99 protein-coding genes and 1 riboswitch (2 of these 100 running past the window's edge) are annotated in these 115,343 nt (G+C 59.1%); of the genes, 62 read left to right on the top strand and 37 right to left on the bottom strand.

Annotation, left to right across the window (positions count from 1 at the left end):
• Together AC1DCP_RS10635 and AC1DCP_RS10630 are read left to right on the top strand one after the other, a co-directional pair.
• Positions 1 to 423, top strand: the 3' portion of a protein-coding gene (locus AC1DCP_RS10635; RefSeq protein WP_003511068.1) for a haloacid dehalogenase type II. Its footprint begins 246 nt before the window's first position; 423 of the gene's 669 nt are visible here — the last part of the coding sequence; its start codon lies off the left edge, out of view; it ends in the stop codon at positions 421 to 423.
• 14 nt (positions 424 to 437) lie between these two features.
• Positions 438 to 1,712, top strand: a complete 1,275-nt coding sequence (locus tag AC1DCP_RS10630; protein WP_065659587.1) for an NAD(P)/FAD-dependent oxidoreductase — start codon at positions 438 to 440, stop codon at positions 1,710 to 1,712.
• A gap of 269 nt (positions 1,713 to 1,981) precedes the next feature.
• On the opposite strand, the gene AC1DCP_RS10625 is transcribed toward AC1DCP_RS10630, so the two are convergent.
• The 6 genes from AC1DCP_RS10625 to argE all read right to left on the bottom strand — a co-directional run bounded on the left by AC1DCP_RS10625 (position 1,982) and on the right by argE (position 8,738).
• Positions 1,982 to 3,439: an NAD-dependent succinate-semialdehyde dehydrogenase gene (locus tag AC1DCP_RS10625; RefSeq protein WP_111788618.1), complete on the bottom strand. Its 1,458-nt coding sequence runs from the start codon at positions 3,437 to 3,439 to the stop codon at positions 1,982 to 1,984.
• 15 nt (positions 3,440 to 3,454) lie between these two features.
• Positions 3,455 to 4,498, bottom strand: coding sequence for a tartrate dehydrogenase (locus AC1DCP_RS10620; protein WP_065662555.1), 1,044 nt, complete (start codon positions 4,496 to 4,498; stop codon positions 3,455 to 3,457).
• A gap of 13 nt (positions 4,499 to 4,511) precedes the next feature.
• Complete coding sequence (locus tag AC1DCP_RS10615) at positions 4,512 to 5,975, bottom strand: aldehyde dehydrogenase family protein (protein ID WP_111828973.1); 1,464 nt, start codon at positions 5,973 to 5,975, stop codon at positions 4,512 to 4,514.
• Positions 5,976 to 6,282: 307 nt separating this feature from the next.
• Entirely contained in the window at positions 6,283 to 6,639 is a 357-nt protein-coding gene (locus AC1DCP_RS10610) for a cupin domain-containing protein (RefSeq protein WP_013761644.1), read from the bottom strand.
• A 26-nt stretch (positions 6,640 to 6,665) separates the two neighbouring features.
• Positions 6,666 to 7,589 (bottom strand): 2-hydroxyacid dehydrogenase, encoded by a 924-nt coding sequence (locus AC1DCP_RS10605; protein ID WP_112959478.1) that lies wholly within the window; start codon positions 7,587 to 7,589, stop codon positions 6,666 to 6,668.
• Between the two features lie 24 nt (positions 7,590 to 7,613).
• Positions 7,614 to 8,738, bottom strand: coding sequence for an acetylornithine deacetylase (argE, locus tag AC1DCP_RS10600; RefSeq protein ID WP_111803472.1), 1,125 nt, complete (start codon positions 8,736 to 8,738; stop codon positions 7,614 to 7,616).
• Positions 8,739 to 8,949: 211 nt separating this feature from the next.
• On the opposite strand from argE, the gene AC1DCP_RS10595 reads away from it, so the two are divergent.
• From AC1DCP_RS10595 to AC1DCP_RS10575, 5 genes are all read left to right on the top strand, one after another.
• Positions 8,950 to 9,828 carry a GNAT family N-acetyltransferase gene (locus AC1DCP_RS10595; protein WP_003511056.1) on the top strand — a complete coding sequence of 293 codons (879 nt, stop codon included), beginning with the start codon at positions 8,950 to 8,952 and terminating at the stop codon, positions 9,826 to 9,828.
• Between the two features lie 39 nt (positions 9,829 to 9,867).
• Positions 9,868 to 10,103: riboswitch (cobalamin riboswitch) on the top strand.
• A 165-nt stretch (positions 10,104 to 10,268) separates the two neighbouring features.
• Positions 10,269 to 11,300, top strand: coding sequence for an ABC transporter substrate-binding protein (locus AC1DCP_RS10590; RefSeq protein ID WP_476774257.1), 1,032 nt, complete (start codon positions 10,269 to 10,271; stop codon positions 11,298 to 11,300).
• A complete protein-coding gene (locus tag AC1DCP_RS10585) occupies positions 11,297 to 12,325 on the top strand; it encodes a FecCD family ABC transporter permease (protein WP_003511052.1) in 1,029 nt (342 codons plus the stop codon). The genes AC1DCP_RS10590 and AC1DCP_RS10585 overlap by 4 nt, the downstream gene beginning before the upstream one ends.
• A complete protein-coding gene (locus AC1DCP_RS10580) occupies positions 12,322 to 13,122 on the top strand; it encodes an ABC transporter ATP-binding protein (RefSeq protein ID WP_112959476.1) in 801 nt (266 codons plus the stop codon). The genes AC1DCP_RS10585 and AC1DCP_RS10580 overlap by 4 nt, the downstream gene beginning before the upstream one ends.
• Positions 13,119 to 13,601, top strand: a complete 483-nt coding sequence (locus AC1DCP_RS10575; protein ID WP_112959475.1) for a pseudoazurin — start codon at positions 13,119 to 13,121, stop codon at positions 13,599 to 13,601. The genes AC1DCP_RS10580 and AC1DCP_RS10575 overlap by 4 nt, the downstream gene beginning before the upstream one ends.
• A 162-nt stretch (positions 13,602 to 13,763) precedes the next feature.
• Here the strand turns inward: AC1DCP_RS10575 and AC1DCP_RS10570 are convergent, their stop codons facing one another.
• On the bottom strand, positions 13,764 to 14,588 hold the full coding sequence (locus tag AC1DCP_RS10570; protein WP_112959474.1) for a class I SAM-dependent methyltransferase: 825 nt from the start codon (positions 14,586 to 14,588) through the stop codon (positions 13,764 to 13,766).
• A 113-nt stretch (positions 14,589 to 14,701) separates the two neighbouring features.
• Between AC1DCP_RS10570 and AC1DCP_RS10565 the strand changes: the two genes are divergently transcribed.
• From AC1DCP_RS10565 to AC1DCP_RS10520, 10 genes are all read left to right on the top strand, one after another.
• The gene (locus AC1DCP_RS10565; protein ID WP_060642314.1) at positions 14,702 to 15,835 is read left to right on the top strand and encodes an ABC transporter substrate-binding protein; all 1,134 of its coding nucleotides are present in this window, start codon (positions 14,702 to 14,704) and stop codon (positions 15,833 to 15,835) included.
• Between the two features lie 94 nt (positions 15,836 to 15,929).
• The gene (locus AC1DCP_RS10560; protein WP_476774256.1) at positions 15,930 to 17,069 is read left to right on the top strand and encodes an ABC transporter substrate-binding protein; all 1,140 of its coding nucleotides are present in this window, start codon (positions 15,930 to 15,932) and stop codon (positions 17,067 to 17,069) included.
• Complete coding sequence (locus tag AC1DCP_RS10555; protein WP_065687782.1) at positions 17,066 to 18,133, top strand: FecCD family ABC transporter permease; 1,068 nt, start codon at positions 17,066 to 17,068, stop codon at positions 18,131 to 18,133. The genes AC1DCP_RS10560 and AC1DCP_RS10555 overlap by 4 nt, the downstream gene beginning before the upstream one ends.
• On the top strand, positions 18,127 to 18,879 hold the full coding sequence (locus AC1DCP_RS10550; protein ID WP_003511038.1) for an ABC transporter ATP-binding protein: 753 nt from the start codon (positions 18,127 to 18,129) through the stop codon (positions 18,877 to 18,879). Before AC1DCP_RS10555 ends, AC1DCP_RS10550 begins: the two co-directional genes overlap by 7 nt.
• A gap of 209 nt (positions 18,880 to 19,088) precedes the next feature.
• On the top strand, positions 19,089 to 19,589 hold the full coding sequence (locus tag AC1DCP_RS10545) for an RNA polymerase sigma factor (RefSeq protein WP_013761633.1): 501 nt from the start codon (positions 19,089 to 19,091) through the stop codon (positions 19,587 to 19,589).
• A 111-nt stretch (positions 19,590 to 19,700) separates the two neighbouring features.
• Positions 19,701 to 20,696 carry a FecR family protein gene (locus tag AC1DCP_RS10540; protein ID WP_003511034.1) on the top strand — a complete coding sequence of 332 codons (996 nt, stop codon included), beginning with the start codon at positions 19,701 to 19,703 and terminating at the stop codon, positions 20,694 to 20,696.
• A 148-nt stretch (positions 20,697 to 20,844) separates the two neighbouring features.
• Positions 20,845 to 23,616 carry a TonB-dependent receptor gene (locus AC1DCP_RS10535; protein WP_112959473.1) on the top strand — a complete coding sequence of 924 codons (2,772 nt, stop codon included), beginning with the start codon at positions 20,845 to 20,847 and terminating at the stop codon, positions 23,614 to 23,616.
• A 105-nt stretch (positions 23,617 to 23,721) separates the two neighbouring features.
• Positions 23,722 to 24,477, top strand: coding sequence for a hypothetical protein (locus AC1DCP_RS10530; protein ID WP_035199494.1), 756 nt, complete (start codon positions 23,722 to 23,724; stop codon positions 24,475 to 24,477).
• Positions 24,478 to 24,491: 14 nt separating this feature from the next.
• Positions 24,492 to 26,339, top strand: coding sequence for a type I secretion system permease/ATPase (locus AC1DCP_RS10525; RefSeq protein WP_112959472.1), 1,848 nt, complete (start codon positions 24,492 to 24,494; stop codon positions 26,337 to 26,339).
• Entirely contained in the window at positions 26,326 to 27,639 is a 1,314-nt protein-coding gene (locus AC1DCP_RS10520) for an HlyD family type I secretion periplasmic adaptor subunit (RefSeq protein ID WP_112959471.1), read from the top strand. The genes AC1DCP_RS10525 and AC1DCP_RS10520 overlap by 14 nt, the downstream gene beginning before the upstream one ends.
• Positions 27,640 to 27,672: 33 nt before the next feature.
• On the opposite strand, the gene AC1DCP_RS10515 is transcribed toward AC1DCP_RS10520, so the two are convergent.
• On the bottom strand, positions 27,673 to 30,024 hold the full coding sequence (locus tag AC1DCP_RS10515) for a helix-turn-helix transcriptional regulator (protein ID WP_162724337.1): 2,352 nt from the start codon (positions 30,022 to 30,024) through the stop codon (positions 27,673 to 27,675).
• Between the two features lie 136 nt (positions 30,025 to 30,160).
• Here AC1DCP_RS10515 and AC1DCP_RS10510 point away from each other — a divergent pair, with 136 nt between their 5' ends.
• The 19 genes from AC1DCP_RS10510 (at position 30,161) to AC1DCP_RS10420 (ending at position 54,510) form a co-directional block, all read left to right on the top strand.
• A complete protein-coding gene (locus AC1DCP_RS10510; RefSeq protein WP_112959470.1) occupies positions 30,161 to 31,189 on the top strand; it encodes an ABC transporter permease in 1,029 nt (342 codons plus the stop codon).
• Positions 31,189 to 32,070 (top strand): ABC transporter permease, encoded by an 882-nt coding sequence (locus tag AC1DCP_RS10505; protein WP_112959469.1) that lies wholly within the window; start codon positions 31,189 to 31,191, stop codon positions 32,068 to 32,070. Before AC1DCP_RS10510 ends, AC1DCP_RS10505 begins: the two co-directional genes overlap by 1 nt.
• 4 nt (positions 32,071 to 32,074) lie before the next feature.
• Entirely contained in the window at positions 32,075 to 33,721 is a 1,647-nt protein-coding gene (gene nikE, locus AC1DCP_RS10500) for a nickel ABC transporter ATP-binding protein NikE (RefSeq protein WP_013761625.1), read from the top strand.
• Between the two features lie 17 nt (positions 33,722 to 33,738).
• Positions 33,739 to 35,295: a hydantoinase/oxoprolinase N-terminal domain-containing protein gene (locus tag AC1DCP_RS10495; protein ID WP_025595602.1), complete on the top strand. Its 1,557-nt coding sequence runs from the start codon at positions 33,739 to 33,741 to the stop codon at positions 35,293 to 35,295.
• Positions 35,288 to 36,421, top strand: coding sequence for a DUF917 domain-containing protein (locus AC1DCP_RS10490; protein ID WP_013761623.1), 1,134 nt, complete (start codon positions 35,288 to 35,290; stop codon positions 36,419 to 36,421). Before AC1DCP_RS10495 ends, AC1DCP_RS10490 begins: the two co-directional genes overlap by 8 nt.
• A gap of 43 nt (positions 36,422 to 36,464) precedes the next feature.
• Positions 36,465 to 38,060: an ABC transporter substrate-binding protein gene (locus tag AC1DCP_RS10485; protein ID WP_162690789.1), complete on the top strand. Its 1,596-nt coding sequence runs from the start codon at positions 36,465 to 36,467 to the stop codon at positions 38,058 to 38,060.
• 115 nt (positions 38,061 to 38,175) lie between these two features.
• On the top strand, positions 38,176 to 39,252 hold the full coding sequence (locus AC1DCP_RS10480; RefSeq protein ID WP_112959468.1) for a DUF917 domain-containing protein: 1,077 nt from the start codon (positions 38,176 to 38,178) through the stop codon (positions 39,250 to 39,252).
• Positions 39,249 to 40,787 carry a hydantoinase/oxoprolinase N-terminal domain-containing protein gene (locus AC1DCP_RS10475; RefSeq protein ID WP_065704205.1) on the top strand — a complete coding sequence of 513 codons (1,539 nt, stop codon included), beginning with the start codon at positions 39,249 to 39,251 and terminating at the stop codon, positions 40,785 to 40,787. The genes AC1DCP_RS10480 and AC1DCP_RS10475 overlap by 4 nt, the downstream gene beginning before the upstream one ends.
• A gap of 45 nt (positions 40,788 to 40,832) precedes the next feature.
• On the top strand, positions 40,833 to 41,777 hold the full coding sequence (locus tag AC1DCP_RS10470; protein WP_112391249.1) for an isoaspartyl peptidase/L-asparaginase family protein: 945 nt from the start codon (positions 40,833 to 40,835) through the stop codon (positions 41,775 to 41,777).
• Between the two features lie 117 nt (positions 41,778 to 41,894).
• A complete protein-coding gene (locus tag AC1DCP_RS10465; protein WP_111828855.1) occupies positions 41,895 to 42,800 on the top strand; it encodes a LysR family transcriptional regulator in 906 nt (301 codons plus the stop codon).
• Positions 42,801 to 42,980: 180 nt separating this feature from the next.
• On the top strand, positions 42,981 to 43,925 hold the full coding sequence (locus AC1DCP_RS10460) for an ABC transporter permease (RefSeq protein WP_111828856.1): 945 nt from the start codon (positions 42,981 to 42,983) through the stop codon (positions 43,923 to 43,925).
• Positions 43,922 to 44,740 carry an ABC transporter permease gene (locus tag AC1DCP_RS10455; protein WP_003511004.1) on the top strand — a complete coding sequence of 273 codons (819 nt, stop codon included), beginning with the start codon at positions 43,922 to 43,924 and terminating at the stop codon, positions 44,738 to 44,740. Before AC1DCP_RS10460 ends, AC1DCP_RS10455 begins: the two co-directional genes overlap by 4 nt.
• Positions 44,737 to 46,371 carry an ABC transporter ATP-binding protein gene (locus AC1DCP_RS10450; RefSeq protein ID WP_476774255.1) on the top strand — a complete coding sequence of 545 codons (1,635 nt, stop codon included), beginning with the start codon at positions 44,737 to 44,739 and terminating at the stop codon, positions 46,369 to 46,371. Before AC1DCP_RS10455 ends, AC1DCP_RS10450 begins: the two co-directional genes overlap by 4 nt.
• 13 nt (positions 46,372 to 46,384) lie before the next feature.
• Entirely contained in the window at positions 46,385 to 47,227 is an 843-nt protein-coding gene (locus tag AC1DCP_RS10445) for a serine hydrolase (protein WP_026330689.1), read from the top strand.
• A 29-nt stretch (positions 47,228 to 47,256) separates the two neighbouring features.
• Complete coding sequence (locus AC1DCP_RS10440; protein ID WP_162695662.1) at positions 47,257 to 48,801, top strand: ABC transporter substrate-binding protein; 1,545 nt, start codon at positions 47,257 to 47,259, stop codon at positions 48,799 to 48,801.
• Between the two features lie 127 nt (positions 48,802 to 48,928).
• The gene (locus AC1DCP_RS10435) at positions 48,929 to 50,371 is read left to right on the top strand and encodes a M20 family metallopeptidase (RefSeq protein WP_112959467.1); all 1,443 of its coding nucleotides are present in this window, start codon (positions 48,929 to 48,931) and stop codon (positions 50,369 to 50,371) included.
• A gap of 362 nt (positions 50,372 to 50,733) precedes the next feature.
• A complete protein-coding gene (locus AC1DCP_RS10430; RefSeq protein ID WP_003510994.1) occupies positions 50,734 to 51,663 on the top strand; it encodes a sugar ABC transporter substrate-binding protein in 930 nt (309 codons plus the stop codon).
• 241 nt (positions 51,664 to 51,904) lie between these two features.
• Complete coding sequence (locus AC1DCP_RS10425; protein WP_112959466.1) at positions 51,905 to 53,446, top strand: sugar ABC transporter ATP-binding protein; 1,542 nt, start codon at positions 51,905 to 51,907, stop codon at positions 53,444 to 53,446.
• A gap of 32 nt (positions 53,447 to 53,478) precedes the next feature.
• Complete coding sequence (locus tag AC1DCP_RS10420; RefSeq protein WP_003510990.1) at positions 53,479 to 54,510, top strand: ABC transporter permease; 1,032 nt, start codon at positions 53,479 to 53,481, stop codon at positions 54,508 to 54,510.
• A gap of 98 nt (positions 54,511 to 54,608) precedes the next feature.
• Here the strand turns inward: AC1DCP_RS10420 and AC1DCP_RS10415 are convergent, their stop codons facing one another.
• Positions 54,609 to 55,364, bottom strand: a complete 756-nt coding sequence (locus AC1DCP_RS10415; protein ID WP_112959465.1) for a gamma-glutamyl-gamma-aminobutyrate hydrolase family protein — start codon at positions 55,362 to 55,364, stop codon at positions 54,609 to 54,611.
• A 304-nt stretch (positions 55,365 to 55,668) separates the two neighbouring features.
• Between AC1DCP_RS10415 and AC1DCP_RS10410 the strand changes: the two genes are divergently transcribed.
• Entirely contained in the window at positions 55,669 to 56,766 is a 1,098-nt protein-coding gene (locus AC1DCP_RS10410; RefSeq protein WP_003510986.1) for a TRAP transporter substrate-binding protein, read from the top strand.
• A 313-nt stretch (positions 56,767 to 57,079) separates the two neighbouring features.
• Here the strand turns inward: AC1DCP_RS10410 and AC1DCP_RS10405 are convergent, their stop codons facing one another.
• Complete coding sequence (locus AC1DCP_RS10405) at positions 57,080 to 58,561, bottom strand: TRAP transporter large permease (protein WP_003510985.1); 1,482 nt, start codon at positions 58,559 to 58,561, stop codon at positions 57,080 to 57,082.
• Positions 58,562 to 58,593: 32 nt separating this feature from the next.
• A complete protein-coding gene (locus AC1DCP_RS10400; protein WP_003510982.1) occupies positions 58,594 to 59,133 on the bottom strand; it encodes a TRAP transporter small permease subunit in 540 nt (179 codons plus the stop codon).
• Positions 59,134 to 59,548: 415 nt separating this feature from the next.
• Here AC1DCP_RS10400 and AC1DCP_RS10395 point away from each other — a divergent pair, with 415 nt between their 5' ends.
• Both AC1DCP_RS10395 and AC1DCP_RS10390 read left to right on the top strand, forming a co-directional pair.
• On the top strand, positions 59,549 to 59,773 hold the full coding sequence (locus tag AC1DCP_RS10395; protein ID WP_003510978.1) for an aa3-type cytochrome c oxidase subunit IV: 225 nt from the start codon (positions 59,549 to 59,551) through the stop codon (positions 59,771 to 59,773).
• Positions 59,774 to 59,855: 82 nt separating this feature from the next.
• Complete coding sequence (locus AC1DCP_RS10390; RefSeq protein ID WP_035199477.1) at positions 59,856 to 60,389, top strand: hypothetical protein; 534 nt, start codon at positions 59,856 to 59,858, stop codon at positions 60,387 to 60,389.
• 61 nt (positions 60,390 to 60,450) lie between these two features.
• Here AC1DCP_RS10390 and AC1DCP_RS10385 read toward each other — a convergent pair whose 3' ends face one another.
• Entirely contained in the window at positions 60,451 to 61,704 is a 1,254-nt protein-coding gene (locus tag AC1DCP_RS10385) for an NAD(P)/FAD-dependent oxidoreductase (RefSeq protein WP_476774254.1), read from the bottom strand.
• 332 nt (positions 61,705 to 62,036) lie between these two features.
• On the opposite strand from AC1DCP_RS10385, the gene AC1DCP_RS10380 reads away from it, so the two are divergent.
• Positions 62,037 to 63,773 (top strand): methyl-accepting chemotaxis protein, encoded by a 1,737-nt coding sequence (locus tag AC1DCP_RS10380; RefSeq protein ID WP_019564699.1) that lies wholly within the window; start codon positions 62,037 to 62,039, stop codon positions 63,771 to 63,773.
• A 70-nt stretch (positions 63,774 to 63,843) separates the two neighbouring features.
• Here AC1DCP_RS10380 and AC1DCP_RS10375 read toward each other — a convergent pair whose 3' ends face one another.
• The 8 genes from AC1DCP_RS10375 to AC1DCP_RS10340 form a co-directional block, all read right to left on the bottom strand.
• Positions 63,844 to 65,163, bottom strand: coding sequence for an LLM class flavin-dependent oxidoreductase (locus AC1DCP_RS10375; protein WP_003510972.1), 1,320 nt, complete (start codon positions 65,161 to 65,163; stop codon positions 63,844 to 63,846).
• An 18-nt stretch (positions 65,164 to 65,181) separates the two neighbouring features.
• Positions 65,182 to 66,528 carry an MmgE/PrpD family protein gene (locus AC1DCP_RS10370; protein ID WP_019564697.1) on the bottom strand — a complete coding sequence of 449 codons (1,347 nt, stop codon included), beginning with the start codon at positions 66,526 to 66,528 and terminating at the stop codon, positions 65,182 to 65,184.
• A 4-nt stretch (positions 66,529 to 66,532) separates the two neighbouring features.
• Positions 66,533 to 67,333, bottom strand: coding sequence for an amino acid ABC transporter ATP-binding protein (locus tag AC1DCP_RS10365; protein WP_013761605.1), 801 nt, complete (start codon positions 67,331 to 67,333; stop codon positions 66,533 to 66,535).
• 12 nt (positions 67,334 to 67,345) lie between these two features.
• The gene (locus tag AC1DCP_RS10360) at positions 67,346 to 68,128 is read right to left on the bottom strand and encodes an amino acid ABC transporter permease (RefSeq protein WP_013761604.1); all 783 of its coding nucleotides are present in this window, start codon (positions 68,126 to 68,128) and stop codon (positions 67,346 to 67,348) included.
• Positions 68,125 to 68,868, bottom strand: coding sequence for an amino acid ABC transporter permease (locus AC1DCP_RS10355; protein WP_003510965.1), 744 nt, complete (start codon positions 68,866 to 68,868; stop codon positions 68,125 to 68,127). Before AC1DCP_RS10355 ends, AC1DCP_RS10360 begins: the two co-directional genes overlap by 4 nt.
• Before the next feature lie 203 nt (positions 68,869 to 69,071).
• Positions 69,072 to 69,911, bottom strand: a complete 840-nt coding sequence (locus AC1DCP_RS10350; protein WP_019564695.1) for a transporter substrate-binding domain-containing protein — start codon at positions 69,909 to 69,911, stop codon at positions 69,072 to 69,074.
• A 267-nt stretch (positions 69,912 to 70,178) separates the two neighbouring features.
• A complete protein-coding gene (locus AC1DCP_RS10345) occupies positions 70,179 to 72,467 on the bottom strand; it encodes an NADP-dependent malic enzyme (protein WP_003510961.1) in 2,289 nt (762 codons plus the stop codon).
• Between the two features lie 160 nt (positions 72,468 to 72,627).
• The gene (locus tag AC1DCP_RS10340; protein WP_041694639.1) at positions 72,628 to 73,602 is read right to left on the bottom strand and encodes a LysR family transcriptional regulator; all 975 of its coding nucleotides are present in this window, start codon (positions 73,600 to 73,602) and stop codon (positions 72,628 to 72,630) included.
• A gap of 327 nt (positions 73,603 to 73,929) precedes the next feature.
• Between AC1DCP_RS10340 and AC1DCP_RS10335 the strand changes: the two genes are divergently transcribed.
• Entirely contained in the window at positions 73,930 to 76,359 is a 2,430-nt protein-coding gene (locus AC1DCP_RS10335) for a glucose/quinate/shikimate family membrane-bound PQQ-dependent dehydrogenase (protein ID WP_111803491.1), read from the top strand.
• Positions 76,360 to 76,626: 267 nt separating this feature from the next.
• A complete protein-coding gene (locus AC1DCP_RS10330) occupies positions 76,627 to 78,057 on the top strand; it encodes a mannose-1-phosphate guanylyltransferase/mannose-6-phosphate isomerase (protein WP_111789776.1) in 1,431 nt (476 codons plus the stop codon).
• 86 nt (positions 78,058 to 78,143) lie between these two features.
• Here the strand turns inward: AC1DCP_RS10330 and AC1DCP_RS10325 are convergent, their stop codons facing one another.
• Positions 78,144 to 78,842 (bottom strand): CPBP family glutamic-type intramembrane protease, encoded by a 699-nt coding sequence (locus tag AC1DCP_RS10325; RefSeq protein WP_476774253.1) that lies wholly within the window; start codon positions 78,840 to 78,842, stop codon positions 78,144 to 78,146.
• 332 nt (positions 78,843 to 79,174) lie between these two features.
• Here AC1DCP_RS10325 and AC1DCP_RS10320 point away from each other — a divergent pair, with 332 nt between their 5' ends.
• The 6 genes from AC1DCP_RS10320 (at position 79,175) to AC1DCP_RS10295 (ending at position 85,460) form a co-directional block, all read left to right on the top strand.
• Positions 79,175 to 80,407: an ABC transporter substrate-binding protein gene (locus tag AC1DCP_RS10320; RefSeq protein ID WP_112959462.1), complete on the top strand. Its 1,233-nt coding sequence runs from the start codon at positions 79,175 to 79,177 to the stop codon at positions 80,405 to 80,407.
• A 141-nt stretch (positions 80,408 to 80,548) separates the two neighbouring features.
• Positions 80,549 to 81,451, top strand: a complete 903-nt coding sequence (locus AC1DCP_RS10315; protein WP_003510951.1) for a carbohydrate ABC transporter permease — start codon at positions 80,549 to 80,551, stop codon at positions 81,449 to 81,451.
• Positions 81,444 to 82,385 (top strand): ABC transporter permease subunit, encoded by a 942-nt coding sequence (locus AC1DCP_RS10310; protein WP_112959461.1) that lies wholly within the window; start codon positions 81,444 to 81,446, stop codon positions 82,383 to 82,385. Before AC1DCP_RS10315 ends, AC1DCP_RS10310 begins: the two co-directional genes overlap by 8 nt.
• 5 nt (positions 82,386 to 82,390) lie before the next feature.
• Positions 82,391 to 83,479 carry an ABC transporter ATP-binding protein gene (locus AC1DCP_RS10305; protein WP_003510949.1) on the top strand — a complete coding sequence of 363 codons (1,089 nt, stop codon included), beginning with the start codon at positions 82,391 to 82,393 and terminating at the stop codon, positions 83,477 to 83,479.
• Between the two features lie 60 nt (positions 83,480 to 83,539).
• Positions 83,540 to 84,304, top strand: a complete 765-nt coding sequence (locus tag AC1DCP_RS10300; protein ID WP_115062669.1) for a sugar phosphate isomerase/epimerase family protein — start codon at positions 83,540 to 83,542, stop codon at positions 84,302 to 84,304.
• A 22-nt stretch (positions 84,305 to 84,326) separates the two neighbouring features.
• Positions 84,327 to 85,460 (top strand): Gfo/Idh/MocA family protein, encoded by a 1,134-nt coding sequence (locus AC1DCP_RS10295; RefSeq protein ID WP_003510945.1) that lies wholly within the window; start codon positions 84,327 to 84,329, stop codon positions 85,458 to 85,460.
• Positions 85,461 to 85,709: 249 nt separating this feature from the next.
• Here AC1DCP_RS10295 and AC1DCP_RS10290 read toward each other — a convergent pair whose 3' ends face one another.
• A complete protein-coding gene (locus AC1DCP_RS10290) occupies positions 85,710 to 85,847 on the bottom strand; it encodes a hypothetical protein (protein ID WP_174060881.1) in 138 nt (45 codons plus the stop codon).
• 225 nt (positions 85,848 to 86,072) lie between these two features.
• Between AC1DCP_RS10290 and queC the strand changes: the two genes are divergently transcribed.
• From queC to queE, 3 genes are read left to right on the top strand one after another with little or no spacing between them, the layout of a single operon-like run.
• A complete protein-coding gene (queC, locus tag AC1DCP_RS10285) occupies positions 86,073 to 86,783 on the top strand; it encodes a 7-cyano-7-deazaguanine synthase QueC (protein WP_476774252.1) in 711 nt (236 codons plus the stop codon).
• Positions 86,783 to 87,139, top strand: a complete 357-nt coding sequence (gene queD / locus AC1DCP_RS10280; protein ID WP_003510937.1) for a 6-carboxytetrahydropterin synthase QueD — start codon at positions 86,783 to 86,785, stop codon at positions 87,137 to 87,139. The genes queC and queD overlap by 1 nt, the downstream gene beginning before the upstream one ends.
• The gene (gene queE / locus AC1DCP_RS10275) at positions 87,136 to 87,891 is read left to right on the top strand and encodes a 7-carboxy-7-deazaguanine synthase QueE (protein ID WP_111803493.1); all 756 of its coding nucleotides are present in this window, start codon (positions 87,136 to 87,138) and stop codon (positions 87,889 to 87,891) included. The genes queD and queE overlap by 4 nt, the downstream gene beginning before the upstream one ends.
• A 102-nt stretch (positions 87,892 to 87,993) precedes the next feature.
• On the opposite strand, the gene AC1DCP_RS10270 is transcribed toward queE, so the two are convergent.
• From AC1DCP_RS10270 to AC1DCP_RS10245, 6 genes are all read right to left on the bottom strand, one after another.
• Positions 87,994 to 89,043 (bottom strand): Gfo/Idh/MocA family protein, encoded by a 1,050-nt coding sequence (locus AC1DCP_RS10270; RefSeq protein ID WP_476774251.1) that lies wholly within the window; start codon positions 89,041 to 89,043, stop codon positions 87,994 to 87,996.
• Between the two features lie 6 nt (positions 89,044 to 89,049).
• Positions 89,050 to 89,835: a ThuA domain-containing protein gene (locus tag AC1DCP_RS10265; protein ID WP_003510932.1), complete on the bottom strand. Its 786-nt coding sequence runs from the start codon at positions 89,833 to 89,835 to the stop codon at positions 89,050 to 89,052.
• 56 nt (positions 89,836 to 89,891) lie between these two features.
• Entirely contained in the window at positions 89,892 to 90,920 is a 1,029-nt protein-coding gene (locus AC1DCP_RS10260; RefSeq protein WP_013761592.1) for an ABC transporter ATP-binding protein, read from the bottom strand.
• A gap of 10 nt (positions 90,921 to 90,930) precedes the next feature.
• A complete protein-coding gene (locus AC1DCP_RS10255) occupies positions 90,931 to 91,764 on the bottom strand; it encodes a carbohydrate ABC transporter permease (protein WP_003510927.1) in 834 nt (277 codons plus the stop codon).
• Positions 91,761 to 92,735 carry a carbohydrate ABC transporter permease gene (locus tag AC1DCP_RS10250; protein WP_112959458.1) on the bottom strand — a complete coding sequence of 325 codons (975 nt, stop codon included), beginning with the start codon at positions 92,733 to 92,735 and terminating at the stop codon, positions 91,761 to 91,763. Before AC1DCP_RS10250 ends, AC1DCP_RS10255 begins: the two co-directional genes overlap by 4 nt.
• A 64-nt stretch (positions 92,736 to 92,799) precedes the next feature.
• Positions 92,800 to 94,065, bottom strand: coding sequence for an ABC transporter substrate-binding protein (locus AC1DCP_RS10245; protein ID WP_112959457.1), 1,266 nt, complete (start codon positions 94,063 to 94,065; stop codon positions 92,800 to 92,802).
• A gap of 268 nt (positions 94,066 to 94,333) precedes the next feature.
• Here AC1DCP_RS10245 and AC1DCP_RS10240 point away from each other — a divergent pair, with 268 nt between their 5' ends.
• The 3 genes from AC1DCP_RS10240 to AC1DCP_RS10230 all read left to right on the top strand — a co-directional run bounded on the left by AC1DCP_RS10240 (position 94,334) and on the right by AC1DCP_RS10230 (position 96,108).
• A complete protein-coding gene (locus tag AC1DCP_RS10240) occupies positions 94,334 to 95,347 on the top strand; it encodes a substrate-binding domain-containing protein (protein WP_003510924.1) in 1,014 nt (337 codons plus the stop codon).
• A gap of 173 nt (positions 95,348 to 95,520) precedes the next feature.
• A complete protein-coding gene (locus AC1DCP_RS10235) occupies positions 95,521 to 95,718 on the top strand; it encodes a hypothetical protein (RefSeq protein WP_003510923.1) in 198 nt (65 codons plus the stop codon).
• A gap of 231 nt (positions 95,719 to 95,949) precedes the next feature.
• Positions 95,950 to 96,108, top strand: coding sequence for a hypothetical protein (locus AC1DCP_RS10230; protein WP_013761588.1), 159 nt, complete (start codon positions 95,950 to 95,952; stop codon positions 96,106 to 96,108).
• Between the two features lie 3 nt (positions 96,109 to 96,111).
• Here the strand turns inward: AC1DCP_RS10230 and AC1DCP_RS10225 are convergent, their stop codons facing one another.
• Positions 96,112 to 96,687, bottom strand: a complete 576-nt coding sequence (locus AC1DCP_RS10225) for a DNA-3-methyladenine glycosylase (protein WP_013761587.1) — start codon at positions 96,685 to 96,687, stop codon at positions 96,112 to 96,114.
• A gap of 97 nt (positions 96,688 to 96,784) precedes the next feature.
• On the opposite strand from AC1DCP_RS10225, the gene AC1DCP_RS10220 reads away from it, so the two are divergent.
• The 4 genes from AC1DCP_RS10220 to AC1DCP_RS10205 all read left to right on the top strand — a co-directional run bounded on the left by AC1DCP_RS10220 (position 96,785) and on the right by AC1DCP_RS10205 (position 99,967).
• Positions 96,785 to 97,168 carry a hypothetical protein gene (locus AC1DCP_RS10220; RefSeq protein WP_025595660.1) on the top strand — a complete coding sequence of 128 codons (384 nt, stop codon included), beginning with the start codon at positions 96,785 to 96,787 and terminating at the stop codon, positions 97,166 to 97,168.
• The gene (locus tag AC1DCP_RS10215; RefSeq protein WP_025595662.1) at positions 97,165 to 97,950 is read left to right on the top strand and encodes an SDR family oxidoreductase; all 786 of its coding nucleotides are present in this window, start codon (positions 97,165 to 97,167) and stop codon (positions 97,948 to 97,950) included. The genes AC1DCP_RS10220 and AC1DCP_RS10215 overlap by 4 nt, the downstream gene beginning before the upstream one ends.
• A gap of 156 nt (positions 97,951 to 98,106) precedes the next feature.
• On the top strand, positions 98,107 to 99,162 hold the full coding sequence (locus AC1DCP_RS10210) for a L,D-transpeptidase family protein (protein WP_013761584.1): 1,056 nt from the start codon (positions 98,107 to 98,109) through the stop codon (positions 99,160 to 99,162).
• A 19-nt stretch (positions 99,163 to 99,181) separates the two neighbouring features.
• Positions 99,182 to 99,967 (top strand): L,D-transpeptidase, encoded by a 786-nt coding sequence (locus AC1DCP_RS10205; protein WP_013761583.1) that lies wholly within the window; start codon positions 99,182 to 99,184, stop codon positions 99,965 to 99,967.
• A 110-nt stretch (positions 99,968 to 100,077) separates the two neighbouring features.
• On the opposite strand, the gene AC1DCP_RS10200 is transcribed toward AC1DCP_RS10205, so the two are convergent.
• Positions 100,078 to 101,898, bottom strand: coding sequence for a methyl-accepting chemotaxis protein (locus tag AC1DCP_RS10200; RefSeq protein WP_003510912.1), 1,821 nt, complete (start codon positions 101,896 to 101,898; stop codon positions 100,078 to 100,080).
• Positions 101,899 to 102,043: 145 nt separating this feature from the next.
• Positions 102,044 to 103,378: an omega-aminotransferase AptA gene (aptA, locus tag AC1DCP_RS10195; RefSeq protein WP_003510911.1), complete on the bottom strand. Its 1,335-nt coding sequence runs from the start codon at positions 103,376 to 103,378 to the stop codon at positions 102,044 to 102,046.
• Between the two features lie 146 nt (positions 103,379 to 103,524).
• Here aptA and AC1DCP_RS10190 point away from each other — a divergent pair, with 146 nt between their 5' ends.
• Positions 103,525 to 104,073 (top strand): cupin domain-containing protein, encoded by a 549-nt coding sequence (locus AC1DCP_RS10190; protein ID WP_003510910.1) that lies wholly within the window; start codon positions 103,525 to 103,527, stop codon positions 104,071 to 104,073.
• Positions 104,074 to 104,094: 21 nt separating this feature from the next.
• Here the strand turns inward: AC1DCP_RS10190 and AC1DCP_RS10185 are convergent, their stop codons facing one another.
• Positions 104,095 to 104,304, bottom strand: a complete 210-nt coding sequence (locus tag AC1DCP_RS10185; protein WP_141680512.1) for a hypothetical protein — start codon at positions 104,302 to 104,304, stop codon at positions 104,095 to 104,097.
• Between the two features lie 385 nt (positions 104,305 to 104,689).
• On the opposite strand from AC1DCP_RS10185, the gene AC1DCP_RS10180 reads away from it, so the two are divergent.
• From AC1DCP_RS10180 to AC1DCP_RS10170, 3 genes are all read left to right on the top strand, one after another.
• Positions 104,690 to 105,370: a sugar transferase gene (locus AC1DCP_RS10180; protein WP_003510909.1), complete on the top strand. Its 681-nt coding sequence runs from the start codon at positions 104,690 to 104,692 to the stop codon at positions 105,368 to 105,370.
• Between the two features lie 195 nt (positions 105,371 to 105,565).
• Positions 105,566 to 106,852 carry a polysaccharide biosynthesis/export family protein gene (locus AC1DCP_RS10175; protein ID WP_013761580.1) on the top strand — a complete coding sequence of 429 codons (1,287 nt, stop codon included), beginning with the start codon at positions 105,566 to 105,568 and terminating at the stop codon, positions 106,850 to 106,852.
• 7 nt (positions 106,853 to 106,859) lie between these two features.
• The gene (locus tag AC1DCP_RS10170; protein WP_003510903.1) at positions 106,860 to 108,128 is read left to right on the top strand and encodes an O-antigen ligase family protein; all 1,269 of its coding nucleotides are present in this window, start codon (positions 106,860 to 106,862) and stop codon (positions 108,126 to 108,128) included.
• A gap of 19 nt (positions 108,129 to 108,147) precedes the next feature.
• Here AC1DCP_RS10170 and AC1DCP_RS10165 read toward each other — a convergent pair whose 3' ends face one another.
• The 5 genes from AC1DCP_RS10165 to AC1DCP_RS10145 form a co-directional block, all read right to left on the bottom strand.
• A complete protein-coding gene (locus tag AC1DCP_RS10165) occupies positions 108,148 to 108,642 on the bottom strand; it encodes a hypothetical protein (RefSeq protein WP_003510901.1) in 495 nt (164 codons plus the stop codon).
• 137 nt (positions 108,643 to 108,779) lie between these two features.
• Positions 108,780 to 110,144 carry an HlyD family type I secretion periplasmic adaptor subunit gene (locus AC1DCP_RS10160; protein WP_003510897.1) on the bottom strand — a complete coding sequence of 455 codons (1,365 nt, stop codon included), beginning with the start codon at positions 110,142 to 110,144 and terminating at the stop codon, positions 108,780 to 108,782.
• Between the two features lie 8 nt (positions 110,145 to 110,152).
• The gene (locus AC1DCP_RS10155) at positions 110,153 to 112,375 is read right to left on the bottom strand and encodes a type I secretion system permease/ATPase (RefSeq protein ID WP_013761577.1); all 2,223 of its coding nucleotides are present in this window, start codon (positions 112,373 to 112,375) and stop codon (positions 110,153 to 110,155) included.
• A 76-nt stretch (positions 112,376 to 112,451) separates the two neighbouring features.
• Positions 112,452 to 114,473, bottom strand: a complete 2,022-nt coding sequence (locus tag AC1DCP_RS10150) for a hypothetical protein (protein ID WP_035199460.1) — start codon at positions 114,471 to 114,473, stop codon at positions 112,452 to 112,454.
• Between the two features lie 151 nt (positions 114,474 to 114,624).
• Positions 114,625 to 115,343, bottom strand: partial view of a hypothetical protein gene (locus AC1DCP_RS10145; protein ID WP_035199459.1) — the 3' portion only. The gene runs 244 nt beyond the window's last position; 719 of the gene's 963 nt are visible here — the last part of the coding sequence; its start codon lies off the right edge, out of view; its stop codon occupies positions 114,625 to 114,627.

Raw genomic sequence — 115,343 nt, 5'->3', positions numbered from 1 at the left:
GAAGATGCGGTAATGGTGTATGAGCGCGTTCCGACATGGGGTCCGCATGCGGACGTTCCGGCCGGTCTGGCGAAGGTTGCCAAGGAAATTCCGCTGGTCATTCTGTCTAACGCCATGAATTCGCAGATCATGTCGAATGTGGCAAAGCTTGGCGCGCCGTTCCATGCTGTCTATACCGCCGAACAGGCGCAGGCCTACAAGCCGCATTTCAAGGCTTTCGAATATTTGTTCGACATGCTCGGCTGCGGCCCGGAAGATATTCTGCACGTCTCGTCCTCCTTCCGCTACGACCTGATGTCCGCGCACGATCTCGGCATCAAGAACAAGGTCTGGGTCAACCGCGGCCACGAACCGGCAAACCCCTATTACGGTTATACGGAGATCTCCGATATTTCCGGTCTCGCGGGCGTCGTTGGACTGTAAGGAAGGACCGGATCATGAAGCTCGTCTCCTATTGGCACGACACGGCGCCCCTGTTTGCGGGGGCGGCGCAAGGTCCTGTCGAAGGCCATTACGATGTGGCCGTCATTGGTGGCGGCTTCACGGGTCTGGGTGCTGCGCGCCAGCTGGCAAAAGCGGGCGCGCGCGTGGTTGTTCTTGAAGGACAGCGCGTCGGCTGGGGTGCTTCCGGGCGCAATGGCGGTCACCTCAACAACGGGCTGGCCCACTCCTACCTCTCCGCGAAGGCGGAACTCGGTAAGGAGCGCGCCATCGCGCTCTACAAGGCGCTGGATGCCTCGATCGACACGCTGGAAAGCCTGATCGCCGAGGAAGGGATCGATTGTAATTTCCGCCGCGCCGGCAAGCTGAAAATGGCTTCGAAACCGCAGCATTTCGAAAGTCTGGCGAAAAATTTCGAGGCTGTTCATGCCGAGGTGGATCCCGACACGGCGCTTCTGTCGGTTGACGATCTCAAGGCGGAAATCGGCTCTCCCTTTTATGGCGCCATGCTGTCCAAGAAGAGCGCTATGATGCATATGGGCCGCTATGTGGCCGGCCTTGCGCAGGCTGCCAGCCGCCATGGTGCGGTCATCTTTGAAAATGCGGCGGTGACGAAACAAACTCAGAACGGAAAGACACACACGCTGGAAACGGCGCGCGGCAAGGTCACCGCGGATAATGTTCTTGTGGCAACCGGCGCCTACACGCCCTCCGGCTTCGGCTATTTCCGCCGCCGCATCATCGCGGTCGGCAGTTTCATCATCGCCACGCGGCCGTTGACGGATGCCGAGATAAAGGCGTCCGTCCCGGGTAACCGCACCTACGTCAACACCATGAATATCGGCAATTATTTCCGCCTCGCACCGGACAACCGGTTGATCTTCGGCGGCCGCGCGCGCTTTTCCACGACATCGGACCAGCGTTCGGATGCCAAAAGTGGCGCGATCCTGATGGACAGCCTTCACCGCATATTCCCGCAGCTTGCGCATGTGCCGATCGATTATTGCTGGGGCGGACTGGTTGATATGACCAAGGACCGTTATCCCCGCGCCGGTTTCCATGACGGCGTCTGGTACGCCATGGGCTATTCCGGCCACGGCGCCCAGCTTTCCACCCATCTGGGCATGATCATGGCTGACGCCATTCTGGGCCGCCCGGATAACAACCCGCTGAAGGGGATGGACTGGCCGGCGGTGCCTGGCCATTTCGGCAAGCCCTGGTTTCTTCCCTTGGTAGGGCTTTATTACAAGATGCTGGATAAGATTCAGTAGCGCGTTAGTTCATTTCTTCATCATGCCGGACTTGATCTGGCATCCAGCCACTGCGCGCCTGCACGGTGAATAGTCTTTTACGATCAATGACGTGATCGCGCTGGACCCCGGATCTAGTCGGGGGTCACGACACGTGAATGCCGTGGCTTTGTCAAACCAATTCATGCCTCCGGATTTTTCTTCCACCCCTGGGGGTGCTGCTTTTCAATTTTGCACCAAAAAAGAAGGGCCGCAGAGCGGCCCTTTAGGCGGGGAGAAAGAAACAGTCTTCAGGCAAGTCCACCGATGTGGAACGTCTTCATTTCCAGATATTCCTCGATGCCGACCTGTGCGCCTTCGCGGCCGAGGCCGGATTGCTTGACGCCGCCGAAGGGGGCGACTTCGGTGGAGATCGCGCCGGTATTGAGGCCGACCATGCCGAACTCCAGCGCCTCGCCCACGCGCCAGGCGCGTTTGAGGCTTTCAGTGTAGAAATAGGCGGCAAGGCCGAAGGGAGTGCCGTTGGCGATCGCAATCGCCTCCTCTTCCGTCTCGAAGCGGAAGAGCGGGGCGACTGGCCCGAAGGTCTCTTCGCTCGCCAGCCGCATGGCGGTTGTTGCGCCCGTCAGCACCACCGGTGCGGTATATTGCGAACCTTCAGGCAGATCATGAGGCTTGGTAATGATCTCGGCGCCCTTGGAAACGGCGTCATCGATATGCGCGCGGATTTTGGCGATTGCCGGCTCGTTGATCATCGGACCAATGGAAACACCTAGCTCCGTTCCGGGTCCGACACGCATGGCATCGACGCGATCAGCCAGTTTTTTCGCAAACGCATCGTAAACGCTCGCCTGAACGAGAATGCGGTTGGCGCAGACGCAGGTCTGACCGCCATTGCGGAATTTCGAAACGAGCGCGCCTTCGATGGCGAGATCGAGATCTGCATCGTCGAATACGATGAAAGGGGCATTGCCGCCGAGTTCCAGCGACAGTCGTTTTACACTGTCGGCCGCACCGCGCATCAACAGCGAACCGACACGGGTAGAGCCTGTGAAGGAAATTTTCCGCACCGTCTCATTGGCCATGATCTCGTTGCCGATCTCCGTCGGCATGCCGGTGACGATGTTGATTACGCCAGCCGGAATACCTGCACGTTCGGCGAGAACGCCGAGCGCTAGGGCCGAATAGGGCGTGAATTCCGAGGGCTTGATGACCACGGTGCAGCCAGCCGCCAATGCAGGTGCGACCTTGCGGGTGATCATGGCGTTCGGGAAATTCCACGGTGTGATGATGCCGCAGACACCGACCGGCTCCTTCAGCACCACGATACGGCGATCCGGCGTCGGAGAGGGAATGGTGCCGCCGCTGATGCGTCGGCCTTCTTCCGCAAACCACTTGACGAAGGATGCTCCATAACGGATTTCGCCCTTGGCCTCTTCGAGTGGCTTGCCCTGTTCGATGGTCAACATCAGGCCGAGATCGTCGATGTGTTCGATCATCAACGCGAACCATTTTTCCAGAAGCGCCGCGCGCTCCGCGTGCGTTTTCTTCTTCCACGGCCCGAAGGCAGCGTTGGCGGCTTCGATGGCCGCGCGGGTTTCCACGCTGCCCATATCCGGCACGGTGCCGATCACCGCCTGCGTCGCCGGGTCGATCACGTCGACCGTCTTGCCTGATGCGGCCGCTTTCCATGCGCCGCCGATCAAACCCATCTGGCGAAAGAGTTCCTTATCCTTCAAGCCCTGCATTATCTGTCTCCGAAATCAGTCGAGAGCCGCAAGAACTGCGGCAGTTATTACGTCTGTCTTGTCCTTGCCCGGCACGGTGCCAATGCCCCGGCCGGTCGCCTTTTCCAGCGCCGCCATGACCCGCCTGGCCGCATCCGCCTCACCCAGATGCTCCAGCATCATGGCGCCGGACCAGATGGCGGCGATGGGGTTGGCAATGCCGAGATGGGCGATGTCAGGGGCCGAACCGTGCACCGGCTCGAACATGGAGGGTGCCGTGCGGTTGGGATTGATATTGGCGGAGGCGGCAAAACCCAGGCCGCCCTGAATGGCTGCGCCGAGATCGGTCAGGATATCGCCGAAGAGGTTTGAAGCGACCACGACATCAAGGCTTTCCGGCGCCATCACCATGCGCGCCGCCATGGCGTCGATATGGTAGCTGGAAACTTCAACATCCGGATATTCGGCGGCGAGCTTTTGCGTCACCTCGTCCCAGAACACCATCGAATATTTCTGGGCGTTGGATTTGGTGACGGAAGCCAACTTGCCGCGACGCTTTTGCGCCTGCTCGAAGCCGAAGCGCAGGATGCGTTCCACGCCCTTGCGGGTGAAGATGGAGGTTTCGACAGCGACCTCGTCTTCGGTGCCCTGATGCACGCGTCCGCCGGCACCGGAATATTCACCTTCGGTATTTTCGCGGATGCAGAGAATGTCGAATCCATCCGCTTTCAACGGTCCCTGCACGCCGGGCAGAAGCCGGTGCGGGCGGATATTGGCGTATTGCACAAATGCCTTGCGGATCGGCAGAAGCAGGCCGTGCAACGATACCGAATCCGGCACCTCCGCTGGCCAGCCGACCGCGCCCAGCAGAATGGCGTCGAAGCCGCGCAGGGTCTCGATGCCATCCTTCGGCATCATCGCGCCGGTCTCCTTGTAGAAGGCGCAGGACCAGGGGAATTCGGTGCCTTCAAGCGCAAAACCGGAGCTTTTTGCTGCGGTGTTGAGAACCTGCCAGGCGGCATCAGTCACGCTTTTGCCGATGCCGTCTCCGGGAATGAGTGCGATGCGATGCGTTTTCAAGATGTTTCCCCTGTTACAGTCCGATCAGGACGCTTTTGCTCTTGCGGTTGGCGAGATAGGCCTCCCGTCCGAGATCCTTGCCGATGCCGGAGCGTTTGTAACCGCCGGTCGGCAGGATATGGTCGCGGGAGCGGCCATAACGGTTGACCCAGATCGTTCCTGCCTGGATGGCGCGAGACAGGCGCATGACGCGCGAGATATCGCGGCTGAAAAGACCCGCGGCAAGACCGTAGGTCGGGTGATCGGCGAGCGCCAGCGCCTCTTCTTCCGTCTTGAAGGTTTGCAGGGTCAGCACTGGCCCGAATATCTCTTCTGTGACAGCAGGGGAGGTCTGGTCGACATTTGCGATCAAGGTCGGCTGGTAGAAATAACCCGGACCGTCCATGATCGCGCCGCCCGTCAGGCATTCGCCGCCATGGGCGACAGCCGCCTGCACGATGCCGTCAATGCGCTGGCGCTGCACTTCGGAGATGATCGGCGAATACTGTGTTGCTTCGTCCCAGGTCGGGCCGGGCTTCACCGTCTTCATGCGGGCGATGATTGCGGCGGAAAGCGCCTCTGCGACACTCGCTTCAACGATTATGCGCGAGCCGGCAACGCAGGCCTGCCCGGCATTGGACAGAATGTTGCCGGCGATCGCGGCGGCGGCTTTTTCGATATCGGCATCTGCAAAAACCAGCTGCGGACTTTTGCCGCCCAGTTCCAGCGTCATGGGCTTGACGCCGGTACGCGCGATATTTGCCATGATGGCCGAACCTGCTGCCGTCGATCCGGTGAAGCTGACCTTGGAAATTTCGGGATGGCCGGTGATGGCATTGCCTGTCACTGGCCCGTCACCCAGCACGATGTTGATAAGCCCGGCGGGCAGCCCTGCCTTGATGGCGAGTTGCGCCATGAAAATGCTGGAGAAGGGCGTCATCTCCGACGGCTTGAGCACCACGGCATTGCCGGCTGCGAGTGCCGGACCAAGCTTCCAGCCCGCCATGGACACCGGAAAATTCCAGGGCGTAATGGCGCCCACGACGCCATAGGGCTCGGTCATGATCATACCGACGCTTGTGTCGTCGGTCGGCACGAGATCACCGCCCTCCTTGTCCGCAAATTCGGCAAAGAAGCGGATCTGTTCTGCAGTGACGGCGATATCGCCGGCAATCAGGTGGCCCACGGGCCGGGTTGAGGAGAGCGCCTCGATTTTCGCCAGCGTCTCGGCTTCCTGCTCGATCAGGTCTGCCCAGCGTTGCAGCACCCTGGTGCGCTCACGCGGGCGCACGCCGCCCCAGTTACTGCTCTTCAGTGCGGCTTTGGCGGTTTGCACCGCCTCATCGACAAGTGCCGCATCCGCCTTCGGGCAACCGGCATATTCGATGCCGTCCGAAGGACGATGCATGTCGATGCCGTTTTTAGCCGGGATCAGCCGGTCGCCGATGAAATGGCCGATCGGCAGGGACAGGCTGTCTGGATCGAAGCTGAGCGTCATGGATGATCCTCTGTGGATATGCGCCAAAGCTACTCCCTGATGGCAAGCAGCATCGACCGACTGCGGCGGGGGCGGTGAACGAAAATCCTGTTTTGCTGGTGGCCCACAGCGCAATCTTCGGCGGGCATGAAGACCGCGCCGAAAACTTTGCGGCGGGTCCGATCGAGGGCCGTAAATCCGGTCGAAAGGCATCCGGGCAGGATACCCATGTAAACCATGGCTGGCATCCACCTGCGGATTGCCAGCCATCGCTTTTCTCAAAAATGCCTCTCCATCAGCCGGGATGCCAGGCATGCTGTTCGGCAAATCATCCGTTCACGGTCACATAGATCTTGCGCACGGTTTCGATTGTCTTCCAGACGCCAACGAAACCGGGCTTCATGACGAAGCTGTCGCCCGCCGTGTAACGCAGCGGCGCGCCGCCCTCCGGTGTGATCTCGATGACGCCTTCGAGAATGTGGCAGAACTCGAATGTCTCGCCCTTGATCGAGCGGCTTTCGCCGGGGGTCGCTTCCCAGATGCCAGTATGCACGGTGCCATCACGGGCTTCATCTAGCGGCCAGGTTTTGAAGGACGGGTCGCCGGCGATGAGGCGTTCGGGCAGGGCCTTGGAGGCTTTCGGTTCAAAGGCGGGATTGGTGTCGATGGTCTTGAGGAGAGACATGGGTGTCCTTTCTTGGAACGGTAGGATCAATATCCGCGGCTACGGTCAACGAGGCCGAGCGGTTCGAGACCGGATTCGTATCGTTTGATATTTTCGACGACGGTGCGGGCAGCGGAATGGGGCTGGGTGACGCTGGCAATATGCGGCGTCAGGAGAATTTTCGGATGGGTCCAGAAGCGGTGGTCTTTGGGCAGGGGCTCCGGATCGGTAACGTCAATCACCGCACCTGAAAGCCTGTCGCTGTTGAGTGCATCGAGCAAAGCGTCATGATCGAGCTGTTTGCCGCGCCCGGCGTGAACCAGAGCAGCCCCTTCGGGAAGCATCCCCAGATGCTCGGAGTTCAGAAGCCCCGTGGTCTCTTCGGTGAGAGGCAGCAGGCAGACGAGAATATCGCTGGTGGAGAGAATGGATTTGAGGCCGTCGTCGCCATGATGGCAGGTGACGCCATCGATCTGACGCTGTGAGCGGCTCCAGCCGGAAAGCGGAAAGCCGAAAGGTTTCAGCCGCTCCAGCGCAGCAACGCCCAGCATGCCGAGGCCGAGAACGCCCACCCGGCACTCTTCCGCCTGACGCTGGGGCAGGGCATTCCACAGTTGCTGGCGCTGCTGGTTTAAATAGACCGGCAGGTTGCGGTGGAGGGAAAGTACGCCGAGGCAGATATATTCCTGCATCATGCGGATGATGCCCTCATCCACCATGCGTACGACCTTTACCGTCTCAGGGATCGCCTCGATGTGAAACTGGTCGACACCCGCGCCAATCGAAAACAGGACTTCGAGATTGCGATACCGGGCAATGTCCTGTGGTACCGTCCAGGTGATGAGGTAACGGACTGCATCGGGATCGACAGTTGATGCATCCATCGAAAACGGCAGATCAGGCAGTTCTGCAGCTAGAGCCTGCCGGAAAATCTCGCCGCGCTTGGCGTCGGAATTGAAGAGAAAAGTCATCTGAAATCTATGCTTCCCGAAGGTTCAAGCCGTACAGTGGCTTGCGAGTGTGTCCAGCATCGACTGGCAGGCCGAAAGTTCGCCCGTCGTTATGAACTCGTCCGGCTTGTGGGCGCGGCCGATATCTCCTGGTCCGCAGATGATGGCGTCGATGCCCGCCGCCTGGAACAGCCCCGCCTCCGTGCCGTAGCTGACGGCGGCGAGACAGGGGGTGCCGGTCAATTCCTCCAGAAGCAGAACAAGCGGAGCATTGGCTGCAAGCGAAAGCGCCGGATAATCGCTCATAGGCGTCCATTCGATATCGACACCCTTTGCTGCAAGAGCCTCGACGCTTGCGCGAATCGACCCGAGCAGTTCAAGCGGCGATATGCCGGAAATCGCCCGCGCTTCCAGCTCGATGGCCGAGAAATCGGGGATGATGTTGATCGCCTGGCCGCCCTTCATCGTGCCGATCTGCAGCGAGGAGTAGGGTGGCTCGAAAGTCGCTTCAAAGGGGCCTTTCGTCAGCTCATGTGCCGTCTCCACGGCCTTTGCCATGATGCCGGTCATCAGATGAATGGCATTCACCCCCTGATCAGGCCGGGACGAATGGCCGGAACGGCCACGGATGGTAATGCGAGCTGCTGCTTTGCCCTTGTGTGCACGAACCGCCCGCATATTGCTCGGTTCGCCGATAATTGCGCCGGCCGGTGCGGCGCACAGTTCAGGCAATCTGGCGAGAAGATGCGGAACGCCACGGCAACCCGCCTCCTCGTCGTAGGAAAAGGCGATATGCACGGGACGTTTCAGCGCCATGCGCGAAAATGCAGGCGCCGCGGCGAGAACCGTGGCCAGAAAACCCTTCATGTCGGTGGTTCCGCGCCCGTAGAGACGATCATTTTCCGCCCGCAGTGTAAAGGGATCGGAAGACCATTCCGGCTCGCTGGCGGGTACGACATCCATATGGCCGGACAAAACATATCCGGCGCGATCGGCCGGGCCGAAGGTGGCGAAGAGATTGGCGCGGTCGCCCTCCGGTCCCGCAAGCAGCGATACTTTCGCGCCGTGGCTTTCAAGATAATCGGCGATCCAGCCGGCAATATCGCCATTGGCGGTTCCAACGACCGACGGGAAACCGACGAGACGCTCAAGGATTTCGATTGCGTTCAATGGTCGTCTCCGCTGACCGGATTGTCATCCCGAAAGCTTAGAATGGACTGCGACGTTTATCTGCTGAAATGCGAATGATTTCGGTAGATTGTTGTGACCTTCCAGTGCTTTCAGAAAATTCGTGCTGGCGTAACCGGCTACCGTCGGATGTCGTGGGCTAGGCCGGGACCGGATGAAGGTTGTGAGCCGTAGGGGATGAGGGCCGTTGGTTATGGACCTGCTCAAAGTCGATAGTTTCGAGCTGCGGACCGTGGATATCGCGGACGTGGATGCCGATCATCTGCATGCACTCTCCATGGCCGTCGGATGGCGATATCACGCGAATGAATGGTGTTTTCTGCGGCAATGCGGCGTGGGTCTCGCTGCGCTCGATGAGATCGACCGTGTTGTCGCAACCGCGATGCTCTTTCCCTATGATCAGGGGTTTGCGACGCTTGGCATGGTCATTGTTTCCCCCCGTTTGCAGGGGCAGGGCGTAGCACCATGGCTGGTGCAGAAACTTGTCGCGAAATTCCCCACTGTCTCCCTGCGATTGAACGCGACGGGAGCGTCGCGGCGGTTGTTTTCAAGGTTGGGTTTTGCCGGCGATGCGGAAAAAGTATATCTGTTCCGGGGAAGGGCGAATTGCCTTTTCGAGATACCGCCGCCCGGCAGAAAACAACGAATAGAGCCGTTATCCGCAGGTCATCTGACTGATGTGGTGGAACTAGACCGGGCGGCTTTTGGCGTTTCGCGCCGGAACGTTTTGCAGCGACTTTTGACGCAGAATGCGGGTTACGGTGTGTTTGAGGCGGACCGTCTTACCGCTTTTGCGCTGCGCCGTGCGGCAGGGCGGGGCCACATTATCGGTCCGGTCGTTGCGGGTGCGGACATGGATGCGATTGCGCTTGTGAGGCGGCATTTTACCGATCTGGACGATGAGCTGGTGCGTCTCGACACCATCAGCGACAATAGTCTCTTTATTGATTTTATTGCGCAATCCGGGCTGGTGGTGATTGAAACCCTTACCACCATGTCCAAAGACGCGCCGCAACCGGCGCCTTCCGGCGCTACAAAAATTTTCGCGTTGGCGGGTCCGTCTTTGTGCTGAGCTGCAGCACTATCGCAATTGACGCCCCGGCGCTTGCCCCTTATGTCAGAAAGTGACGGTTCCTGAAGCCGAAGGGCAAAGGGATTAATAGGGAACATGGTGCGGCTGATTTCTATCGCCCAATGCCGTGGCTGCCCCCGCAACTGTAAGCGGATTGCCGCTCATCCTCGTGACGCCTGAAAAGCGTCATGCCACTGCACCCTTCAAGGTGCGGGAAGGCAGATGAACGGCGTATATTCGTGAGCCAGGAGACCTGCCGTCATAATATTGACCATCGTTACGGGCGGGGATGCCCGGAAGAGGAGCTGATTATGACCTTTCCGTCCGCGGAAACGTATTTAGAGTCCCGTTCTCCATCTCCACACTTGTTGTCGCTCTGTCACTACGCGTTTTGACGCGCGGCCTGCGGATCACGCCACTTTATTTAGACTGGAGAACATATGTTTCATTTCAAACGCCTGCCGGTTTCCGCCGGTCTTCTGGTTGTCGCATTAGCGGCCTTGCCCGCCGGTGCCGCTCAGGCTGCCGAAACCACCTATCCGCTGACGATCAATAGCTGCGGCCACGAAATCACCTTCAAGCAGGCGCCCGCCCGCACAGTATCGGTCGGCCAGAGCACGACCGAGGTTCTCTATCTGCTCGGCGTGGCCGACAAGGTGGTAGGTACGGCGCTGTGGATCGGCCCGGTTCTTAAGGGTTACGAGGACGCCAATGCCAAGGTGGAGCGGCTTGCCGACAATGATCCGAGCTTCGAGGCGGTGGTTGGCAAGAGGCCGGACCTCGTGACGACGCAGTTCCAGTGGCAGATCGGTCCCGAAGGCGTTGTCGGAACACCGGAGCAATTCGCCGAACTCGGTATTCCCGTTTATACCTCGCCTGCCGATTGCATGGGCAAGGACAACTCCGGCGGCGGCGACGGCGTGCGCAAGTCCGTTTTCACCATGGACCTGATCTACCAGGAGGTCCGCGACCTTGCGAAAATTTTCAACGTGCAGGATCGCGGCGAGGAAGTCGTTGCCGACCTGAAAAAGCGTGAGGAAGCCGCCCGCGCCAAGATCGCTTCGGCGAATGGCAAGATTTCAGCGGTCTTCTGGTTCTCCAGCGCCGAGCTGGATATCGATCCTTACGTGGCGGGCCGCAATGGTGCGCCGGGTTACATCATGTCCGCGCTCGGGCTGAGGAACGTTATCGAAAGCGATGAGGAATGGCCGACTGTTGGCTGGGAAACCATCGCCAAGGCCAATCCGTCCGTGATCGTTGCCGGCAAGATGGACCGCCGGCGTTTCCCCGCCGATGACGTCGCCGTCAAGCTCAAGTTCCTCGCTACCGATCCGGTTGCCAGCATCATGCCCGCCGTCAAGGCGGCCCATGCCTTCGAAATGGACGCGCAGGCGATGAACCCGACCATCCGCACGATCGAAGGCATTGAAACGCTGGCCGAGGCGATTTCCACAGCCGGTCTCGCCAAGTGAACGGTCTTTCCGTCAATCTTGGCAGGGCGGGTCTGGCTTTTGCCGCACTCGCCCTGCTGCTCGTCGCGCTGATGGCCGGTGCGGCCATCGGCGAGACTGCCATTCCGTTCGACGTCGTGGCAAAAACCATTGCCAATCGTGTCTTCCATGCGGGTTATCCGCTGGAGCCGCTGGATGAGGGCATCGTCTGGAGTTACCGCCTCAGCCGCGCCGTTGTTGCCGCGTGCTGTGGCGCCTCGCTGGCGCTGGCCGGTGCGGTGCTTCAATCACTTCTGCGCAACCCGCTCGCCGATCCCTATATCCTCGGTATTTCCGCAGGCGCCTCAACCGGGGCCGTGGCCGTGGCGCTTCTGGGCTTCGGGGCGGGGTTCCTGACGATGCCGGCCGGCGCCCTGATCGGTGCTTTTGTGGCTTTTTCGCTTGTCAGCCTTCTGGCGGTGCGGGCAGGGCACGGCAACAGCGCCATCATCCTGGCGGGGGTCGCCGGTTCGCAACTGTTCAACGCCATGACGTCGTTCATCGTCACCAAATCCGCCAATGCCGAACAGGCGCGCGGCATCATGTTCTGGCTGCTGGGCAATCTTTCGGGCGTGCGCTGGCCGGATGTCTGGCTGGCTTTGCCGGTCAGTATTGCGGGTCTTGGTGTGTGCCTCTGGTACGCACGCGCGCTTGATGCTTTCGCTTTCGGCGGGCAGGCAGCAGCTTCGCTCGGTATTCCAGTGCGCCGGGTCTATGCGGTGCTGATCTCGGTTTCGGCGGTCATGACGGCAGTCATGGTGTCGCTGGTCGGTTCCATCGGCTTCGTCGGTCTCGTCATCCCGCATGCGGCGCGCATCTTCGTTGGCGTTCGCCACGGCATGTTGCTGCCGGTGACGGCGCTGACCGGTGCAATTTTCATGATCATCGCAGATATTCTTTCGCGCACCGTCATTCCGGGGCAGGTGCTGCCGATCGGCGTGATCACTGCGCTGGTCGGCGCGCCCGCCTTCGCCTTTATTCTCGGGCAGAAGAGAGGCCGGTCATGAAATTATCCGCCCACGATCTGCATTTCCATGCCGGCAATCTCGACATCGTGCGCGGTGTTTCGCTGGAGGTCGCCACGGGCGAGTTTCTGGGTATCATCGGGCCGAACGGTTCGGGCAAAAGCACGTTGCTTTCCATGCTGGCCGGCATTCGCATGCCGCGTCGGGGTCATGTCATGCTTGGTGAGGAACGGCTTGCCACATTCGGGCGGCGCGAACTTGCCCGCAGGCTGGCCTTTGTGGAGCAGCAGGCCGAAACCACCGAGCGCATCAGCGCGCGACAGGCCGTGGAACTGGGGCGCACGCCCTATCTCGGCCCGCTTTCCGCATGGTCGCCAAAGGACGACGCCATCGTCGATGCGGCGCTCGGAAATGTCGATATGGCGGACAAGGCCGAGCGAAACTGGCATCACCTTTCCGGCGGCGAACGCCAGCGCCTGCACATTGCCCGCGCATTGGCGCAGGAGCCGCATATTCTGCTGCTGGACGAGCCGACCAACCATCTCGATATCGGGCACCAGATCGGCCTGCTCGATCTGGTGCGCAGGCAGGGACTGACGGTTGTGGCGGCGCTGCATGATCTCAATCACGCCGCCATGTTCTGCGACCGCGTCGCCATCATGCATCGCGGTGAAATGATCGCTGTCGGCCCACCGCGCGAGGTCCTCACCCCTGCGACCATCGACGATGTGTTCGGGGTGCAATCCGTCGTCACCACGGATGAAAGCGGATTTTCACATATTCGTTTTCTGCCGGCCCACGGTGCGGCCGATCACGCAAGGAAAGCAACGGCACGATGATGAAATTGAAAAGACTTGCAAATCTCCGCTTTTGCGCCCGACAGCTTTGCGTTTCCGCGGGACTTGCCATGGTTGTGGCCACAGGGTTTTCCATTCAAGCCGGAGCCGAGACCTTCGAGGTGAAGATGCTGAACCGTGGCGAAAAGGGCTCCATGGTGTTCGAACCCGATTTTCTGGAGATCGCTCCCGGCGACCGCGTGCGCTTCGTGCCGAGCCACAAGAGCCATAATGCCGCGACGATCAATGGTATGGTTCCCGAAGATATTGAAGGTTTCAAAAGCCGGATCAACGACGAATTCGAGACCGGTTTCGAAAAGCCAGGCTTTTACGGCATCAAATGCTCGCCGCATTACGGCATGGGCATGGTTATGCTGATCAAGGTGGGGGACGCGGTTTTGCCGCAGAGCTACAGGACGGTAGAGGTCCCGGGCCGGGCGAAGCCGCGCTTTGAGGAGCTATTCGAGCGGGCGGAAAAATGAGGTGCCTTCGTCGCGTTTTCATGCGTCATGCCGGACTAGATCCAGCATTCAGCCAAGGCGCGTCTGCACCGTGAGAAACTATTATTACGCGATCAAGGACTTGGTCGCACTGGACCCCGGATCACATCCGGGGTGACGGAGAGCTTGGTGGCTTTGGTCGCCCTATCCCTTGCCGGACGTGTGCGGCTTCACGGCGCATATTGCATAACGGTGCTGCAATCCCCGCAAGATGCCTTTCAGCAGACTGAAATTTTTTGCCTGGGCACGATGAATGGCCTGAAGTTCCTGATCGATGGCAACGGGCTCGAAGCCGGTTTCACGCAACAGCGCCGCGACGTCACCAGCTCTTGCACCCTGTGAAAAATAGACCCGCGATAGAATGCTGTTGAAGGTGTTTTCCGGATCCGCCGGCTTGTGCGGCTGGTCCGGCTTCACAAGGCCGATGCTTTCCAGACCCGCCGCCAGCTTCTTGACCAGTCTTTCGCGCCAGCCGGTGTTGACGAAATCGCCATCGACGATCATCAGGCGTCCGCCGGGTTTCAAGACACGGAACCATTCGGCAAAGCTTGCCTTCGGGTCAACCAGCGTCCAAACCAGATGGCGGGTGATGATGACGTCGGCGCTTTCGTCCGGCTCCATCGTGTTTTCGGCGTCGCCGACAAAAAAGCGGATATTGCGCCCGCGGGTTTTCGCCTTCGCCCTTGCAAGCTCCAGCATGGTTTCCGACCAATCCATGCCGGTGACCTGAAAACCGAGATCGTCCATCAGGTGCGAGATAACGCCGGTGCCGCTGGCCAGATCCAGCGCCTTGCGGCCTTCTCCCTGGCCCAGATGCTTCAAAACCAGCGCGTGCCAGGCCTTGCGCTCTTCTTCGGAGAAAATCTCATGACCCGGGGAAAGGTCGAAAGTCGCGGCGCGGCCGGACCAATAGGTTTTGATTTCGTCTCTCAGACTGTCGTTTTTGCCATAGTGGATAGTGTCGATCATCGGTCTTTAGCTCACATACCGGTCAGTTAAGAATGGCTCTAAAACATAAAACTTGACTAGTATAGTCAGAAAATAATACAGCCGCGCCAGTCAACACTGGAGAGCAATATCCGATGCGCATCTCAGCCAAATCCGCGGCACTTGCCCTTGGCCTTCTCGTATCCGCAGCGTGGCCTGCATTGGCCGAAAAGGTTACCGTCAAGGATGTGACCGGCCGCGACGTGGAAGTCAATGTGCCCGTTTCGCATGTGATCCTCGGCGAAGGCCGTCAGATCTACTTCCTGGCGGCGCTCGACAAGGAAAACCCTTTCCAGCACGTTGTCGGCTGGCGCGACGACCTGGCGAAAGCCGACCCGGAAACCTATGCGGCCTATCTCGCCAAGTACCCTGATATTGCCAAGCTGCCGACCTTTGGCGGCATGAAAGACGGCACCTTCGACATCGAGCAGGCCATTTCGCTGAAGCCAGACGTGATCCTGATGAACATCGACGCGAAGACCGCGACGCAGGAGGCCGGTTACATCGAGAAGCTCGAAAAGGTCGGCATCCCGCTTGTTTACGTCGACTTCCGCGAAAAGCCGATGGAAAACACCGAGCCGAGCATGCGTCTGATGGGCCAACTGACCGGCAAGGAAAAGATCGCCGAGGACTTCATCAAGTTCCGCGCGGACGCCATCGCCAAGGTCACCGATACGCTCGAAAAGGCCAATCCGAAGAAGCCCGTCGTGTTCGTCGAACGCGCCGGCGGTTATTCCGACGATTGCTGCATGTCCTTCGGAAACGAGAATTTCGGCAAGATGGTCGAACTCGCCGGCGGCATCAACATGGCCAAGGACATCATTCCCGGCACGTTCGGCAACGTCAATCCGGAACAGATCATCGCCTCCAATCCGGAACAGATCATCATCACGGGTGGCAACTGGAACGGTTATGTTCCCGGCGGCAACTGGGTCGGTGTCGGTTATGGCGCGGATATGAAGGAAGCCCACCGCAAGCTTGAAAACCTGACCAAGCGCCCGGCTTTCACCGGGGTACAGGCGGTCAAGAACGGCAATGTCCACGCCATCTGGCACCAGTTCTACAACAACCCGTATCAGTTCGTGGCCATTCAGGAAATCGCCAAGTGGCTGCACCCGGACCTCTTTAAGGATCTCGACCCCGAGGCGACCTTCAAGGAGCTGCATGCCCGCTTCCTGCCGCTCGACTACAAGCCCGGTTACTTTGTGTCGCTGAAGGACACGAAATAAGACAGGGACGGTGAAGGGGAGCGCCGTCCGATCGATGGATGAAGCCGCAGCCATGCGGCTTCATCATTTTCTTTTGGAACTAAGAGGACTTCTCATGCGGCTTAACGCTCTCAGGCATCTTGCGGTGCTGGCTTTGTCTCTTCTCGCTTTGCCGGCTTATGCCGGAGAAATCACCGATGTCACCGGACGCAAGGTCGAGCTGGACCTGCCGGTCAAACGTGTCATCGTCGGTGAGGCGCGCCAGATCCACGTCATCGCGGCGCTCAAGGGCGACCAGACCTTCGACACCATTGTCGGCTGGCGTGACGATCTCCTCAAGAAGGACCCTGACAGCTACGCCGCCTATGTCGAGCGCTTTCCGCAGATCGAAAAACTGCCGCGCTTCGGTTATGTGCCGCAGGGCGATTTCAGTCTGGAAACGGCCATTACCCTTTCGCCTGACGTGATCACCCTCAATCTGGAAGCGGAAAAATCCGCCAAGGAAAGTGGTTTCGAAGAGAAGGCCGCCGCCGCCGGAATCAAGATCGTCTATCTCGATTTTCGCATCGATCCCGAAAAGAACAGCRAAGCCTCGATTGAAATTCTCGGGAAAATGTTTGGCGCGCAAGAGCGTGCAAAGGAATTCATCGCCTATCGCCGTGCAGAAATCGCCCGCGTGACCGACCGGCTCGCCAGCGTCAAGGACCTGAAGCGTCCCGGCGTCTTCATCGAGCGCGCACCCGGCATTTCCGGTGAGGACAATTGCTGCCGCACCTTCGGCCCGGTCAATTTCGGCGCAATGGTCGATCTCGCTGGCGGCCATAATATTGCCGACGGCATCATCAAGACGACGTTCGGCGATCTCAATCCCGAGCAGCTCGTCGTTGCCGATCCGGATCATGTCATCGTAACCGGCTCAAACTGGGCGGCTGAATCCGATATCAACCAGTTCGTTCCCGTTGGACGCGGAGCCGACATGGCTCTTTCCCGGAAAAGACTGACAAACCTGATGAGGCGCACGCCGTTTCCGGAACTGAAGGCTGTCAAACAGGGCAATGTCCATGCCGTGTGGCACCAGTTCTACGGCGCGCCCTACGAGTTCTTTCCGATTCAGCAATTCGCCAAGTGGTTCCATCCCGAGCTCTTCGCCGATCTCGATCCCGAGAAGAATTTTGAGGAATTTCACCGGAAATTCCTGCCCGTCACCTACAAGCCGGGCTACTTCGCATCCCTCGAAAAAGGTTCGAATGAATGAGTTCGTTGAATGAAAGCGCCGTTGGCGTAAGTGGGCGCGATCAATATCGCGCCCTTGCCGCACGAAGGATCGTTATTCTCTTCGGGCTTTTCATCGCCCTTTGTTTCACTATGGCTGCCGACATGGCACTTGGTCCGGCGCGCTACACGATATCAGAAGTTCTGGCGACGATTGCCGATCCGGCTGCTGCTGCAAACCAGCTTCGGGTGGTGATATGGGATATCCGCATGCCGATTGCGCTGATGGCGGTCACCGTCGGCGCGTCGCTTTCGGTTGCGGGCGCACAGATGCAAACCATCCTGTCCAATCCTCTCGCCAGCCCGTTTACGCTCGGCATTTCGGCCGCTGCCAGTTTCGGCGCCGCGCTGGCCCTTGTTGGCGGCGTTGCGATCTTTCCCGGTGCCGTCCAGTACATGGTGCCGATCAACGCCTTCATCATGGCGATGATTGCCGCCCTGTTCATTCATTTTGCCTCGACGATGCGCGGCGTAACCGTGGAGACTATCGTCCTTCTCGGCATCGCGCTGGTGTTCACCTTCAATGCCGCATTGTCGCTGCTTGAATATCTGGCTTCCGAACAGGCGCTCGCCGCCGTCGTTTTCTGGACCATGGGCAGCCTGACCAAGGCCACGTGGGAAAAGGTCTATATCACCGGTGGTATTCTTCTCGTTACGGTGCCGATGTTCATGCGCAACGCATGGGCGCTGACGGCGCTTCGGCTGGGTGACGACAAGGCAGCCAGCATGGGCATCAATGTGCGTCGGCTGCGGCTGCAGACCATGCTGACGGTCAGCCTTCTTGCCGCGATTCCGGTTTCTTTTGTTGGCACCATCGGTTTCGTCGGGCTTGTCGGCCCGCACATAGCCCGCATGGTGGTGGGCGAAGATCAGCGGTTCTTCCTGCCGGGCTCGGTGATCTGCGGTGCGCTGCTGTTGTCGGCGACCTCTGTTATCAGCAAGATACTCATTCCCGGCGCAATTCTGCCAATCGGCGTCATCACGGCGCTGGTTGGCGTACCGTTCTTTTTTGCGCTCATTTTCGGCAACAGGAGACGCGCATGGTAGCGCTCGCACTGAAGGATGTCGGCGCTGCCTACGGCCGCACGACTGTTCTCTCCAAGGTCGGCATCGATACGCTGGAAAGCGGCAGTGTCACGGCGGTCATTGGCCCGAACGCTGCCGGCAAGTCAACGCTTTTCAAGCGCATCGCCAGCCTGATCTCCGGTCCCGGGCTTGTCGAGTTGTCAGATACGGCACGCGGCAACCGGGCCATCTGCTACATGCCGCAGGACACCGGCGCCAACGCCGTGCTGACGGTTTACGAATCCGTGCTTCTGTCCGCCAAGCAGGGCGGCGGCTGGCGTGTTCACGACGATGAGCTGTTTGAGATCGACGCCATTCTCAAGGCGCTGAAAATCCACGATCTCGCCTTCCGGGGGCTCGGCGAATTGTCTGGCGGTCAGCGGCAGCTTGTGTCCCTGGCGCAGGCGCTGGCCCGCAAGCCGGAGGTGCTGTTGATGGACGAGCCGACATCTGCTCTCGACCTCCACCGGCAGGTCGAGGTTCTGGGGTTTGTGACCGACCTTGCCCAGAAGACTGGCATGATCGTGCTGATCGCCCTGCACGACCTCAATCATGCGCTTCGTTATTGCGAGAATACGATGGTGATCGCGCGCGGCGAAATGGTGGTGAGCGGCAGCACCGAGACGGTGATAACCCCGGCCATGCTGCGCGATATCTACCGCATCGATGCGCGCATCGAACCCTGTTCGCAGGGCAGGCCGATGGTAATAGTCGACGGCGCAATCTGACGCTATCACAGGACCCGGCCGCGCCTGCCGCCGGGTCTGCGAGTCTCTGGCTGTTGCAGGGTCCGCGACCGCACAAATTCTTGATAATAATAGTCATGAAATAGCTGTTCGGTCGAGAGTTTGGGTGCTAGAGGTTTAGACGGGAAAACTGCTTTGTCGTTTGGGGGCTTGCAGTTTCGTTTATCCTTGAAATTTCTCTCGGTTGAGACATGGGCATACGGGAAGATGACAAGCGTTATAACGCTTACGTCGCGCACAGGGTTGACCTGATCAAATACGCCACGCTTATTTTAGGGTCGCGGGCGGACGCGGAGGACGTGGTTCAGGAGGCATTCCTGAAATTCGTTCCCGAAGGTTCCGGCAATCCTTCCAACCTCAAATCCTATCTTTTCCGCATCGTCCGCAACCTCGCCCTCGATAATCGCCGCCGCAACCGGCAGGACCTGCGGGAGCGTCCCGACGATACCCCGTTCTGGGGCATACCGCAGGGTCACGGCACACCAGAAGAGCATGCCCTGTTCTGCGACGAGGTCCGGCAGATGCAGATTATTTTGGCCTCTCTGCCGGTTCAGGCGCGTGTGGCATTGGAAATGCATAGATTTGGCGGCTACAATATGGAAGAGATCGCCCGTCACCTCGGCGTATCCGTGGCTAGCGCCCACCGTCTGATTAAGAGTAGTATTGCCGCCATTACCAAAGAAATGCAGTAAAATAGCCTTTATTGTTTCATCTTGTGAAAAAAAGTTCTCCCTCAAACGTCTTTAAAGCAACACGGAAGACGAGGCATCTCCTCCGCCCAGTCAAAGGAACTGACCGGCTCAATGACAATTGATCCCGATAAAAAAATAACATTGCCGACCGGGAAGGCGGAGGAGGCTGCCGACTGGCTGATACGCCTGCAGACGGGTTCGGCGGAACCGCGGCTGAAGGCGGAATTTGATCGATGGTTGGCTGCTTCGCCGGCAAATCGTCTGGCCTGGGAGCGGACATGCAAGACTTGGCGGAATCTCGGTCTGGTCGAGCCGGGTTTAAAAAGCCTCTGGGAAGACGCGCCGCACCTGCCTGGCGTTGCCGGAAAACAGGCATCGCGACGGCGCTGGTCCTTGCGGCATTATGCCGGCATGGCGGTGGCAGCAGTGTCTCTCTGTCTTGCGGTGCTGTTCGTTCCCACGCTTTTCGTCCATATCAAGGCCGAATATCAGACCAGTACCGCAGAGAGCCGCACCATAACCCTTGAAGACGGCAGCAGGGTGCAGCTTGCCGCGGCAAGTGCGCTTACCACTGATTTTGCCAATGGCCGCCGTAATGTGAAGGTGCTGAAGGGCGAAGCTTTTTTTGATGTCGTGCCGGATAGCGACCGTCCCTTTGTCGTGGAGGCGAAAAACCTGACCGTCCAAGTGCTCGGCACGGCTTTCGATGTCGACATGACGGATGGCGTGACGCAAGTCGCTCTTGCGCATGGTTCCGTGGAAGCTTCCTTCCGCAACGCGCCACCAACGCGGCTGGTGCCGGGTGAGATGCTGGTTGTCGACGCCTCCGGTGCAATCCGGAAAGAGACCGTTCCCGTCGAGGATATTGGTGGCTGGCGCAACGGCGAGCTTTACGTTGTGGATGCGACGATCGGTTCTGTCGTCGAGCAAATCCAGCGGTATCATCCCGCATGGCTGACGATGGCGGACAAGACGCTTGCAGAGCAGCGTGTGACTGGCTTCTACAATCTTCGCGATCCGGACCGTGCGCTGGAAGCATTGGTGGAACCCTATAAGGGCAAGGTGCATGCAATTGCCAATACCGCCCGCATCATCACCCGTTTCTGAAGCGCCATAAAACAAAAAATCGTATTTATTTTCAGTCGTTTATAAAAAATTCTCCGAAACCCTGAAAAAAACTGCCGAGGCAATCGTCTTTTTGTTGAGTAATCCGGTCAAGATATAGCCGGAGCGAAGACAGGAAGACAAAAGCAGTATGCGCCTCCAGATACGTAAGAACGGTTCAGGGAAAAACGCGGCAAAGCCGGCACGTATGACCGTGCTTTTGGCGACAACGGCGGTGGTCGTTTCAATGTCGGTACCGGCTTTTGCGCAGAGCGGACCGAATGCCGCCAATGGTCAGCGCTCCGGTGGCGAGCAGGGTGCAACGCGGCCTTTTAATATTCCCGCCCAGCCGCTGTCCTCCGTTGTCGGCGTTTTCGGGCGGCAATCCGGTCTGCAGGTTACGCTTGCCACACCGTCCGCCGGCAATGTGCGCACCAATGCCGTTACCGGCAGTTTTACGGTGCGGGATGCGCTGTCCCGGCTTCTGGCAGGCACGGGCGTGAATTTCCGGTTTGCCGGAAATGGCAGAACCGTCGTCATAGGCTCGGGCCAGGCCGCTGCCGATCTTTCAGGGGCGGAAGGCACCACCGTTCTGGAAGAAATTACAGTGACCGGAAAAACCGGACGCAATTCCATTGCCGGCACCGGTTATCAGGGAACGCCCGACTGGGTTTATGAAACACCCGCCAGTGTCAGCGTCGTCAGTCGCGAGGCGATCCAGTCCGCCGGCGTGCGCAACACGCGCGATGTCTTCAACCGCGTCTCCGGCGTCTATGCCGGTGAGGGCAACGGCAGCTTCCCGACCGTTTCGCCCAATATACGTGGCTTGCAGGAAAGCGGCCGCGTGGTCGTCTCCATCGATGGTGCGCGGCAGAATGCGCAGCGTGGCGCAGCTTTCGGCGGGGCCACGAGTTACACCGCGAGCGCCGGGCAGGGTTACGTCGATGTTGCCTTTATCCGTGCTGTCGAGATCGAGAAAATAACCAATGCAAGGTCGGGTAACGCGGGTTCGCTTGGCGGGAAGGTCGAGTTCCGTACCGTCAGCGCCGCCGATCTGATCCCCGAGGGTGCGAACAAGGGGGCTGAGGTGAATGTCTCCCGTGGCACCAATGGTTACGATTTTCAGGGTTCGGTTCTGGCCGCAGTTCGTGAGCCGAATGGCCCTCTCTCCTTTGTCGCCGGTTACAGCCGCACGATCATGGATGAATACAAGATCGGAACAAGAGGCGAGGCACGAAGCACCGCTTTGACGATGAAGGACCTGCTCGGCAGGGACGGTTGGTCGACATTTTTCAAGGGCGAAGGTGACTTCGGGGATGTGCAGACTTCGTTGTCATGGATGCATCAGCAGAATGATTTCGTTCAGGGTGCGTCCACCGTGGTCGACAGGGAAAGTGTACACAACGACAGCGTCGTCGCGAAGCTGGACTGGGACCCCGAAAGCGAACTAATCGATTTCAAATCTTCGTTGTGGCTGAACGACAATATGACGCACGAACTGCGATCGGCGCGCACTTATGCGGTGGAGACCAATCTAGATATGGGCCTGCGCAGCTTCGGTGGCAACTTGGAAAATACCAGTCGTTTCGACACCAAGGCGGGTGCGCTCAGCCTAAATTATGGGGCCGAAGCCTTCCGGGATATAGCCACATCCGTTGCTATGAGCTCCAAGATCAAGGAAAACCCCTCCTTTGCCACCAGCTACACGGCTTTCAGCCCCGCCGGGCGGCGCGATGTCGCGAGCCTGTTTTTAAACGGTGAGCTGGAGCCGGCGGATTGGATCACGCTAAGTGGCGGCGTGCGTTACGACTGGTCACGCCTGAAGGGATCGGCGACTTATTACAGTACCCGCAGCTATCTCGTAGACACCTCTGTCCCCTGCGATCCAGTCGGCAACCATTACACACCTCTCGACTATTTCAATCAGGTGTTCCTTCCCGCCAACCCGTCCTGGACTGCGCGCTACGCGCTTTATCTGGCGCGTGCCTGGCCTAATGCTTCGGCAGGTTGCATGCCTGGAACTGGCACAATTACGCCACCGATACCCGTTACCGACTACCCGGAGCACAATGTCGATATCGATCGCACCTACAGTGCCTGGCTACCCTCCGCCACGATTGAACTGAAACCCGTCGACTGGTTCCGTCCCTATGTGAGCTATTCCCAAAGCCTGCGTCCGCCGACAATTCTCGAGGCTCTCTTTGCCGGTGCCCGTCCGGGGGACAGCCCCGGATATGAATATGCCCCGAACACATCCCTGCGGGCCGAAAAAGCCACCACTTACGAAGTCGGCGCGAATATGAGCTTTGACGGCGTGCTGCTGGACAACGATTCCGTCCGCATCAAAATGGCCGCCTTTCGCCGTGGGGTGAAGGATTACATTGCTCTCGGTTATCTCGTCACGGATCAGGTGGCGGATCGGACCTATACCAGCTTCGTCAATCTCGACGGCACGACCTATATGCGCGGCCTTGAATTCGAGGGCAATTACGATGCGCAAAGCTTCTGGCTTGGTGGCTCAGCGACGCTGCTGAAGACCGATTGGCCGGACAAAACCCAGGTTTTCTCTAACGGCACGACCACGACAAGCGGCGAGATCGTCGCATGGCCGGGTGACGTTGCACCCAAGGTGAAGCTGACGCTCGATGGCGGCATGCGTTTCTTCGAGGAAAAATTCTCTTTGGGCGCACGGCTCAACCATGTCACGCCGACGCAATCGCGGACGCTCGATACGGAGGGTAACCTGCGGGAGGTAACCGATCCCTACACGACGGTGGACCTATACGGCTCCTATACCTTCAACGAAAAGGCGACGCTTCGTTTCGCGGTCAACAACCTGACCGACCGCAAATACATCCCGGCAGCCAGTGCCTATACCGCGCCGGGCCGCACATTTATCGCAACGATGAACGTGAAGTTCTGATGCGCGGAAGAAATTCTCCGGGCTGGGGTTGCAGCCCGTCCCGGAGATGAAACGCCTTCGTCACATGACAAAGGTATCCCTATTGGCCAGCAAAGGAGTACACCTATGGCTACCACAATTCAACTGACGCAGTCTTCCTCCGACCTGATCGGTTACCTCAACGGTTGGACGAGCGGTTTCGGTTCGACCTATGGTGCGTTCTACGACGCTCAGACCAGCTCTCTCGCCACTACCACTATCGATCCGAACACGACCTATGAGGCGTGGGGCGATGGCAGCAACGGTGGCAAGGGCATTGTCATGAGCGGTGCCCTGCAATACTCCCAGGGCAACCTGACAGGTTCGGTCGACAGCATCGTTCTCGGCACCGGCTACAGCCAGTCCACCAGCGGCATCGCCGTCAGCCAGCAGGAACTGTTGATCGATCCCGACGGCTCCTACTCGCTCGCAGGCGCGCGCGATCTTCTCGATCTCGCCGTTTACCAGCTTGCCCGTTTCGGCTCTCTGGCCGGCTTCTATGACTACTTCGCGGCCACCGGCACGGTGATCGAGGATACGGCCGCTTCCAATACCCTGACGGGCTTTGCCGGCGCGGACACCTTCGTATTCTCCGGCGGCAATGACGTCGTGAACGCCGGCCCGACCGGAACCTACGGTTATCAGGATGGTACGGATACGCTTGATGTTTCCGCCTGGGGTGCAACTTCGGTGAATGATTTGTTGTGGTATAACGATAACGGAAATGCCGTTATCCTTTCGGCAGCAGACACGTCCGTATCCATCACGCTCAACGGTGTCGATGCAAGCGTACTGGACGCATCGGACTTCATTTTCGCCAGCGCATCGGCGCTTGCCGCTTAAAGGAAAATCAGGCTGTGGGCTTTCAAAACCACCAGCAGACACCGCCGCAGTCCCTCACTGCGGCGGTTGTTTCGCCCCTTAAAAGCACGTTTTTCGGTGTGGCGCTCGTCAGCGGTGTGGTCAACATCCTGGCGCTGACGTCGCCCCTGTTCATGCTTCAGGTTTACGACCGGGTGCTGGCCAGCGGCAGTCTGCCGACACTTGTCGGGATCGCCATTCTTGCGCTCGGCCTCTATGGCTTCCAGTGCCTGCTCGACATCATCCGCGCCCGGGTCCTGATCCGTATCGGCGAGGACTTCGACATGCGCTATTCCGGCAAGGTGCATGATGCGGTGGTGCGCCTGCCGCTCGTCAACCGTATGCCGGGGGACGGCCTGCAGCCGCTGCGCGATCTCGACAACGTGCGCGGTTTTCTGTCCGGCACGGGGCCGACCGCCTTTTTCGATCTGCCTTGGATGCCGCTCTACCTTGGCATATGTTTTCTGTTTCATTTCTGGATCGGCGCGACGGCTCTTGCCGGTGCCGTTCTGCTTATATCCCTGACCATCTTGACCAATATGTTCTCGCAGAAGCCGATCCGCGACACCATGGTCGAAAACATGGCGCGCAACCGGCAGCTGGAAGCCTCGCGCCGCAACGCCGAAGTCGTGCAGGCCATGGGGCTCGGCGGCCGGCTTGGCAAACGCTGGCAAATCTCCAACGAGGCTTATCTCGCCGCCAACCGCAAGGCGGGCGACGTGGCCGGCGGCCTCGGCAATATCGCAAAATCCCTGCGGATCGTGCTGCAATCGGCCATTTTGGCGGTCGGCGCATGGCTGGTCATTCAGCAGGAGGCCTCAGGCGGCGTGATGATCGCCAGTTCGATCATGATGGGTCGGGCTTTGGCGCCCGTCGATCTTGCCATATCCAACTGGAAGTCCTTCGTTGCCGCCCGCCAGAGCTGGGCGCGGCTAAGGGAGCTTTTTGCGCAGATGCCGGTAACGGCGACCGCGATGGCACTGCCGAAGCCTGAGAGAGAATTGAAAGTCGAAAACGTCACCATCATTCCACCGGGAGAGAGAAAACCGACCGTCGCGGGCCTTGGTTTCGTCATGACCGCCGGGAATGCGCTTGGTGTCATCGGCCCGTCCGGCTCGGGAAAATCCACCCTTTCGCGCATTCTCACCGGAGCCTGGATGCCCGCCGCCGGCAAGGTGCGGCTTGATGGTGCGAGCTTCGATCAATGGGATCGCGAAGCCCTCGGCCGCCATATCGGTTATCTGCCGCAGGGCGTGGAGCTTTTCGACGGCACGATTGGCGAAAACATTTCCCGTTTCGAGGACAATCCCGATCCCGACGCAATCATTGCCGCTGCGAAAGCCGCCGGTGCGCACGAACTGATCCTGCGCTTCGAAAAGGGGTATGACAGCGATATAGGTGAGGCCGGTTCCGCGCTTTCGGCAGGACAACGCCAGCGTATCGGTCTCGCGCGTGCGCTTTATGGCGATCCCTTCATCGTCGTGCTGGACGAGCCGAATGCCAATCTTGATGCAGAGGGCGAGGCCGCCGTCGTCAGGGCGATCGCGTCGGTCAAGGCGCGCAACGGTATCGCTATCGTCGTCGCGCATCGGCCCAGCGCGATCGGTGCCGTTGATTTCATTCTGATGATGGAGGAGGGGCGGATGAAGGCCTTCGGTCCGCGCGACGAGGTTCTCTCGAAAGTGCTGCGCACTCCGAATGCTCAAGCGGCGAAAGGTTTCACCGCATCCGCGCACACGGTTTCACCATTGCGTGTCGTCGCGAATACCCAGCCTAAGACGGTGGCGCTGCAAGAGAGTGGCGAAGAGAACAGGCAGGAAGGAGATACGGATGTCAAAAATTGACCAGCGCACGCAGGTGTCCCGCTCCATCCGCAAACATCTTCTTGCCGGGCTTGCCGCAAGTGTAGCACTGCTGGCCGGCGTCGGCGGATGGGCAGCGACGACAAATCTTGCTGGCGCGGTCGTCGCGTCCGGTCATCTTGTGGTCGATTCCTATACCAAGAAGGTACAGCACCCCAAGGGTGGCGTCGTCGGTGAAATTCTGGTGAGCGAAGGTGGCAGGATAAAGGCCGGCGACGTCGTCATGCGTCTCGACGCCACCCAGACCCGCGCTAATCTCGCCATAGTGACCAAGCGGCTGGATGAGCTGAGCGCGCGCATGGCAAGGCTGGAGGCCGAACGGGACGATCTGCCGGAACTCGTTTTTCCACAGGCTCTGGTGGCGCGCAAGGACGATCCCGATGTCGCTTCCGCCATGCGCAGCGAAACCAGGCTGTTCGAATTCCGCAAATCCTATCGTGAGGGGCGCAAAGCGCAGCTTGTGGAGCGTATCACCCAGTTCGAACATGAAATCGAAGGGTTGAGGGCACAGGAAGTCGCCTACGACAACGGGCTTGCGGTTTTGCAGGCTGAGATAACCTCGCAGAAATCCTTACGGGAGCAGGGCATCGTGTCCGTGCAGCGGCTGAACAGCCTGCAGACCCAGGCCGCGACATTTGGCGGTGAACGTGGCGAAAAAATCGCCTATCAGGCGCAGACGGCGGGTAGGATCACCGAAACGAAACTGCAGATCCTGCAGATCGATCAGGAATTGCGCACCGAAGTGGGCCGGGAACTGCGCGAGATACAGGCGCAGACGGGTGAATATGTTGAGCGGAAGGTCGCTGCGGAGGACGAGCTGAAGCGCATCGATATCATCGCGCCGCAATCCGGCATGGTGCATGAAATGGCGGTGCATACCGTGGGCGGCGTGGTGACGCCGGCCGACCCGATCATGCTCATCGTGCCTGATGGGGACGAACTGGCGCTTGAGGTGCAGATTGTGCCGAAGGATATAGACCAGTTGCAGGTAGGGCAAAAGGCGATGCTGCGGATGACCGCGTTCAACCAGCGCGTCACGCCGGAACTGGAAGGCCATGTCAGTCGCATCGCCGCCGATATCACCACCGACCAGAGGACCGGCCTCTCCTATTATCTGGCGCGGATTTCCATACCGGTTGCCGAGCGGGAAAAGCTGAACAATGCGCCGCTGATGCCGGGCATGCCTGCCGAGGCCTTCATCCAGACCAGCGAGCGCACAGCGCTGTCCTATATCGCCAAGCCGCTGACGGACCAGATCAACCGCGCCTTCCGGGAGGAATAGCGGGCTTTTCTGATCGGCAGTCACGACTTGAGATCAAAGCCAGCCCAGCGCTTTCGCTGCGCGGATCGCTTCCGCGCGGCGTTTGCAATCCAGCTTGCGGAACAGGTTTCCGAGATGGAATTTTACCGTCACTTCCGAGATGTTGAGGGTCTGCGCGATCTTCTTGTTAGACATGCCGCTGGCCAGCAATTGCAGCATCTGTGCTTCCCGCTGTGAAAGCCCGCCATGCAGGGCGCGTGCCTGCGGCGAGTTGACCGAGGCGGCGAAAATCGACAGCGCGTTCCGGACATCGGAAGAGGTTTCGATGAAACCGCGGATACGGCGATTGTTCAGAAGCGGCGACAGGAATATGCGCTCCTCCGACAGGACGCCGTTGCAGCCAAGGCGCGTCGCCGATTCAAGTGCGTTGAGGATATGGGCGCGGGCGCCGGCACTGTCACGACGCTGGTGTGCGGCATAGCTCTGCCATATTCTGAGCGCGACCTTTTCGCGGTTGGTGACCTTGGGGTTGGCGATCATTGCATCCATCTGCCGGGCGAGATAGGCGCGCGGCGTGAAAAGATGTACCGCGTCGCGGAGCCAGGCCATCACATAGGCGATTTCGTCGCGCCGCGTGAGCCGGGCAAGGTCCTCATTCGCGCTCTCCACCCAGTTGCGACCCATCGGCATGCGAATTGCCGATAGCGTCGCTGCCGCATCCGCCCAGCGGTTGGCGTTCTGATAGGCGATGGCCGTTCTGATCTCCATCATCGCATGGAATTGCAGCCCTTCCGAAAGGTGAATCCACAGGCCGTCGAGAAAGCCCGGACGAACGGTCATCGGAAAATGATCGATCAGCACCTGCGAGGCATAATGCAGGGCAAACTGCATCAGGCTCGGCCATATCTCGGCGGCGGCGAAATGGTCGAATTCATGCTCGACGAAGTGCAACAGGTCGCGCGGTTTTCCCGCCTCATAGGCAAGGCAGGCTTCGGCCAGCCGCAGCATTCGGAACTCCTGCGCGGCGTCGTGTGGCACCTGTTCCAACCTTGTGCGCGCTTCCTGTGCCGCGCGACGGGCCAAGAGCACATCACCGCTCATCAGTCGCAGGACGATCTGGTGCAGATGGATGAAGAATTCGAGCAGCGGCTGCCCGCCCATCTTGCGCAGATAGATAAGCGCGCGGGCGGCAGCGGCCTCGGCCTCGCGAAAATTACGGCGGCGGATTTCGAATTCCAGCAGCGCATTGTAATAGGCCGCCCATTTGCCGTGATCGTCCATGGGGTAATCGGCCATGAATTCCCCGAGGCGCGTTATCACAGCGTCATTGGGGGTCAGGTCCTCGGCAATCATCAGGTTAAGCCGGAAGGTGCGGGCGGCAAAGGAAAAACGCGAACCGCGGGCAAGCACCTTGAGTGGATCGAGATAATCCGAACCGAGGCTCTTGCCAAGCAGATGGCGCACGCGTTGCAATTCGCCCTGTTTCAGTAATGCGCGGGTGACGGCGAAGAGGACTGTTTCATTCGCCGCGATCATGTCCTGCGAAAACCGCATGATGATCTCGCGGAACCTGTCGACGCTGCTTCGGTAGATCAGTTCGCGCCCATGGGCGCGTTCTAGGATTTGCGCAGCGTGGGTCTCATAACCGCGGTCAAGCAACATGGCCATTGCCGCAAGCGCCCGCCCTTCCTTCTCGAATGCGGAAGCGACCTCTACCACTGCCCTGCCAGCCTGTAATGTGGCGAGACGTTCTCCCGCTGCCACGGTCAGAAGCCTTATCAGAGTGTCGTGTTTTTCCGGGTTTGCGATCAGGAAGGGCGGCAGAAGTTCTGCCCATTCAGCGTCGGGTTCTGCCGAGGGATTTTCCAGCCAGAGCGAAAGCGCGACCGTCTGGGCCGGTGACAGATGCGGCAGATAATTTTCCCGCAGATAGTCGACGCATAGTTTTTCGTCGGCGAGGCGAGCGAGAGACAGAAAGGCCGGCCACCCCGCATAATCATCGAGCGCCAGACGCTTCTGTTCTGTTGGAAGGCCCGCGGTCTCATCTTGGCCAAAGGCCAGTTCATTTGCTCCGATCGTCAGCGAACCACGATGCAATATTTGCCGCGCCAGCCCGCTGATACGTTGATCCGGACGGCAGGCGATGACCACGAAACGCACGGTTTCCAGAATAGGGGCGGGCATGCGGACCGCGCGTGCGAAGACCGGCACATCCCATAGCAGACAGCCTTTTGCCGCCTCATCACTTCTGGGCTGGTGCGTCCGGCATACCTCGGTCCCCAGCTCTTGTGCCAGCAAGTCCATAAGAACGCTTTTCCCGGCGCCCGCCGGCGCGCGCAGAAAGATCACGCCTGCGGTTTCGCTGGCGATACGGTGGCAGAGTGTGGTGCGCGGCAGAAGCGTCATTCAGACAGGGATAGGAGATCTTAATTCAAAAACCTATACTCATTTATCAAGAAACTATACCTTTCTGCGATTGTTCAAAAGGACATGTGGTGAAAACTTGTGCTCAGGAAACTGATGCACAAGGAACGGTCCACCGATGCAGCAACATCCGCTGGTCGCGATTTTGAACAGGCTCGGCGCTTTCGTACTGGTCATGATCGCCCTGTCCATCATGATTTTTGCTCTAGCCCGTGTGGTGCCGGGAGATCCCGCCCGCATGGCGCTCGGGCCTGCGGCAACACAGGAACAAGTTGATGTGCTGCGCGGCGAGATGGGTCTCGATAAGCCGCTCGCCGCCCAATACCTCGACTATATCGGCAACGCCCTGCACGGTGACCTGGGCTTCTCGCTGGTTTCCCAGCGCCCCGTCACCACCGATCTGGCCCAGACCGTTCCTGCGACCGTCGAACTGGTTCTGGTCTCAGTCATCTTCATGTTTGCCGTCGCCATCCCGCTCGGCGTCATCACGGCGCATTACCGCGACCGTCCGCTCGACCATATCGGCCGTATCCTCTCGCTCACCGGCGTGACGATCCCGAGCTTTCTGTTTGCCATCACGCTGCAATTGCTGGCCGCTCGCTTTCTCTCCGGGTGGCCGATCATCGGTAGGATCGATCACTCACTTGGCTGGCAGGGTGGCCCGACGGGCTTCATCCTGATCGACGGTACGCTTGCCGGACGGTTCGATGTGGTGCTGGATGCGCTGAAGCACCTTGCGCTGCCGGCCTTTGCGCTCTCCATGGCCGGTATCGGCCAGATCACCCGCATCACGCGTTCCTCGATGATCGAGAACCAGCGCAAGGATCACGTGCTCACCCTGCAAAGCTTCGGCGTGCCGGAGCGGGTCATCATCTTCCGTTATCTGCTGAAGCTTTCCTCCATCGCGCCGCTGACGATCATGGGGCTCGAATTCGCCTCGCTGATCGGCAATGCCTTCGTGATCGAAATGGTCTTCGCCTGGGGCGGATTCGCATCCTACGGGCTGAACGCCATCCTTCAGAAAGACCTCAATGCCGTGACTGCCGTGGTGCTGGTGGCCGGCCTGTTCTTCATCGTTGCGAACCTGATCGTTGATGTCCTGATCTCGATCATCGACCCGCGCCTGCGCCGCAAGGAGGCTCGCTGATGGCTGATATGAAAATGCTCGAACCCACCGATCGGGGCTTAAGCGCCGGTTACATGACGTGGTACCGCTTCAGCCGCAATCCGGCAGCGGTCATCGGTTCGCTGATCCTGTTGTCGGTGCTGGTTCTGGCGATCTTTGCGCCCTGGCTTACACCCTATCCCAAACATATCGGCGCGGTCGTCGATTTCCGTGCCCGCCACATGCCGCCGGATCTGGAGCACTGGTTCGGAACCGACAAGGCCGGACGCGACATCTTTTCCCGTACTGTCTTCGGGCTCAGGGTCTCGCTTCTTCTCGTCATCGGCGTGCTCGGCATCTCGGTCCCGGTCGGCACTGTGCTTGGCCTGGTCGCCGGTTATTTCGGCGGCTGGACCGAGAAAATCATCAGTGGCCTGACGAATGTGATGCTGGCCATGCCGCCCCTTGTCATGGCGCTGGCGGTCTCCAACCTGCTGGAACCCACCTTGATGAACGCCATGATCGCGATCACGCTTCTATGGTGGACCTGGCATGCGCGGCTGATCTATTCGGTGTCGAAATCCATCGCATCCGAGGACTACATCGAAGCGGCACGTCTTGCAGGTGCGGGTCCGCTGCACATTCTCTTTCGCGAAATTCTGCCCAATTGCGTCTCGGTCATATCAGTCAAGACGACGCTGGATGCGGCATTCGTCATCCTCTTTGGCGCGACGCTGAGTTTCCTCGGTTTCGGCGTCAAGCCGCCAACTCCCGATCTCGGCTCAATGGTTGCCGATGGGCGCCAGTTCATGCCGGATTTCTGGTGGGAAGTCCTCTGCCCCGGCGCGGCCGTGCTTTACGTGACGCTGGGTTTCAATCTGCTGGGCGACGGCCTGCGTGACATGTTCGACGTGGAAAGCTAAAGCCATGACTGAACCGCTTCTCAAAGTCGAAAACCTCAACGTCACCTTCACCAACTACGGTCGCACGCGCCAAGTGCTGCGCGATGTCGCCTTCACAGTCTCAGCCGGCGAGCGGGTGGCGCTGATCGGCGAAACCGGATCGGGTAAATCGGTCACCGCCAAGGCGATCATCGGCACTTTGCCGAAGAATGCCACTATTGCCTCCGGCGCCATTGTCATCGACGGGCGGGATGTGCTCGCCATGCCGCGAAGGGAACGCGAGGCGCTGAAGGGAACGGCGTTTTCGCTGATCATGCAGGACCCACTGTCTTCCTTCAATCCGGTCTTCAAGATCGGCACGCATCTCGATGATGTCATGCGCTTTGCCGACAAGCGCAACGGTATCAACTCGTCCAAGACAGAGCGCCGCACCCGTATCGCAGCGGTTCTGCGCCGCGTGCAGCTTGGCGATACCGAGCGGGTCATGAATGCCTATCCGTCCGAGCTTTCGGGCGGCATGCGCCAGCGCGTGTTGATCGGGCTTGCGTTGCTGCATCAGCCGAAGCTCCTCATCGCGGATGAGCCCGGCACGGCGCTCGACGTCACCACGCAGGATGAAATTCTCAATCTCATCAACCAGCTGGTTGCCGAAGAAAATATGGCGCTGCTGATGATCACCCATAATCTCGGTGTCGTACGTAAGGTGGCGGATCGGGTCGTGGTTATGCACCATGGCGACATCGTCGAGACCGGTCCCTGCACGCAAATCCTGCACGCTCCCGCTGCGGACTACACGCGTTCGCTGCTGGATGCGGTGCCGCCGCTCTACGGTCCCCGTGTCGCCGATCTGGCGCAGAGCACACGCTCGCCGATCGTTACCATCGAGGGCCTGAACAAGATTTATGGCAGACGCAACGGTTACCACGCCGTGCGCGATGTGAACCTGACGCTGAAGGACGGCGAAATTTTCGGTCTTGCGGGCGAGTCCGGTTCTGGAAAAACCTCGGTCGCCCGGATGATCATGGGACTTTCTCGCCCGACCTCCGGCAATCTTGTCATCGACGCCCCGTCTCTCGGCCGTGGCAAGCGGCTGACGCAGATCGTCTATCAAAATCCGGGCACTTCCCTAAATCCGAAGCGCACGGTCAGGCAGACGCTTACCCTACCGTTGAAATCCATCGGTATGGACGGTGAGGCGCGCGAACGCCGGATGCAGGAACTGATGGGGCTGGTGCGATTGCCGCAATCCTATCTCGGTAAATATCCGCATGAACTTTCCGGCGGACAGAAGCAGCGTGTCGCCATTGCCCGTGCACTCGCGGCTGAACCGAAAATCCTCATTCTCGACGAGCCGACGGCGGCGCTTGATGTCTCCGTGCAGAAGACCGTTATCGACCTTCTGCTGCAGCTGCGGGAAGAGCTTGGCCTAACCTATCTGATGATCTCGCACGACCTGTCGCTGATGCGCAATTTCTGTTCGCGCATCGCCATCATGCTGCGTGGCGAGATCGTCGAGGAAGGGGTGACGTCTGCGGTTTTCGCCGAGCCGAAGCATCCCTACACCCGCGCCCTTATCGCGGCGATCCCCGTCGTCACCGACGAGGAAGAGCGCCTGAAACCCACCGTGACAGAGGAAGAGCGTATGCGCTTCCTCGTAAAAACGACCGATTGATAAAAGAGGAGCCTGACGTGTATCGCGTTGGAATTGACGTCGGCGGCACAAATACCGATGCCGTTGTGTTACAGGAAAAGACTGTTCTGGCGGGGGTGAAAGCCTCCACCACCGAAGATGTGACGTCCGGTGTCATCGAAGCCCTTGAAAAGGTGATCGAGGCGTCGGGCATCGACAGGGCACACATCGGTGCCGTGATGATCGGCACCACGCATTTCACCAATGCGGTGATCGAGCGGCGGCATATGGACGAGGTCGCCGCCATCCGGATCGGCCTGCCGTCCGGCGCCGGCCTGCCGCCGATGGTCGACTGGCCGGATGACCTCCGGGAAATCGTTGGTAACCACGGTTATCAGGTCCGCGGCGGATATGAATTCGACGGTCGCGAAATCTCAGCGCTCGATGAGGACGAGATTGTCCGCATCGCCGCCGATATCCGCGCAAAGGGCCTGAAGGCCGCGGCCGTCACCTGCGTCTTCAGCGGCATCAATGATGCGATGGAAGTGCGGGCGAAGGATATCCTGCAGGAGCGCTGCCCCGGCCTGCCGGTGGTTATGTCCAAGGACATCGGACGGCATGGTCTGCTCGCCCGCGAAAGTGCTGCGATCATGAATGCCAGCCTTCTTTCGCTTGCGGACCGCACCGTTGCCGCTTTCGGCGAGGCGCTGAAGGCAGCGGGCATAACCTGCCCGTTCTACATCACCCAGAACGACGGCACGCTGATGGCGGCGGATGTGGTGCGCGGCTTCCCTGTGCTCACCTTCGCCTCCGGCCCGACGAATTCCATGCGCGGCGCTGCTTTCCTCACCGGCCTCAAGGATGCCGTGGTCGTGGATGTCGGCGGCACCACCTCCGATGTCGGCTCGCTGTCGCACGGCTTTCCGCGCCAGGCGTCCACGACGGTGGATATTGGTGGCGTGCGCACCAATTTCCGCATGCCGGATGTGTTCTCGATCGGTCTCGGTGGCGGCTCGCTGGTGGTCAATGGCGAACATGGCCTCACCGTTGGCCCGAAATCAGTCGGTTACCGCGTCCGCCGTGAGGCGCTCTGCTTCGGCGGCACGACCCTGACTGCAACCGATATCGCTGTCGCCTCCGGCAAGGCGGACGTGGGCGAGAAGGCTCTGGTTTCCACTCTGGACAAGCGGCTGGTGGATGCCGCAGTCAAAAAGATCAACGACATGCTCGAGTCCTGTGTGGAGCGCAGCCGCATCTCGTCATCACCGGTGCCGGTGATCGCCGTTGGCGGCGGCTCCATTCTCATGCCTGACCGTATCGGTGATCTGGACGTCATCCGCCCCGAGAATTTCGCGGTGGCGAATGCCGTGGGTGCAGCGATCGCGCAGATCAGCGGCGAGACGGACCGCGTCTTCTCGCTGATCGAGGGGCGCACGCGTGAAAGCGCGCTTGCGGAGGCGGAGGCCGAGGCACGCGAAAAGGCGATTGCGGCTGGCGCACTGGCCGAAACGCTGGAAGTCATCGAGCGCGAGGATATGCCGCTTGCCTATCTGCCCGGCAATGCCACCCGCATTCATGTGAAAGTCGTTGGAGAAATGGGAGCCAATCATGGCTGAGACGCGCAAGCTGAAATATGACGAAGCGGCATTGCGTACGCTGACGAGGGAAGATCTCGACGCGCTGGAAATCGGTGCGGGCATTCTCGGCACCGGCGGCGGCGGCAATCCCTATCTGGGCAAGCTGCTTGCACTCGAGGCCATGAAGGCCGGTTACGAGATGAAGATCCTTGCGACAGACGCCATCGAGCCGGACGCGCTTTGCATGTCCATCGGCGGCATTGGCGCCCCCGTTGTCGGCGTGGAGCGCATTCGCGAGGGCCGTGAGGGTCTGCGTTGCCTGCGCGCCATGGAAGAGCTGATCCGCACGCCGGTAGACGCCATCGTCTGCGAGGAAATCGGTGGCTCGAACTCCATGAACCCGCTGGTGACGGCGGCGCTTGGTGGCCTGCCGATCCTCGATTGCGACGGCATGGGCCGGGCTTTCCCAGAAATGCAGATGACGACCTTCTCCATCTACGGCCACAGTTCGACGCCATCGGTGATGTGCGACCTGCACGGCAATGCCGTGATCTTCAGCCACGCCGTTTCCGAAGTCTGGCACGAGCGCATGGCCCGCGCCTGCGTCGTTTCTCAGGGCGGCGGCGCAATGCTGGCGACCGCGCCGATGCAGGCCCACTACGTGCACCAGTATGGTATTCCGAAAACCTACACCAAGGCGATCGCGCTCGGCGAGGCGGTGATCCGTGCCCGCAAGCAGCAGGAAGACCCGATTGCGGCAGTCTGCGCGCTTGAAGGCGGACGGCGCATCTTCAACGGCAAGATCACCGATCTGAAACGCCATCTGCGCGGCGGTTTCGCCGTGGGCGATGTCGAGCTTTCCGGCTTCGACGATTGCTCGGGCCAGACGGCGAGCGTGGCGATCCAGAACGAATTCCTGCTGTTCCGTCGTGACGGCAAGGTGGAAGTGACCGTCCCTGATCTGATCGTCTTGCTCGATGTCGATACCGGTTACCCGATCACCACCGAAGTCCTGCGTTACGGCCAGCGCGTGGCCGTGGTCGCGATCCCCTGCCACGATTTGCTGCGCAGCGCCCGCGCGCTCGAAGTCGTTGGACCGGCGGCTTTCGGTTACCCGGACATTCCTTTCTCACCGCTGCCCGTCCCGGTCGGCAAGGCTGCCTAACCATAAGCGGGGCAAATGACCCGCAATAAAGAGGAGAACGACAATGAAAATGCCAGGACTTCCTTCCCGCCTTGCCGTGCTTGCGCTCGGCACGGCAATCGCGTTGCCGCTTGTTTCTTCCGCTGCTTTTGCGGATGACAAGGTTTCGGTCGCGGTCAACACCATGCAGATATTCAGCTCGCTCGACCCGGCGAAAGTGACTGACTATACCGGCTACATGGCCATCGTGAACATGTATGACGGCCTGACCACGGTGAATGCCAAGGGCGAAATCGTGCCGCATCTGGCAAAGTCCTGGGATATTTCTGCAGACGGCCTGACCTATACCTTCCATCTGCGCGACGATGCGAAGTTCCAGGATGGCACGGCGGTGAAGGCTGCCGATCTCGTCTGGTCGGTGCAGCGCCTGCTCGGCATCAACAAGGGTCCGTCGAACCTCATCGTCGGTGTGCTGAAGCCCGAAAACGTCAGCGCGCCCGATGATGCGACGCTCGTCATGAAGATCGAGCGTCAGTTTTCGCCCTTCATGGCCTCCACGCCGCTGATGATGGCGTTGAACAAGACGTTGATCGAAGCCAATGCCAAGCCCGAAGACAAGTGGGGCGAGGCCTATGTGGGCGAACATTCCGCCGGTTCCGGCCCATACAAGCTCGTCAGCTACAACCGTTCTGCCGATATGGTCATTGCCCGCAATGCGGACTATTTCCTTGGCTGGACCAAGGGCAAGCCGATCGACGAAGTACGCTTCGTCCAGACGAGCGACGACGCTACCGTCAAGGCGCTGGCTGAAAAGGGCGAACTTGGCCTTTCCTCGCACGGCCTTGGCAACGACACCTATGAATCCATCGGCCGGATGAAGGGTTACAAGCTCATCCAGACCCGCACCGCCGGCGGTTTCGTCATCAAGCTCAACACCAAGGTTTACCCGACCGACGACGTTCACGTTCGTCGCGCCATTGCCTATGCGACGGATTACAAGACGATCCAGGAAGTGATCTATCCCGGTTTCGACATGCAGGGGCCGCTATCCGACGCTTTCAAGGACGCGCATAACGGCGATATTCAGCCCGGCGTCTACGATCTGGAAAAGGCGAAGGAAGAACTGGCGAAGTCGAAATATGCCGGCCAGAAAATCACGCTGGTCAACAGCTATGTCGCTTCGCTGGCCTTCGAGGCGGAAGTGGCGCTGCTTTTGCAATCCAGCCTCGAGCAAATCGGTATTACGCTCGATATCAAGCCAGAGCCGTGGAACCGTATTGTCGAGCTTTCCTCCAAGCCTGAAACGACGCCTGCGTCGACGCAGGTGAATATCTCGCCGACCTATCCATCTCCGGATGCGATGTTCTACAACCAGTATCACTCCAAGGCATCAGGCACATGGATGTCGATGGAATGGCTGCAGAACGCGGAAATCGACGGGCTGATCGACAAGGTCCGTGCCACGACCGATACCAGCGAACAGAACGCAACCTACAAGGAACTGCAGACCAAGATCGCCGATCTTCAACCGGATGTGTGGGCGGTTGCGCCGAACCGCCGTTATGCGGCGAACAAGTGCCTTCAGGGTTACGAGTTCATTCCCATGCAGAGCTGGGACCTGAACTTCTCCAACTTCCATTGGGACTGCAAGGCGGAGTGATCTCCGTCCCATGAAAAGCGGTCCCGCCGCAGGGCGGGGCCGATAAGACTTGGAACGATAAAGGGAAGGAGCATCGCTTGCGCCGGAAAGGCTGCGGCATGCCCAAGGATGACGCATGATCCAGGAATTTTCCGAAGATGACATCGAACCTCTTGCCACCGGCGCCTGGATTCTGGGAACGGGCGGTGGAGGCAATCCCTATATCTCGACGCTCAATCTGCGCCGTCTTTATGCCGAAGGCAGACGGGTGAAGGTCATGGACCCCATGGCGCTTGCTGATGACGACATGGTTGCGGTCGTCTCCAAGATGGGTGCACCGCTTGTTGGTCAGGAACGGCTGGGAGACCCCGTTCATCTTGCCCGCGCGGTCGAGGTCATGGAGGATTATCTCGGCAAGCCTTTCCGGGCGATCATGAGCGTGGAAATCGGCGGTTCGAATGCGTTATCGTCCTTCCTCGCCGCCGCCATGCTCGACCGGCCCGTCGTCAATGCCGATGCCATGGGACGTGCTTATCCCGAAGCGCAGATGACCTCATTCGCCATCGGCAACCTGCCGATGTTTCCGCTGTCGCTCGTCGATGTACGCGACAATGAGGTGATCGTGACGCGCGCTGCATCGTGGAAATGGATGGAGCGCATCTCGCGCAAGGTCTGCACCGAAGTTGGTTCCACCGCCGCCACCTGCAAGGCGCCGCGCACCGGCAAGGAAGTGAAGGAATGGGGCATTCATTACACCGTCACAAAGGCGACCGAACTCGGGCGCGCGGTGATGGAGGCGCGTGCACGCCATGATGACCCGGTTCAGGCGGTTCTCAACCATGAGGGTGGCAAACAGCTGTTCCGCGGCAAGGTGGTGGATGTCGCCCGCGAGACCACCGGTGGCTTTCTGCGCGGCAGTACGACCATTGAAGGCATCGACGCCGATCGCGGCTCACGCATGGAACTTGCCTTCCAGAACGAGTGGGCGGTCGCCTTCCGCGACGGCCAGCCGGTCGCCATGACGCCCGATCTGATCTGCCTTCTCGACACTGTTTCGGGCAGCGCCATCGGCACGGAATCGGTGCGCTATGGCCAGCGTGTCACGGTTATCGCCCTGCCGGCGCCGGAACTCTTGACGACGCCTGCCGGCATTGCTGCCGTTGGCCCGCGTGCCTTCGGTTATGACATTGATTTCAGATCGGTATTCTCATGAAACGCATCGGTATTGACGTTGGCGGCACCAATACGGATGCCGTTCTGATCGATGGAGACGCCATCGTAGCCTCGATCAAGGTCCCGACTACGCAGGATGTCCTGTCCGGCGTGAAGGCGGCCCTCGCTCACGTGTCTGGCCATGTCGGCGCGGCAGATCGCCCGATCGATGCGGTTATGATCGGCACCACCCATTTCACCAATGCTGTCGTGGAGCGCGCCCGGCTGGAGCGGGTTGCGGCCATCCGCATCGCGCTGCCGACCGGTTCTTCACTGCCGCCCATGTGCGACTGGCCGAAGGATCTCTACGAGGCTGTCGATCCGCTGATCTTCATGGTTCATGGTGGCCATGAATACGATGGCAGTCCGCTGGTGCCGATGATCCCGGATGAAGTCCGTGAAGCGGCGATGAAAATCCGCGATGCAGGCATTACCTCGATCGCCATTTCGGCAACCTTCTCGCCGCTGACCACGGAGTGCGAGGTGAGGGCGGCAGAGATTGTCCGTTCGGTGATCCCCGACGCACGCATCACGCTTTCCCATACGCTGGGCCGTATCGGGCTTCTGGAGCGCGAAAACGTCGCACTTCTGAATGCCGCCTTGCAGACGCTTGGCAGGACCACGGTACAGGCATTTTCGGATGCGCTGCGCGAAGCAGGTGTAAAGGCGCCGTTTTATCTTACACAGAATGACGGCACCGTGGCGCTTGCGGATGTGGCTGCCGCAAACCCCGTGCACAGCTTCGCTTCCGGCCCGACCAATTCGATGCGTGGTGCGGCTTTTCTCACCGGGCTTTCCGATGCCATGGTGGTGGATGTCGGCGGCACCACCTCCGATATTGGTTGCCTTGTCGGTGGTTTTCCGCGTGAGGCAAATAATATTGTCCATATTGGCGGGGTCCGCACCCTGTTCCGCATGCCCGATCTTCTACCTGTAGCACTGGGCGGCGGCACCATTGTCGACCCGCAGACAGGCAAGATCGGCCCGCGCTCGGTTGGGTATCGCATCCTGACCGAAGCCCGCGTTTTCGGTGGCGAGACACTGACGGCATCGGATATCGCCGTTGCGGCAGGCCTGATCGAGATGGGTGACAGGGATCGTGTGAAGGGCCTCGATCCGGCATTCGTGCAGGCGACGCTCGGCCGTATCCGCGACATGGTGGCCGACAGTTTCGACCAGATGAAGACATCAGCCGAAGACGTGCCGCTGGTTGCGGTCGGCGGCGGCGCATTCCTGATACCGGAGCAGGTGCCGGGCGCATCCGAGGTGCTGCGTGTGGAAAATGCAGGCGTTGCCAATGCGCTCGGCGCAGCGATGGCGCAGGTGTCCGGTGAGGTAGATCAGGTCTTTTCCGGGTTGAGCCGCGACGAAGCCCTTGCGAAAGCCGAGACCGAAGCGCAGAACGCAGCGGTCGCTTCGGGAGCGGAGCGCGCGAGCCTCAAGACGCTTGAGGTGGAGGATATTCCCATCGCCTATCTGCCTGGCGGCGCTCGCAGGGTCCGCGTGCGTGTTATCGGCGATATCGCCTTTCATTGATGGTAAGAGGCCCTGCCTGCGGCGGGGCAACAGTGGAGTGAGGATATGACGAAGATCGCACTGGCCATTCACGGTGGTTGCGGGGTTATGCCGGAAGACAGCATGACTCCGGAGGAATGGGAAGCGGCGCGCCACGATCTGGCGGTGGCACTGCGCGCCGGTTATGGTGTGCTCAAGGCTGGCGGAACTGCGCTGGAAGCGGTTGAGGCGGCAGTCGTCGTTATGGAGGACAGCCCGCATTTCAACGCAGGCCATGGGGCGGCGCTCAACGAGAATGGCATTCACGAACTCGACGCGTCGATCATGGATGGCAAGACCCTTGCGGCAGGCGCAATCAGCGCCTCCCGCGCCATCCGCAACCCGGTAAAGGCGGCCCGGGCGCTGATGGAGGATGAACGCGCAGTCTATCTCACCGGTGAAGCGGCTGACCGGTTTGCGAAGGAGAAGGGGCTTGCCACGGAGCCTCAATCCTACTTCACCACGCAAAAGCGTGTCGAGGCGCTGGCGGCCATGAAGGCCCATGCCACCGCAGGTACGGAAGCGACGGAAAACGAAAAACACGGAACCGTCGGTGCCGTGGCACTCGATGCTGCTGGGCATCTCGCAGCCGCGACATCCACCGGCGGCTACACCAACAAGCCTGACGGCCGGGTGGGTGACAGCCCTGTGATCGGGGCGGGCACCTATGCACGCGACGGCGCCTGCGCCGTTTCCGGCACCGGCAAGGGTGAATTTTTCATCCGTTACGTCGTCGGCCATGAGATCGCGTCCCGTGTCGCCTATCTCGGGCAGAATCTGGAAACCGCCGCCGGCAACCTCGTCCATAAGGACCTGGCGCCCTACGATATCGGTGCGGGTCTTGTCGCCATCGATGCCGAAGGTGGCATTGCCGCACCCTATAATACGCCCGGCATGTTCCGGGGCTGGGTGACTCCATCAGGAGAGGCCCGTGTTGCCACCCACGACAGGGTCTATGACGTGGAATTGTAACCGGCGACCGACCGGGCCGAATGACAATGCTAAAAAAACCGGTGACATGAAGGCCTATCGGCGGCAAAAGGTCTGAACCGAAACCGGCTCGTCTTTTCATCCCATGGTGCTGGCCTCATGAATATCAAGCAGCTCGAAGTCCTTCGCACGCTTCTTTCCACCGGCTCTACCATCGCCACCGCCAAGGCCATGGGGCTAAGCCAGTCCGGTATCAGCCGGCTTCTGGCTCAGCTCGAGGCGGACCTGTCGCTGACGCTGTTTGCCCGTGACAAGGGGCGGCTGATCCCGACGCCGGAGGCAGCGCTTCTCGCGCGTGACGCGGAAAATGTGCTGCTTGCTGTCGACCGCATGTCCGGCCACGCCGAAGATCTGCGCAATGGTGCTGCCGGTCCGGAAATCGTCCGCATCGGCCTGCCGAGCAGCATGTGGGAGAACTTCGCGCCCGCCATGCTGATCGACTATGTCAGGGATTTCCCCGGCGTGCGCATCGAGACTTTTTTTGAAACGACCACCGCCATCAACAGGCTGGTTGGCGAGCGGGTGATCGACCTCGGTTTCCTGCGCATGGAAGGTGAGATTGGACCGGGCATTGATGTCGAGCGTGTCGCCACCGGCAAAAGCGTCTGCGTGGTCCGTCAGGATCACCCTTTAGCCGAGCTTACCGAGATAACAGTTAAGGACCTGCGCAACATTCCGCTCATTCTGATCGGCCGGCAGCGGCCGAACCGCATGGCGCTCGAGCTGGTCTTCAAGAAGGCGGGCGTCAAGCCCATGGTGAAGATCGAGACCCACACCAACAGTTCCGCATGTGCCTATGTCGCGCATGGTCTGGGCGTTACGATCATCAGCAGTTTTTATGCTAACCTCTACAGGCACCTCCCCGTCGTGGCGCTGCCCTTCATTCCGCAATCAACCCAGGAGTTCGGTCTTGCCCGGGCCTCGGGCGCACCGCTGTCCATCGCGGCGCAGGCACTCAGCGACGCCTTGAAGCAACAAATCCAGCTTTCGCAAAAAATCGACTGAAAACAGGGTTTTTCGCGAAAAATCTCATTGTCCCTGTCAGGATGAAACGTGCCACCATTCTGCATAGGCATATGACGTTTATGCATAATATTGCGCGTTATTTATCAATCCGTCATAGTCATTCGCAACGAAACCGATAGAGGCGGGAGCACGTTCCCGGCCATCAATCGTGGGGAACCGATGATAAGATTCATACTGAGCCGTCTTTTGATGGCGCTGCCGACGATCGCCTTTGTGTCGATCACGGTCTTTGCGCTCATCCGCTTCATTCCGGGTGATCCGGCCGCCCTGATGCTGGGCGACATGGCGCAACCGGAACAGATCGAGGCGATGAGAACAGAGCTTGGTCTCGACAAGTCCATGCCGCAACAGTTCGTCATCTGGACGGGCAATGTGGTGCAGGGCGATTTCGGCCGGTCCATCGTCAACGACGAGGCAGTATTGCCGCTGGTCGTGTCGCGGTTCCTCGTCAGTGCCGAGATCGTCGTCGTCGCCGTTCTGCTCGCCAGCCTGATTGCGGTTCCGGCGGGTGTGATCGCCGCCTGGAAACAGAACAGCCTGACCGATCTTGCACTGGTTGGAACGGCAACCCTGCTTTTGTCCATACCGACATTCTGGCTCGGGCTTCTGCTTCTGCTGTTCTTCGGTCTAAAGCTCGGCTGGCTGCCGGTGCTGGGATACGTATCGATCAGCGACAATCTCGTTGGCGGCATGCTCTATCTTGTCCTGCCTGTCATGACGCTGGTGATCCACGAGATGGGTGTCTTGATCCGCATGGCCCGCGCCTCAACGCTTGAAGTGCTGCGGCTGGATTACATTACCCATGCCCGCGCCAAGGGACTTTCGGAGAGTGCCGTCCTCTGGCGGCACGCCTTCAAGAATGCCTTTGGTCCGACATGGACAATGATCGGCCTCATCCTCGGCAATCTTCTCGGCGGCATCGCCGTCATCGAGACGGTCTTTACCATTCCGGGGCTCGGGCGGCTGATGGTCGACAGTATCTTTGCGCGTGACTACCCCGTCATACAGGGCTGCCTGCTGTTCGTTTCCCTGTCCTACGTGCTGGTCAATCTCTTCGTCGACCTTCTTTATCCCCTCTTCGATCCGCGTGTGGTTGCCGAATGAAAAAGTTCACACTCAACGGGCTTATCGGCGGCGTTCTCATCGGCCTCCTGCTCATCACCGCCATTACCGGCCTGTTCTGGACGCCCTATGATCCGATGAAGCTCGGTTTTGCCTCGCGGCTGGCCGCGCCCGGTCCCAGCCATCTTCTCGGCACCGACGAATTCGGGCGCGATGTTCTCAGCCGCCTGATGGTCGGCGCGCGTGCCAGCGTCTGGATCGGCTTCCTGACGGTCAGCTTCGCGACGATCTGCGGCACTCTGATCGGTCTTGTCAGTGGTTATGCGCGCGGCTGGGTTGATGGCGTCATCATGGCCATCAACAATGCGCTTCTCGCTTTTCCCGGCATTCTCCTGGCGCTTGGCCTTCTCGCGGTCTTTGGTGCCAACCAGTACGGCATCATCTTTGCGCTCGGCATCGCCTACACGCCATCAATGGCCCGCGTGGTGCGTGGCGCGGTATTGTCGCTGCGTGAGCGCGAGTTCATCGAGGCATCGCTGGTGATGGGCAATGGCGAGATCTACACCATGTTCCGCCACATCCTGCCCAATTGCATCGCGCCGATCACGGTGCTTGCCACGTCCATGTTCGGCTGGGCAATCCTCTCGGAAAGCGCACTGTCCTTCCTGGGCCTTGGCGTGCCACCGCCGGCCCCCACCTGGGGCAACATGCTAGCCGCTGGCCGGCCCTTCATCCAGCAGGCCGTCTGGCTCGGGCTTTTCCCCGGTCTCTGCATCGCGCTGACACTGCTCGGCATCAATCTTCTGGGCGATGCCCTTCGCGACAGGCTTGACCCGCGCATGAGAGGTCTCAAATGACGGACAATACTCTTCTTACCGTGCGCGGCCTTTCGCTGGAGGTCGCGGGAAGCGGCCACCGGGTAGTCAAGGATGTTTCCTTCGATATTGCGCCTGGCGAAATCTTCGGCATCGTCGGTGAAAGCGGATCGGGAAAGACGCTGGCCACCCGCGCACTCATCTCGCTTCTGCCCCCGGCAATCGCCGTCACCGGTGGATCGGTCATCTACAAGGGAAGGGACGTGATGTCCCTGCCAGCAAGGGAACTTCGCCGCCTGCGCGGCGCGGAAATCGGCGTCGTTTTCCAAGAGCCGATGACCTCTCTCAATCCGTCGATGACGATTGGCCGGCAGTTGGAAGAAGGCCTGATCCTTCACACCAAGTTATCGCCGGAAGAGCGCCGCGAGAAAATTCTCGAGATGCTGAGACGGGTCGGTATCCGCGATCCCGAAGGGGCGCTTGCTGCCTATCCGCATGAGTTTTCCGGCGGCATGCGCCAGCGCATCATGCTGGCCTCGGTCATGCTCCTGAAACCGGCGCTGCTGATCGCCGACGAGCCGACGACGGCGCTCGATGCCGTCATCCAGCGCGACGTCATGGAACTGATGGTCGAACTGACACGGGCAGAGGGAACAGCCGTCCTTCTCATCAGCCATGACCTGCCGATGGTGGCCCGCTATACGAGCCGTATCGTGGTCATGGAGAAGGGCGCGATTGTCGAACAGGGGCGAACCGAAGACCTGCTCGATGCGCCGCAGCATCCCTATACGAAAAAGCTGCTTTCCTCTCTGCCCTTCCGGGGCGAGCCGCGTGTCGTCGATACCAGCAAGGCGCCGATGATTTCAGCCCGAAACATTGTTGTCGATTATGCCGAACGCAAGTCACTGCTGAAGAAAGCCAAGCCGAAGCGGGCGCTGCATGGGGTCAGCATCGATATTCACGAGGGTGAAGTCGTGGCACTGGTCGGTGGCTCCGGCTCCGGCAAGACCACGCTTGGCCGCACCATTGCCGGTCTCGTAAAGGAAAGCGAAGGGCAGATCCAGTTTCAGGGGCGGGAACGCAAAGAGGACTGGAACGACTATCGCCTGAATTGCCAGATGGTGTTTCAGGATCCGTATTCCTCGCTCGATCCGCGAATGACCATTCAGGCGCTGGTGGAGGAGGCGTTGCGTCTCGTCCCCGGCCTGGATCAGTCCGCCAAGCGCAAGCGGGCGCTGGAAACGCTGGAAGAGGTAGGGCTTGGCGCGGACTATGCCAGCCGTTATCCGCACGAGCTTTCCGGCGGCCAACGCCAGCGTGTGGCGATTGCCCGTGCCATTGCCCGCCGTCCGCGGTTCCTGATCGCCGACGAACCGGTTTCCGCCCTTGACGTGACGGTGCGGGCGCAGGTGCTCGATCTCTTTTCCGATCTGCAGAAACGTTACGGCTTTTCCTGCCTGTTCATCAGCCACGATCTCGGCGTGGTCGAACAGGTGGCCGACCGTGTCGTCGTCATGCAGGACGGCCGTATCATCGAAGAGGGTGACCGCGACACGATTTTCGACAGCCCGAGAGAGGCCTACACACGCCGGCTCCTCTCGGCCATTCCCGCCCTCGACCAGAATGAAAAGGGCGGTGTGACACTCAAATGGCGTCTGGAAGAAGAAGTTTAACAGGAACATGACAATGACTGTGGCTGCCCAACTGAATGCTATCTGTGATGCACAGCCTTTTGTGACGCGCTTCATGGTGCGCAATCTCCTGACCGGCGAAGAGATCGGAAGGGGAGAAAACGAGGAGACCCCATCGGGCAGCACCCGCAAGACGTCGATCATGATGGCCGTGCTCAAGGCGGCCAGCGAAGGGCGGCTCGATCTCGACCAGCCCGTCACCTATGAGAAGAGGCTGGCGGAAGAGGTGGCCAGCGGCATGTTCCGCTATCTGACGCCGGGCATCGTCATTTCCCTGCGCGATGCGCTCGCCGGCATGATGGTGCTGAGCGACAATGTCTGCACCAAGATGGTGCTGGAGCGGCTGACGCTTGAGGAAGTGGACAGCTATTGCAAGACGCTCGGCATGGCCAATACCCACCACCGTTTCCTCATTCCGCCGTTGGCGCTGGCGGCCGATCATCCGCTGAAGACCGTCACCACCACCTCGGCGGCGGACCAGGTGCTGCTGCTTCAGACCATTCTTGATGCCCAGTCCTCGCCAGAGGCGCAGGCAAAGCTCGGCTGCAGTCCGCAATTGTGCGGCTGGGCAATGCAGACGCTGAAAAACCAGATATTGCGCTACGGAATCCGCTCCCGCCTGCCGTTCGAGGCTGTGGTGGCGAGCAAGAGCGGACGCGGCAAGCGCGGGCGTATGGACGCCGGCATCGTCTACAGAAACGGCGCGCCGTCTTTCATCATCACCGCCTATACCGATGAAGTGCCGCAGGTGATGCCTGACGGCACGCCGGGATACACCATCGCGCTCGAAACGATCGGCCGGCTGGCGCAGGCCTGCTGGGACGGCTTTCAACAATGATAATCAACGACAACAAAGAGGGTAGAACAGTGAACAAACTTCTTCTCGCAGGCGTGGCCCTGCTCGTAACAGCCAATATCGCGGCGGCTCGCGACATCACCATCGCGCAGAGCTCCGATCTGCGCAGCAGCAATCCCGGCGTCAATCGTGACGGCAATACGGACGGGGTGATCCTGCACATCGTCGAAGGCCTCGTCGGTTACAACAATGGCGGCGAAGTAAAGCCGCTGCTTGCCGAGAGCTTCGAGGTTTCGCCAGATGGCCTCACCTATACGTTCAAGCTGCGCGCGGATGTGAAATTCCATAACGGCAAGCCGCTCACCGCAGAAGATGTCGTCTGGAACTGGACGCGCTATCTGAAGCCCGAAACCAAATGGGCCTGCCTGAATGATTTCGTGGAAGGCGGTGCCGCGCATGTCACCGGCGTCAAGGCTACGGACGCCTCCACGGTTCAGATTACGCTTGAAAAGCCGTCAGCCGTTTTCCTCGGCCTGATGTCGCGGCCCGAATGCGGTTATACCGGCATGATCTCGCCGGAATCTGTTGCCGCTGACGGCAGCTTCGTCAAGCCCATCGGCACCGGTCCGTTCCAGTGGAACGAATGGAAGAAGGGTGAATATATCCGCCTCGCCAAATTCGCGGATTATGTTTCGCCTGTAAATGACGGCAAGCCGGATGGCATGGTCGGCTCCAAGCGGCCGCTGGCCGACGGCATCAAGTTCATGGTTATTCCGGACGCCTCGACCGTGAAGGCGGGCCTCGAATCCGGCGTGCTCGACACCGCCGAGATTTCTCCCGATCTCATTCCGGAGTTCAAGACGAATGAGAAGATGCAGCTCATTGTTGCCCGCAACAACGGCAAGAACCTTTTCTATATTCAGACCCGCGACAAGGTGCTGAGCAATCCCGGCGTACGCCGCGCCATGGCGATGGCGCTTGATCTCGATGAACTGGTCGCCGCCGCATCGAACGGTACGGGCGAAGCCAACGGCTCGATGGTTTCGCAGGACTCGGTCTATTTCGATGAAATCCAGAAGAAGCGTCCGGCCTATGACATCGAGGCAGCCAAGAAGGAACTGGAGGCAGCCGGTTACAAGGGCGAGCCGATCTCAATCATCGCCAACAAGCGCGGCAATGTGCCGAGTTTTCCGGCAGCCGTCATGGCGCAGGCCATGATGCAGCAGGCGGGTTTGAACGTACAGATCGAGGTGCTGGACTATGCCACGCAGGTGGATCGTCGCCGTTCCGGCAATTATCAGGTGATCTCGCAGTCTGTCGCGCCGCGTCTCGATCCGGCCCTGATGTATGCATTCTACGTCGGCAACAAGGACAAGAACGCCTCCCTGATGTGGGATGATCCGAAGGCGATCGAGCTGATGAAGGCTGCCTATGTTGAGGCCGACCAGGCGAAGCGCCAGAAGATTTTCGACGAGTTTCACGAACTGATGCTGAAGGAAATGCCCGGCATCTTCCTTTACGACATGGTCGATGTCTGGGGCGCGACCAAGAAGCTCAAGGGTCAGCCGGTCTGGCAGTCGAACGCCCGCCTCTGGGAAGTCTCGGTCGACAACTGATCCAATATTGCCCGCGCCGGAAGCAAAGCCCGGCGCGGGCATTTGCCATCATGACCGTAATGATTTGGCGGCCCCCCGCCGAAGCGTTTGCGTGCGCCCTTAAAGGGCAGGAATGCGAGGACAAGCCATGAACCGTGAAGCCGTGATGTCGATTGCCGCCGAAATCGAGTCAATGAAGCCACATTTCACCACTTTGAGCGACAGCATCTGGGATTTTGCCGAACTCAAATTCGAGGAGAGGCAATCTGCCGGGGTTCTGGCAAACGCGCTTGAGGAGAACGGCTTTGTGGTCCGCCGCGGTGTAGCTGGCATGGACACGGCCTTCATCGGTGAATTCGGCCACGGCATGCCGGTTATTGCCTTCCTAGGCGAATTTGACGCGCTTGCTGGCATGAGCCAGATGGCCGGCGTGGCTGAGGCAAAACCGCTTCAACCCGACGCCACCGGCCATGGCTGCGGCCACAATCTGCTCGGCGTCGGCTCGCTGATGGCCGCCATCGCACTTGCCCGGCATCTGAAAGCCAACAACCTGCCCGGCACGGTGCGTTATTATGGCTGCCCCGGCGAAGAGGGCGGTTCCGGCAAAACTTTCATGGTGCGCGCCGGTCTGTTTGACGATGTCGATGCGGCTTTGACGTGGCATCCCGCGCCCTTCAACGGCGTACGCTCCACCAACAATCTCGCGGTGCTGGAATATTTTTACCGTTTCAAGGGCGTTGCTTCCCATGCTTCCAACGCCGCCCATCTTGGTCGCTCGGCGCTAGATGCTGTCGAATTGATGAATGTTGGCGTCAATTTCCTGCGCGAACACATGCCGCAGGATTGTCGGGTGCATTATGCGATCACCGATGCCGGCGGCAAAGCGGCAAATGTTGTGCAGGCAAAGGCCGAAGTGCTCTATCTGATCCGCGCACCTGAAATGCGCCAGGCGCTCGATCTCGCAGCCCGTGTGGACAAGGTCGCGCGTGGTGCGGCCATGATGACCGAAACAGAGGTGGAGATCGTCTTCGATACCGCCTCCACCAATCTCCTGCCCAACATCACACTCGAAACGGCGATGCATGAAAACATGGTGGCGCTTGGACCCATAGCCTTCGACGAGGCCGATCAGGCCTTCGCCAAGGTCATTCAGGACACATTCACGGAAGAGGCGATCAAAAGCAGCATCCGGCTCTACCAGATCAAGGGCGACGTCTTTTCCAACGGGAAGATCGACGGGTCGACGCCGCTGCATCTCGGCCTGCGCGATTTCGAGGGGCAGTCGCATTTTCGTGCCGGATCGACCGATGTCGGTGATGTCAGCTGGGTAACGCCAACAGCGCAATGCTGGACGCCCGCATGGGCAATCGGGACAAATCCGCATACATGGCAGGTGGTGGCGCAGGGCAAAAGCCCGGCCGCCCACAAAGCCATGGCACACGCCGCCAAGACGCTCGCATCGACAGGTCTTTCGCTGATGACCTCGCCCGAGCTGCTTGAAAGTGTCAAAAAAGAATGGCTGGAGAAAACCGAGGGCAGTGATTATGTCTGCCCCATTCCGGCGGATGTGATGCCCGGTTTTCACGATTAAGACGTGGCGCGTCTTTCGCGCCCGTCCAACTCTTCCACTTGTCCGTGATGTTTTATCGCAGGCAGCCCAGCGACTTCCGCGAAAGTGCTCAGCAAGCGCATGAGCCCCCTCCGCCCACGCCAGGGCGGAGGGGGCTATCCCCGTTTTCTCTGAAAACTCCTGGTCATCACCGCCTTGTGTGCCGTCTCGCTTCACGGCCACGAAGAAAGCATTGACGTTCGAACCAAAAATGGAATAAATATATCGAACAACAGAAATTCGGTTTCATTATTCCGTTTTCTGGATGTGAGGAGTTAGCGGCGGGCTCTCGGGTCCGTTTCCGGCTGGGAGAGGTGGCGCTGGACACCGAGGAGGAGAAAACAATGAAAAAGCTTATTATCAGTGCGGCTATGTCTGTGCTTTTGGGCACAGCGGCACATGCCGAGACCGTCGGTGTTTCGATGGCCCTGTTCGACGACAACTTCCTGACCGTGCTGCGCAACGGCATGCAGGATTATTCCAAGGAGCTGAAGGGCGTCACCCTGCAAGTTGAGGACGCGCAGAACGACGTTGCCAAGCAGCAGAGCCAGATCCAGAATTTCATCGCCTCCAAGGTCGATGCGATCATCGTCAATCCGGTTGATACGGATGCGACGGCGGCCATGTCGAAACTTGCCGCTGAAGCCAAGATTCCGCTGGTTTACGTCAACCGCCAGCCGGTAAACGTGGATTCCCTGCCAGACGGCCAGGCCTTCGTGGCATCGGAAGAAACCGTGGCCGGCACGCTTGAAACCAAGGAAGTCTGCCGCCTTCTCGGTGGCAAGGGCAAGGCCGTGATCATGATGGGCGAGTTGTCCAATCAGGGCGCGCGCATGCGCACGCAGGCCGTTCACGATGTTCTGAAAACCGATGAATGCAAGGGCATTTCCGTGGTTGAAGAGCAGACGGCCAATTGGCAGCGCACGCAGGGTTCCGACCTCGTCACCAACTGGCTGTCCGGCGGTATCGAGTTCAATGCTGTCATCGCCAATAACGATGAAATGGCGATCGGCGCTATCCAGGCTCTGAAGGCCGCGGGCAAGGACATGAAGGAATATGTCGTTGCCGGTGTGGACGCCACGCAGGACGCTCTTGCCGCCATGCAGGCAGGCGATCTCGACGTGACGGTCTTCCAGGATGCGGCTGGCCAGGGCAAGGGTGCTCTCGATGCCGCACTGAAGCTCGTCAAGGGCGACAAGGTGGATAAGAAGGTCTACATTCCCTTCCAGCTCGTTACCCCGGAAAACGTCAAGGACTACGTAGCCAAGAACTGACGACCCTTTACCGGCATTTGCGACCGTTTCAAGCAATATCGGAAGCAAATGCCGGTTCTGGACGGCAGTCGGCGTCTCAGACGCCGAGTTGAACCAGGCTAGAATAGTATTTCAGTGAATTCAAAGTGTTACAGCGCTTATGTGTGTCTTGATCGGCACGGCGCTGTAGGCCTCCCCGGAGGATGGGCGCCTTTTGGCGAAACCTCTTCTCCGGTCATTTTTGTCTATCGTGGAGGATAAGATGGTCGTCAGCCCATCGACAATGGCCGCCGTGCGCGCCAGCGGCGCCGTGCCCAATGCAGAATATCTTCTCGCAGCGGACGGCATACGCAAGGAATTTCCAGGCGTTGTCGCGCTGGATGACGTTTCGTTCCACCTCAAGCGCGGCACCGTGCATGCGCTGATGGGTGAGAATGGCGCCGGTAAATCGACGCTGATGAAGATTCTGGCAGGTATCTACCAGCCGGATGTCGGAGAAATTCGCCTGAAGGGCGCTGCGATACGCCTCGATTCACCGCTTGATGCGCTCGAAAACGGCATTGCGATGATCCATCAGGAACTCAACCTGATGGCCTATATGACGGTGGCGGAAAATATATGGATTCGCCGAGAGCCAAAAAACCGACTGGGCTTTATCGACCATGGCGAAATGTATCGCCGCACCCAGAAATTGCTCGAAAGGCTCGGTATCGATCTCGATCCGGAAATGCGTGTCGGCGAACTATCGGTCGCAAGCCGGCAGATGGTCGAAATCGCCAAGGCGGTTTCCTACGATTCCGACGTTCTCATCATGGACGAACCGACGTCAGCGCTGACGGAGCGCGAGGTGGAACATCTGTTCCGCATCATCCGCGACCTCAGGGACCGCGGTATCGGCATCGTCTACATCACTCACAAGATGAATGAGCTTTTCGAGATCGCCGATGAGTTTTCCGTCTTTCGCGACGGCAAATATATCGGCACCCACGCGTCCACCGATGTGACGCGAGACGACATCATCCGCATGATGGTGGGGCGCGAAATTACCCAGATGTTCCCGAAGGAAGAGGTTCCGATCGGCGATGTGGTGCTGTCGGTCAAGAATCTGACGCTGAACGGCGTCTTCCATGACGTGTCATTTGATGTTCGCGCCGGGGAAATTCTAGGTGTCGCCGGCCTTGTCGGTTCAGGCCGCTCGAACGTGGCGGAAACGGTGTTCGGCGTTACGCCGACGTCTTCGGGCACTGTGGAAATCAACGGCAAGCCTGTGTCGATCGCAAGTCCGACAGAGGCGATCCGTCACCGCATGGCGTTCCTGACGGAAGACCGCAAGGATACCGGCTGCCTGCTGATCCTCAATATTCTTGAGAACATGCAGATCGCGGTTCTACAGGACAAATATGTCGCCAACGGCTTCGTGCAGGAAAAGACGCTTTCGGAAGCCTGCGACGACATGTGCCGCAAGCTCCGGGTCAAGACGCCCAATCTTTACGAGCGCATCGAAAACCTGTCGGGCGGTAATCAGCAGAAGGTGCTGATCGGGCGCTGGATGCTGACACAGCCACGCATCCTCATTCTGGATGAGCCGACGCGCGGGATCGATGTTGGCGCAAAGGCCGAAATCCACAAGCTGGTTGGCGAGATGGCGCGCAATGGCGTCGCCGTCATCATGATTTCCTCCGAAATGCCGGAGGTTCTGGGCATGAGCGACCGTATCATGGTCATGCATGAAGGTCGCGTGACGGGCTTCCTTGACAGAAGTGAAGCCACACAGGTGAAAGTGATGGATCTCGCATCGCGGTGAGGCGCGCCGGGATTTCTCGAGGAGGAATGACTATGAATACGAACGCCGCCGCCAACGCAGAGTTGGATGCAAAATCCGGGCGCAAGCCGCACAGGCGCATACCGCCCGAAGCAAATATATTTTTCGTGCTGATTGGCATCGCGCTGGTTTACGAAATTCTTGGCTGGATTTTCATCGGCCAGAGCTTTCTGATGAACCAGCAACGCCTGACGATCATGATCCTGCAGGTGTCCGTCATCGGCATCATCGCCGTCGGCGTCACGCAGGTCATCATCACCGGCGGCATCGATCTGTCCTCCGGTTCGGTCGTCGGCCTGACGGCGATGTTGTCTGCCAGCGTGGGGCAGTCCTCCACATGGCCGCGGGCGCTTTACCCGGGTCTGACCGATCTGCCTTTCTTCATGCCGCTGGCTGTCGGCATTCTCGCTGGCGCTTTGGCCGGTTTCATCAACGGGCAGCTTATAGCTCGCACGAAAATCCCGCCCTTCATCGCAACCCTGGGCATGATGGTGACGGCGCGCGGCCTTTCCAAATGGTACACCAAGGGCCAACCGATTTCCGGTCTGACTGACGGTTTCACCTTCATCGGTACAGGTGTCTGGCCGGTCGTGGTTTTCCTCGTCGTCGCGGTTATTTTCCACGTCGCGCTGCGTTACACCCGTTACGGCAAGTTCACCTATGCCATCGGCGCCAACCAGCAGGCCGCCCGCGTTTCCGGTATCAATATCGAGGCGCATCTGATCAAGGTCTATGCCATTGCCGGCATGCTGGCCGGTCTTGCTGGTGTCGTCACCGCTGCCCGTGCACAGACGGCGCAGGCCGGCATGGGTGTGATGTATGAACTCGACGCCATCGCCGCGGCCGTTATCGGCGGCACTTCGCTCGCCGGCGGTGCTGGCCGTATTACCGGCACAGTGATCGGCACCATCATTCTCGGTGTCATGACATCCGGTTTCACGTTCCTCAGGGTCGATGCCTATTACCAGGAGATCGTCAAGGGACTGATCATCGTGGCTGCGGTCGTCGCTGACGTCTACCGCCAGAAGAAACGCGCAAAACGCTAAGCACTCCTCCTCCCGGACCTGGGGCAGGCCTTCAGGCTTGCCCCTTTTTTTGTCCTATCGACAAGGACCTGAATGGCCTTGGAGGGGAGGGGTCGGTTTCAGGTCTTGCTGTTCCGGTACTCGTGAACTGCCTTGCCAAAAGCTTCGAACAAAGCGCGCGAGGGTGCGTCTGTCTCGGCCCAATATTCCGGGTGCCATTGCACACCGACGGCAAAGCCCTTGGCATTGATGACGGAAACGGCCTCGATCGTGCCGTCTGCCGCTGTCGCCTCCACCTGCAGGCGTGGCGCGGTCTCGGCAATTGCCTGCCGGTGCAGCGAATTGATCTGGATTTCTCCCGACATGCCAAGATGCTGTGCAATGCAGGAGCCTTCGCGCACATGCACCGACTGGCGGATGGCGAAGGCCACGTCGCGGTCCTCATGTTCCGGCTTGCGGTGGTCCCAAATTCCGGGCTGTTCCTGAATTTCGGAAGCAAGCGTGCCGCCCAGCGCGACGTTCAGCTCCTGAATGCCGCGACAGATGGCAAGCATCGGAATGCCGCGTTCCAACGCCCGGCGGATCAGCGGCAGGCTGGTGGCGTCGCGGGCTGGATCGAACGGACCGTCACTCTCCTTTGCCTCTTTTCCGTAAAGAGAAGGGTGGACATTTGTGGCCGAGCCGGAGACGAGCAAGCCATCGACCCGGTCGAGGATGGCATCGACCTCATTGCCGTCCTCGAAGGCCGGAACGATGAAGGACATGACATCAGCCACCCTCAGCGCCGCGGAAAGATACTGGTTCTGCGCGGCGTGCCAGTCGGCTCCGGTGAAATGCCGGATGTCGGCGGGGACGGCGATAATCGGTTTTGGCATGGTGGCTCCGGGGGCGAATCTTCGAAAATTTGTGCGACTGCCAGCGGGCCGAGTCAAGCATGTGTTTCGTCATCGGAACGCAATATATGCGGCTAAAGTATAAGGCGGCGTCGCGATATTTCAGTTGCAAATAAAATAGCGAAGAGGCCGCCGAAAAAATCCTGATATGGCTGGTTTTCCGGCAATTAATTCTTGACGCGGGTGCTTGTCAGCTGGGCGGTAACCGTGCTTACTTTGCTGCGATGCCTGAACAGCACGAGGGGAATTCAAGCTGCGGGCAGCGTTGATATCTGGGAGGATATAGATGGATCGCCGTTCCTTTATGAAAAAAGGTGCGCTGGCGGGGGCTGCTGCGACAGCCTTGGCTGCGCCCGCAATTGCACAACAGAATACCAAGATCACCTGGCGACTGACGTCGTCGTTTCCGAAGTCTCTCGATACAATCTATGGCGGCGCCGAGGATATTGCCAAACATGTGGCGGCCGCTACCGACGGTAATTTCACCATCCAGCCCTTTGCGGCTGGCGAAATCGTGCCCGGCCTGCAGGCGGCCGATGCCGTATCATCGGGTACGGTGGAAATGTGCCATACCTGCTCCTATTATTACGTCGGCAAGGATCCGACCTTCGCTATCGGCACGGCGATACCGTTCGGTCTTAATGCCCGCCTGACCAATTCCTGGTTCTATGAAGGCAACGGCAACAAGCTGCTCAACGAGTTTTACGCCAAGCACAATCTCTACGGCATGATATCAGGCAATACCGGCGCCCAGATGGGCGGCTGGTTCCGCAAGGAAATCAACACCGTCGACGATTTCAAGGGTGTGAAGATGCGCATTGCCGGTCTTGCCGGCAAGGTGGTGGAAAAGCTTGGCGTGGTCCCGCAGCAGATCGCTGGCGGCGATATCTATCCGGCGCTGGAAAAAGGCACTATTGATGCCGCCGAATGGGTTGGTCCGTATGACGACCACAAGCTCGGTTTCCAGAAGGTGGCGAAATATTATTATTACCCGGCCTTCTGGGAAGGCGGACCGGTCATCCATTCCTTCGTCAATCTGGACAAGTGGAACAGCCTGCCGAAGAACTACCAGACGGTGCTGCAGGATGCCTGCGCTTTCGCCAATACCAGCATGATGGCGAAATATGACGCGAAAAACCCGATCGCCATCAAGCAGCTGGTTTCGGAAGGTGCGGTGCTGCGGCCCTTCAGCCAGGAAATCCTCGAGGCCTGCTATAAGGCAGCGTTGGAAGTCTATGCCAATATTTCAGCAACCAACCCGGACTTCAAGAAGATCTACGAGGATCAGGTTGCCTTCAAGCGCGAGGGTTACCTGTGGATGCAGCTTGCGGAATATACTTTCGATACTTTCATGATGATCCAGCAGCGTAACGGCAAGCTCTGATTATTCGGTGCGGCGGACCGGACAAAAGCCTCGGGGACTTCGGTCCCCGGGGTTTTTGTTGTGCCGTCGCGCCTGCATCCGCCCGATAGGAAAGGGCGATTGACGATTGGGGCTGTCGGAAGCAAAAGCAGCAGGCTCAGTGACCAAGCGCAGTCTCGGCAATGATTGGCCGCGCTGACCTCGGAAAAACCGGACAGGCTGGTCGATGACTGTCAGGTTCAATTTTCACACAGAGTAAATGGAAGGCAGGGGTGCAACCCTGTCTTCCACTCAGCAATGATCAGTTCTCTGAAAAATCCGTAAAAGACGCCGGTTAAGGCCCGATCTTCGGTGGTTCACCGAGGTTAGGCATGCCTGGCAACCCACCCGGCTGGCCTCCTGGCAGGCCGAAATTGGGCATGGTGTTGCCGCCCTGATTGCCGAAGGCAGGCACTTCGATCTTGATGGAGTTGAGGTCCACCTGGGGTGCTTTGTCCAACCAGTAGGTGACGGATTCCGGCCAGAAGATCACGATGGCGACGAGGATGAGCTGCATGCCGAGCCAGGGAATGGCACCCATGTAGATATCCGAGGTCTTGACCGTGCGCGGCGCGATTGAGCGCAGGTAGAACAGCGCGAAACCGAAGGGCGGGTGCATGAAGCTGGTCTGCATGTTGATGCAGATCAGCACGCCGAACCAGATCAGGTCGATGCCGAGCGCCTGCGCGATGGGTGCGAGCATCGGGATAACGATGAAGGCGATCTCGAAGAAATCGAGGAAGAAGGCGAGGAAGAAGATGAAGATGTTGACGAAGATCAGGAAGCCGATCGGGCCGCCCGGAATGCCCGACAACATGTGCTCGATCCACAGCGAACCGTCCATGCCCTGAAAGACGAGGGAAAAGCAGGTGGCGCCTACCAGAATGAACACCACCATGGACGTGATGTGCATGGTGGAATGCATACCCTGCTTGACGAGATCCCAGGTGAGGCGGCGGTGGGCTGCGGCCAGCGCCATGGCGCCGACGACGCCGAGCGCGCCGGCTTCCGTTGGTGTTGCAAGGCCGAGGAAGATGGTGCCGAGCACGAGGAAGATCAGCACGATGGAGGGCACCATGCCCGCCAGCACGCGAAATACCAGTGCACGGTTGAGTTCGCCCCGCGCTTCTGGCGGCAAAGCAGGCAAATCCTTCGGCCGCACGATCGACATGAACAGGATGAAGAGCATGAAGATGGCGACTTGCAGGATCGACGGGCCGATTGCGCCGAGATACATGTCGCCGACGGATTTGCCGAGCTGGTCGGCAAGAACGATCAGCACGAGCGAAGGCGGAATGACCTGCGTGATGGTGCCGGATGCGGCGATGACGCCGGTGGCGAGGCGCGGATTGTAACCGTATTTCAGCATGATCGGCAGCGAGATGACGCCCATGGTGATGACGGAGGCGGCAACCGTGCCGGTGATCGCGCCAAGGATTGCGCCGACGATGATGACGGCATAGGCGAGGCCGCCCGGAATGGCGCCGAACAGCTTGCCTGTGCCTTCAAGCAAATCTTCGGCAAGCCCGCATCGCTCCAGGATCGCGCCCATGAAGGTGAAGAACGGAATGGCGAGCAGCAGGTCGTTCGAGACGATGCCGAAGATGCGCAGCGGCAAGGCCTGAAGGAAGGCCGGCGAAAAATGCTCGGTGAAGATGCCGATGACGCCGAAAACCAGACCGACGGTGGCAAGAGAGAAAGCAACCGGAAATCCGTAGAGCATGAAGATGATCATGCCGAGGAACATCAGTGGCGGAAGAATTCCATATTCGAACATGGGAAATATCCTGAAGGTTCAGATCGCGGCGATCATTGCAGGGGTTTTTCGTACTTCGTATCGAGCGCATAAAGCCCGTTGAGGGCGCCGATGCGCTTGATGAGTTCGGAAAATCCCTGAAGAACCAGAAGGGCGAAACCGGCGAAGATGATGAGTTTCACCGGCCAGCGGATAAGCCCGCCCGCATTGGAGGACATTTCGTTCTGATGCCAGGAAAGCATGAACATCGGCCAGGAAAGCCAGGCCAGATAAAAGCAGGCGGGCATAAGAAAAAGTACGATGCCGATGATGTCCACCCACAGGCGCGTGCGAGACGAGATAGCCCCGTAGATGATGTCCACCCGCACATGTTCATTCATGCGCAGCGTGTAGGACGCACCCACCAGCACGATGAAGGCAAACATGTACCACTGGATTTCGAGCCAGCCGTTTGAACTATAGTTGAAGGTATAACGCACCATGGCGTTTCCGGCGCTGACGAGGCAGCAGACAAGCACCAGATAACCGGCGACCTTGCCCAGAGCTTCGCTGACAAGGTCGATCAGCGCACTTAATTTCAAAAGCGGTTTCATGACTTTCCCCTCTTCCCTTGCCGGGCCCTTTGCGGGTTATGGTGGCAAGCAAGCCGGTCGGCCATCGTGACGGGCACGCCTCCACGCGTATCCGCACAGCCAAATTCCGGCGTTCCTCCCCACAGAATCCCGTGTATGGGCAGGCTGTCCGAAAAGCAACCGAAACCACTATTAAACCGGCCGTATGGCCGCCGTTTTCAACCGTTTACAAAAGAATGTTGCACGACGGCACGCTTTGCACGGCATACCGTTTGCCCCGCTTGTCATCGATGTTCTTTCGTGTGGAACGCATTGCACTTTTCGCCGACTTCATGTTACCTCTGGCTCCGGAGAATCCGGCATGGGCCCGTTATCGTCCGCAGGGCAAATTGTCTTGTGCGGCGGGTATGGCGGATGGAGCAGAAGGGGAAGCGGAATGAGCGAACACCACACAGGTCCGGTCGAAGTTGGCGCCGAGATGAACTACGCCGAGCATGAAAAGACCTACAACGCTTTTCTTGCCATGACGAAGTACGGCACGATGCTGGTCTGCGTGCTGATGCTGGCCATGGTCGCGGGTTTCTTCACGTCCGTGGGTTTCCTTGGCGGCCTTATCGTTTTCCTCGTGCTTTCGGCTGCGGGTTTCATTCTGCTGCGCTGAGCAACGCTGTTCACAAGCGTGTCGCGGCGCGGACGTTGCGATGCCTTGCAACAGGCAAGCCCAAACCCGGAAAGGCGAAGCAATGAAACGCCTGTTTGCCTGGCTGTTATTGTTGGCGGTGATGTCGCATCCCGCTTTGTCGCGCGATCTTTTGCCGTCTGAGCAAGACAAGCTGCAAACACAGATAGAGCGGTTCAGCGCCGCCTTGAATGCGCAGGATTTTGATTTTGTCGGCCGGACGGTGCCGCCGAAAATCTTTGAATTCATTGCAAACGACGCGGGTGTTTCCGTCGGGCAGTTGCGTAGCGCTCTGACCACGCAGATGCAAATGGCGCTTGCAGCGGTCAAGATCACCGAATTCACCATGGACACGGCGGCGATCAGTGTGCAGCAGACGCCTGATGGAACGCCCTATGCGCTCGTTCCGACGAAAACGGTGATGGAAACCGGCGGCCAGACGATCGAAGCGAAATCCCATACCCTGGCGCTTATCGACGGTACGCAATGGTATTTGCTGCGTGTGAGCGATCAGCAGCAGGTGACCATCCTGCGAAAGGTCTATCCATCCTTCGCCACGGTGGAGTTTCCGGAAGATTCCGTACAGCAGGTGAAATAGCGTGCAGGCGTCCGCTAAACCGTAGAAACTCTAACCGGCTTGAAACCGGATTTCCGCATTGTCAGGAAAAACGCCCCGGACGGAACGGATCGACCGATATTGCGGTCTCCTCGCCGTTTGCCAGTTGCGTCACGAGGCGGGCGGTAGCTGCCGATTGCGTCAGCCCCAAATGACCATGGCCGAAGGCATAGATGACGGAAGGTGTTGTGCGCGCGGTGCCGATGACGGGAAGACAGTCCGGCATCGAAGGGCGGAACCCCATCCATTGCTGGCCGCCTTCAACCTTGAGACCGGGCAGGAAACGACCGGCTTTTTTGAGCATGGCCTCGGATCGCTTGAAATTCGGCTTCAACTCCAGACCGCCCAACTCGACTGCGCCGCCAACGCGGATGCCGGAAGATAGCGGTGTAACGACAAAACCGTGGTCGTTGAAATAAAGCTGGCGCGTGAGGTTGAAGGCGCCGGCGGGCAGGGTGGTGTTATAGCCGCGTTCGGTTTCCAGCGGCACGATGTTGCCAAGTGTTGCGGCAAGCGGCTTGGACCACGCGCCGCAGGCGATCACCACCTTGTCGGCGTCGATCTTGTCGCCGTTTTCCAGGGTCACGATCGTACTTTCGCCGACGGCGTCGATGCGTTCTGCCTCGCCCTTGCGCAGCTTTCCGCCACGGGCGATCACCAGGTCGAAAATGGCACGGGTGAAGTCGTAGGGATCGGAGACCTGCAAGCCATCAGGCGAGAACATGGCGTGGCGGAATTGCGGGGCAAGACCCGGCTGCAATTCGTCTATCTCGTTGCGGGCGACACGCTTGGAAGAGAAGCCTGCCTGTTCCTTTTCATCCCAGTCCTTGCGGGCAGCGTTGAGGCTGGCTTCGCTGTCGTAAAGATCGAGCGTGCCGGTTTTCGCGACAAAGTGCGAGAGCTCCGGCATGGCCGCGACATGGGCCATTTCGGTGGCAGACAGCCGGTTGATCTCGCTGAGCGTTCTCAGGCCGTGGCGAAAGTTGCGCTCAGCGCTGGCGCGCCAGAAACGCCACAGCCACGGCGCGATCTTCGGCGCATAAGCAGGCGGCACAGTGAGCGGGCCAAGCGGATCGAAAAGCCAGCGCGGTGCTTTTCTCATGATGCCGGGGGCGGGAATGGGGATGATTTCGGGAAAGGCCAGGATGCCGGCATTACCGGAGCTTGCGCCGCGGGCAACTTCACCGCGCTCCAGAAGAAAGACCTCACGCCCGGCATTTTGCAGGTAAAGCGCCGCCATGGAACCGATAATGCCGGTGCCGATCACCAGCACGTCGCATTTCAGGGTTTTGGTCATCGGCGCTCCTGCAACACAAATCTTTCAAGCCCGCCATAACAATGAATGCCGTACCGATGAAAGCCCGTATCGCTCTGCGGCGGCAGAAATATCAGCACTGTGGCAAATAAGCGGTTCTCATCCGGTGCGGACGGGTTGGTAAAGGCAGCTCGGTCTGAAGTATTCTTGCCAACAGTTTCGGTCATTGGACCAATAGTTATGGGTCATCATTAATTGCTATTTAACGGTGTCCGGCTAGGTTTCGCGTACACGCAGACCGATCCTTTATTTTCATCTCTTTGGCATCGAGGAGGAAAGGTCCGCATACAAGTTATTGTTGGGAGTTCAAAGACATGTCTCAATTTTTCAAACTCGGTACGGACGCATCTGCGGTACTTGATGCCCTAAGCCGCTCGCAAGCCATCATCGAGTTCGATCTGACTGGCAAAATTCTGAAAGCGAACGACAATTTCTGCAAGGCGGTCGGCTATCAGCAATCAGAAATCATCGGACGCCCCCATAGCATGTTCCTGTCTCCCGAAGATGCAGCGTCACCCGAATACAAGGCCTTCTGGGCGAAACTCTCACGCGGCGAATACGATCAGGGCCAATATCGGCGGCGGTCGAAAACCGGCGACGACATCTGGATTGAAGCCTCCTACAATCCGGTTTTTCGTTTCGGCAAACCTTACAAGGTGGTCAAGATCGCTTCCGATATCACGGCGACGAAGCGCCGAAGCACCGAGGATAACGGCAAGCTGGCAGCGCTTTCGCGTGCGCAGGCGATGATCGAGTTCACGCCCGAGGGGAAAATTCTCTCCGCGAATGAAAACTTCCTCACAGCACTCGGCTACACGGCGGAAGAGATCATCGGCAACCATCATTCGATGTTTTGTGAGCGTGGCTACGTGCAGTCCGAAGAGTACCGCAATTTCTGGAAGGATCTTGGTAAGGGAGAGTTCTCGACCGGTCAGTTCATGCGGCTTGGCAAGAACGAAAAACGCGTCTTCATCCAGGCGTCCTACAACCCGATCATCGACGAGCGGGGAAAAGTCGTCAAGGTGGTGAAATTTGCCTTCGATGTAACGGACCGCGTGCATGCGGTGGAAGAACTGGGCGCGGCGCTTGAGCGTCTTTCCCAGTGCAACATCCGCGTCACGCTCGACAAGCCTTTCGTGGGTGAGTTCGAGGGGCTGAGACGGGATTTCAACAAGTCCATCGCCGAATTCCAGAAAACCCTGGAAAATGTTCTTGGGCAGACCGATGACCTGACCAGAAGCAGCCAGGAAGTCAGCGAAGCCTCTGTTCATCTCGCTGAAAGATCGCGTGAGCAGGCCGTGGCGCTGGAGGAAACCTCGGCGGCGCTGGAAGAAATCACCGCGACCGTACGGGCATCGACGGAAAACACCAAGGAAACCCGAAAACTCGTTCAGAGTGCGCGGACGTCAACGGCGGCTTCCACCGAAGTCGTTGGGCGTACCGTCAACGCCATGCAGCGCATCGAGACGGCATCGCGGGAAATCAGCCAGATTATCGGCGTTATCGACGAAATCGCCTTCCAGACCAACCTTCTTGCCCTGAATGCGGGCGTCGAAGCCGCGCGCGCGGGTGATGCGGGCAAGGGTTTTGCGGTCGTGGCACAGGAGGTGCGCGAACTTGCGCAACGCTCCGCCAGTGCCGCCAAGGAAATCAAGGCGCTCATCAACAATTCCGGCACCGAAGTTATGGAAGGCGTGCGGCTTGTTGGCGAGACGGGTGAGGCGCTGAAGCAGATCGATGCGCTGGTGAAGCACATTGACGGCAATGTCGATATGATCGCCAAGGCCGCCGATGAACAGGCCTTAGGCATCAGCGAAATCAACCGCGCAGTCAACCAGCTCGACCGGATGACGCAGGAGAACGCGGCGATGAGCGCGCGCACGACCGCCATTAGCGCTACACTTGCCCAGGGTGCGGATGTGCTGGCGCAACTGGTCAGCCTGTTCAAACTGAACCGCCGCGCGACCCAGCGCGACGACGGGGCATCCATTTCATCCAACTCGTCGCGGACGAGCCACAGTGTGAAACTGTCGGGAAGGAAAGCAGCCTGACGGATCGGCGACAGCCTGCTTCCACGTGAGCCTCTTGTCATACGGATGCCCGTCGCCGGGCATCCGTTTTTTATGCCCGCAGGGCAGGCCTGTTGATGCCGAGATGGTCGCGCAACGTCGAGCCTTCGTATTCCTTGCGGAACAGGCCACGTTCCTGCAAGAGCGGCACGACTTCGCGGTTGAATTCTTCCAACCCGCCGGGGAAGAAGGGCGGCATGACGTTGAAGCCGTCTGCCGCGCCGTTCTCGAACCACTCCTGCATGCGATCCGCAACGTCCTTGGCCGTGCCCATGACGATATGGTGGCCACGACCAGCTGCAACGCGCAGCGCCAGTTCCCGGATCGTCAACTTTTCGCGGCGCGCCAGTTCTGTCAAAAGTTCGGCGCGGCTGCGCAACTGGTCGGAAATAGGCAGGTCCGGCAGCGGGCCGTCGAGATCATACTCGGTAAGGCTATGGCCGATGCGTTCCTCAAGCAACGGCATGGCGCTCTTGATGTCGGTCCAGCGGTTCAGCTCCTTCAGCTTCTCGCCGGCCTCTTCGAAGCTCTTGCCGATGATGGGCATGAAACCGGGCATCACGGCAACGCTTGCGGGATCGCGGCCGAATTTCTCCACTCGCGCCTTTAGGCTGGTGTAGAAGGCCTGCGCCTCGGAAATGGCCTGCTGGGCTGTGAAGACGATATCGGCAGTGCGGGCGGCGAGATCCTGCCCCGGGCCGGAGGAGCCGGCCTGAATGAGAACTGGGTGACCCTGCGGCGAACGCGGAATGTTCAGCGGCCCCTTCACCGTGAAATATTTGCCTTCGTGATCGAGAATGTGGACCTTCTGCGGATCGACGTAGCGGCCGCCTTCCTTGTCCTTGACGAAGGCGTCGTCGTCCCAGCTGTCCCACAGGCCACGCACGACGTTCACATATTCTTCCGCAACGGCATAACGCTCGTCATGCTCGGGATGGCTCTTGGAGAAGTTCGCCGCCGTGCGGGCATAGGAGGTGGTAACGATGTTCCACGCCGCACGTCCGTGGCTGAGATGGTCGATGGAGGCGAAGGCGCGTGCGGTGTGGTAGGGCTCACCATAGGTGGTGGAGGCGGTGGCGGCCAGTCCGATCTTGTTTGTCACCATGGCAAGCGCCGCAAGCAGGGTAAGCGGCTCGAAACGGGCGATCATCGAGGGATGGGCGTCGACGCCGCTTGTGAGGCCATCGGCCAGAAAGACCATGTCGAACTTGGCATCTTCGGCCATTTTCGTGACACGGGTCAACAGGTCGAAATTCTCGCTGCCGGCTTCCGCATCCGGGTGACGCCAGCCGGAAACGTGGTGGCCGGCTCCTTGCAGGAACAGGCCAAGATGCATCTGTCTTTTGCGGGTATTCGTGGTCATGGTGATCATGCCTTTATTTCGGTCGTGTTATATTTGCGTTGCCAGAAGCGCTTCTAGCTTCTTGAGGTCGGCTGAGGTTTTCATGGTCCGCACCAGTGCCGGAATTCCGGCGAATTTTTCATTGCCGCCGGTGGCGTCGGCAAATTTTTCCGTGGGGTCATCAATGCCGGGAAGACCGTCAATACGGCGCGACAGCACCGTGCCATCCTTCTTCGTCACGTCGATGACCACGAAACGGGTGGTAGGATCCGGCGAGAGGCGGCGGGCGGTCTCGTCGTGCCGGCGCGAGACTTTTGCGGAAAGTCCAAGCAGGTCGGCGCGTGCAGGGCGTTCGTCGAAATGGCTGATGCCGAGTGCGCCATCCGTCAGTGCGGCGGCGAAGACATATTCGGCGCTGAAACGCGCATCGATGCCCGTGGCGGGTGTGGCCGAACCCACAAGAGCGGCATCGCCTCCCGGGGGGAAGGTGATGACGACAGTTTCGATTTCATCTGGTGCCAGATCACTGGCGCTGCGCAGTGCAAGCGCACCAACGGCAACAGGGTGGCTGGCGGTGCAGCAGGGAAATGCCTTGAGCGTCAATCCGGGAGAGACGATCTGCCAGGGTGTACCCCAGCCGGACAGGAGCCGTTTCGGCTGTTCCGCGCCAAAGGCGAAGGCGGAATAAAAGCCGATAGGGTTTTCCAGAAAATCCGGCGCGCCCTGAAAACCTGATCTTGCCAGCTGCGCGGCGGTGAGGCCAGCGCGTGTCGCAAGCCCGGCATGCAGGGGCTTGGCATCATAACCAAATTGCAGGCGAAGTCCGGCCGACTGCGTGGCGGCAAGGCCGAGTGCAATAGCGGTCGTCTGCGGGGTGAATTTGAGAAGATGGGCAATGGCCGCCGCCGCACCGATGGGGCCGAGGGTCGCGGTGGCGTGGAAGCCATTTTCGTAATGCTTTGTACCGAGCGACAGGCCAAGCCGCGCCATGGTTTCCAGCCCGACAATATAGGCGGCGATAAATGCATCCGCCGTAGAGCCTTCCTCGACCGCAACAGCCAATAGAGCGGGAACGATGGCGACGGTGGGGTGGCCGCGCACGCTGCCATGGACGTCGTCATAATCCAGCACGTGCCCCGCATGACCATTGATGAGTGCGGCCGTGAAAGCATCCGTGCGCAGATCATGGCCGACAATGCCCGCCGTGCCGGATGTGCCTGACGTAAAGCTGTCGATGAGGATTTTCGTGCTTCGGTCGTAAGCGCCACCCAGCATACAGGCAAAAAAGTCGATCAGCGCCGTGCGGGCGATCGTCACAGCCTCTTCGTCGCGGAGCGGATCAGAGGCGGCGATGGCTTCTGCCAGATGAAGGGTGAGTTTTTCGTCGGCGGTCATGGCGTCAGATCCCTTCGCCGTCGGCGACCCGTGCCACCTGTCCGCCGAGGCCCTTTACGAAGGCGTTGATACGCGGATTGGTCGACTTGTAGAAGATGTGCTCCGGCGTGCCCTGATCAACGATCAGGCCGTTTTCCGTGAAGACGATATTGTCGCTGATTTCCTCGGCGAAGCGCATTTCGTGTGTCACGAGAATGCTGGTCATGCCGTCATTGACGAGATCGCGGATGACGGCGAGCACTTCGCCGACGGTTTCCGGATCAAGTGCGGAGGTAACCTCGTCGAACAGAACCAGTTCAGGCCGCATGGCAAGCGCGCGGGCAATGGCCACACGCTGCTGCTGGCCGCCGGACAGCTGACCGGGATAGGCATCCACCTTCTGCGACAGGCGGACTTTTTCCAGCAATTCGCGGGCATGACGCTCGGCTTCCGCCTTCGGCGTGCCGAGGATTTTAATCGGCGCGATGGTGATATTTTCCATGACAGTTAGATGCGGGAAGAGGTTGAACTGCTGGAAGACAATGCCGATGCGCTTGCGCAGCGTTATGCGCTCAGCTTCCGTTTTCAGCTGATCGACGCGGGTGCCCCCCACGGTGATCTTGCCAGATTGCGGAATGAGCAGGCCGTTGATGCAGCGCAGGATCGTGGATTTGCCCGAGCCGGAAGGGCCGATGATGGAGACGGCGTCGCCCTTGTTGACGGTGAGATCAATGCCTTTGAGCACTTGATTGTCGCCGAAGGACAGGTGCACGCCTTCCAGTTCAACCAGAGCTTTGGCGGCGGTTTGGGGGGCGGATGCGGACATGGTGTATTCCAATCAGCGGGAAGCGAAGCGCCGTTCAAGGCGCTGCGTGAAACGGGACACGGGATAGCAGAACAGGAAGAACGCCATTAGGACGGTGAGATAGACCACGACGGTGAAATCGTTGCGCTGCACGGCGGTGCTGGCATCGGTTGCGGCGTGGAGAAGCTCATGCACGCCGACCAGCGAGGCAAGCGCCGTGCCCATGGTGATGGAGGCGTAAAGGTTCATCCACGGCGGCAGCGAGCGCTTCACGCATTGCGGCAGGATGATCCAGCGCAGCGTCTGGTTGCGCGAAAACCCGAGGCCCTGCGCCGCTTCCCATTGTGCGGTGGGAATGGACTGGATGGCGCCCCGGGTGATTTCGGCGATGTGGGCGCTGGCCGGAATCGCAAGCCCGACCACGGCCTTGATCCAGTCTGGAAACGGAATGTAGTTGCCGAAGGCGACGATCTCGAAGGGGAAGATGTAGGTCGCGGCGAAAATCAGCACCAGATGCGGGGCGTTGCGGAAGATTTGCACGTAGGTGAGCGCCGGCGCGCGCACGAGCCGATAGGGCGCAAGCTCCATGATGCCAAGCACGACGCCGATGATGGTGCCGATGGCAATCGCCAGGATGCTGATCAGCACATTCATGGCAAAACCCTTGCCCAGATAGGGCAGCCATTCCAGCAGCACCTGTCCGAGCGAGGGATCGAGAACCAGCCACAGCACGACGGCAACCAGCACGCCGCACAGAAGAATGGTGCCGAAAGGCAGCTTCTTCGCCGCCTGTGTTGGAGAGACCACCGCGCTCATTGACCGAACCCCGGAACCGCAAGACGCCGCTCAAGCCACAGGCCCGCCCTTGCGACGATGAAATTGATGACACTGAAAAAGATGAGGATCACCAGCATAAGTTCGACCACATTGTCGCGCTGCGTCCAGATCAGGATCGAGGCATAGGTGATTTCACCGACCGCAATCGCCGAGCCGACGGTGGTGAGCTTCACCAGATTGATGAGATTGTTGATGATGGAAGGAAGTGCCGTGCGGATTGCCAGCGGAAATTCCACGTAACGTAAAATCTCGAAAGAGCTGAAACCGATGGCGCGTGCCGCCTCGATGGTGGTAGCCGGCACCGCCTCGATACCGCCGCGCAAGGCTTCCGCATGGAAGGCGGCAACGTGCAGGCCGGTGATGGCGACGACCCAGAAGAACGGGGTGAGCGGATTGTTCTGCGCGCCGCCGAGCGCGTTTGAAATCAACATGTTGAGCACAAGGAAACCACACATCAGCTGCACCAGCGTCGGCGTGTTGCGCGTCAATTCCACATAGGCGCGCACCGGACCGGCGAGCCAGCCTTTGCCTGACGTGAGCATGGCGGCGAAAATGAAGCCGAAAACGAGGCTGAGCGGCAGGGTGACGGCGACGAGGATGAGCGTCATCTTCATGCCGTCGAGCCAGATCTGAACCTCGTAGCCGCTGTTCAGAAAGTCATAGTTGAGGCCTATATGCGCGGCCAACTCTATGAAACGCGCTGTAAATCCATCCTGCATCGGATATCCATGCTGTTGTCGCGGCTGCCGCCCGGCAGGCGGTGCCAGAATGACCTGTCTTGCTATAAAGCAGAAAAGAACGGCGGGCGAAACCGGCCGTTCTCAGTGGTGAGGGGAAATCTCCGTGATGGCAGATGCCCCTACGACATGCCGGTCCCCCGGACCAGTTCCGGGGTGACGGAGCAAGCGGGATTGCCCAGCCGTTACTGCGCCGCGGAGAGCTTCGTCTTCTGCTCTTCCATGAAGCCGATGCTCGGCAGGCGGTTGGCCTTGGCGAATTCGATCATTTTGCCGGAAGCGTGCAGCTCCTTGACGATCTTGTCGAGCGCAGCCTGCGTGTCGGCCTCGCCCTTGCGCAGCCAGATGACGGAGTCAGAAGGGATAAGGTCGGTGGGGATCAGGATGCCGTAATCCTTCCACTCATCGGCGCGGTCCTGAAGCATCAGGCTCAGCGTGCCGTTGACGTGCACGGAGACATCGCAATTGCCGCCCTTCAGCGCGAGCAGCGATTCCGGCTGGCTCGGCAACGCCTTTACCTGCGCGCCATATTGCTCGATCAGCGGCTGGGTGTAGTTGGAGCCCTGCGATACGCAGGCAATCTTGCCCTTCAGGTCCGGCCAGTCCTTGATGCCCGAGTCCTTTCGACCGATGGCTGCGCCGCCCTGGCGGTCATAGGGGGTGGGCACGTAATCGAGCGTTTTGGCGCGCTCTTCCGTGTACTGCATGTTGGCGATCAGAATATCGACCTTGCCCTGCTGCAGGAACTGCACGCGGTTGGGCGGGGTCACGGTTTCGGTCACCAGCTCCACACCGAGACCGGCGGCCAGCGCCTTGGCGACGTCGATGTTGAGGCCCTTCTGCTCCTGCGTCTTCGGATCGATGAAGCCGAAAGGCGCGCCGGACAGGATGACGCCGACGGTGAGCTTGCCGCGACCCTTGATACGGTCGAGCGTCGCATCCGCGTGAGCGGCGGTGGCCATCGAAGCGATAGCGACGGTTCCGGCGATGAGTTTTGCGGCAAATCTGGAGAAGGAGAGGGCCATGGGTATTTCCTTTTGGTTGTGGGTGGAAACTACATGAGGCGTCCGTCGAGAGCGAGAATTGGCGTTGCGCAAAAAATCGTATAAATAAAATCCTGTTCCAATAAGTTCTCTGGTGAGAAAAAATAACCTAATAATTTGAAATCGTAGAATCTTGTTCTTACGGTGCCGGGGTTCGGCGCTTTGGCATATCCTCGCCACAGGGCGAGGATATGCTGGCTATGCCGGGGCATTTTGAGCACCCTTCTCCCGAAGAGCGCTCCCACATCGTTACCGACCGGCGTTATAGGCCGCGATCGCCGCCATATTGACGATGTCGCTGTCCTTGGCACCCATCGAGGTGATCTGCACCGATTTGTCGAGGCCGACGAGAAGCGGGCCGATGACGGTCGCGCCGCCCAGTTCCTGTAGCATCTTGGTGGAGATCGAGGCGGAATGGATGGCTGGCATGACCAGCACGTTGGCCGCACCGGAAAGGCGGGCAAAGGGATACTGGCTCTGCATGCGATGATGGTTCAGCGCCACATCGGCCGACATTTCCCCGTCGACCTCAAAATTGACGTTGCGCTTGTCGAGGATTTTCACCGCTTCGCGCACCTTGTCGGAGCGTTCGCCAACCGGCTGGCCGAAGGTGGAATAGGCGAGCATCGCCACACGCGGTTCGTAGCCGAAACGGCGGGCAAGACCGGCCGCTTCTTCGGCGATATCGGCAAGGTCTTCGGCGGACGGCATGTCGTGCACGGCGGTATCTGCCACGAAGACCGTTCGGTTGCGCGACACGACCAGAGAAACGCCGATGACACGGTGGCCGGGTTTGGTGTTGATGCAGCGGCGGATATCCTCGAGCGCCGTGGAATAGTTGCGGGTAACGCCGGTGACCACGGCGTCCGCATCGCCCATCGCCACCATGCAGGCGGCGAAATGGTTACGGTCGTTGTGGATCAGGCGCTGCACGTCGCGCAGCAGGAAGCCGCCGCGCTGCAAACGCGCATAGAGATAATCGACATAGGCATCGACGCGGCTGGAAAGGCGGGCATTGGTGATCTCTATATTGGCGCGGTCGAGATCGATGCCGGCACGCTCCGCATTGGCCTTGATGATGTCGTCACGGCCGAGCAGGATGGCGGTGCCAAGCCCCTGCGCGGTAAACGAGATCGCCGCGCGCATCACCTGTTCTTCTTCCGCTTCGGCGAAAACGACCCGCTTCGGAGAGCGGCGCACACGCTCGTAAAGGCGCTGCGTGGTCGACGCCATGGGGTCGCGACGGGCGGAAAGCTCGCGGGCATAGGCATCGAGATCGGGCAATTCGCGGCGAGCGACGCCGGTTTCGATGGCGGCCTTCGCCACGGCCACCGGAATTGCCGAGATCAGTCGCGGATCGAAGGGAACGGGAATGATATATTGCGATCCGAAGCGCGGGCGGTTGCCCTGATAGGCGGCGGCCACATCATCCGGCACATCCTCGCGGGCAAGATCGGCCAGCGCCTGTGCAGCGGCAATCTTCATTGCGTCGTTGATCTGGCTTGCGCGGACATCGAGCGCGCCGCGGAAGATATAGGGAAAGCCGAGGACGTTGTTGACCTGGTTCGGATAATCCGAACGCCCCGTCGCCATGATGGCGTCGTCGCGGATGCGGGCGACTTCTTCCGGGGTGATTTCCGGGTCAGGGTTGGCCATCGCGAAAATGATCGGCTTCGGCGCCATGGAGCGGATCATCTCTTCGGTGAAGGCACCCTTCTGCGACAGGCCGAAGACGACATCCGCGCCCTTCATGGCCTCAGTCAGCGTGCGGTTGTCAGTCTTTACCGCATGGGCGGATTTCCACTGGTTCATGCCTTCGGTGCGGCCCTGGTAGATCACGCCCTTGGTGTCGCAAAGCGTGATGTTTTCGGGGTTGAAACCCATGGCCTTGATGAGGTCCATGCAGGCGATGGCAGCAGCACCTGCGCCGTTACAGACGAGCTTCGTCGTCTTGAAGTCTCGGCCCGTCAGTTCGATGGCGTTGATGAGACCGGCGGCGGCGATGATGGCGGTTCCGTGCTGGTCGTCATGGAAAACGGGAATGTCCATCAGCTCGCGCAGGCGGCTTTCGATGATGAAACATTCCGGCGCCTTGATGTCTTCCAGATTGATGCCGCCGAAAGAGGGGCCAAGGTAACGCACGCAATTGATGAATTCGTCGGCGTCTTCGGTATCGACCTCGAGATCGATGGAATCCACATCCGCAAAGCGCTTGAACAGAACGGACTTGCCTTCCATGACAGGCTTGGAGGCGAGCGCGCCGAGATTGCCGAGACCGAGGATCGCCGTGCCGTTGGAGATCACTGCTACCATGTTGCCGCGTGTCGTATAATCGTAAGCGGTCGCCGGATTTTCGGCGATGGCTTTCACCGGCACGGCCACTCCCGGCGAATAGGCAAGCGACAGATCCCGCTGAGTCGCCATCGGCTTGGTCGGGGTGATTTCCAGTTTCCCCGGTCTGCCTTGCGCGTGGAAATCCAGTGCTTCCTGATCTGTAACCGATGTTCTGGGGCTGGCGGGCTTCGTCGTGTCGGACATGGGCTGAGTGTGCTTTCGTGTCGATAACAGTGCAAAAATATCCGTCGTTGTTATTGTATTTTTCGCGCGCGTGCCAAGCGTTGAATGTTGTTCAGTGCAGCAAATTTAGCCGTGGCGAAATTTGTGGCCGATTCAATCGATTAAGTGCGTATTGTCGGCATTATAGGTGGGACTGGTAGGCCTGCCGTACCATATTCACGAAGGCCTCCACGTGGAGGGCAAGCGGACCGCGTCTGACGACCAGCACGCTATCTGACCAGGCATCGGCGCTTTCGAGCGGCACACCTGTGATGCCCCTTGTGGAGCGCACGGTGCTTTCCGGCAGAATGGAAATTCCCGCGCCAGCTTCCACGAGGGCAAGGATGGTGTTGACGTTAGCGATGCGCATGCCGATTTCCGGCTCACAGCCTGCATCCTCGAAAAGGGAAAGCGCGCTGCTGCTGAGCCCCAGGCCGATCTCGTCCACCGGTAGCAGCAGTTTTTCCTGCACGATATCGACAACCGAAACTCTGGGGCGGGAGGCGAGCGGATGGCGCTCCGGCAGGGCGACGCACAGTTTGGAGCGGTCGAAGGGCATGGCCCGCAAGCTCTGCGGCAATTGGGGCAGGGGTGCGCGAATGAAAGCGACGTCTGTCTTGCGCGTCGCCACCTGCTCGATCAATTGTTCCATCGTCATGCCGGGCAGGAGTTCAAGCGTAACCTCCCTGTGGTCGTTGCCATAGCGGGTGATCAGCGCCGGCAATTTTCGTTCCGCCATTACGCTGGTGCCGAAGCCGATGCGCAGCGTGCCGAGCTGGCCGCGCCTGATCTGGTGTGCCTTTTCCAGCGCCCCCTTGGTGCGGGCAAGAATTTCCTCCGCATCGAGCAGCATCGACTGCCCAGCCGGCGTAAGTTCCACACCGCGGTTGACACGGAGGAAAAGCTTGAAGCCCAGATTCTCTTCCAGTTGCCGGATACGCTGCGTTACGGCCGGTTGGGCGATGCCCAGCTGCAAAGCGGCCGCGCGGAAATTTTTGGCCCTTGCGGCTTCCACGAAAATGGCGAGCTGGCGAATATCCATCGGCGGAGAGGTCTTTGTGTTGTAGGTGTTGATATGGTATAAGCGCAGCTTATCAAAAATGCCCGTCTTGCGCATTGTCATCTTGTCGCAGGCGACGTTATACCGCACCGAGGTTTCGGTCGCCCAGTGCCCGCATGCGGGCCTCTGCGATACGAACTTGGGAGGATTTGTTCGAGCACATTGTCCGCCGTCCATTGGGGCCGGCGATAAACTGCAGTGAATGGGTCAAAATGACAGTCACCACGGAAGTCTCCCGCACCATTGTTCCCCATTTCGCCTCGTCGCCTTCAGCGCATCTTCGCTCAGCCGTAAGTGCGGCGGACTGTCTGGCCTGGGCCGGGCATTGAAAGATCATCGGGCGTCAGCCTTCGCGGCGGCTCTCCTAACCGGATATTTAATTTCATGAGTAAACCAGCAACCTCAACGTCGCTTGCAGCCAGATTATGGCTCTTCGTGCTCGGCGCTGTCATTGTCGCTGCGGGACTGTTCTTCGCCATTGGCGGCGGGCAGCTCGCAACACTCGGCGGCAGCCTCTATTTCGTCTTTGCGGGTATCGCGCTGATCGTCTCCGGCTTGCTTATTCTGCTGCGCAAGCCTGCCGGCGCGCTCCTGTTCGGCCTTGTCTTCATCGTTAGCGGTGTTTGGGCAGTGTGGGAAGCCGGACTGCACTTCTGGCCGCTCATCTCCCGCCTGCTGGCGTTGGGCGTGGGCGCCACGGTGGTTGCGCTCTCCTATCCGCTGCTGCGGCGCGCGGCTGGCAAGACGCCTGCTTACGGCGCGTCCTTTGCCCTTGCTGGCGTTCTGGCCATTGCGTCCGCTGCCGGTTTTGCCGGCATGTTCGTGCCGCATCCGACCGTCGCCTTCAAGGGTGAGGTTGCTGCACTGACGCCGGTAACGCCGGAAAATGAGCAGAAGAACTGGGAACATTACGGCAATACGGCGGGCGGCAGCCGCTTTGTTGCGCTTGACGAAATCAACCGCGATAACGTCAAGAACCTTGAGGTGGCATGGACCTATCGGACCGGCGACATCCCGATCAGCCCCGGCGCGAACGGTGCGGAAGATCAGGAAACGCCGCTTCAGGTCGGCGACACCGTGTTTGTGTGCACACCGCACAACAATGTCATCGCGCTCGACGCCGATACCGGCGCGCAGAAGTGGAAGACCGAAATCAACGCCAAATCCACCGTCTGGATGCGTTGCCGTGGTCTCGCCTATTTCGATGCCAAGGCGCCGCTGAAGCAGCCGACCGCTCCGGGCGCAACGCCTGTCACCCCGGCGATCGTAGCTGACGGCGCGCTTTGCCAGCGCCGCATTCTCATGAACACCATCAACGCGGAACTCATCGCGCTCGACGCCGACACCGGCGCGTTTTGCCCGGATTTCGGCACCAACGGCCGCGTCGATCTGAAGATCGGTCTTGGTGATGCGCCGGACCCGCAATATGTGCTGACATCGGCCCCCACACTGGCCGGCACCACCGTCGTGGTCGGCGGGCGTATCGCTGACAACGTACAGGTGGATATGCCTGGCGGCGTGATGCGCGGTTTCGACGTTGTGACGGGTGAGCTTCGCTGGGCTTTCGATCCTGGCAACCCTGAAATCACCAAACTGCCGCCCGAGGGCCAGACCTACACCCGTTCCACGCCGAACGTCTGGGCATCCATGTCCTACGATCCGGAGCTGAACACGGTCTTCATGCCGGTAGGCAGCCCCTCGGTCGATCTTTATGGCGCGACGCGCACACCGCTCGATCATAAATACGGCGCTTCCATGCTGGCGCTCGATGCCACGACCGGCCGCGAAAAGTGGGTCTACCAGACGGTTCATAACGACCTATGGGACTTCGACGTGCCGATGCAGCCGAGCTTCGTCGATTTCCCGAAGGCTGACGGAACGACCGTTCCGGCTCTGGTCTTCGGCACCAAGGCCGGTCAGATCTATGTGCTGGACCGTGCGACTGGCCAGCCGCTGACCAAGGTGGAAGACGTTCCGGTCAAGGCCGGCAACATTCCGAACGAGCCATATGCACCAACGCAGCCGCGTTCGGTGGGCATGCCGCAAATCGGCGCGCAGACGCTGACGGAAGCCGATATGTGGGGTGCCACCCCTTTCGATCAGCTTCTTTGCCGTATCGCTTTCAAGGGCATGCGTTATGAAGGCCTCTATACGGCGCCGGGCACGGACCTCTCCCTCGCCTTCCCGGGTTCGCTCGGTGGCATGAACTGGGGCGGCATCTCGACTGACCCGACGACCAACACAATCTTCATCAACGACATGCGCCTCGGCCTGTGGATTGAGATGAAGGAAGCTGCTCCCACCAAGGCAACGGCAAGCGGCGGCGAAAGCGTCAATACCGGCATGGGCGTCGTTCCCATGAAGGGCACGCCCTATGCGGTGAACAAGAACCGTTTCCTGTCTGCTCTCGGCATTCCCTGCCAGGCTCCACCCTATGGCTCGATGACTGCGATTGACATGAAGACGCAGCAGATCAAGTGGCAGGTTCCTGTCGGCACCGTTGAGGATACCGGTCCGCTTGGCATCAAGATGGGTCTGCCGATCCCGATCGGCATGCCCACGCTCGGCGGAACGCTTGCCACCCAGGGCGGTCTCGTCTTCATCGCCGGCACACAGGATTATTATCTGCGCGCCTTCGATACGGCGACCGGCAAGGAAGTCTGGAAGGCCCGCCTTCCTGTCGGCAGCCAGGGCGGCCCGATGAGCTACAAGTCTCCGAAGACAGGCAAGCAATATGTCGTCATCTCGGCCGGCGGTGCACGTCAGTCTCCTGACCGTGGCGACTACGTGATCGCTTACGCGCTGCCGAACTGATCCTGACAGGTCATCGCTCTGAAAACGGAAACCCGGGCCATTCGCCCGGGTTTTTCTTTGCTGCCTGTCAAAGCCATTGATCGCCCTTTGCGCGGAACCTCACCCTGTGCGTTGCGTTAGCAAAACGGGTCCGACATTCACCAAGCTTTCACAAGGCGAACTTATGAGCTTGCGCTTATCCGCCCGTGAACCGATGATGGCAGCATTGGTAAATATGTATATTGTCCGGCCCGCCGGAAGTTTTTTAAAGTTGGAAAGGTTTTTATTGTGACGGAACAATCTCGAAAGATCACGCCGGTTCTTCTTGCTGGTGGGGCGGGATCACGGCTTTGGCCGGTATCGCGCGATCAGTTGCCCAAGCAGTTCCAGCCGCTGGTCGGCAATCTTTCGACCTATCAGCAGACACTGACGCGCGTGGCCGACAAGGCGCTTTATGCCGAGCCGCTGGTGATCACCAACGAGGATTTCCGTTTCTTCGCCCGCCGCCAGGCTGAGGAGATCGATCTTCCGGCGACGGTGGTTCTCGAACCCGCCCGCCGCGACAGTGCCGCCGCCATGGCCGCTGCCGCCGTGCTGGCCGAGCGCCGGGAGCCGGGATGCCTCGTGCTGGCGCTCGCCGCCGACCATGTGGTGCTGGATGCCGACAAATTTTCAGAGTCCGTGAGGCTTGGCGCCAAGGCCGCCGATCAGGGCAATATCGTCGTTTTCGGTCTGGTGCCAACCGAGCCGCGCACCTCTTACGGCTACATCAAGCCTGGTGAAGCAATTGATGGTGAGGCTGACTTGAGCATCGTCGAGGCATTCGTGGAAAAGCCGGACGTGAAGACGGCAATCTCCTATCTGGAGAAGGGGTATCTCTGGAACTCCGGCAACTTCCTGTTCCGTTCCGACGTGATGATTGCCGAACTCAAGGCATTCGCGCCGGAAATTCTTGCGGCAGTAACGAAGTCGGTCGAACAATATGAAAGCGACCTTGGCTTCGTGCGCCTGCATCAGGCGAGCTTCGAAGCCTCGCCGAAAAACTCCATCGACTATGCGGTGATCGAGAAGACCAAGCGCATGGCGGTGGTGCACGGCCATTTCCGCTGGTCGGATATCGGCAGCTGGGACGCGATCTGGGAAATCGCCGACAAGCACGGCAACGACAATGCGCTCGAGGGCGACGGCGTCTTCATCGATTCCGAGGGCTGCCTGATCCATTCCACGCAATTGCTGACGACCGTGGTGGGGGCAAAGGATCTTGTGGTGGTGGCTACCAAGGATGCGGTTCTGGTGGTGCCGAAAAACCGGGTTCAGGACGTGAAGGGCCTGGTGGAGACACTGAAGGATGGCGAACACGCGCCGCGGACGCAAGCGCACAGGCGAGTGTATCGTCCATGGGGTTACATCGAACATATGTATGTGGACGAGCGCTACCGCGTGGGCCACATCACGGTTGATCCTGGCCACCGCATCTCGTTCCAGAAACACTATCACCGCTCGGAGCACTGGATCATCGTCAAGGGCACGGCAACCGTAACGATTGGCGACGAAACCCGGCTGCTGACGGAAAACCAGTCCGTCTATATCCCGATTGGTCAACCGCACCGGCTTGCCAATGAGGGGCAGATTCCGCTCGAGTTGGTCGAAATCCAGACCGGCGCCTATCTTGGCGAAGACGACGTCATCCGCATCGAGGATGATTATAAGAGGCATTAGGACTGCTGCGCGCACCGACGCGGCATTTTATCCCGGCCGGCGAGGCCGGGATGATAAATCCCTGACTTATCTGTCGGCTCGACGGATCAGGAGACAGTTGCATTCACGCAGTGGGCGAAAGCGTGGGAAAGCATCGCTGCTTCCAGCCCGCGACGCCAGAACAGCCACCCGAACATCAGTCCGGGGATAAAATTGCCGAGCATGACACTGACAATCAGCAATGGTTGCGGATGAACGGGAATGGCAAACAGAAAGGGCAGGTGGCCCACGGCAAAAAGGGCCGCTGCGATAAAAATTGCATTCCACAGCATGACCGGTTGGACTTGCCCCTTGCCCACTATTCGCCAGAGCACCCATGCGAATAATGTCATCAAGCCCCATCGGGTCAGCAGCTCCTCCGTTATGCCACCATAGAGAACCCGGGTGACAAGTGGGACTTCAAACGCCGCCATTTTTTCCATGGTTGCCGTATCGGTGAAGGCAGGCAGGATCACAGACGAATAAGCGATCATCAGCAGGCCGACGATAAGACCCGTCAGCAAAGCTGCTGGGGCTTGCCTGCGCAAGACTGGCCCGAACCCGGTTCCTTTCAGCCAGGCATCGATCAGCGGAGTGCCGAGCCCGAGTTTGCCGGCAAGCGCTTGACCCGTCGCCACCGCAGCAATGATCAGGACTGCCGGCTGGACGAGCATCACAACCCGTACCGTGAAGGAAAGATCCTGTCCCGACGCCAGTCGTTCGAACGGTGCGAGCAAAAGCGATAACACGCCCGCCAGACCGATCATCAAAAGAATGTGCCAACGTTTTACCATCGCTCACCTTATGTTCGCCCGTCCATGCGGGCTTGGCACTCTGTGCGCAGGAACCGACGCCAAAGTCGGAAGACTATGAAGATACTACGTTGCCTGCAGATTACCGGTGCGCAGTCTTTGTCGTGCCATTCGGCATCCTTCCAATTTCCCAATCTTCTTTCTCAACAAAATCTAGCCGTTCGGCACGTTTGTAGCTGCTCGACACAGCGCGGCGAGCTGCGGCGAGATTCATTTTTTAGGCGGTTGCCTAATCAAAAATCTTCGCTTACGTTCCAACTGCAACGTTTCAGTGAGGGAGGAGACTCATGCGAATGCGCTTTATTTCTGCGGCCTTTTTGGCCAGTGTTATGATTCCGGCGGGTGTCGCTGGGGCTACCGATCTTGAAGTTACCCATTGGTGGACATCGGGCGGTGAAGCCGCTGCCGTTGCCGAACTTGCCAAGGCTTTTGATGCCACCGGCAACAAGTGGGTGGACGGCGCTATTGCCGGTTCGGGCGGCACCGCCCGTCCGATCATGATCAGCCGTATCACCGGCGGCGACCCGATGGGTGCCACCCAGTTCAACCATGGCAGACAGGCCGAAGAGCTGGTGCAGGCCGGCCTGATGCGCGACCTGACCGACGTTGCCGAAAAGGGCAAGTGGAAAGACGTCATAAAGCCGGCAAGCCTGCTCGACAGCTGCACCATCGACGGCAAGATCTATTGCGCGCCGGTCAACATCCATTCCTGGCAATGGTTGTGGCTTTCCAACGAAGCGTTCAAGAAAGCGGGCGTCGAAGTTCCCAAGAACTGGACTGAATTTGCTGCCGCAGCACCGGCACTGAAAAAAGCCGGCATCCAGCCGCTCGCGCTCGGCGGTCAGGCATGGCAGGCCAATGGCCTGTTCGACACGTTGACGCTTTCGATCGGCGGCAAGGATCTTTATCAGAAGGTCTATGGCGACAAGGATGCCGAAGCAGCGACCGGTCCTGACATGGCCAAGATTTTTGCGGCCGCCGTCGAGGCCCGCGACATGGCCAAGGGCACAAATGTTCAGGACTGGAACCAGGCCACCAACATGGTCATAACAGGCAAGGCCGGCGGCCAGATCATGGGCGACTGGGCGCAGGGCGAGTTCCAGCTTGCCAACCAGAAGGCGGGTACGGACTACACTTGCCTGCCGGGTCTCGGCCTTAATGACTATCTCACCACCGGCGGCGACGCCTTTTATTTCCCGCTGCTGAAGGATGAAGCAAAATCCAAGGCGCAGGACGTTCTGGCCGCAACCATCGTCGATCCTAAAACGCAGGTGGCTTTCAACCTTAAGAAGGGCTCGCTGCCGATCCGTGGCGACGTCGACCTCAATGCGGCCAATGACTGCATGAAGAAGGGTCTGGAAATTCTGGCCAAGGGCAATGCGCTGACCAGCACAGACCAGCTGATTTCTGCTGATACGCAGAAGCAGAAAGAAGACCTGATGGCAGAGTTTTTTGCCAGCGCGATGACTGCAGAAGATGCACAGAAGCGCTTCGCCGGCATCATCGGTTCCGCTGACTAACCGCAACCTCTTGTGCGGCGGGTGGCATCCATCCGCCGCAAGCTCCCTGCGGGATGCGTAAACGCGCAAGCCCGGAGGATTGGGGCAAGGTCTTTGAGACCTTGCCTGGCTATCAACGGCAACGTTACAGGAGGGTCATCCATGGCGGGTCTAGCGCGCTCCGGCCGCCCCAACCAGCTTTTCCGCAATCTCAATTCGAAGATTGCTTCCATTCCCATGATATTGACCGCCGTCGTGATTTTTCTCGGCGGAACGGTCTGGACGGTGATTTATTCATTCACCAATTCCAAGCTTCTGCCACGTGCAAGCTTCATCGGTTTCGACCAGTATGAGCGGTTGTGGGCCGCGCCGCGCTGGATCATTTCCATCCAGAATCTGGCGATCTACGGCATTCTGTCGCTGATCTTCAGTCTGGTGATCGGCTTCGTGCTGGCGGCGCTGATGGATCAGAAGATTCGTTTCGAGAACACCTTCCGCACCATCTTCCTTTATCCCTTTGCTCTGTCGTTCATCGTAACCGGCCTTGTCTGGCAATGGCTGTTGAACCCGGAATTCGGCATTCAGTCCGTGGTCCGCTCGATGGGGTGGGAAAGCTTCACCTTCGACCCGCTTTATAATTCCGAGATCGTTATCTACGGCATCCTGATTGCTGCGCTCTGGCAGGGCACGGGGCTCGTCATGTGCCTGATGCTGGCCGGTCTTCGCGGCATAGACGAGGATATCTGGAAGGCGACGCGCGTCGACGGCATTCCGATGTGGAAGACTTATATCCTCATCATCATTCCCATGATGCGGCCGGTCTTCATCACCACGCTTGTCATTATCGCGAGCGGAATCGTCAAGGTGTACGATCTGGTGGTGGCGCAGACCAGTGGCGGACCGGGCATCGCATCCGAAGTGCCGGCGAAATATGTCTATGACTACATGTTCCAGGCGCAGAACCTGGGGCAGGGCTTTGCCGCCTCCACCATGATGCTTCTGACCGTCGCCATTATCGTCATTCCATGGGCGTACCTCGAATTCGGAGGCAAGAAACGTGGCTAATATCAGCACATTGAACACGGTCGCCGCCGCAACCGATGCGGTTGCCGCGGACCTTTCCGGTCCCCGCGGCAAGAAGCCGAAAAAAACGTTTTCCCGCCGCAACATCATTCTCTATGGCACGCTGTTTGTCGCTGCCGCCTATTACCTGCTGCCGCTTTACGTGATGGTTGTCACCTCTCTGAAGGGTATGCCGGAAATACGGCTCGGCAACATTTTCGCGCCACCGGTGGAAATCACCTTCGAACCCTGGGTGAAAGCCTGGGCGAATGCCTGCACCGGGCTGAACTGCGACGGGCTTTCACGCGGCTTCTGGAACTCGGTACGCATCCTCATACCGTCGGTCGTGATCTCGATCATCGTGGCTTCCGTCAGCGGTTACGCCATCGCGAACTGGAAGTTCAAGGGTTCGGAACTGTTCTTCTCGATCCTCATCATCGGCGCCTTCATCCCCTATCAGGTAATGATCTACCCGATCGTGATCGTGCTGCGCGAATTGGGCATTTATGGCACGCTGACCGGCCTCGTGATCGTGCACACGATTTTCGGCATGCCGATCCTGACGCTACTCTTCCGCAACTATTTTGCGTCGCTGCCGGAGGAATTGTTCAAGGCGGCACGTATTGATGGCGCCAATTTCTGGCAGATCTATTTTCGCATCATGCTGCCCATGTCGCTGCCGATCTTCGTCGTGGCGATGATCCTGCAGGTCACCGGCATCTGGAACGACTTCCTGTTCGGCGTCGTGTTCACGCGGCCGGAATATTACCCGATGACGGTGCAGCTCAATAATATCGTCAACTCCGTGCAGGGCGTGAAGGAATACAACGTCAACATGGCTGCAACCCTTCTCACCGGGGCCGTGCCGTTGATCGTTTATTTCGTCTCCGGCAGGCTTTTCGTCCGTGGCATCGCCGCAGGCGCAGTAAAAGGTTGAGTTATATGAACAAAAGCGTTTCCATTCGCGATCTTTCCCTGTCCTTCGGTGCCGTTACTGTCCTGAAAGACCTCAATCTCGATATTTACGACGGCGAGTTCCTCGTGCTGCTCGGCTCTTCCGGCTGCGGCAAGTCGACACTTCTCAATTGCATTGCGGGCCTTCTGGAGCCAACCGACGGGCAAATCTTCATCAAGGACCGCAACGTTACCTGGGAGGAGCCGAAGGATCGTGGCATCGGCATGGTGTTCCAGTCCTATGCGCTTTATCCGCAGATGACGGTGGAGAAGAACCTCTCCTTCGGCCTTCAGGTCGCCAAGGTTCCGAAAGAGGAAATCGACCGGCGCGTCAAAAGGGCGGCGGGCATATTGCAGATCGAACCACTCCTGAAGCGCAAGCCCGCCGAGCTTTCCGGCGGCCAGCGCCAGCGCGTGGCGATCGGCCGGGCGCTGGTGCGCGACGTGGACGTGTTCCTGTTCGATGAACCGCTTTCCAACCTCGATGCCAAGCTGCGCTCGGAACTGCGCGTCGAGATCAAACGGCTGCACCAAGCGCTGAAAAACACCATGATCTACGTGACGCATGATCAGATCGAGGCGCTGACGCTGGCTGATCGTATCGCCATTATGAAAAGCGGCGTCATCCAGCAGCTTGCCGATCCCGTCACTATCTACAACAAGCCAAGGAACCTCTTCGTCGCGGGCTTCATCGGTTCGCCCTCGATGAATTTCCTGCGTGGCGAATTGATCGAGAAGGACGGCAAGGTGGTCTTCACCACCAACGGCGTCACCTTCTCACTGGATGGTTATCAGCCGGAGGCGCCGCTTGTCGCCGGTCGTGCCGTGGTTCTCGGTGTGCGTCCCGAACATGTGCGCGTCGATGCCGACATCGTCAGCGGCGAGGTGCATGAGGCGATCGTTGACATCGAGGAGCCGATGGGCGCCGACAATCTGATCTGGCTCAAACATGCCGGTCATACCCTGTCCGTGCGCGTTGGCGGCCACAGGCGGTTTGCGCCGGGCACCCGGGTTCGCCTCGGCCTAGACCTCACCATGGCCTCGCTGTTCGACGCACAGAGCGAAGAGCGGCTTTAGGAAGGGCCCCGTTTTACCCCCAACACCATCCCAAGCACCCACATCTCTATGGAGGAGATAATGACAGAACTCGGTTTCCAGCTTTACAGCGCCCGCAATTTCCAGCCGTTTTCCAATATTTTGAAGAAGCTTTCGGCGGCTGGTTACAAACAGGTCGAAGGTTACGGCGCCATGTACGCCTCGCTTGATGACGCCGGGCTGAACAGCTTGCGCTCCGAACTCGATGCCAATGGTCTTGCCATGCCGACCGGCCATTTCGGCCTCGACCTTCTCGAGGGTGATCCGAAAAAGGCTCTGAACATCGCCAAGGTTCTGGGCGTGGAAGCGATTTATTGCCCTTACCTGATGCCCGACCAGCGCCCGGCGGACGCGGCTGGTTGGTTCGCCTTCGGCAAGCGCCTGCAGGAAGCGGGTAAGCCATTCGTGGATGCCGGGCTGACCTTCGGCTGGCACAACCACGATTTCGAGTTCAAGGTGCTCCCGGACGGCTCCACCCCGCAGGAGCAGATTTTTGCCGGCGGACCGGACCTGAAATGGGAAGCGGATATCGCCTGGATTATCAGAGGCAATGCCGATCCGCTCGCCTGGATCGAAAGCTACGGCAAGCGCATTACCGCCGTGCACGTGAAGGACATCGCACCATCAGGCGAAAATGCGGATGAGGACGGCTGGGCGGATGTCGGCCACGGCACGGTGGACTGGAAGGCCCTCGTGGCAGCACTGAGGGCAAAATCCGCCACGAAACATTTCGTGGTCGAACACGACAATCCCAAGGATATCGATCGGCTGATCACTCGCTCCATCGCATCCTTCAAAACCTATTGAGCATCAATCCGGAGTTTTCATCATGCAAAGGGAACTGGGCGTCGGCATCATCGGGTGCGGCAACATCTCGTCTGCTTACTTTTCGCTGGCACCGCTCTTCAAGGGCATCAAGGTGCTGGCCTGCGCCGACCTTAACCGCAATGCGGCGGAACTGAGGGCAGAAGAATTTGGTGTCACGGCGCAGTCGATCGAGGAACTCCTCGCCAACAAGGACATCGACGTGGTGGTGAACCTCACCATTCCCGCCGCGCATTTTCCCGTGTCGAAAGCGGCACTCGAGGCGGGTAAACACGTCTATTCGGAAAAGCCGCTGGTGCTTTCGCTGGAGGAAGGCGAGGAGTTGCGGCGCATCGCCCGCGAGAAGAACCTTTCCGTTGGCTGCGCGCCTGATACTTTCCTTGGCGGCGCGCATCAGCTTGCCCGGCAATATATCGACGAGGGCAAGGTCGGGCGCATCACCTCCGGCACCTGCCATGTGATGAGCCCCGGCATGGAGATGTGGCACCCCAATCCGGGCTTCTTCTTCCTGAAGGGGGGCGGGCCGATCCTCGATCTTGGCCCCTATTATGTGGCGAACCTCATCAACCTCATCGGCCCGGTCAAGCGCGTTGGCGCACTGACATCAATGGCCAACCCCACCCGAACGGTGACCAGCCAGCCGCTGAACGGCGAGATCATCCCGGTAGAAACGCCTACCAACATCCATGCGCTTCTGGAATTCGTGAACGGAGCAACGATCACACTTTCGGCCAGCTGGGATGTGTGGTCGCATCGCCACGCCAATATGGAACTTTACGGTACGGAAGGATCGATCTACGTGCCGGACCCCAACTTCTTCGGCGGTGTGGTGGAGGCGAGCGGACGCGACAAAAATATCCAGCCGCTGGAAGACTGGGCGCATCCCTTCGGCATTGCCAACCAGGAAAGCCCGAATGGCCCGCGCGCCAACTATCGCACGGCAGGCCTGGCCGATATGGCGATTGCTATCCTTGAAGGCCGCGATGCCCGCTGCTCGCTGGATCGCTCCCTGCACGGTATCGACGTGATGACCTCCATCCTCAAATCCGGGGAAGAAGGCCGCTTCATCGAGATGACCACAACCTGCACGCAGCCGGCAGCACTCGGCATCGAGGAGGCGCAGGCGCTGCTGCGCTGAGCCCGGTCTATCGAAAAAAAGAGCCCGGCGCACTGCCGTTTTGCCGGGCTCCTTCCGCTCCGCCGCATCATGGCGAGCTTCGTGTCTCAAAAGCCGATGAAAAAACCAAGCCAGCGTGCGACGGTCGTGACCATCCAGATCAGGAAGACGAACGGGGCGATCCCTATCGTGGCGACGAGCGTCGCGGAGGCTATGAAAAGTAAGACTGCAAGATTGCGCCTGAGCCCTGGGCGCCTGTTGCCGAGTGCCTTATCCATGACGCACGGTGGCCATCAGCCCACGAATGGTAAGGGTGACATAAAGCGTGCCTGCCAACGCCATCAAAATGCCAGAGCCGATGGAGCTGAGATCGCTTAGCGAAAAGAGGAACATAGAACCGGACGTCATCGGCAACACCCTTCAAGAACTGCAACGTTTAATCCGTTCTAGATCAAGCCGGTTTCCCGCTTATGTCGCGATTGTTTCGTCTTGTTGCTGCGGCGGGGCAATTTCGTGGATTGCGTGGAATTTCCGCTATTTCCGCAAAGCCCTTCACAATCGCTTCGCTTTGGTTTAAAGCCGCCCCCGTAATCCGGTCGCAGCCCACCCGGTCAAAACAAGGGATCCCAACGTATGAAAACCATCGTCATCTGCTCCGGCGGATTGGACTCCGTTTCGCTTGCGCACAAAATCGCGGCGGAACATGAACTTCTCGCTCTTGTCTCCTTCGATTACGGCCAGCGCCACAAGAAGGAGCTGGATTTCGCAGCCGACTGCGCAAAACGTCTCGGCGTGCCGCATCATCTCATAGACATCACAACCATCGGCGCGCACCTCACCGGTTCCGCGCTGACGGACGATATCGACGTGCCGGACGGACATTATGCGGAAGAGACAATGCGCTCCACGGTGGTCCCGAACCGCAACGCCATCATGCTGACCATCGCCTTCGGCCTTGCCGCCGCCCAGCAGGCGGATGCGGTGGCGATCGCCGTGCATGGCGGCGACCATTTTATCTATCCCGATTGCCGGCCGGGCTTCATCGACAGCTTTAATGCCATGCAGGCGCATGCGCTGGAAGGCTACGCAGACGTCACCTTGTTTGCGCCCTATGTCACCGTCTCCAAAGCGGCGATTGTGACTGACGCGGTGAAATACGGCACCCCATTTGGCGAAACCTGGTCCTGTTACAAGGGCGGCTCTCGCCATTGTGGACGTTGCGGCACCTGCGTGGAGCGGCGCGAGGCCTTCCATCTGGCAGGTGTTACCGATCCGACGGACTATGAGGACCCGGATTTCTGGGTGGCGGCCACCCATGCTTATACGGCACAGGAGGTGCGTTGATGTTTCGCATCACCAAGGAGTTCCATTTCTCCGCCTCTCACCAACTGAAAAGCCTGCCCGCCGACCATCAGTGCGCCCGCCTGCACGGGCATAATTACATCGTTGAGGTCGAACTATCAGGCGAAGAGCTGAACGAGCACGGTTTCGTGCGTGATTACCACGAACTCGCGCCGCTGAAGCGCTACATCGACGATCATTTCGATCATCGCCACCTGAACGACGTTCTCGGCCATGACCGGGTCACCGCGGAATGTCTGGCGAAGCACTTTTACGATTGGTGCAAGACGAGCCTGCCAGAGACCAGCGCCGTGCGAGTGAGCGAAACCGCCAAGACCTGGGCGGAATACCGGCCATGACGGCGGCTGCACAGAAAGTTGCAGCGAAGGAAACAGCGATCCGCATCAGCGAAATCTTCGGCCCGACCATTCAGGGCGAGGGTTTGCTGATTGGTCTGCCTACCGTTTTCGTTCGCACTGGCGGCTGCGATTACCGCTGCTCCTGGTGCGATACGCTGCATGCCGTCGACAGCGAGTATCGCGACACATGGAAACCGATGTCCGTCGAGGCGATCTGGCAGGAGGTGCGACGGCTTTCCGGCGGTGTGCCGCTGACGGTGTCGCTTTCGGGCGGCAATCCCGCCATCCAGCCCCTTGGGCAACTAATCGCGAAGGGGCAGGGCGAGGGCTATAGGTTCGCGCTGGAAACGCAGGGCAGCATCGCAAAAGACTGGTTTGGCGATCTCGATCATCTGGTGCTAAGCCCGAAGCCACCATCGAGCGGCATGGAAACCGACTGGCAGGCCTTTGAAGACTGTCTTGCCGCCGCCGGCGATGGACCGCAGGTGGCGCTGAAGATCGTCGTGTTTGACGATGCGGACTATGCTTATGCCAAGGCTGCATCAGCCCGTTTCCCGCATTTGCCGATTTACCTCCAGCCCGGCAACCACACCCCGCCGCCGCCGGATGACGACGACGCGCGTGTGGATATCGATGGAATCATGGATCGCATGTTGTGGTTGGTGGACAAGGTCAGCGAAGACCGTTGGTTTTCCGCCCGGGTGCTACCGCAGTTGCATGTGCTCTTGTGGGGGAATAGGCGAGGCGTTTGAGGTAGTACCTCCGTCATGCAGCGCTAGATTCGGGGTGACGGGAGATAACGGTACACGCTGCAGTATTGGAAGCGGCGGCTTACGCCGCCGCGCCCTTGCAATTCAAGCAGAGACGGCCAGCTCCCGCCGTTCGCGGTCGGCGATGATCGAGAGATCAAGCACCTTCTGCAAATTCGCGGCGTGGCGGAAGTCCGGGTCAGCAATGCCGCCTTCCATGACGGCCTTGGCGAATTTTTCGTAATTCGTCGGCACCGGGTCGACATCGATTGTCTTCCAGATCGCCTTTTCCACATCGTCGCCGATGCAGGCTCGCAGGCTGGAATAGTCAGGCGTGTGGATCACCTCCAGCGCACCCTTGTCGCCGTGGATGCGCAGGCGCAGTTCGTTGAGATGGCCCGTTGCCCAGCGGCTGGCGTGAATGACGCCCATGGCGCCGTTTTCCAACTCGGCGGTCATGGTGAAGCTGTCATTGGCGTCGAGATCGTAGGCGCCGATCTTGTTGCCTTCATATTTGTCGAACGTCTTCAGGCGCGTGAAGATCCGCTCCACATCGCTGCCCGCGCCATAGGAGGCGAAGTCGAGAATGTGGATGCCGACATCACCCAGAACACCGTTTGAGCCGTRCTTGGTGGAAAGCCGCCACAGCCACTTGCTCTCCGTCATCCAGTCTCCCCAGGCCTTGGAAACGAGCCAGCTCTGGAGATAGGAGGCTTCCAGATGGCGCACCTTGCCGATCTTGCCGGCCAGCACCATTTCGCGTGCCGCCTGCAAGGGGGCGACATTGCGATAAGTGAGGTTGACCATGGCAACAAGGCCTGCTTTTTCTGCGGCATCGGCCATTTCGGCGGCCTTGGCGTAGTTTTCCGCCAGCGGCTTTTCGCAGAAAACATGTTTGCCCGCCGCCAGAAGCTTGAGGCTGGTCGGGTGGTGGATGGCATCCGGCGTGACGTTTGCCGCCGCGTCGAACTCGCCCCAGGCAATCGCGTCATCCAGCGAGGTAAAGGAGAGTGGAATGTTGTGGCGAAGCGCAAAGCCCCGCACAACCACATCATCCACATCCACCGCAGCCACCAGTTCGACGCCGGGGATTTGCGAGAAATATGTGGCATGGTTGTTAGCCATGCCGCCGGTTCCGAGAATGAGAAGTCTCATGGCTGTTTACCTGTAACCTGCTTCGCCTGCCTTGTGCAGCTTGGGGCCGCGTTCTTCGATAGGCTCCAGCGCCTTGTCGACGGGAACGTTGGGGGCGTCATGAATGCTTTTCAGCGCGCCGACCGGATTATAGGCCCATTTCACCGAATTGCTGATGACCTTCTGTACATTGGCGTCGTGATAGGTCGGATAAGTCTCGTGACCGGGGCGGAAATAGAAGATGTTGCCTGCGCCACGGCGCCAGGTGAGGCCAGAACGGAAGACTTCGCCGCCCTGGAACCAAGAGATGAAGACGGTTTCCAGCGGCTCCGGCACAGAGAACTGCTCGCCATACATCTCTTCGTTTTCCAGCTCGAAATGCTCGGGCAGGCCGGCTGCGATCGGGTGGCGCGGATTGATCGTCCACAGGCGTTCGCGTTCGCCCGCCTCACGCCATTTAAGCGCGCAGGGCGTACCCATCAGTCGCTTGAAAGGCTTGGAGAAGTGGCCGGAATGCAGGACGATGAGGCCCATGCCTTCCCAGACACGCTTGGCAACGCGCTCGACGATTTCATCCTGAACCGCACCGTGGTCCTTGTGGCCCCACCAGACCAGAACGTCGGTCTTGTCCAGACGCTCCTGCGAAAGGCCGTGTTCCGGTTCCTGAAGCGTGGCGGTGGTGGCGCTGATCTCAGGGTTGGTATTCAGCGCATCGGCGATGGTGTTGTGCATACCATCAGGGTAGATCGAACGCACCGTCTCGTTGATGTGTTCGTGGATATTTTCGCCCCATACAACGGTGTTGATGGTCATTTTCTTGCTCCTTGGTGAAAGCCGGAAGCTTGGGTGATCCGGCGAAAGTTAATTGTTCAGGCGGCGCCGCGCACGGGATTGCGCGCAAGGGCCTGGCCCTGCGCGTCGAAGCGGTGGATCTGCGCCGCATCCGGCACGAGAACGATTTTTTCTCCCGGCTTGCGGTCGGTCACGCCTTCCTCACGAACGACGATGGGTTCGCCAGCACCAATCTCGACATAGATGTAGCTGTCCGATCCCAGCATTTCCGAATGGATGATTTCGCCGTTCCAGCCGGTCTCACCGGCACCGATCGCAAGGTGTTCGGGGCGGATGCCGATGGTCGCGGCACCTTCGACTTCCGCATATTTGCCGGCAAGGAAGTTCATCTTCGGCGAGCCGATGAAGCCGGCAACGAAGGTGTTGACCGGGCTTTCGTAAAGCTCGAGCGGCGTGCCGATCTGTTCGACGCGGCCATCGCGCAGAACGCAGATGCGGTCGGCGAGCGTCATGGCTTCCACCTGATCATGGGTGACGTAGATCATCGTCGTGTCATGCATCTCCCGGTGCAGCTTGGCGATTTCGAGACGGGTTGCGACGCGCAGCGCCGCATCGAGGTTGGAGAGCGGTTCGTCGAACAGGAACACCTTCGGATCACGCACGATGGCACGGCCGATGGCGACACGCTGGCGCTGGCCGCCGGAAAGCTGCTTCGGCAGACGTTCCAGATAGGGCGTGAGCTGCAGCATTTCCGCTGCCGCCTCTACACGCTTGCGGCGCTGCTCCTTGTCGGCGCCTGAGAGTTTCATGCCGAAGGCCATGTTTTCGAATACGGTCATATGCGGATAAAGCGCATAGGACTGGAAGACCATGGCGACGCCACGCTTGGCGGGTGGCAGGCGGTTGACGGCTTCTCCGTCAAAGGAGAGCGTGCCGCCAGTGATTTCCTCGAGCCCGCAGATGAGGCGTAGCAGCGTGGACTTGCCGCAACCGGAAGGGCCGACGAAAACCATGAACTCGCCGGAGCGGATGTCCATGTCGATGCCCTTGATGACATCGAAGGCGCCGAAGGATTTGCGAAGATTGCGCAGTTGAATGGTGGTCATAAGTTTTCTCCTAGCCTTTGACGCCGCCGGCGGTGAGGCCGGAAATGATGCGTCGCTGGAAGATAAGAACGAGGACGACGAGCGGGGCGGTGACGATGACGGAGGCCGCCATGATCGTTCCCCAGGGGATTTCAAACTGCGAACCGCCCGAAAGAAGTGCGATGGCGACGGGCACCGTGCGCTGTTCGTTCGATGAGGTGAAGGTGAGCGCGAAGAGGAACTCGTTCCACGCCGCAATGAAGGCGAGGAGCCCTGTGGTGACGAGCGCCGGCCACATCAGCGGCATGAAGACCTGGGTGATGATGACCCATGGCGTTGCGCCATCGACGATTGCCGCTTCCTCGATTTCGATCGGCAGGTCGCGCATGAATGTCGTCAGCACCCAGACAGTGAAGGGCAGGGTGAAGATCATGTAGGAAAAGATCAGCGCGAGCGGCGTGTTGAAGATGCCAGCCCAGCGGATGAGTTCGAACAGGCCGGCGAGAACGGCGATCTGTGGAAACATCGAGACCGAGAGGATGGTGAGCAGAAGCAGCGAGCGGCCCCGGAAACGGACACGGGCCAGGGCATAGGACGCCGTTACCGCAAGGAACAGCGACAGTACGACGACTGAAGATGCAACGAACAGCGAATTGCCGAGATTGCGCAGGAACGTGCCGTTGCCGATGACGAAGTTGTAATTGGTCAGCGAGAATTCACGCGGCCAGTAGTTCACCTGGAACAGCGCTGAGCCGGATTTCAGGCTGGTCAGTATCGCGTAATAGAACGGGAATACCGAAATCACCATGATGACGGCGACCAGCGCATAAAAGGCKGTGGTTTTCAGGATGCTTGGCAGGGTCATCGCGAAGCTCCATCTGTGTTGACGCGCCCGAGCCACATATAAACGACTGTTATCGAGGCGATGATGAGGAACAGCATGGTGGAAGCGGCTGCGCCATAGGCGAACTTGTCGAAATCGAACAGGTTCTCACGCGCCAGCACCGACATCGTGCGGGTCTGGGCGTTATTCGGCGTCAGAATGTAGATGAGGTCGAAGACGCGCATCGCATCCAGCATACGGAAGATGACGGCAACCATGAGCGCTGGCCGGATCATTGGCAGGGTGACGCGGAAGAACACCTTGACGGGGTGGATACCGTCCACCTTCGCCGCCTCATACATGTCCTTCGGCACCATTTGCAGGCCGGCGAGAATGAGCAACGCCATGAAGGGCGTCGTCTTCCAGATATCGACAATAAGAACGGCGATCATTGCGGTGTCCGGATTGGCGGTCCATGCGATCTTGTGGGAGATCAGCCCGAGATTGAGGAACAGGTCGTTCAAGATACCGAACTGGTCGTTCAGCATCCACGCCCACATCTGCGCCGAAACGATGGTGGGAATGGCCCATGGAACGAGGATGGCGGCGCGCACGAGACCGCGTCCCTTGAATTCCGCGTTCAGCACCAGCGCAACGATAAGGCCGAGAACGGTTTCGAAGCTGACCGAAAGGATAGTGAATTTCAGCGTGTTCAGAACCGCGCCCCACCAGGCGGGATCAGCCAACAGGCCGCGATAGATGGTTCGGCCGCTGCTGAGCGTGATCCAGGTGAGGTAGTTCTTGAAGCCAACGAATTGTGCGCCGTCGAGATTGGTCAGCGACGCGTCGGTGAGGCTGAACCAGACGGTGCGCACCAGCGGCCAGCCGGCCACCATCGCAAGTACCAGAAACGTGGGGGCTAGGAACAGCCATGCGGATTTCAGGCGTTCCGACTGAAGATCGGAGCCGGTGCCGGATGCCGCGGCCGGTCTTTGAAGGGCGGTATCGTTCATGGGGATATCTCGCAGTTGGGGTGTGGGAAACGCTCAGGCGAGACCGCTTCCCACACGGGCCGGATTACCAGCCGTTGCCTTTGAGATCGGTCAATTCGACTTCAAGGAGCTCAAGGTTTTCCGCCGCCGTGCCGTTGCCGGAGAGCGTGTTGTGCACGGCACCCCAGAATTTGGCCGAAACCTCGTTGTATTTCACCTTCGCCGAGGCAGAGGGGCGTGGAACGGCGGTCTGGAAAATCGGCTTCCATGTCGGCATGAAAGGCTGTGCGTCCGCGACATCCTTGTCGTCGTAAAGCGAGGCGATCGTGGGCATGTTGGAAAGCTGGATCGCACGCATCTTCTGGGTATCCTTTGATGCGAGGAACTTCACAAGTTGGATGGCAGCTTCCTGATCGTCGGAATATTTCGAAACGGCGAGGTTCCAGCCGCCGAGCGTTGAGGCGGGTGCCGCACCCTCTTCACCGGCCGGCAACGGCGTGACGCCGAATTTGCCCTTGATGGCGCTGTCGGCACCGTTTCCAAGCGCATAGGCATAGGGCCAGTTGCGCATGAAGACGGAATTGCCGGTCTGCCAGACGCCGCGTGCTTCCTCTTCCTTGTAGGCAAGCACGCCCTGCGGCGCGATGGTGCCGACCCAGCCCTTGGCGGCTTCAATCGCGGCTGCGGCTTTCTCGTTGTTGATGGAGATGTCGCCGTTGGTCTCAACGATATGGCCGCCACCGGCGGATGCAATCCATTCCAGCGCGTTGCAGGTCAGACCTTCATAGGCGCTGCCCTGGAAGACGAAGCCCCAGAGGTCCTTCTGCCCGCCTTCGCGTTCCTTGTCCTGAATTTCCTTGGCGGTCTCGCCCAGTTCCTTCCAGGTTTTCGGCGGCTGCTTGCCGTATTTTTCCAGAAGGTCCTTGCGGTAGAACAGAGCGGGTGCATCGGTGAACATCGGCATGGCGACGAGCTTGCGGTCCACGGTCTGTGACGCCACGATGGAGGGGAAATGATCGCCAATGACATCCTTCGTCGCTTCGGTCAGATCCACGAATTGGTCGGAGAGCTGCGGCGCCCAGATCACGTCCGTCTGGTAGACGTCGACATCCTTGTTACCCGCAGCAAGCCATAGCCGGTACTGGCTGAACTGCTCACTGGACGATGACGGCATGGTGACGAGATTGACCTTGTGGCCGGTCTCTTTTTCGAAGGCGGCGATCCGCTCCTTGAAAAATGCAATGTTCTTGCCGGTCGAGTTGGCGGCGATGGAAAGTTCGGCCGCCTGCGCGGAAACTGCCGCAGACAGCACGCTGCCACACAGCAACAAAGTCTTCATGGAAATATTCATTGTCAAACTCCTCCGTTGACGCTTCCAATCATCCTCAAAATTGAAAGCGCTTTTGACTGGTGTGAAGTTCGCAAAAGCCGACAAATCTGTCAATACTCTTTCTTATGGCGTGGAAATTGGGCATCTTCGGGTGTTGCTACGGAGGGTTTGCCTTTCGAAACGGCGAACTGTAAGGTTTCAGATGGGAATAAATTGAAAGCGATTTCAATTTTTGTCCGCTTGAAAAATCTGCGGCGGCGACGCATGCAGGAGCAAATTGGCAGAAAACATGAAGCTCAAGGAATTCGCAGAAAAGGTCGGGCTGTCGCCCACCACCGTCAGCCGCGCGCTTGGCGGCTATCCCGAGGTGCGTGAAGAAACGCGCCAGCGGGTGATGGATGCTGCGCTGAAATACGGCTACCGGCCCAATGCCAACGCGGTCAGGCTTGCAACAGGCAGGGCTGGCGCGATCGGTGTCGTGATGGGCCGTTCGGGCGGCGGGCATTTCTTTTCGGAATTCATGGGCGGCATGGCGACGCGGCTGGAAGGCGAAGAGACCGACATTCTCGTCAGCGTCACCGTCGACAATAACATTGAGGAAGAGCTCGCGATTTTCAGCCGGCTGGCGTCGAGCGGACGGGTGGATGGCATAATCGTGCATTCGCCGCGTCCGGAGGACGAGCGCATCGCGCTGCTCAATCGGCTGGGCGTGCCTTTCATCGTGCATGGCCGCTCGAAGACGGCGTTCGAGCACGCCTGGCTCGATATCGACAATCATGATGTGACGTATCGTCCGACAATCCATTTTCTGGAACGTGGCCACCGTCGCATCGCGATGATAAACGGCCCGACAGGCCGTACATTCGTGCAGGACCGCGAACAGGGTTTTCGTGATGCGCTCGCGACCCATGGCATCACGCCTGATCCGCGCCTCATGATGAGCGAGCATTTCAGCGAAGATGCCGCCTTCCGTTTCGCCCGCTCGCTGCTGGAGCAGACGCCGCGCCCGACCGCCTTCGTCGCCGGTGCGATGATGACGGCGCAGGGCGTCTATCGCGCGGCAACCCAGCTGGGACTGGTGATCGGCAAGGACGTGTCCGTCATCGCCCATGACGACGTGTTTCCTTACCTCACTCCGGAAAGCATGATGCCGCCGCTTTCCACCACCCGCTCGCCCATGCGCATGGCTGGCATGCGGGTTACAGACCTGCTTCTGCAGATCGTTGGCGGCCGTCCCGTCCGCGAGGTTCAGGAATTGTGGCCGGTCGAACTGATCTTGCGGGAATCGGTCGGTCCAGCCTGAGCTCGTCGCCATAGCTCACTGATTCCATTCCATTTTGTGAACGTCAATTGATTGCCGTTCGTCTTTCATCGCCTATACGGCAGCGTCATCTCGTGTATAATCGAAGCTGCACAGGCCTTTTGGAACAGGACCTGGGCCAGCGCGTTGAGGGGACGTGTTGAAGGAGGTGACCGATGTTTGAATTTTTAAAGCCGCAACAACAGACTGTGATCGATGATGTGGAGGCAACCGGTACCTATGCCGATGCGCTGCTCAACGTACCCAGCCCGGAACTGACCCGTTCCACCGCTCGCGAACACGGCCATGAGGCCCACTCCCGCGACTATTGCGAAAACCGCGATATTTCCCGCAGCTCGCTGGGTTTCGCCTGACCACTCGCAAAAGCTTCCCAAAAAAACGGAACTGACCGGCGTTTTCCTGCGTTTGCCCTGTACAATCCGCAGGGCGGCGCAATGAAACCGAAGGGACCTGACCGGCATTTGACCGATGGGCGAATTGGGTGTTGCGCCGCCTGAGGAGGGGCCGCGCGCTCGCGTCGTCCCAGCAGATGAAAGCGCATTTCGATTCCGCATTGGACGAAGCGCTTATATCCAGGAGCTGCAATGCCAACTCTTCCCGTTGAACCCTATCCAGACCCGCCAATGCCGGTGCCGCCACAGCCGGATATACCGCCGGTCAAAGAGCCGGAGCCCGAAAGGCTGCCGGACGAGGCGCCAAACCCCAATCCAGATGAAAACGACGGACCGCCCAAGGTATTGTAGGTTTCAGGCTTGTTCGAATTTCCTGCTGAGGAAGGCCGAGCCTTCAAGTCCGAAGCGCCACGGATAATCCTGCGCGCGGCTTATGCCGATGCGTCTGCCGCTGGTAACGGCAGCGGCCTCCTTTGGCAGGCGGAGGAAAAACGGCGGGCGGTCCAGCGCTGCTCCGTCCATTTCTCCGGTAATGGCCAAGGCCTGACAAAGCCTGCCGGGGCCGGAACATAACAGTTTCAGTTTGTCAGTTCCTCGCCGCAGTTTCATCATGTCTATGCCGGTGAGGGGTTCGATGGCGCGCAGAAGCACGGCGGAGCCCGGAGCGCATACGAAGTTTGCGCACCAGTGAATGCCGTAGGAGCGGTAGACATAGAGATGGCCGGCCGGGCCGAACATCGCCTTGGTGCGCGGGGTCTGCCCATTGAAACTATGGGATGCCGGATCATCAGGATGATAGGCTTCGGTTTCCACGATGATGCCGCCGGTATTGCCAACGCGGAATTCCACGCCGATGAGGGCGCGGGCAACGTCAACGGGATCGCGCTGAAAGAAGCGCTCCTGCATTTCCGGGCCCAAGGCCTGATCCATCTGGAACCCCTTCTGCTCTGCCATCGTTGTGAATTCAGGTTTCAGTGTGTTGTCGCATCGGGTTACGCCGATGCTTTTTCAAATCGGAGGGCATGTCATGCAACTTTCTACGACCTATGTAAAACGGGATAACGGAGTGATTTCCGTGGAATTTGTCGGCAGCGACGGCGATCAGGTCTCGGTCCGCCTTGCCGACGGTCTTGATGGCATCGACGATGCGGAGGCCATCAAACGCGCGAGCGCGGTGATGGTTCAGCTGACGGCATTCGGAACGCGTCAAGGCGCCGATGCGCCGTCGCAGTTTTCCGCTCTCGGCACGGCGCAGGATGAAGCCCCGCACGGTCAGGCGAGCGCCCGCACATCGAAGGATCGTGACATTCTTGAAGAGGAACTGGAAGAGGGGCTGGAAGACAGTTTTCCGGCGAGCGACCCCGTCTCGGCAACGGTCACCTCGATCGCGTCGAGAAAAGGAGGGCTGTGACCTTGGCCAATGGTAAAGTCGCCCTCGTCACCGGCGCTGGCTCCGGCATCGGCCGGGCTGCTGCCCTTCATCTGGCTGCGAAAGGCTTTTCCGTAGGCCTTCTCGGCCGTACCGAATCTGAATTGCAGGCAGTGGAAAATGAGATTTCCGCCTTATCTGGCGCTTCTAAGGTCCTCGTCGCCGATGTGGCGGAAGAGGCAGCTATGCGACACTCCGTCGCAGAGCTTGCCGATGCTTTCGGCCGTCTGGATGTCGTAGTGGCCAATGCGGGCGTCAACGGCGTCTGGGCGCCGATTGACGAGCTGACGCCTTCGGAGTGGGACGATACGATCCGCATCAACCTGCGCGGCACCTATCTAACTATCCATGCCAGTGTGCCGCATCTGAAGGCGGCAGGTGGCGGCTCCATCATCATCGTCTCTTCCATCAACGGCACACGCACTTTCAACTCGCCGGGCGCTACCGCCTATTCGGTGACGAAGGCCGGGCAGCTTGCCATGGCCCAGCAACTGGCGCTGGAGCTCGGGCGTCATCGCATCCGTGTCAACGCGGTGTGTCCGGGCGAAATTGAAACGGCGATTGACGAAAATACCGACATACGCGGGCGCGACAGGACCGAAGTGCCAGTCCGTTTCCCGGCGGGTGACATTCCGGTCACCGGCGGGGTTGCAGGGACGAGCGAGGATGTTGCTGCATTGATCGGTTTTCTGGCATCTGACCAGTCGCGCCATATCACCGGAACGCCGGTATGGATCGATGGCGGGCAGGGGCTTCTTCGGTAACGGCAGTTCCATCACAGGCTTGTGTGCGTATGATTAACGAATGGGTAACGTCTGTTCACGAGACTTTGTCCTTGCGGGAGGTTGCCGCCATATGGCCACCTTCGCTAGTTAAGCCTCTGCCACAAAGGCGGGCAAATCGGGCGGGCAGAACGATCCATGGGTATGAATGCATTGCTGAACTTCGCAAGTGCGGGGCTGCGGCGCAGGGTAAAAGCGGGAATGAGAATAGCTGCGGTCGTCGCGATCGGCAGCGGTCTCGCCGCGTGCACCTCCATGGGTCTCGACAGCGTCAAAAAGGACCCGCCGAAGCTGTCATCCAAGATGATGGCGCAGATGTCTGCCAAGAGCATGCGCCCGGAAAGCCCGGTTCTCGTTCGCATTTTCAAGCAGGAAAGCGAGCTTGAGGTCTGGAAGATCGACAAGACCGGTAATTATGCGCTGCTCAAGACCTATCCCATGTGCCGCTGGTCCGGAAAACTTGGCCCGAAGACGAAGACGGGCGACCGGCAGGCGCCGGAAGGGTTTTATCATGTCTCCGCAGGCATGCTGAACCCCAATTCGCAATATTACGTCTCCTTCAATCTCGGCTATCCCAACCGGCTGGAATCGGCGCTTGGTTACACCGGCGAAGCGTTGATGGTGCATGGCGCCTGTTCTTCGTCGGGCTGTTACGCGATGACCGATCAACAGGTCGGCGAGATTTATGCGGTCGTGGCGCGCGCGCTGCAGGGCGGGCAGGACCGCTTTCAGGTTCAGGCCTATCCCTTCCGCATGAGCGCCCGAAACATGGTGGCGAATCGGGACGATCCCAATATGCCCTTCTGGAAGACGCTCAAGGAAGGCTATGACTATTTCGAGGTGACGCGCCGCCAGCCAAAGGTTTCCGTTTGTGGCCGGCGATACGTTTTTAACAGCGAATTTGCCGGCGGTGAGCCTGCCGATCCGCTGGCGGCCTGCCCACCTGCGATAAACCAGCCGGACCCCTTGGTGGCGTCGAAAATGGCCGAAGAGCAACAGAAATTTGCCGCCGCGATGAACGAGGGAACTTCTGCCCCGGTCAGCGCGTATGTAGACGGCGGCATGCACCCAAGCTTCCGTGCCATCCTGAAATCCAGTGGCGCAAAGGCCATGGCATCGCAGGTCTCCGGCACGAAGTACCCTATAAGCCGCCCCGAGGCGGCGCTGGCAGATCCCTTTGCCAGCGCAAGATGACGCAGATGAGGTTTTTCAATTGAACGACACGACAACGACCCGGCGAGGTTTCCTGCTTGGAGCGGGCGGATTGGCGCTGGCCGGCCTTGCAGGCTGTAACACCACCTCGCGTGAGGCCACGCGGCCAACAGCCCCGGCCGACGACCCGATGTATGCCTTGATGTACGGTCCGAAGCCCGACGAGCAGTTTCCGTTGCCGGAAATTCCCTACAAGCGGATCCCGCGCCAGTTCCTGCGGCAAATGGTGGAAAACCCCACCGGTGAGCGTCCCGGTATCATTGTGGTCGATACCGCCAACCATTTCCTTTATCTCACCTACGAGAACAACCAGGCCATGCGTTATGGCGTCGGTCTCGGCCGCGCGGGCTTCGAATGGGCCGGACGCGGCGTTATCCAGTACAAGCGTCAATGGCCGCGCTGGACGCCGCCCGACGAGATGATTGCCCGCCAGCCTGAGCTGGAACCCTATAGCGGCCGCAATGGCGGCATGGAGCCAGGCCTCAAGAACCCGCTCGGTGCGCGTGCACTTTATATCTTCAAGGACGGCAAGGACACGATCTACCGTCTGCACGGCTCGCCGGAATGGTGGACGATCGGCAAGTCGGTTTCCTCCGGCTGCGTGCGTCTGCTGAACCAGGATATTGTCGACCTCTATAACCGTGTGCCTGATGGTACGCCGATTGTGGTGACGGCGCTCGGGCCGGCACAGCAGGGTGTTCCTATCGGGCAGGCGGGCGTGCCCGTGGCGCAGTATGGCGGCGGCGTGGTCGGCGACGGCCTGTCGCAACCAATGCAGACCTATTGATAGACGAAATTTCCAGCCGCCTGAGTGGGCGGCTGGAAATGGCTAATGAATGAAGGCGCAATTACAGCGCTTCGATAATGCTGCTGCCGGCGCGATCTGCGGCAGCGACCTCAGGCCACGCGACGGGTAACGTCGCGGCTACCGGCACTTTCCATTTCCAGACGGAACCGCGATACAAGCGAGCGCAGCTTTGCCGTTTCGGCGGCGAGCATTGCAGAAGCCGCGGTGGATTGTTCCACCATGGCAGCATTTTGCTGGGTGGCGTGATCCATGGAGTTTACCGCCGCGTTGATTTCGGCAAGACCGGTCGATTGTTCGGTCGCCGATGTGGCGATGGCGTTCATATGGCGATCGATGCCGGCGATACGCTCGCCGATCTCCTTCAGCGCCGTGCCGGTGTCGAGAACCAGTTTCACGCCGCTTTCCACTTCCGTCGAGGATTGCCGGATATGATCGCGGATTTCGCTTGCGGCCTTTGCTGCGCGCTGGGCGAGATCGCGAACTTCCTGCGCCACTACCGCAAATCCCTTGCCGGCTTCACCGGCACGCGCGGCTTCCACGCCTGCATTCAACGCCAGAAGATTTGTCTGGAAGGCGATCTCGTCTATGGCGCCGACGATGCCGGTGATCTGCCGGGACGAGGTTTCGATGCGGCGCATCGCCTCTTCGGCATGGCTGACAACCTCCACAGATTTCAGTGCGCTGTGGTTGGCATCGGTGGCGGCGAGCCGCGCTTCGGCGGCACGCTTGTTGGCGTTTGAAACATTGACCGTGATTTCATCGAGAGCTGCTGCTGTCTGTTCCAGAGACGCTGCCTGATTTTCCGTGCGGCGGGAAAGATCGCCGGCACCTGCGGCGATTTCCCGGCTGCTGCCGTCAATGGTGCTGATGCCATCGGAAATGGCGAACAGCGTTTCGCCGAGTTGACGCACTGAGCTGTTGAAATCGTGACGCAAGGCCTCGAATTGAGGGGCAAAGGCCTGATCGAGCTGAAAGGCCAGATCGCCCGATGCCAGCCGCTTCAGTCCTGTCGCAAGACCGGAAGTGGCGATGCGCAGCCGCTCTGACGCATCGTCCTCCGCTTGCTGTCGCGCCGCCGCCTGATCGGCTTCTGCCTGCAGTCTGGCTGCTGCGGCCTGTTCTTCGAGCGCCCGATTGGCAATCGCCGCCTGCCGGAATATTTCGACCGCGCCGGACATGGAGCCGATCTCATCCTTCCGGTCCATGCCGGAAGGAGGTTGTGACGTGTCGCCGCTGGCAAGGATTTCCATCGTCTTCGACAGGCGCAGGATTGGACCCGTTACCGTTTTGCGGGTGAGGATAAAGAGGCCTACGCAGAAGAGTGTCGCCAGAACCAGCAGCCCTTCTAATACGAGCTCGATTACCGCCTTCGTCTCCTGGCTTTCCGCGACAGTTGCTTCGGAAAGCGCGTCGATCTGTTCGCTCGCCGTTTCCATCGCGGTTTCGAGAGTGGTGAACTGGCGCATGAAGTCCGGAATCATTTTTGTCGCCGCGCCCGGATCGGCGTTGACGAGGCCAACCACCGTTTTGGCGCTTTCAAGATAGGACTGAAGCGGTTTTTCAACGCTCTCAATAACGGCTTTGGCGTTCGTACCTTCGGTAAGCGCCTTGTTTAGCTTCAATGCTTCAAGGAAAGTGGCTTCATGTTCGGCAAGGTCGGCCTTTACCGCGTCGAACGACAGGCCCATCGTATCATTCGTGGAAAGAATGGCTGCCAGCACGTCTGAGCGCAGCGCATCGTGCATCATGTCGGCACGCATATGATTGTGAAGTATCTCGGCGGACCGCGATACATCCGTACTATTGCGATTGAGCGTATTCGTCGCCCAGATACCGACCCCCGCCGCGCTTCCGGTGATGGAAAAGATTGCAATGCTTGCAAATATAATTTTTTTCTGAATCGACGCCATGAGGCCATTCCCGCTCGGTTGGTTATACTACGGGAAATTAATAGAATATGCTTAAGAAATGATCTATTTTTGTTGCGGTCTTGATAAATGCAAAAAAAGGCTGCAATAGAAATTGCAGCCTTTTATTTATTAGAGATTTATACTTTTAATCCGCTCTTTTCAGCGCGTCGCCCAAGATCGAGACGATATCGTCGAAATGGGATTTTTCGGCGATAAGCGGCGGCGAAAGGGCAATGATATCGCCCGTGACGCGAATGAGCAGACCGCGCTCGAAGCAATCCACGAAAACGTCATAGGCGCGTGCGCCGATAGCTCCATCACGCGATTGCAGCTCGATGCCGGCGATGAAGCCGATGGTGCGGATGTCGATGACATTGGGCAGGCCCTTCAGCGAATGGATGGCGTCGTGCCAGACATCCTGCATTTCTGCCGCGCGGGTAAAGAGCCCTTCGTCGCGGTAGATGTTGAGCGTGGCGATGCCGGCGGCGCAGGCAACCGGATGTCCGGAATAGGTATAGCCGTGGAACAGCTCTATCTGGTTGTCAGGCCCATGCATCAACGCATCGTGCACCTTGCGGCTGGTAAAAACCGCACCCATCGGGATTGCGCCGTTGGTCAGCCCCTTGGCGGTGGTAACGATGTCAGGCGTCACGCCGAAGTAGTTGCTGGCAAAGGACGAGCCCATACGGCCGAAACCGGTGATAACCTCATCGAAGATCAACAGAATGCCGTGCTTGTCGCAGATGGCCCGCAGGCGCTCCAGATAACCCTTCGGCGGCACCAGCACGCCGGTGGAGCCGGCAACCGGTTCAACGATACAGGCCGCGATTGTTTCGGCCCCATGCAGAGCAACCAGCCGTTCCAGATCGTCTGCCAGTTCGGCACCATGCTCGGGCTGGCCCTTTACGAAGCTGTTTTTCGCCAAATCGTGGGTATGACGCAGGTGGTCGGCCGGGATTTGCGGAAAAACACGGCGGTTGTTGACAAGGCCGCCAACGGAGATGCCGCCGAAACCGACGCCGTGATAACCGCGCTCACGGCCGATCAGACGGCTGCGGGTGCCCTGACCGATGGCGCGCTGATAGGCGATCGCAATCTTCAGCGCCGTATCGACTGATTCAGAACCCGAGCCGGTGTAGAACACGCGGTCGAGCTTCGCGCCTTCCGGGCCAGGCGCGATTTCCGCCAGCCGCTCGGCGAATTCGAAGGCGACGGGATGGCCCATCTGAAACGAGGGCGCATAATCCATGGTCGAAAGCTGGTGTTTGACGGCGGATGCAATCTGGTGGCGGCCATGGCCGACATTGACGCACCACAGGCCAGCTGTACCGTCGAGAACCTGACGACCGTCATTGCTGGTGTAATACATGCCCTCCGCGCTCGTCAGCAGGCGGGGATTGGCCTTGAACTGCCGGTTGGCGGTAAATGGCATCCAGTAGCTGTCGAGTGAGGTGGAGTTGGATCGGTTGGGGTTGTCCATAACGGTTCTCCTGTTCGGTGCCGGTGATTGAAAGCTATTTTCCGGGCTGAACAAGCCCTTTTCTCGCTGTGGCCAAGCCATTGAAAATGTTATAGGCGGGAAAGGTAGTTTTCGATATTTCGAACAACGGCAACGGGGGATCACGCATGTCGGTGGATATAGGCGGGCGTTTGCGCCATTTGCGGCTGCGTCACAATATTTCCCAGCGTGAACTGGCAAGACGTGCTGGCGTTACCAATTCGACGATTTCCTTGATCGAATCCAACACCTCCAACCCGTCCGTCGGCGCGCTGAAGCGCATTCTCGACGGTATACCGATCGGCCTTGCCGAATTTTTCGCCTACGAGCCGGAGACCAGCCGCAAGGCATTTTACCGCGCGGATGAACTTGTCGAAATCGGCAAAGGACCGATATCCTTCCGGCAGGTGGGCGAAAATGTTTTCGGCCGCAGCCTGCAAATCTTGAAGGAATGTTACCAGCCGGGTGCCGATACCGGCAAGGTGCCACTGGTCCACGATGGAGAAGAGGGTGGTATCATCCTCTCCGGGCGTCTGGAGGTGACGGTCGACGAGGAGCGGCGGGTTCTCGGTCCGGGGGATGCCTATTATTTCGAAAGCCGCAGGCCGCACCGCTTCCGTTGCGTTGGTCCAGTGCCGTGCGAGGTCATCAGCGCCTGCACACCACCCACCTTCTGATTCTATGGCTTTCGCGTAAAGTCACGCCGGAATGGTGGTCGGACCGTTGCAGCCGGAGATAATATGGTCCAGCCGGAGAGATTTTCTACGAGCCGACCGAACTTTGATACGGGTTCCTGCCATTATTTTGCCGCTTTTGCGCCGCTTTTGCAATTTTTCCATCGCTTTTTCTTGGCGAAGTTGGCGTGCCGGCAAAAAAATCCCGGTTAATATGTCAAATTTTATATGCATTGCCACAATCTTGCTGCGCTGCAAAAAAATTTAATATTCTTCCTGACGCATGGCTGTTCTTGGCGTTCCTGTCTCACCTGATTAAGTCACAAGAAACATATAAGAAAAGACTATCTGTTGTCGAAAACGCAATACATGCGGGAGCGGCACCCATGCTCTCAACACATGGCCGCCGGCACATTTGTTGCTTTTTTATGCAACCGTTAATATTGCCCTGACGTTGATCGGCCGCTCTCGCAAGAAATCGCATAGACGGTCAGGGGCAATGTGCCTTACAAAAAATCCATTAGCATCAAATTCAGAACACAGACTTGTTATCTCTTTTAGACGGAAAGACACGCCTCCGGGCACCGACCAATCGCAAAACATAAATGGAGTTCTCTCTATGAAGTCCGCGACCCAATCGGCTGAACAGACACTCAGCAGTTCCGAAGACTTCGATGTCAGTTTCCCTATCGGGGGCATCGCAAAACGCAGCTTCGATATGACATCGGCCCTGCTTGCGCTGCTCATCTTCAGCCCGATTTTTCTGTTGATCGCCGCACTGGTGAAATTGTCCGATCCCGGCCCGATCTTTTATGGGCACCGGCGTGTGGGACATAATGGCCGCTATTTCCATTGCCTGAAATTCAGGACGATGGCGATGAACGGTGATGAAATGTTGCGGCAATATCTTGCCGCCAATCCGGAGGCTGCCGAGGAATGGCGTGCGACCCGCAAACTCAAGAATGATCCGCGCGTAACCGCAGTTGGTGCCGTGCTGCGAAAGCTCAGCCTTGATGAGCTGCCGCAGCTTCTCAACATCATCCGCGGCGAAATGAGCGTCGTTGGCCCGCGCCCCGTCGTCGACGAGGAGCTGAGCTACTACGAAAGCGATGCCGCCTATTACCTCAGCACCCGTCCGGGCCTGACCGGCCTTTGGCAGATCAGCGGCCGCAATGACGTAAGCTACAAGACCCGCGTGGCTTTCGACACGCAATATGTGCAGAACTGGTCGATGCGACAGGACGTCTTCATCATCGTCAAGACCATTCCCGCCGTGTGCCTTTCACGCGGAAGCTACTGAAAACCGATATTGAGTTTGGCTTTATCGATCTTTGTTTTGCCACGCACCCTGACCGGGATCCCAAGTCCGGTCTTTGGGTGCGTCATTGGTGCAAATCATAATGGCCGCTTTTTTGCGGCGCTGTGCAGCCGGCACCGTCCGGCTGCTCTATCGCCTGATCGCCCGCGCGGCGATCCGCAAACAGGGAGTTTCCCGATGAACGGTCCTATTGCCGTCGCTAGCCGTCCGCTTGCAAAAAGAACCGCCGGACGCACTTTCTCCGCCCTTCTGCTTGTCGCATCCGTCGCATTTGGAGCGCCGCTTTCCGCAATGGCTGCGGAAGGCGCTCAATACAAGCTTGGCACCGCCGACAAGCTGCGCATCCGCGTTGCCGAATGGCAGCCGGCCGATGGCAGCATCCGCAACTGGGATGTCATCAACGGCGATTATTCCGTCGGCCCATCCGGCGCGCTGTCGCTGCCCTTCATCGGCCAGCTGGATGTGGCGGGGAAGACGTCCGCAGAGGTCGGTGAGGCGATTGGAGCCCAGCTTCAGAGCAAGTTCGCCCTTCGCAACCTGCCGTCGGCTTCTGTCGAAATTGCCCAGTTCCGGCCGATCTTCCTCAGCGGAGATGTACAGACGCCAGGCGAATATCCCTATGCTGCCAATCTCACGGTGTTGAAGGCCGTAAGCCTTGCCGGCGGGTTGCGGCGCTCCGATGCCGGGCAGCGTTTTGCCCGCGACTTCATAAATGCCCGCGGCGACGCAGCCGTTTACGACAACCAGCGCGCAAGGCTGCTTGCCCGTCAGGCGCGGTTGATCGCCGAGGTCAAGGGTGACACGGTCATCGCCAAGACGCCGGAGATGGAAAAGATTGCCGAGATCGACGCGCTTCTCGCCAGCGAAAGTGCGCTGATGAAATCGCGCACCGAGCGTTACACTTTGCAGCTCAAGGCACTGACGGATCTGCATGCGCTTCTGGAAAGCGAAGTCGAATCGCTGAAAAAGAAATCGGAAACGCAAAACCGTCAGCTCGAGCTTGCCAATGAGGACCGAGACCGCGTCAACCGGCTGAACGAGCAGGGCCTTGCACTATCGCAACGGCGTATTTCCGCGGAAGAACGTGCAGCGGAGGTGGAAGCCGCACTGCTTGATATCGACACGCAGTCATTGCGTGCCAAGCAGGATATCAACAAGGCGACCCAGGATGAAATCAACCTGCGCAATGACTGGGTGGCACAGCGCTCCAAGGAATTGCAGGACACGGAAGCGGAACTCGACAAGCTCAATCTGCAACTGGGTACAAGCCGGGAATTGATGTCGGAGGCGCTCGCACAATCGGCTGAGGCGATCCGTTTCGATCCGTCGGGAAAATCCGCGACAATCAGCTACGTCGTGGTGCGTGAGGAAAACGGCAAGCCGAAGGAAGTGAAGGTGGATGAAAACGCCATGCTTCAGCCAGGCGACGTCATCAAGGTCTCGTCCGAAATCCTGATGCAGTGAGGTTTTCATGCGGATCGCCAAATCGGCACTGATCGATCCCGAACGCAATGAGGTCTACGGAATGGCGGCGATTGCGCTGTCATTCTTCGTTTTCGCCTATTCGTCGCGTTTCGGGCAAATCTCGATTCTGGCCTATTATGGCATGTGGCTGCCCCTTGTAGTGGTCAATTACCGGCGCGTGCTGGGTAACTATCCGCGCTATCTGTGGATATTCGCCTTCGGCATCCTGACCGTGCTGTCGAGCTTCTGGTCGGAGGCAGCATCGGTCACAATGCGCGCTTCCATCCAGTATATGACGCATATCGTCTGTGCACTTATCGCCATGCGGGTGGTGTCCATCCGCACGCTGACGCGTGGGGCGTTGATCGGCATCACCGTCATTCTGCTCTATTCGCTGCTGTTCGGTGTCCACCTTTTCGATGCGCTTGATGGAACCTACAGTTTTGTCGGGGCTTTCTCATCGAAGAACCAGCTTGGCTTTTACGCCTCGCTCGGCGTCATTTTCGCTGTCTCATCCGTGCTGATCCTCAAGCAAAGGGGTATCTGGCTGCCGATCGCGGGCATCACCGGGCTCCTATCGGCCTATAGCCTAATTGCTTCGCAATCGGCCACATCCACCATTACCACGGCGGCGGTGGTCGCCCTCATCATCGGTTTCATCCCGATTGGCATGCTTTCACCCGCCAACCGCAAGATGACCTTTTTCGCACTCGGCGGTATTGGCATATTGCTGGTGGTCGCGTCCCTGCAGTTCGGCTTGCTTGATGCCATTCTCGGCCTTTTCGGCAAGGATTCGACACTGACAGGACGCACCTATCTCTGGCAGCAGGGCATCGAAGCGGCAAAGCAGACACCGATCCTCGGCGTTGGTTACCAGGGGTTCTGGGTGGTGGGTTTTGCCGATGCCGAGCGCCTGTGGAACGACTTCTTCATTACCGGACGCAGCGGCTTCCATTTTCACAACACCTATATCGAGACGGTGGTGGAGAATGGCATCGTCGGCATGGTTCTGCTCGGCATGGTGCTTTACGGAACGCTGCTCGGCCATCTGCGCTCGGTCCTGATGCGCCAGCGCGATCCGCAGGGCGTCATTCTCTTTGCCATCTGCGCGCTGTTCGTCGTCCGCTCCTTCGTGGAGATCGATATCATCTTCCCATTCCAGATCGGTTCGTTCCTGCTGTATTTCGCCGCCGGAAAACTGTGCCTTCCGGCGAAAGCCACGCAGAACAGCGAAACTCATCCCGCGATTGGCGTGCGGTTACAGACGCGAGCCTGAGCATTCGCTCTGCCCGATCCTAGAGGTAATCCGATGAGACGTGCGGGCTGGCGTGGATGAAACTCCACATGTCCTTGCTGACAGAGACGATGTCGGCGATGGATTTTTCGAGGTGTTCTATTTCTTTCTCGTCCATGCGTTCTACCTTGCCGTAACGGACCTGGGTTTCGTCCTCCACCAGTCGCATGAGCTGAGTGGTGGCAATTTCGCCCTTTTCGTCGAAGGAGTAGATGCAATGATTGTATTTGTTGCGCGTTTTCGATTCTTTCTTGAGCCGCGCCATGATGGAGAGAATGGTCTTGCGATCCGGCGCTGGCGTTGAGGGAAGTTTTGCCAGACGCTCGATGAGATCCATGCGCGCGCGCGTGGTGTTGAGCGTCAGAAACACGACGATGGCCGCTTCCTTCTCCACTTTCAGGAGATGGACGATCAGATAGATCATCAGGCTTTCGGTGTTGGTCCACACGTAATTCAGCCTGCCGACCATCAGCAATATATCCGACATTGCCGCCATGCTGTTCTCCCGCCCCACCAGACATATACTGGCATTCTATGCCGATCTGGACGGGATTGACAGTGTAGGTCCTTTTGCGTTCCGCATTTTCCAGACGCAAAACCGCCGTCCAACCTTCCTGGAAAAGCGGTATTTCTTCATCTTTCCTTGAATGCTCGGGACATGCTCTCGGAGATAGGCTTGGTCAGATATTCGAAGAAGGTTCGCTCCGAAGTCTGGATCAGGACATCCGCCGGCATGCCGGGAACGGGATGGAAATTATGGACCTTCGCGATCTCCTCGTCTGAAACCTGCACGCGCACGATATAGACGTCCTTAACCTGCAGGCCTGCATTTTCCTCGATGCTATCGGCGGAGACGTAAAAGACCTTACCGTTCAGAACAGGCGTGGTGCGGCGGTTCAGTGCCGAAAGGCGGATCGCTGCCGTCTGGCCTTCATGCAACTGGTCGATGGAGGTTCTCAGAACCTGCGCCTCAAGGATCAGGGGAACGTGGGCGGGCAGGATTTCCATGATTGGCTTGCCGGTGGTGATGACGCCGCCTGCCGTGTGGTAATAGGCGCGCACCACGGTACCGTTGACGGGGGAGCGGATGACGGTGCGTTCCAGCACTTCGGCGGCACCGCGCACTTGCTCGCGCACGCTGTCCAGATCGGCTTCTGCGGTTTCGAGCGCGTCGAGAGCAGCCTGCTTGTTGGCGTTGATGGCAATGACCGCTTCCTGCTTGAACTTGGCGATTTCAGCCTCGCTCTGGTTCATCTCGCCGGTCAGTCGGGCGATATCGCCCATGGCATCGGCAATGGCGCGCTCCAGCGCCAGCATGTCGGTCTTGCGGATGACACCGTCCTTGGCAAGCCTTTCCTTGGAATCACGCTCCTGGGTCAGAAGTGCCAGTTGACGGTCGAAGGACTGCTTCTGCCCCTCATAGCCTGCATAACGAAACTCCAGCGACTTGATGTTCTTTTCGATGAGATTCAGTTGCTCGTCGAGCTTCACGATCTTGCTGTGGAACACGATGTTCTGGCTCTGGATGATGGATTTGATATCAGGATCGCTGGCTTCCTTCATGACGATGTCAGGCACCTTGAAGCTTTTTTGGCCCTGCGCCTCGGCGCGCAGGCGCGTGACGATGGTTTCGAGGCGAAGGCGTCTCAGCTGGAACATGCGCTCGTTGGCGAGCGCCGTCGTCTTGTCGAGCGTCAGAAGCACGTCGCCTTCCTTGACGGTGTCGCCTTCGCTGACCATCATTTCCTTGATGATGCCGCCCTCCAGATGCTGCACGACCTTGTTGTTGCCTGTGGCGACAAAGCTGCCCTGGGCAATGATGGCGGCGGAGAGCGGTGCGGTGCCGGCCCAGTACCCGAAGCCGCCGAAGGAGGCGAGCAGCACGGCAAGACCGATTGAACTGTGGAGGCGAATGGAACGTGGCACTTCGCTGTACCACTCAAGCTGGCCCTGGGGTTTTACCTCTGCGACGGCGACGGCGGTTTTTTTCTTGAACATGACGATCCTCAACCCTCGATCTGCGGAGACTGGCTACTTTGCCGGCCATTGCCGGAAATAGCCTTCAGTACGTCCATCCGTTCGCCGAACATGGCGACCGATCCGTCCTTCAGCACCATTATCTTGTCGACGCACTGAAGAAGTGCGGGTCGCTGGGTGATGGTGACGGTGGTGATGCCCTGTTTCTTGGCGTGCAGAATGGCTTTTGCCAACGCCTGTTCGCCCTGCGTATCAAGGTTGGAGTTTGGTTCGTCCAGAACCACGAATTTGGGATCACCGAAGAAGGCGCGGGCAAGCGCGATGCGCTGCTTCTGGCCGCCCGAAAGCGGTGCGCCATCGGCGGCAACCACGGTTTCGTAACCCTGCGGGAAACCGGCGATCAGCTCGTGTACGTCAGCGAGCACAGCCGCCTCGTAGATCTGCCGGTCTTCAACATCGTCACGCATGCGACAGATATTGGCCTTGATGGTGCCGGGAAACAGCTGCACGTCCTGGGGCAGATAACCGATGCTTTCACCGAATTGCCGCTGGTCCCAGTTGCGCAGGTCCATGAGGTCAAGGCGGACATTGCCGGAAGTGGGAAGGATGGAGCCGACCAGCATCTTGCCAAGCGTCGTCTTGCCGGAACCGGAATTGCCAATGATGGCGAGGGATTCACCTTTCTTCAGCGAAAAGGAAATGCCGTTCAAGATCACCTTCTTCTGCGGCGGCGGCACGAAAAGGATACGTTCCACATCCAGACGCCCTTCCGGATTGGGCAGGCGCAGACGCGGGAAATTGAGCGGTGAGGTGATGAGAAGCTGCTTGATACGGCTATAGGAGGCTGCAGATTTGTTGAACTGATGCCAACCCTCGATCGCCCCTTCGATGGGCGCCAGCGCGCGGCCGGAAATGATGGATGCTGCGATCACCATGCCGCCGGTCAGTTCGCCTGCGAGAGACAGATGCGCGCCCCAACCCAGCAGTGCGACCTGCGTGATCATGCGGGCTGCTTTGGAAACACCTGAGAACATGATGTTGCGATCCTGCGCCGCCACATGCGACTTCAGTGATCCGGCTGTTTCACGACCCCACATCTTCACGGCCTCTGGGATCATCGCCATGGCATTGATGATCTGCGAGTTGCGCGACATGGAATCGAGATGGAAATTGGCGCGGCTCAGATAACCGGAGGCTTCCGCGAACTGTCTGGCGGTGAAGCGCTGGTTCAGCCAGGCTATGATGAACAGCACCGCGCAGCAGACCATGATGATGATGCCGAGATGCGGATGTACAAGATAAACCACCACGATGAAGAGGGGCATCAACGGCGCATCGAGAAAGGCGATCAGGGTGCCGGAGGTAATGAAGGAACGCAGCTGCTGCAGGTCCTGCAGAATCTGGTAGTCCTTGCCGCTGCCATGCAGGGAGGCACGGGCCGCTGCCGACAGGATCGGCGCTCCAAGCTGCACTTCAAGCTCGACAGCGGTGCGCATCAGGATGAAGCGCCGGATGGCGTCCATGAAGGCTTGCAACAGAACCGCGCCGAGAACGGCGACCGTCAGCATGACGAGTGTATCCATGGAGCGGCTTGTCAGGACCCGGTCCGAGATTTGAAACAGATAGAGCGGGATGGCAAGCAGCAGAACGTTGATGGCGATGGTGAACAGCATCACGATCGCCATGTTGCGCCGTATCGCGGCGATGCCCTTGGCGAGGCTGGCGGCGAAATTGACGGGTTCACTGCGCTTGTGGAAGCCGCTCTGGCTTCCGCCGCCGCCTCCGCCACCGCCGCCATTCTCCGTCGGCTCCTTGCCGTTGCCGCCGCCGCCCGTCACCGGACGGCGCTCGTTTTCACGGATAGGCCCGTCATTATTGTCGATGGTCTTGACGAAGGGCAGGTCGGGTGCGCTTTTCAGCTCGGTATTGTCCACCTTTGCTTCCGGCTCCGGCGGTGAGGCGGGGCGCCGGTCTTGCTGCGGCGGCACTGGCCTTTCCTGCGGAACGTCACGCATTTGCGGTTGTTCGGCGTATGGGGAATGTTGTGGAAGGGGCCGGGGCGGTGTGATCTCAGGGGAGGGCGAGGCTGCTTTCACGGTCGGTTCCGCGCCGGACAGGTGACGCAGGTTTTCGACGGCCTCGTTTATGGCCGAAATGCAGGCATCAGTCAGCTTGCTGTCTTCCGCATCCTGATCCAGCGGCAAGTCCAGCGAGTGCCCGGCGGTAATGGTTTTTCTTGAAATATGATCCATTTTTTTATTAATCCCCTCGGTGATCTCGCGGTTTCTGCGGCTTTGGCGGCGGGTGTTTCTCCCCGCCTGTCAAAACCTATGCAGTGACCGCCTGCATGACGTCGGATGAATGCGCGCTCGACCACGACATGTCGTGACCGGCGTTGATGACGCCATCGGATTCATTCTGAATGGTGGCGGGATCGTCGTGCAGAAACGCGATCACTTCGTTTGCCAGCTGCTGGCCTTGGTGACCCGGTTGCGACGCATCATTTTCGATGATGCCGCCCTGTATAAGGATAGCATCCGAATAAAGCCCGCCTGCGACGTAGGTGGTGGAACCGAAGCTGTCGTAATCGATAATCTGCGCGAGATTGATGACGGCGTTGCTGCCGGTATCGATATGGATCGTGACGTTCTCGTTGTTTTCCAGAATCTTTGCGGCTGCCTGCGTCACATAGTCGGAATCGCCCAGCACGCTCACCTGTTTGATGATGCTGACGTCATAAAGATTGCCAGTGATGTAAAGGACGTTGATCCCCTGATAGCCCGCAAAATTGGCATCGTGGGCAAGCGCGTCCGGCATGTTCGGATCACGCTCGTTAATCGCTTTCACCGTCTGCGCCATATAGTCCGGCATGGTTTCGAAACGGTCGTTGCCACCGACATTGTGGATGCTGGCGTCGTTCCACAACAGGTTGTTGCCGGACTGAACGGTGGCGCCCTCAGGCGCGTCGGGGTTGGCGCGGATCCAGTCATTGTCGTAAAGCACGGCGATCTGGCTGATGAGGTTCATGTCCAGCACATTGCCGCCGACGATGACCAGATCGTACTGCATGCCGATGCCGAGGAAATTGGCGATGTTGAGGGCAGCGTTGCCACCGCTCAGCAAGCTGACGCTGGCACCCGAAGAGGTAACCGTCAGTGTGTCGTTGTCGCTGATGAACTGGTACTGCTCGATCCAGTGGACGAAAGACACGTCTCCCTCGAGGACGCTGACACGCCAGGCAGTGGGAAATATTGGCGGTTCACCACTATCGTGGCTGCTATCGGCGCTTTCTGCACCCGGATAGACACTGCGTGAGAAGGTCGCAATATTGTAGGCGGCGGTTGCGTCATGGTCTTCGGACTGCGTGAAAACGGAATCGACCTCATCGCGGTCGCTATAGACATAGGCCTGGGTGATTGCATCGATCTGGTGATAATCGCCCATGACGGTGGTGACGGAGGCCATGACGGCAGTATTGACCAGCGTTGCTATGTTGGCGACGACATTTGCGCCGGCAGCCACATCGAGGCTGTTTCCGGCGGGGCTATCCTCATGCAGCGAAACATCGCTCTTTTCAGGCTCTTCAGCGGGCTTGGCAATGCCACGATCCGGCATGAAGTCGTCGAGCATTGGCTTTTCGCTTGCCATGGAGCCATTGATGTAGAGGCCGTTGATGTCATTGCCGGCGAGAACGAAATCCTGTTCCGCGCCGGTTCCAAGGGACGTCACGTCATTTTCGCGCGCATGGTCGATATAATCATGTGCTGATTTGGCGAGCGCCTGCAACGCGTCGTAGCTGTCGGTGCGCTGGAAAACGGAAAAGGGCGTGAAGACGGCTGCTTCGTTATGGAACTCGACGGTGCGCTGGGTCACGAAACTGGTGTCGCGCGCCACATTTGGGCCGTCCGTCATGTTCAGATAGTCGTCGTCCTGAAGAATGTTGACCTGCGTGACATGCGCGATAACCGAGCCAGGGCCGGTGTGCACCACCAGTTCGCGTTCTTGCTCAAAGGAGACACTGCCCGGAAAACGGAAATGCGCGGCTGACATATCGACCGGTATCGCATTTGCAAGCTGCTGCATGTCGTGTTCGACCATGCGAGCGAAATGCGGTTGCAGATAGTCGAAGTCGTAATAGCCGGCGCGATATTTAACGCCGGGATCGTAATCCTGAAGCTGCAAGTCGTAGGTCTTGTCTAGCAGTCTTGCCGCGTCATCATCCGACAACCGGTCTTTGTTCGCGTGTGCCGTGCCTTCGGCATAGTTGCTTCTTAGACGCGCTTCCTCGATCACCGTGTCGAACAGGCCGATGAAATGCGCAATCATGTCTGAAATTCTGTCGATTTGCATTGCAGGTCCCTCCCTGATCATCGCGGCAGAGCCTGGGCGGCGGGCGGCACACGTCCAAGAGGCGGTGCTTCGTCTTCGCGCAAACCCGGTCCTTCAACCGCAAACTGCACCGGCGAATGCCGGTGCAGCTTTTTTCATAGAGAGGTACTCGTCAGGAGCCGCTGTCCTCGCCGGTATCAGAAACATGCGAGTTACCGCCTGTGACCGAGACATCAACGGCATTGGAGAGCATGTTGGCGCCCTGCACCAGTTCCAGATGGAAGCCGGAGTTTGCAAGGATAGCCGATGCATCTGCAGTGCTGGTACCCGCAGCGTCGTCGCCAGCCTTGAGGTCCCATCCCTTGCCGTCCATGCCTTCTGCGCCAAAGGCGTCGCCGGCATTCGCGCTCAGATGGTTCTGGGCACCACCATTGTCCATCCTGACATCCCAGGCCTGATCCTGATCCGCCAGGTGGTTGGCCTGCACAAGGCTGAAGCCCGTGTCGTTGCCTTCGCCGTTGAGCGAGCTGTTGAGGATATTGTCGACATCAAGTGTGAAGGAGAAGTCGTCACCGAGGTTAAAGGTGAGGTCTCCGCCAGCGATGCCGAGATTGCCGACATCCTTGACGCCGGCGATGTTGCCGAAGTCGTCATCCGACTTGTAGAAACTGTCAGCGGAGTTGAAGCTGTCGGAAGTCGTCGTTGTTGTTGTTGTCGTGTCGTCGTCGGAATAGGAGAAGGTCTTGGTGTCCGTATCCGTGACCGTCTTCACGTTGGTGTCGTTGTCGCTGTACGACTTGCTTTCATAGCTCCAGTCGTAATCGGTCTTGATTTCGGTGCTGGTTTCGGTGCTCGTCTTTACGGTCGTATCGTTGTCGCTGTAAGACTTGC

The organism is Agrobacterium sp. 10T429 (assembly GCF_056393925.1).
This window is presented reverse-complemented; position numbering and strand designations above follow the sequence as displayed.

Bases quoted from the DNA above. Each gene is read 5' to 3' on its own strand.
- AC1DCP_RS10630 (WP_065659587.1), top strand. From the start codon at position 438: ATGAAGCTCGTCTCCTATTGGCACGACACGGCGCCCCTGTTTGCGGGG.
- AC1DCP_RS10625 (WP_111788618.1), bottom strand. From the start codon at position 3,439: ATGCAGGGCTTGAAGGATAAGGAACTCTTTCGCCAGATGGGTTTGATC.
- AC1DCP_RS10615 (WP_111828973.1), bottom strand. From the start codon at position 5,975: ATGACGCTCAGCTTCGATCCAGACAGCCTGTCCCTGCCGATCGGCCAT.
- AC1DCP_RS10610 (WP_013761644.1), bottom strand. From the start codon at position 6,639: ATGTCTCTCCTCAAGACCATCGACACCAATCCCGCCTTTGAACCGAAA.
- AC1DCP_RS10605 (WP_112959478.1), bottom strand. From the start codon at position 7,589: ATGACTTTTCTCTTCAATTCCGACGCCAAGCGCGGCGAGATTTTCCGG.
- AC1DCP_RS10595 (WP_003511056.1), top strand. From the start codon at position 8,950: ATGGACCTGCTCAAAGTCGATAGTTTCGAGCTGCGGACCGTGGATATC.
- AC1DCP_RS10590 (WP_476774257.1), top strand. From the start codon at position 10,269: ATGTTTCATTTCAAACGCCTGCCGGTTTCCGCCGGTCTTCTGGTTGTC.
- AC1DCP_RS10580 (WP_112959476.1), top strand. From the start codon at position 12,322: ATGAAATTATCCGCCCACGATCTGCATTTCCATGCCGGCAATCTCGAC.
- AC1DCP_RS10575 (WP_112959475.1), top strand. From the start codon at position 13,119: ATGATGAAATTGAAAAGACTTGCAAATCTCCGCTTTTGCGCCCGACAG.
- AC1DCP_RS10570 (WP_112959474.1), bottom strand. From the start codon at position 14,588: ATGATCGACACTATCCACTATGGCAAAAACGACAGTCTGAGAGACGAA.
- AC1DCP_RS10565 (WP_060642314.1), top strand. From the start codon at position 14,702: ATGCGCATCTCAGCCAAATCCGCGGCACTTGCCCTTGGCCTTCTCGTA.
- AC1DCP_RS10555 (WP_065687782.1), top strand. From the start codon at position 17,066: ATGAGTTCGTTGAATGAAAGCGCCGTTGGCGTAAGTGGGCGCGATCAA.
- AC1DCP_RS10550 (WP_003511038.1), top strand. From the start codon at position 18,127: ATGGTAGCGCTCGCACTGAAGGATGTCGGCGCTGCCTACGGCCGCACG.
- AC1DCP_RS10545 (WP_013761633.1), top strand. From the start codon at position 19,089: ATGGGCATACGGGAAGATGACAAGCGTTATAACGCTTACGTCGCGCAC.
- AC1DCP_RS10540 (WP_003511034.1), top strand. From the start codon at position 19,701: ATGACAATTGATCCCGATAAAAAAATAACATTGCCGACCGGGAAGGCG.
- AC1DCP_RS10535 (WP_112959473.1), top strand. From the start codon at position 20,845: ATGCGCCTCCAGATACGTAAGAACGGTTCAGGGAAAAACGCGGCAAAG.
- AC1DCP_RS10530 (WP_035199494.1), top strand. From the start codon at position 23,722: ATGGCTACCACAATTCAACTGACGCAGTCTTCCTCCGACCTGATCGGT.
- AC1DCP_RS10520 (WP_112959471.1), top strand. From the start codon at position 26,326: ATGTCAAAAATTGACCAGCGCACGCAGGTGTCCCGCTCCATCCGCAAA.
- AC1DCP_RS10515 (WP_162724337.1), bottom strand. From the start codon at position 30,024: ATGACGCTTCTGCCGCGCACCACACTCTGCCACCGTATCGCCAGCGAA.
- AC1DCP_RS10510 (WP_112959470.1), top strand. From the start codon at position 30,161: ATGCAGCAACATCCGCTGGTCGCGATTTTGAACAGGCTCGGCGCTTTC.
- AC1DCP_RS10505 (WP_112959469.1), top strand. From the start codon at position 31,189: ATGGCTGATATGAAAATGCTCGAACCCACCGATCGGGGCTTAAGCGCC.
- nikE (WP_013761625.1), top strand. From the start codon at position 32,075: ATGACTGAACCGCTTCTCAAAGTCGAAAACCTCAACGTCACCTTCACC.
- AC1DCP_RS10490 (WP_013761623.1), top strand. From the start codon at position 35,288: ATGGCTGAGACGCGCAAGCTGAAATATGACGAAGCGGCATTGCGTACG.
- AC1DCP_RS10485 (WP_162690789.1), top strand. From the start codon at position 36,465: ATGAAAATGCCAGGACTTCCTTCCCGCCTTGCCGTGCTTGCGCTCGGC.
- AC1DCP_RS10480 (WP_112959468.1), top strand. From the start codon at position 38,176: ATGATCCAGGAATTTTCCGAAGATGACATCGAACCTCTTGCCACCGGC.
- AC1DCP_RS10475 (WP_065704205.1), top strand. From the start codon at position 39,249: ATGAAACGCATCGGTATTGACGTTGGCGGCACCAATACGGATGCCGTT.
- AC1DCP_RS10470 (WP_112391249.1), top strand. From the start codon at position 40,833: ATGACGAAGATCGCACTGGCCATTCACGGTGGTTGCGGGGTTATGCCG.
- AC1DCP_RS10465 (WP_111828855.1), top strand. From the start codon at position 41,895: ATGAATATCAAGCAGCTCGAAGTCCTTCGCACGCTTCTTTCCACCGGC.
- AC1DCP_RS10460 (WP_111828856.1), top strand. From the start codon at position 42,981: ATGATAAGATTCATACTGAGCCGTCTTTTGATGGCGCTGCCGACGATC.
- AC1DCP_RS10455 (WP_003511004.1), top strand. From the start codon at position 43,922: ATGAAAAAGTTCACACTCAACGGGCTTATCGGCGGCGTTCTCATCGGC.
- AC1DCP_RS10450 (WP_476774255.1), top strand. From the start codon at position 44,737: ATGACGGACAATACTCTTCTTACCGTGCGCGGCCTTTCGCTGGAGGTC.
- AC1DCP_RS10445 (WP_026330689.1), top strand. From the start codon at position 46,385: ATGACTGTGGCTGCCCAACTGAATGCTATCTGTGATGCACAGCCTTTT.
- AC1DCP_RS10435 (WP_112959467.1), top strand. From the start codon at position 48,929: ATGAACCGTGAAGCCGTGATGTCGATTGCCGCCGAAATCGAGTCAATG.
- AC1DCP_RS10430 (WP_003510994.1), top strand. From the start codon at position 50,734: ATGAAAAAGCTTATTATCAGTGCGGCTATGTCTGTGCTTTTGGGCACA.
- AC1DCP_RS10425 (WP_112959466.1), top strand. From the start codon at position 51,905: ATGGTCGTCAGCCCATCGACAATGGCCGCCGTGCGCGCCAGCGGCGCC.
- AC1DCP_RS10420 (WP_003510990.1), top strand. From the start codon at position 53,479: ATGAATACGAACGCCGCCGCCAACGCAGAGTTGGATGCAAAATCCGGG.
- AC1DCP_RS10415 (WP_112959465.1), bottom strand. From the start codon at position 55,364: ATGCCAAAACCGATTATCGCCGTCCCCGCCGACATCCGGCATTTCACC.
- AC1DCP_RS10410 (WP_003510986.1), top strand. From the start codon at position 55,669: ATGGATCGCCGTTCCTTTATGAAAAAAGGTGCGCTGGCGGGGGCTGCT.
- AC1DCP_RS10405 (WP_003510985.1), bottom strand. From the start codon at position 58,561: ATGTTCGAATATGGAATTCTTCCGCCACTGATGTTCCTCGGCATGATC.
- AC1DCP_RS10400 (WP_003510982.1), bottom strand. From the start codon at position 59,133: ATGAAACCGCTTTTGAAATTAAGTGCGCTGATCGACCTTGTCAGCGAA.
- AC1DCP_RS10395 (WP_003510978.1), top strand. From the start codon at position 59,549: ATGAGCGAACACCACACAGGTCCGGTCGAAGTTGGCGCCGAGATGAAC.
- AC1DCP_RS10390 (WP_035199477.1), top strand. From the start codon at position 59,856: ATGAAACGCCTGTTTGCCTGGCTGTTATTGTTGGCGGTGATGTCGCAT.
- AC1DCP_RS10385 (WP_476774254.1), bottom strand. From the start codon at position 61,704: ATGACCAAAACCCTGAAATGCGACGTGCTGGTGATCGGCACCGGCATT.
- AC1DCP_RS10380 (WP_019564699.1), top strand. From the start codon at position 62,037: ATGTCTCAATTTTTCAAACTCGGTACGGACGCATCTGCGGTACTTGAT.
- AC1DCP_RS10375 (WP_003510972.1), bottom strand. From the start codon at position 65,163: ATGATCACCATGACCACGAATACCCGCAAAAGACAGATGCATCTTGGC.
- AC1DCP_RS10370 (WP_019564697.1), bottom strand. From the start codon at position 66,528: ATGACCGCCGACGAAAAACTCACCCTTCATCTGGCAGAAGCCATCGCC.
- AC1DCP_RS10365 (WP_013761605.1), bottom strand. From the start codon at position 67,333: ATGTCCGCATCCGCCCCCCAAACCGCCGCCAAAGCTCTGGTTGAACTG.
- AC1DCP_RS10360 (WP_013761604.1), bottom strand. From the start codon at position 68,128: ATGAGCGCGGTGGTCTCTCCAACACAGGCGGCGAAGAAGCTGCCTTTC.
- AC1DCP_RS10355 (WP_003510965.1), bottom strand. From the start codon at position 68,868: ATGCAGGATGGATTTACAGCGCGTTTCATAGAGTTGGCCGCGCATATA.
- AC1DCP_RS10350 (WP_019564695.1), bottom strand. From the start codon at position 69,911: ATGGCCCTCTCCTTCTCCAGATTTGCCGCAAAACTCATCGCCGGAACC.
- AC1DCP_RS10345 (WP_003510961.1), bottom strand. From the start codon at position 72,467: ATGTCCGACACGACGAAGCCCGCCAGCCCCAGAACATCGGTTACAGAT.
- AC1DCP_RS10340 (WP_041694639.1), bottom strand. From the start codon at position 73,602: ATGCGCAAGACGGGCATTTTTGATAAGCTGCGCTTATACCATATCAAC.
- AC1DCP_RS10335 (WP_111803491.1), top strand. From the start codon at position 73,930: ATGAGTAAACCAGCAACCTCAACGTCGCTTGCAGCCAGATTATGGCTC.
- AC1DCP_RS10325 (WP_476774253.1), bottom strand. From the start codon at position 78,842: ATGATCGGTCTGGCGGGCGTGTTATCGCTTTTGCTCGCACCGTTCGAA.
- AC1DCP_RS10320 (WP_112959462.1), top strand. From the start codon at position 79,175: ATGCGAATGCGCTTTATTTCTGCGGCCTTTTTGGCCAGTGTTATGATT.
- AC1DCP_RS10315 (WP_003510951.1), top strand. From the start codon at position 80,549: ATGGCGGGTCTAGCGCGCTCCGGCCGCCCCAACCAGCTTTTCCGCAAT.
- AC1DCP_RS10305 (WP_003510949.1), top strand. From the start codon at position 82,391: ATGAACAAAAGCGTTTCCATTCGCGATCTTTCCCTGTCCTTCGGTGCC.
- AC1DCP_RS10300 (WP_115062669.1), top strand. From the start codon at position 83,540: ATGACAGAACTCGGTTTCCAGCTTTACAGCGCCCGCAATTTCCAGCCG.
- AC1DCP_RS10295 (WP_003510945.1), top strand. From the start codon at position 84,327: ATGCAAAGGGAACTGGGCGTCGGCATCATCGGGTGCGGCAACATCTCG.
- AC1DCP_RS10290 (WP_174060881.1), bottom strand. From the start codon at position 85,847: ATGACGTCCGGTTCTATGTTCCTCTTTTCGCTAAGCGATCTCAGCTCC.
- queC (WP_476774252.1), top strand. From the start codon at position 86,073: ATGAAAACCATCGTCATCTGCTCCGGCGGATTGGACTCCGTTTCGCTT.
- queD (WP_003510937.1), top strand. From the start codon at position 86,783: ATGTTTCGCATCACCAAGGAGTTCCATTTCTCCGCCTCTCACCAACTG.
- queE (WP_111803493.1), top strand. From the start codon at position 87,136: ATGACGGCGGCTGCACAGAAAGTTGCAGCGAAGGAAACAGCGATCCGC.
- AC1DCP_RS10265 (WP_003510932.1), bottom strand. From the start codon at position 89,835: ATGACCATCAACACCGTTGTATGGGGCGAAAATATCCACGAACACATC.
- AC1DCP_RS10260 (WP_013761592.1), bottom strand. From the start codon at position 90,920: ATGACCACCATTCAACTGCGCAATCTTCGCAAATCCTTCGGCGCCTTC.
- AC1DCP_RS10250 (WP_112959458.1), bottom strand. From the start codon at position 92,735: ATGAACGATACCGCCCTTCAAAGACCGGCCGCGGCATCCGGCACCGGC.
- AC1DCP_RS10245 (WP_112959457.1), bottom strand. From the start codon at position 94,065: ATGAATATTTCCATGAAGACTTTGTTGCTGTGTGGCAGCGTGCTGTCT.
- AC1DCP_RS10240 (WP_003510924.1), top strand. From the start codon at position 94,334: ATGAAGCTCAAGGAATTCGCAGAAAAGGTCGGGCTGTCGCCCACCACC.
- AC1DCP_RS10235 (WP_003510923.1), top strand. From the start codon at position 95,521: ATGTTTGAATTTTTAAAGCCGCAACAACAGACTGTGATCGATGATGTG.
- AC1DCP_RS10230 (WP_013761588.1), top strand. From the start codon at position 95,950: ATGCCAACTCTTCCCGTTGAACCCTATCCAGACCCGCCAATGCCGGTG.
- AC1DCP_RS10225 (WP_013761587.1), bottom strand. From the start codon at position 96,687: ATGGATCAGGCCTTGGGCCCGGAAATGCAGGAGCGCTTCTTTCAGCGC.
- AC1DCP_RS10220 (WP_025595660.1), top strand. From the start codon at position 96,785: ATGCAACTTTCTACGACCTATGTAAAACGGGATAACGGAGTGATTTCC.
- AC1DCP_RS10210 (WP_013761584.1), top strand. From the start codon at position 98,107: ATGGGTATGAATGCATTGCTGAACTTCGCAAGTGCGGGGCTGCGGCGC.
- AC1DCP_RS10200 (WP_003510912.1), bottom strand. From the start codon at position 101,898: ATGGCGTCGATTCAGAAAAAAATTATATTTGCAAGCATTGCAATCTTT.
- aptA (WP_003510911.1), bottom strand. From the start codon at position 103,378: ATGGACAACCCCAACCGATCCAACTCCACCTCACTCGACAGCTACTGG.
- AC1DCP_RS10190 (WP_003510910.1), top strand. From the start codon at position 103,525: ATGTCGGTGGATATAGGCGGGCGTTTGCGCCATTTGCGGCTGCGTCAC.
- AC1DCP_RS10185 (WP_141680512.1), bottom strand. From the start codon at position 104,304: ATGCATATAAAATTTGACATATTAACCGGGATTTTTTTGCCGGCACGC.
- AC1DCP_RS10180 (WP_003510909.1), top strand. From the start codon at position 104,690: ATGAAGTCCGCGACCCAATCGGCTGAACAGACACTCAGCAGTTCCGAA.
- AC1DCP_RS10175 (WP_013761580.1), top strand. From the start codon at position 105,566: ATGAACGGTCCTATTGCCGTCGCTAGCCGTCCGCTTGCAAAAAGAACC.
- AC1DCP_RS10170 (WP_003510903.1), top strand. From the start codon at position 106,860: ATGCGGATCGCCAAATCGGCACTGATCGATCCCGAACGCAATGAGGTC.
- AC1DCP_RS10165 (WP_003510901.1), bottom strand. From the start codon at position 108,642: ATGGCGGCAATGTCGGATATATTGCTGATGGTCGGCAGGCTGAATTAC.
- AC1DCP_RS10160 (WP_003510897.1), bottom strand. From the start codon at position 110,144: ATGTTCAAGAAAAAAACCGCCGTCGCCGTCGCAGAGGTAAAACCCCAG.
- AC1DCP_RS10155 (WP_013761577.1), bottom strand. From the start codon at position 112,375: ATGGATCATATTTCAAGAAAAACCATTACCGCCGGGCACTCGCTGGAC.
- AC1DCP_RS10150 (WP_035199460.1), bottom strand. From the start codon at position 114,473: ATGCAAATCGACAGAATTTCAGACATGATTGCGCATTTCATCGGCCTG.